119 protein-coding genes, 5 pseudogenes and 1 riboswitch (2 of these 125 running past the window's edge) are annotated in these 115343 nt (G+C 40.8%); of the genes and pseudogenes, 46 read left to right on the top strand and 78 right to left on the bottom strand.

Going from position 1 to position 115343, the window contains the following annotated elements:
* Both putP and ACIQ0C_RS13220 read left to right on the top strand, forming a co-directional pair.
* Positions 1–299 carry the 3' portion of a sodium/proline symporter PutP gene (gene putP, locus ACIQ0C_RS13225; RefSeq protein ID WP_403060512.1) on the top strand. The gene continues 1171 nt to the left of window position 1, outside the view, so only the last 299 of its 1470 coding nucleotides appear in the window; its start codon lies beyond the left edge, outside the window; its stop codon occupies positions 297–299.
* 129 nt (positions 300–428) lie between these two features.
* Positions 429–1649 (top strand): PucR family transcriptional regulator, encoded by a 1221-nt coding sequence (locus ACIQ0C_RS13220; RefSeq protein WP_402836306.1) that lies wholly within the window; start codon positions 429–431, stop codon positions 1647–1649.
* 159 nt (positions 1650–1808) lie between these two features.
* On the opposite strand, the gene ACIQ0C_RS13215 is transcribed toward ACIQ0C_RS13220, so the two are convergent.
* The 4 genes and pseudogenes from ACIQ0C_RS13215 to ACIQ0C_RS13200 all read right to left on the bottom strand — a co-directional run bounded on the left by ACIQ0C_RS13215 (position 1809) and on the right by ACIQ0C_RS13200 (position 3627).
* A complete protein-coding gene (locus ACIQ0C_RS13215; protein ID WP_403060509.1) occupies positions 1809–2135 on the bottom strand; it encodes an RrF2 family transcriptional regulator in 327 nt (108 codons plus the stop codon).
* A gap of 1 nt (position 2136) precedes the next feature.
* Positions 2137–2723, bottom strand: a pseudogene (locus tag ACIQ0C_RS13210) (IS3 family transposase); the annotation flags it as partial.
* A 168-nt stretch (positions 2724–2891) separates the two neighbouring features.
* Positions 2892–3011 carry an AgrD family cyclic lactone autoinducer peptide gene (locus ACIQ0C_RS13205; RefSeq protein ID WP_402836305.1) on the bottom strand — a complete coding sequence of 40 codons (120 nt, stop codon included), beginning with the start codon at positions 3009–3011 and terminating at the stop codon, positions 2892–2894.
* Positions 2992–3627, bottom strand: coding sequence for an accessory gene regulator ArgB-like protein (locus tag ACIQ0C_RS13200; protein WP_403060506.1), 636 nt, complete (start codon positions 3625–3627; stop codon positions 2992–2994). The genes ACIQ0C_RS13205 and ACIQ0C_RS13200 overlap by 20 nt, the downstream gene beginning before the upstream one ends.
* Before the next feature lie 300 nt (positions 3628–3927).
* On the opposite strand from ACIQ0C_RS13200, the gene ACIQ0C_RS13195 reads away from it, so the two are divergent.
* The 6 genes and pseudogenes from ACIQ0C_RS13195 to ACIQ0C_RS13170 all read left to right on the top strand — a co-directional run bounded on the left by ACIQ0C_RS13195 (position 3928) and on the right by ACIQ0C_RS13170 (position 9233).
* On the top strand, positions 3928–4260 hold the full coding sequence (locus tag ACIQ0C_RS13195; protein ID WP_403060540.1) for a PadR family transcriptional regulator: 333 nt from the start codon (positions 3928–3930) through the stop codon (positions 4258–4260).
* Positions 4250–4762, top strand: a complete 513-nt coding sequence (locus ACIQ0C_RS13190) for a DUF1129 family protein (protein ID WP_403060503.1) — start codon at positions 4250–4252, stop codon at positions 4760–4762. The genes ACIQ0C_RS13195 and ACIQ0C_RS13190 overlap by 11 nt, the downstream gene beginning before the upstream one ends.
* Positions 4763–4992: 230 nt before the next feature.
* Positions 4993–6126 carry an efflux RND transporter periplasmic adaptor subunit gene (locus ACIQ0C_RS13185; protein WP_403060500.1) on the top strand — a complete coding sequence of 378 codons (1134 nt, stop codon included), beginning with the start codon at positions 4993–4995 and terminating at the stop codon, positions 6124–6126.
* Positions 6123–6812 (top strand): ABC transporter ATP-binding protein, encoded by a 690-nt coding sequence (locus ACIQ0C_RS13180; protein WP_403060497.1) that lies wholly within the window; start codon positions 6123–6125, stop codon positions 6810–6812. The genes ACIQ0C_RS13185 and ACIQ0C_RS13180 overlap by 4 nt, the downstream gene beginning before the upstream one ends.
* On the top strand, positions 6809–8002 hold the full coding sequence (locus tag ACIQ0C_RS13175) for an ABC transporter permease (protein ID WP_403060494.1): 1194 nt from the start codon (positions 6809–6811) through the stop codon (positions 8000–8002). Before ACIQ0C_RS13180 ends, ACIQ0C_RS13175 begins: the two co-directional genes overlap by 4 nt.
* A gap of 376 nt (positions 8003–8378) precedes the next feature.
* Positions 8379–9233: pseudogene (locus ACIQ0C_RS13170) on the top strand (IS3 family transposase).
* A 137-nt stretch (positions 9234–9370) separates the two neighbouring features.
* Here ACIQ0C_RS13170 and ACIQ0C_RS13165 read toward each other — a convergent pair.
* The 10 genes from ACIQ0C_RS13165 to ACIQ0C_RS13120 form a co-directional block, all read right to left on the bottom strand.
* Positions 9371–9886 (bottom strand): stage II sporulation protein M, encoded by a 516-nt coding sequence (locus tag ACIQ0C_RS13165; protein WP_403060491.1) that lies wholly within the window; start codon positions 9884–9886, stop codon positions 9371–9373.
* Between the two features lie 106 nt (positions 9887–9992).
* Positions 9993–10193, bottom strand: a complete 201-nt coding sequence (locus ACIQ0C_RS13160) for a circular bacteriocin, circularin A/uberolysin family (protein WP_403060488.1) — start codon at positions 10191–10193, stop codon at positions 9993–9995.
* Between the two features lie 42 nt (positions 10194–10235).
* Positions 10236–10436: a hypothetical protein gene (locus tag ACIQ0C_RS13155; RefSeq protein WP_403060486.1), complete on the bottom strand. Its 201-nt coding sequence runs from the start codon at positions 10434–10436 to the stop codon at positions 10236–10238.
* Positions 10437–10478: 42 nt separating this feature from the next.
* A complete protein-coding gene (locus ACIQ0C_RS13150; protein ID WP_403060486.1) occupies positions 10479–10679 on the bottom strand; it encodes a hypothetical protein in 201 nt (66 codons plus the stop codon).
* Between the two features lie 42 nt (positions 10680–10721).
* The gene (locus ACIQ0C_RS13145) at positions 10722–10922 is read right to left on the bottom strand and encodes a hypothetical protein (RefSeq protein ID WP_403060483.1); all 201 of its coding nucleotides are present in this window, start codon (positions 10920–10922) and stop codon (positions 10722–10724) included.
* Positions 10923–10964: 42 nt separating this feature from the next.
* Positions 10965–11165 carry a hypothetical protein gene (locus tag ACIQ0C_RS13140; protein ID WP_403060480.1) on the bottom strand — a complete coding sequence of 67 codons (201 nt, stop codon included), beginning with the start codon at positions 11163–11165 and terminating at the stop codon, positions 10965–10967.
* A gap of 41 nt (positions 11166–11206) precedes the next feature.
* Complete coding sequence (locus ACIQ0C_RS13135; RefSeq protein WP_403060477.1) at positions 11207–11407, bottom strand: uberolysin/carnocyclin family circular bacteriocin; 201 nt, start codon at positions 11405–11407, stop codon at positions 11207–11209.
* Positions 11408–11454: 47 nt separating this feature from the next.
* Positions 11455–12150 (bottom strand): YIP1 family protein, encoded by a 696-nt coding sequence (locus tag ACIQ0C_RS13130; protein ID WP_403060474.1) that lies wholly within the window; start codon positions 12148–12150, stop codon positions 11455–11457.
* Positions 12151–12491: 341 nt separating this feature from the next.
* Positions 12492–13217 (bottom strand): ABC transporter ATP-binding protein, encoded by a 726-nt coding sequence (locus ACIQ0C_RS13125; RefSeq protein WP_403060471.1) that lies wholly within the window; start codon positions 13215–13217, stop codon positions 12492–12494.
* A gap of 14 nt (positions 13218–13231) precedes the next feature.
* Positions 13232–15019: a hypothetical protein gene (locus ACIQ0C_RS13120; RefSeq protein WP_403060468.1), complete on the bottom strand. Its 1788-nt coding sequence runs from the start codon at positions 15017–15019 to the stop codon at positions 13232–13234.
* Positions 15020–15290: 271 nt separating this feature from the next.
* Between ACIQ0C_RS13120 and ACIQ0C_RS13115 the strand changes: the two genes are divergently transcribed.
* Together ACIQ0C_RS13115 and ACIQ0C_RS13110 are read left to right on the top strand one after the other, a co-directional pair.
* Positions 15291–16628: a sensor histidine kinase gene (locus ACIQ0C_RS13115; RefSeq protein WP_403060465.1), complete on the top strand. Its 1338-nt coding sequence runs from the start codon at positions 15291–15293 to the stop codon at positions 16626–16628.
* 13 nt (positions 16629–16641) lie between these two features.
* Positions 16642–17388 carry a LytR/AlgR family response regulator transcription factor gene (locus tag ACIQ0C_RS13110; RefSeq protein ID WP_403060462.1) on the top strand — a complete coding sequence of 249 codons (747 nt, stop codon included), beginning with the start codon at positions 16642–16644 and terminating at the stop codon, positions 17386–17388.
* Positions 17389–17679: 291 nt separating this feature from the next.
* Here the strand turns inward: ACIQ0C_RS13110 and ACIQ0C_RS13105 are convergent, their stop codons facing one another.
* From ACIQ0C_RS13105 to ACIQ0C_RS13080, 6 genes are all read right to left on the bottom strand, one after another.
* Entirely contained in the window at positions 17680–19134 is a 1455-nt protein-coding gene (locus tag ACIQ0C_RS13105) for an alanine/glycine:cation symporter family protein (RefSeq protein ID WP_403060459.1), read from the bottom strand.
* 204 nt (positions 19135–19338) lie between these two features.
* A complete protein-coding gene (locus ACIQ0C_RS13100; protein ID WP_403060456.1) occupies positions 19339–20991 on the bottom strand; it encodes a glycerol-3-phosphate dehydrogenase/oxidase in 1653 nt (550 codons plus the stop codon).
* Between the two features lie 304 nt (positions 20992–21295).
* Entirely contained in the window at positions 21296–22786 is a 1491-nt protein-coding gene (gene glpK / locus ACIQ0C_RS13095) for a glycerol kinase GlpK (protein ID WP_403060453.1), read from the bottom strand.
* A gap of 21 nt (positions 22787–22807) precedes the next feature.
* Positions 22808–23632: an MIP/aquaporin family protein gene (locus ACIQ0C_RS13090; protein ID WP_403060450.1), complete on the bottom strand. Its 825-nt coding sequence runs from the start codon at positions 23630–23632 to the stop codon at positions 22808–22810.
* 228 nt (positions 23633–23860) lie between these two features.
* The gene (locus tag ACIQ0C_RS13085; protein ID WP_061465361.1) at positions 23861–24403 is read right to left on the bottom strand and encodes a glycerol-3-phosphate responsive antiterminator; all 543 of its coding nucleotides are present in this window, start codon (positions 24401–24403) and stop codon (positions 23861–23863) included.
* A gap of 172 nt (positions 24404–24575) precedes the next feature.
* Entirely contained in the window at positions 24576–24995 is a 420-nt protein-coding gene (locus tag ACIQ0C_RS13080; protein ID WP_403060447.1) for a hypothetical protein, read from the bottom strand.
* A 154-nt stretch (positions 24996–25149) separates the two neighbouring features.
* A riboswitch (SAM riboswitch) is annotated at positions 25150–25251 on the top strand.
* Between the two features lie 82 nt (positions 25252–25333).
* On the opposite strand from ACIQ0C_RS13080, the gene ACIQ0C_RS13075 reads away from it, so the two are divergent.
* A complete protein-coding gene (locus ACIQ0C_RS13075) occupies positions 25334–26437 on the top strand; it encodes a 5-methyltetrahydropteroyltriglutamate--homocysteine S-methyltransferase (RefSeq protein ID WP_403060444.1) in 1104 nt (367 codons plus the stop codon).
* Positions 26438–26567: 130 nt separating this feature from the next.
* On the opposite strand, the gene ACIQ0C_RS13070 is transcribed toward ACIQ0C_RS13075, so the two are convergent.
* The 3 genes from ACIQ0C_RS13070 to ACIQ0C_RS13060 form a co-directional block, all read right to left on the bottom strand.
* The gene (locus tag ACIQ0C_RS13070) at positions 26568–27092 is read right to left on the bottom strand and encodes a hypothetical protein (protein WP_403060442.1); all 525 of its coding nucleotides are present in this window, start codon (positions 27090–27092) and stop codon (positions 26568–26570) included.
* A 276-nt stretch (positions 27093–27368) separates the two neighbouring features.
* The gene (locus tag ACIQ0C_RS13065; RefSeq protein WP_403060439.1) at positions 27369–28469 is read right to left on the bottom strand and encodes a CaiB/BaiF CoA transferase family protein; all 1101 of its coding nucleotides are present in this window, start codon (positions 28467–28469) and stop codon (positions 27369–27371) included.
* Positions 28470–28712: 243 nt separating this feature from the next.
* The gene (locus tag ACIQ0C_RS13060) at positions 28713–30194 is read right to left on the bottom strand and encodes an amino acid permease (protein WP_402836264.1); all 1482 of its coding nucleotides are present in this window, start codon (positions 30192–30194) and stop codon (positions 28713–28715) included.
* Between the two features lie 424 nt (positions 30195–30618).
* Between ACIQ0C_RS13060 and ACIQ0C_RS13055 the strand changes: the two genes are divergently transcribed.
* Entirely contained in the window at positions 30619–32262 is a 1644-nt protein-coding gene (locus ACIQ0C_RS13055; protein WP_403060436.1) for a M4 family metallopeptidase, read from the top strand.
* Positions 32263–32551: 289 nt separating this feature from the next.
* A complete protein-coding gene (locus ACIQ0C_RS13050) occupies positions 32552–32953 on the top strand; it encodes an SET domain-containing protein (RefSeq protein WP_034310428.1) in 402 nt (133 codons plus the stop codon).
* Between the two features lie 331 nt (positions 32954–33284).
* Here the strand turns inward: ACIQ0C_RS13050 and ACIQ0C_RS13045 are convergent, their stop codons facing one another.
* Both ACIQ0C_RS13045 and nagZ read right to left on the bottom strand, forming a co-directional pair.
* Positions 33285–33473, bottom strand: coding sequence for a hypothetical protein (locus ACIQ0C_RS13045; RefSeq protein ID WP_034310424.1), 189 nt, complete (start codon positions 33471–33473; stop codon positions 33285–33287).
* Between the two features lie 91 nt (positions 33474–33564).
* Entirely contained in the window at positions 33565–34860 is a 1296-nt protein-coding gene (nagZ, locus tag ACIQ0C_RS13040) for a beta-N-acetylhexosaminidase (protein ID WP_403060433.1), read from the bottom strand.
* A 122-nt stretch (positions 34861–34982) separates the two neighbouring features.
* Between nagZ and ACIQ0C_RS13035 the strand changes: the two genes are divergently transcribed.
* The gene (locus ACIQ0C_RS13035; protein ID WP_402836258.1) at positions 34983–35336 is read left to right on the top strand and encodes a hypothetical protein; all 354 of its coding nucleotides are present in this window, start codon (positions 34983–34985) and stop codon (positions 35334–35336) included.
* Between the two features lie 63 nt (positions 35337–35399).
* Here ACIQ0C_RS13035 and ACIQ0C_RS13030 read toward each other — a convergent pair whose 3' ends face one another.
* Positions 35400–36182 (bottom strand): TrmB family transcriptional regulator, encoded by a 783-nt coding sequence (locus ACIQ0C_RS13030; protein ID WP_403060430.1) that lies wholly within the window; start codon positions 36180–36182, stop codon positions 35400–35402.
* Between the two features lie 215 nt (positions 36183–36397).
* On the opposite strand from ACIQ0C_RS13030, the gene ACIQ0C_RS13025 reads away from it, so the two are divergent.
* Both ACIQ0C_RS13025 and ACIQ0C_RS13020 read left to right on the top strand, forming a co-directional pair.
* On the top strand, positions 36398–37168 hold the full coding sequence (locus ACIQ0C_RS13025; RefSeq protein WP_402836254.1) for a sulfite exporter TauE/SafE family protein: 771 nt from the start codon (positions 36398–36400) through the stop codon (positions 37166–37168).
* A gap of 109 nt (positions 37169–37277) precedes the next feature.
* Positions 37278–38216 (top strand): oxidoreductase, encoded by a 939-nt coding sequence (locus tag ACIQ0C_RS13020; RefSeq protein WP_403060427.1) that lies wholly within the window; start codon positions 37278–37280, stop codon positions 38214–38216.
* Between the two features lie 74 nt (positions 38217–38290).
* Here ACIQ0C_RS13020 and ACIQ0C_RS13015 read toward each other — a convergent pair whose 3' ends face one another.
* Positions 38291–38731 (bottom strand): peptidylprolyl isomerase, encoded by a 441-nt coding sequence (locus ACIQ0C_RS13015; RefSeq protein ID WP_192206864.1) that lies wholly within the window; start codon positions 38729–38731, stop codon positions 38291–38293.
* 162 nt (positions 38732–38893) lie between these two features.
* Between ACIQ0C_RS13015 and ACIQ0C_RS13010 the strand changes: the two genes are divergently transcribed.
* Positions 38894–39886 carry an NADPH:quinone oxidoreductase family protein gene (locus tag ACIQ0C_RS13010; protein ID WP_403060424.1) on the top strand — a complete coding sequence of 331 codons (993 nt, stop codon included), beginning with the start codon at positions 38894–38896 and terminating at the stop codon, positions 39884–39886.
* Between the two features lie 37 nt (positions 39887–39923).
* Here the strand turns inward: ACIQ0C_RS13010 and ACIQ0C_RS13005 are convergent, their stop codons facing one another.
* From ACIQ0C_RS13005 to ACIQ0C_RS12995, 3 genes are all read right to left on the bottom strand, one after another.
* Entirely contained in the window at positions 39924–41393 is a 1470-nt protein-coding gene (locus ACIQ0C_RS13005; RefSeq protein WP_403060421.1) for a PAS domain-containing sensor histidine kinase, read from the bottom strand.
* 146 nt (positions 41394–41539) lie between these two features.
* On the bottom strand, positions 41540–41968 hold the full coding sequence (locus tag ACIQ0C_RS13000; protein ID WP_403060418.1) for a cell wall hydrolase: 429 nt from the start codon (positions 41966–41968) through the stop codon (positions 41540–41542).
* A gap of 222 nt (positions 41969–42190) precedes the next feature.
* Positions 42191–42460 carry a DUF1292 domain-containing protein gene (locus ACIQ0C_RS12995; RefSeq protein ID WP_034310405.1) on the bottom strand — a complete coding sequence of 90 codons (270 nt, stop codon included), beginning with the start codon at positions 42458–42460 and terminating at the stop codon, positions 42191–42193.
* A gap of 321 nt (positions 42461–42781) precedes the next feature.
* Here ACIQ0C_RS12995 and ACIQ0C_RS12990 point away from each other — a divergent pair, with 321 nt between their 5' ends.
* Both ACIQ0C_RS12990 and ACIQ0C_RS12985 read left to right on the top strand, forming a co-directional pair.
* On the top strand, positions 42782–43168 hold the full coding sequence (locus tag ACIQ0C_RS12990) for a VOC family protein (RefSeq protein WP_403060415.1): 387 nt from the start codon (positions 42782–42784) through the stop codon (positions 43166–43168).
* 194 nt (positions 43169–43362) lie between these two features.
* A complete protein-coding gene (locus ACIQ0C_RS12985) occupies positions 43363–45006 on the top strand; it encodes an alkaline phosphatase (RefSeq protein WP_403060537.1) in 1644 nt (547 codons plus the stop codon).
* A gap of 676 nt (positions 45007–45682) precedes the next feature.
* Here the strand turns inward: ACIQ0C_RS12985 and rpsN are convergent.
* From rpsN to katA, 13 genes and pseudogenes are all read right to left on the bottom strand, one after another.
* A complete protein-coding gene (gene rpsN, locus ACIQ0C_RS12980; RefSeq protein WP_144478004.1) occupies positions 45683–45952 on the bottom strand; it encodes a 30S ribosomal protein S14 in 270 nt (89 codons plus the stop codon).
* A 35-nt stretch (positions 45953–45987) separates the two neighbouring features.
* The gene (locus ACIQ0C_RS12975; protein ID WP_403060413.1) at positions 45988–47157 is read right to left on the bottom strand and encodes an NAD(P)-binding domain-containing protein; all 1170 of its coding nucleotides are present in this window, start codon (positions 47155–47157) and stop codon (positions 45988–45990) included.
* Positions 47158–47223: 66 nt separating this feature from the next.
* Entirely contained in the window at positions 47224–47373 is a 150-nt protein-coding gene (gene rpmG, locus ACIQ0C_RS12970; protein WP_034310390.1) for a 50S ribosomal protein L33, read from the bottom strand.
* Positions 47374–47394: 21 nt separating this feature from the next.
* Positions 47395–48588 (bottom strand): GTP-binding protein, encoded by a 1194-nt coding sequence (locus ACIQ0C_RS12965; protein WP_403060410.1) that lies wholly within the window; start codon positions 48586–48588, stop codon positions 47395–47397.
* A 388-nt stretch (positions 48589–48976) separates the two neighbouring features.
* The gene (locus ACIQ0C_RS12960) at positions 48977–49147 is read right to left on the bottom strand and encodes a hypothetical protein (RefSeq protein WP_153246133.1); all 171 of its coding nucleotides are present in this window, start codon (positions 49145–49147) and stop codon (positions 48977–48979) included.
* A 152-nt stretch (positions 49148–49299) separates the two neighbouring features.
* Positions 49300–49680 carry a nucleotide excision repair endonuclease gene (locus ACIQ0C_RS12955; RefSeq protein ID WP_403060534.1) on the bottom strand — a complete coding sequence of 127 codons (381 nt, stop codon included), beginning with the start codon at positions 49678–49680 and terminating at the stop codon, positions 49300–49302.
* A gap of 203 nt (positions 49681–49883) precedes the next feature.
* Positions 49884–50036 (bottom strand): YpzG family protein, encoded by a 153-nt coding sequence (locus ACIQ0C_RS12950; protein WP_072272311.1) that lies wholly within the window; start codon positions 50034–50036, stop codon positions 49884–49886.
* A gap of 103 nt (positions 50037–50139) precedes the next feature.
* Entirely contained in the window at positions 50140–50787 is a 648-nt protein-coding gene (locus ACIQ0C_RS12945) for a DUF4352 domain-containing protein (protein WP_403060407.1), read from the bottom strand.
* Positions 50788–50807: 20 nt separating this feature from the next.
* Positions 50808–50984: pseudogene (locus ACIQ0C_RS12940) on the bottom strand (alkaline phosphatase); the annotation flags it as partial.
* Between the two features lie 892 nt (positions 50985–51876).
* Positions 51877–53037, bottom strand: coding sequence for a phosphoribosylglycinamide formyltransferase 2 (gene purT / locus ACIQ0C_RS12935; protein ID WP_403060405.1), 1161 nt, complete (start codon positions 53035–53037; stop codon positions 51877–51879).
* Between the two features lie 631 nt (positions 53038–53668).
* Entirely contained in the window at positions 53669–54862 is a 1194-nt protein-coding gene (locus tag ACIQ0C_RS12930) for a M14 family metallopeptidase (protein ID WP_403060402.1), read from the bottom strand.
* A gap of 60 nt (positions 54863–54922) precedes the next feature.
* Complete coding sequence (locus ACIQ0C_RS12925) at positions 54923–55048, bottom strand: hypothetical protein (protein WP_403060399.1); 126 nt, start codon at positions 55046–55048, stop codon at positions 54923–54925.
* Positions 55049–55454: 406 nt separating this feature from the next.
* Positions 55455–56909 (bottom strand): catalase KatA, encoded by a 1455-nt coding sequence (gene katA, locus ACIQ0C_RS12920; RefSeq protein ID WP_402836229.1) that lies wholly within the window; start codon positions 56907–56909, stop codon positions 55455–55457.
* Between the two features lie 614 nt (positions 56910–57523).
* Between katA and ACIQ0C_RS12915 the strand changes: the two genes are divergently transcribed.
* The 4 genes from ACIQ0C_RS12915 to ACIQ0C_RS12900 all read left to right on the top strand — a co-directional run bounded on the left by ACIQ0C_RS12915 (position 57524) and on the right by ACIQ0C_RS12900 (position 62037).
* Positions 57524–58414: a TetR/AcrR family transcriptional regulator gene (locus ACIQ0C_RS12915; RefSeq protein ID WP_403060396.1), complete on the top strand. Its 891-nt coding sequence runs from the start codon at positions 57524–57526 to the stop codon at positions 58412–58414.
* Between the two features lie 227 nt (positions 58415–58641).
* Positions 58642–58989 carry a phage holin family protein gene (locus tag ACIQ0C_RS12910; protein ID WP_403060393.1) on the top strand — a complete coding sequence of 116 codons (348 nt, stop codon included), beginning with the start codon at positions 58642–58644 and terminating at the stop codon, positions 58987–58989.
* Between the two features lie 205 nt (positions 58990–59194).
* On the top strand, positions 59195–60352 hold the full coding sequence (locus tag ACIQ0C_RS12905; RefSeq protein WP_403060390.1) for an endonuclease: 1158 nt from the start codon (positions 59195–59197) through the stop codon (positions 60350–60352).
* 317 nt (positions 60353–60669) lie between these two features.
* Positions 60670–62037, top strand: coding sequence for an amino acid permease (locus tag ACIQ0C_RS12900; protein ID WP_402836218.1), 1368 nt, complete (start codon positions 60670–60672; stop codon positions 62035–62037).
* 46 nt (positions 62038–62083) lie between these two features.
* On the opposite strand, the gene ACIQ0C_RS12895 is transcribed toward ACIQ0C_RS12900, so the two are convergent.
* Entirely contained in the window at positions 62084–62947 is an 864-nt protein-coding gene (locus ACIQ0C_RS12895; protein WP_403060387.1) for a DUF4349 domain-containing protein, read from the bottom strand.
* 142 nt (positions 62948–63089) lie between these two features.
* On the opposite strand from ACIQ0C_RS12895, the gene ACIQ0C_RS12890 reads away from it, so the two are divergent.
* Positions 63090–63260 carry a hypothetical protein gene (locus tag ACIQ0C_RS12890; RefSeq protein WP_403060384.1) on the top strand — a complete coding sequence of 57 codons (171 nt, stop codon included), beginning with the start codon at positions 63090–63092 and terminating at the stop codon, positions 63258–63260.
* A 406-nt stretch (positions 63261–63666) separates the two neighbouring features.
* Here ACIQ0C_RS12890 and ACIQ0C_RS12885 read toward each other — a convergent pair whose 3' ends face one another.
* The 4 genes from ACIQ0C_RS12885 to ACIQ0C_RS12870 all read right to left on the bottom strand — a co-directional run bounded on the left by ACIQ0C_RS12885 (position 63667) and on the right by ACIQ0C_RS12870 (position 69689).
* Positions 63667–67485 (bottom strand): bifunctional 2',3'-cyclic-nucleotide 2'-phosphodiesterase/3'-nucleotidase, encoded by a 3819-nt coding sequence (locus ACIQ0C_RS12885; protein WP_403060381.1) that lies wholly within the window; start codon positions 67483–67485, stop codon positions 63667–63669.
* A 307-nt stretch (positions 67486–67792) separates the two neighbouring features.
* Positions 67793–68251, bottom strand: coding sequence for a DinB family protein (locus ACIQ0C_RS12880; RefSeq protein ID WP_403060531.1), 459 nt, complete (start codon positions 68249–68251; stop codon positions 67793–67795).
* Positions 68252–68290: 39 nt separating this feature from the next.
* The gene (locus ACIQ0C_RS12875) at positions 68291–69109 is read right to left on the bottom strand and encodes a GNAT family N-acetyltransferase (RefSeq protein WP_403060378.1); all 819 of its coding nucleotides are present in this window, start codon (positions 69107–69109) and stop codon (positions 68291–68293) included.
* A gap of 415 nt (positions 69110–69524) precedes the next feature.
* Positions 69525–69689, bottom strand: a complete 165-nt coding sequence (locus ACIQ0C_RS12870; protein ID WP_402836206.1) for a YvrJ family protein — start codon at positions 69687–69689, stop codon at positions 69525–69527.
* Between the two features lie 158 nt (positions 69690–69847).
* Between ACIQ0C_RS12870 and ACIQ0C_RS12865 the strand changes: the two genes are divergently transcribed.
* Both ACIQ0C_RS12865 and ACIQ0C_RS12860 read left to right on the top strand, forming a co-directional pair.
* A complete protein-coding gene (locus tag ACIQ0C_RS12865; RefSeq protein ID WP_402836204.1) occupies positions 69848–70471 on the top strand; it encodes a sigma-70 family RNA polymerase sigma factor in 624 nt (207 codons plus the stop codon).
* Positions 70464–70682, top strand: a complete 219-nt coding sequence (locus ACIQ0C_RS12860; protein WP_101223589.1) for a hypothetical protein — start codon at positions 70464–70466, stop codon at positions 70680–70682. Before ACIQ0C_RS12865 ends, ACIQ0C_RS12860 begins: the two co-directional genes overlap by 8 nt.
* A 52-nt stretch (positions 70683–70734) precedes the next feature.
* Here ACIQ0C_RS12860 and ACIQ0C_RS27270 read toward each other — a convergent pair.
* The 4 genes and pseudogenes from ACIQ0C_RS27270 to ACIQ0C_RS12845 all read right to left on the bottom strand — a co-directional run.
* Positions 70735–71340 (bottom strand): annotated as a pseudogene (locus tag ACIQ0C_RS27270) (penicillin acylase family protein); the annotation flags it as partial.
* A gap of 18 nt (positions 71341–71358) precedes the next feature.
* Positions 71359–72084: pseudogene (locus ACIQ0C_RS27265) on the bottom strand (penicillin acylase family protein); the annotation flags it as partial.
* 411 nt (positions 72085–72495) lie between these two features.
* The gene (locus ACIQ0C_RS12850; RefSeq protein WP_402836200.1) at positions 72496–72933 is read right to left on the bottom strand and encodes a hypothetical protein; all 438 of its coding nucleotides are present in this window, start codon (positions 72931–72933) and stop codon (positions 72496–72498) included.
* A gap of 175 nt (positions 72934–73108) precedes the next feature.
* Positions 73109–73972 (bottom strand): STAS domain-containing protein, encoded by an 864-nt coding sequence (locus tag ACIQ0C_RS12845; protein WP_403060375.1) that lies wholly within the window; start codon positions 73970–73972, stop codon positions 73109–73111.
* Positions 73973–74117: 145 nt separating this feature from the next.
* Between ACIQ0C_RS12845 and ACIQ0C_RS12840 the strand changes: the two genes are divergently transcribed.
* A complete protein-coding gene (locus tag ACIQ0C_RS12840; protein WP_402836196.1) occupies positions 74118–74261 on the top strand; it encodes a hypothetical protein in 144 nt (47 codons plus the stop codon).
* 108 nt (positions 74262–74369) lie between these two features.
* Here the strand turns inward: ACIQ0C_RS12840 and ACIQ0C_RS12835 are convergent, their stop codons facing one another.
* The 4 genes from ACIQ0C_RS12835 to ACIQ0C_RS12820 all read right to left on the bottom strand — a co-directional run bounded on the left by ACIQ0C_RS12835 (position 74370) and on the right by ACIQ0C_RS12820 (position 78971).
* Entirely contained in the window at positions 74370–74699 is a 330-nt protein-coding gene (locus ACIQ0C_RS12835; RefSeq protein ID WP_403060372.1) for a hypothetical protein, read from the bottom strand.
* 99 nt (positions 74700–74798) lie between these two features.
* The gene (locus tag ACIQ0C_RS12830) at positions 74799–75992 is read right to left on the bottom strand and encodes an MFS transporter (protein ID WP_403060369.1); all 1194 of its coding nucleotides are present in this window, start codon (positions 75990–75992) and stop codon (positions 74799–74801) included.
* 452 nt (positions 75993–76444) lie between these two features.
* A complete protein-coding gene (locus tag ACIQ0C_RS12825; RefSeq protein WP_403060366.1) occupies positions 76445–77767 on the bottom strand; it encodes an APC family permease in 1323 nt (440 codons plus the stop codon).
* Positions 77768–78143: 376 nt separating this feature from the next.
* Positions 78144–78971: an undecaprenyl-diphosphate phosphatase gene (locus ACIQ0C_RS12820; RefSeq protein ID WP_403060363.1), complete on the bottom strand. Its 828-nt coding sequence runs from the start codon at positions 78969–78971 to the stop codon at positions 78144–78146.
* Between the two features lie 153 nt (positions 78972–79124).
* Between ACIQ0C_RS12820 and ACIQ0C_RS12815 the strand changes: the two genes are divergently transcribed.
* Positions 79125–79868, top strand: coding sequence for a glycerophosphodiester phosphodiesterase (locus ACIQ0C_RS12815; protein WP_403060360.1), 744 nt, complete (start codon positions 79125–79127; stop codon positions 79866–79868).
* A 60-nt stretch (positions 79869–79928) separates the two neighbouring features.
* On the opposite strand, the gene ACIQ0C_RS12810 is transcribed toward ACIQ0C_RS12815, so the two are convergent.
* On the bottom strand, positions 79929–80138 hold the full coding sequence (locus tag ACIQ0C_RS12810) for an alpha/beta-type small acid-soluble spore protein (RefSeq protein ID WP_034310322.1): 210 nt from the start codon (positions 80136–80138) through the stop codon (positions 79929–79931).
* Between the two features lie 165 nt (positions 80139–80303).
* On the opposite strand from ACIQ0C_RS12810, the gene ACIQ0C_RS12805 reads away from it, so the two are divergent.
* The gene (locus ACIQ0C_RS12805) at positions 80304–81590 is read left to right on the top strand and encodes a glycoside hydrolase family 18 protein (protein WP_402836185.1); all 1287 of its coding nucleotides are present in this window, start codon (positions 80304–80306) and stop codon (positions 81588–81590) included.
* A 244-nt stretch (positions 81591–81834) separates the two neighbouring features.
* Positions 81835–82827 carry a potassium channel family protein gene (locus ACIQ0C_RS12800; protein WP_402836183.1) on the top strand — a complete coding sequence of 331 codons (993 nt, stop codon included), beginning with the start codon at positions 81835–81837 and terminating at the stop codon, positions 82825–82827.
* On the opposite strand, the gene ACIQ0C_RS12795 is transcribed toward ACIQ0C_RS12800, so the two are convergent.
* The 3 genes from ACIQ0C_RS12795 to ACIQ0C_RS12785 all read right to left on the bottom strand — a co-directional run bounded on the left by ACIQ0C_RS12795 (position 82824) and on the right by ACIQ0C_RS12785 (position 86103).
* The gene (locus ACIQ0C_RS12795; protein ID WP_402836182.1) at positions 82824–83228 is read right to left on the bottom strand and encodes a YugN-like family protein; all 405 of its coding nucleotides are present in this window, start codon (positions 83226–83228) and stop codon (positions 82824–82826) included. The two genes, ACIQ0C_RS12800 and ACIQ0C_RS12795, sit on opposite strands and share 4 nt — an antisense overlap.
* Before the next feature lie 217 nt (positions 83229–83445).
* A complete protein-coding gene (locus ACIQ0C_RS12790; protein WP_403060356.1) occupies positions 83446–84792 on the bottom strand; it encodes a glucose-6-phosphate isomerase in 1347 nt (448 codons plus the stop codon).
* Between the two features lie 147 nt (positions 84793–84939).
* On the bottom strand, positions 84940–86103 hold the full coding sequence (locus tag ACIQ0C_RS12785; RefSeq protein WP_403060353.1) for an iron-containing alcohol dehydrogenase: 1164 nt from the start codon (positions 86101–86103) through the stop codon (positions 84940–84942).
* A gap of 203 nt (positions 86104–86306) precedes the next feature.
* On the opposite strand from ACIQ0C_RS12785, the gene ACIQ0C_RS12780 reads away from it, so the two are divergent.
* Positions 86307–86540, top strand: a complete 234-nt coding sequence (locus ACIQ0C_RS12780) for a DUF378 domain-containing protein (protein ID WP_034310308.1) — start codon at positions 86307–86309, stop codon at positions 86538–86540.
* Between the two features lie 137 nt (positions 86541–86677).
* Here ACIQ0C_RS12780 and yugI read toward each other — a convergent pair whose 3' ends face one another.
* Positions 86678–87082, bottom strand: a complete 405-nt coding sequence (gene yugI, locus ACIQ0C_RS12775; RefSeq protein WP_034310304.1) for a S1 domain-containing post-transcriptional regulator GSP13 — start codon at positions 87080–87082, stop codon at positions 86678–86680.
* A 343-nt stretch (positions 87083–87425) separates the two neighbouring features.
* On the opposite strand from yugI, the gene ACIQ0C_RS12770 reads away from it, so the two are divergent.
* Both ACIQ0C_RS12770 and ACIQ0C_RS12765 read left to right on the top strand, forming a co-directional pair.
* A complete protein-coding gene (locus ACIQ0C_RS12770; protein ID WP_402836176.1) occupies positions 87426–88769 on the top strand; it encodes a sodium-dependent transporter in 1344 nt (447 codons plus the stop codon).
* A 139-nt stretch (positions 88770–88908) separates the two neighbouring features.
* A complete protein-coding gene (locus ACIQ0C_RS12765) occupies positions 88909–89262 on the top strand; it encodes a helix-turn-helix domain-containing protein (RefSeq protein ID WP_402836174.1) in 354 nt (117 codons plus the stop codon).
* A gap of 158 nt (positions 89263–89420) precedes the next feature.
* Here the strand turns inward: ACIQ0C_RS12765 and ACIQ0C_RS12760 are convergent, their stop codons facing one another.
* Together ACIQ0C_RS12760 and ACIQ0C_RS12755 are read right to left on the bottom strand one after the other, a co-directional pair.
* Positions 89421–90590 carry an aminotransferase gene (locus ACIQ0C_RS12760; RefSeq protein ID WP_403060350.1) on the bottom strand — a complete coding sequence of 390 codons (1170 nt, stop codon included), beginning with the start codon at positions 90588–90590 and terminating at the stop codon, positions 89421–89423.
* Positions 90587–91087 (bottom strand): Lrp/AsnC family transcriptional regulator, encoded by a 501-nt coding sequence (locus ACIQ0C_RS12755; protein ID WP_101223605.1) that lies wholly within the window; start codon positions 91085–91087, stop codon positions 90587–90589. Before ACIQ0C_RS12755 ends, ACIQ0C_RS12760 begins: the two co-directional genes overlap by 4 nt.
* 302 nt (positions 91088–91389) lie before the next feature.
* Between ACIQ0C_RS12755 and ACIQ0C_RS12750 the strand changes: the two genes are divergently transcribed.
* Positions 91390–92232: an alpha/beta fold hydrolase gene (locus ACIQ0C_RS12750; protein ID WP_403060347.1), complete on the top strand. Its 843-nt coding sequence runs from the start codon at positions 91390–91392 to the stop codon at positions 92230–92232.
* A 113-nt stretch (positions 92233–92345) separates the two neighbouring features.
* Here ACIQ0C_RS12750 and ACIQ0C_RS12745 read toward each other — a convergent pair whose 3' ends face one another.
* Entirely contained in the window at positions 92346–92606 is a 261-nt protein-coding gene (locus ACIQ0C_RS12745) for a DUF1871 family protein (RefSeq protein ID WP_402836167.1), read from the bottom strand.
* 103 nt (positions 92607–92709) lie between these two features.
* On the opposite strand from ACIQ0C_RS12745, the gene ACIQ0C_RS12740 reads away from it, so the two are divergent.
* Positions 92710–93885, top strand: coding sequence for a MalY/PatB family protein (locus ACIQ0C_RS12740; protein ID WP_403060345.1), 1176 nt, complete (start codon positions 92710–92712; stop codon positions 93883–93885).
* A 40-nt stretch (positions 93886–93925) separates the two neighbouring features.
* On the opposite strand, the gene ACIQ0C_RS12735 is transcribed toward ACIQ0C_RS12740, so the two are convergent.
* On the bottom strand, positions 93926–94681 hold the full coding sequence (locus ACIQ0C_RS12735) for a TraR/DksA C4-type zinc finger protein (protein ID WP_403060342.1): 756 nt from the start codon (positions 94679–94681) through the stop codon (positions 93926–93928).
* Between the two features lie 140 nt (positions 94682–94821).
* Here ACIQ0C_RS12735 and ACIQ0C_RS12730 point away from each other — a divergent pair, with 140 nt between their 5' ends.
* Positions 94822–95679: a manganese catalase family protein gene (locus ACIQ0C_RS12730; RefSeq protein ID WP_402836161.1), complete on the top strand. Its 858-nt coding sequence runs from the start codon at positions 94822–94824 to the stop codon at positions 95677–95679.
* 39 nt (positions 95680–95718) lie between these two features.
* Here ACIQ0C_RS12730 and ACIQ0C_RS12725 read toward each other — a convergent pair whose 3' ends face one another.
* From ACIQ0C_RS12725 to ACIQ0C_RS12710, 4 genes are all read right to left on the bottom strand, one after another.
* Positions 95719–96333 (bottom strand): PH domain-containing protein, encoded by a 615-nt coding sequence (locus ACIQ0C_RS12725; protein ID WP_048687662.1) that lies wholly within the window; start codon positions 96331–96333, stop codon positions 95719–95721.
* Positions 96334–96374: 41 nt separating this feature from the next.
* Complete coding sequence (locus tag ACIQ0C_RS12720) at positions 96375–96857, bottom strand: GNAT family N-acetyltransferase (RefSeq protein ID WP_403060339.1); 483 nt, start codon at positions 96855–96857, stop codon at positions 96375–96377.
* A gap of 161 nt (positions 96858–97018) precedes the next feature.
* Positions 97019–97243 carry a hypothetical protein gene (locus ACIQ0C_RS12715; RefSeq protein ID WP_402836155.1) on the bottom strand — a complete coding sequence of 75 codons (225 nt, stop codon included), beginning with the start codon at positions 97241–97243 and terminating at the stop codon, positions 97019–97021.
* A gap of 134 nt (positions 97244–97377) precedes the next feature.
* Entirely contained in the window at positions 97378–97968 is a 591-nt protein-coding gene (locus ACIQ0C_RS12710) for a peptidylprolyl isomerase (RefSeq protein WP_403060336.1), read from the bottom strand.
* Between the two features lie 178 nt (positions 97969–98146).
* Here ACIQ0C_RS12710 and kapB point away from each other — a divergent pair, with 178 nt between their 5' ends.
* Positions 98147–98533 (top strand): kinase-associated lipoprotein KapB, encoded by a 387-nt coding sequence (kapB, locus tag ACIQ0C_RS12705; protein WP_402836151.1) that lies wholly within the window; start codon positions 98147–98149, stop codon positions 98531–98533.
* 40 nt (positions 98534–98573) lie between these two features.
* Here the strand turns inward: kapB and kapD are convergent, their stop codons facing one another.
* The gene (kapD, locus tag ACIQ0C_RS12700; RefSeq protein ID WP_403060333.1) at positions 98574–99197 is read right to left on the bottom strand and encodes a 3'-5' exonuclease KapD; all 624 of its coding nucleotides are present in this window, start codon (positions 99195–99197) and stop codon (positions 98574–98576) included.
* Between the two features lie 267 nt (positions 99198–99464).
* Between kapD and ACIQ0C_RS12695 the strand changes: the two genes are divergently transcribed.
* A complete protein-coding gene (locus ACIQ0C_RS12695; RefSeq protein ID WP_403060330.1) occupies positions 99465–101324 on the top strand; it encodes a transglycosylase domain-containing protein in 1860 nt (619 codons plus the stop codon).
* Positions 101325–101714: 390 nt separating this feature from the next.
* Here ACIQ0C_RS12695 and ACIQ0C_RS12690 read toward each other — a convergent pair whose 3' ends face one another.
* Positions 101715–102272, bottom strand: coding sequence for a DUF5366 family protein (locus ACIQ0C_RS12690; RefSeq protein WP_403060327.1), 558 nt, complete (start codon positions 102270–102272; stop codon positions 101715–101717).
* Positions 102273–102606: 334 nt separating this feature from the next.
* Between ACIQ0C_RS12690 and ACIQ0C_RS12685 the strand changes: the two genes are divergently transcribed.
* The 7 genes from ACIQ0C_RS12685 to mnhG are packed head-to-tail and all read left to right on the top strand — an operon-like array spanning position 102607 to position 108335.
* The gene (locus ACIQ0C_RS12685; RefSeq protein ID WP_403060324.1) at positions 102607–105012 is read left to right on the top strand and encodes a Na+/H+ antiporter subunit A; all 2406 of its coding nucleotides are present in this window, start codon (positions 102607–102609) and stop codon (positions 105010–105012) included.
* Positions 105009–105431, top strand: a complete 423-nt coding sequence (locus tag ACIQ0C_RS12680; RefSeq protein WP_034310256.1) for a Na(+)/H(+) antiporter subunit B — start codon at positions 105009–105011, stop codon at positions 105429–105431. Before ACIQ0C_RS12685 ends, ACIQ0C_RS12680 begins: the two co-directional genes overlap by 4 nt.
* Entirely contained in the window at positions 105431–105772 is a 342-nt protein-coding gene (locus ACIQ0C_RS12675) for a Na(+)/H(+) antiporter subunit C (RefSeq protein ID WP_403060321.1), read from the top strand. The genes ACIQ0C_RS12680 and ACIQ0C_RS12675 overlap by 1 nt, the downstream gene beginning before the upstream one ends.
* Complete coding sequence (locus tag ACIQ0C_RS12670; protein WP_403060318.1) at positions 105765–107246, top strand: Na+/H+ antiporter subunit D; 1482 nt, start codon at positions 105765–105767, stop codon at positions 107244–107246. Before ACIQ0C_RS12675 ends, ACIQ0C_RS12670 begins: the two co-directional genes overlap by 8 nt.
* A gap of 6 nt (positions 107247–107252) precedes the next feature.
* A complete protein-coding gene (locus ACIQ0C_RS12665) occupies positions 107253–107729 on the top strand; it encodes a Na+/H+ antiporter subunit E (RefSeq protein WP_403060315.1) in 477 nt (158 codons plus the stop codon).
* Between the two features lie 11 nt (positions 107730–107740).
* The gene (locus tag ACIQ0C_RS12660) at positions 107741–108013 is read left to right on the top strand and encodes a Na(+)/H(+) antiporter subunit F1 (protein ID WP_402836358.1); all 273 of its coding nucleotides are present in this window, start codon (positions 107741–107743) and stop codon (positions 108011–108013) included.
* Complete coding sequence (gene mnhG / locus ACIQ0C_RS12655) at positions 107997–108335, top strand: monovalent cation/H(+) antiporter subunit G (protein WP_402836135.1); 339 nt, start codon at positions 107997–107999, stop codon at positions 108333–108335. Before ACIQ0C_RS12660 ends, mnhG begins: the two co-directional genes overlap by 17 nt.
* 53 nt (positions 108336–108388) lie before the next feature.
* Here the strand turns inward: mnhG and ACIQ0C_RS12650 are convergent, their stop codons facing one another.
* The 6 genes from ACIQ0C_RS12650 to ACIQ0C_RS12625 form a co-directional block, all read right to left on the bottom strand.
* Positions 108389–109108: an MOSC domain-containing protein gene (locus tag ACIQ0C_RS12650; RefSeq protein ID WP_403060312.1), complete on the bottom strand. Its 720-nt coding sequence runs from the start codon at positions 109106–109108 to the stop codon at positions 108389–108391.
* Positions 109109–109203: 95 nt separating this feature from the next.
* Positions 109204–109602, bottom strand: a complete 399-nt coding sequence (locus tag ACIQ0C_RS12645; RefSeq protein WP_402836131.1) for a hotdog fold thioesterase — start codon at positions 109600–109602, stop codon at positions 109204–109206.
* A 117-nt stretch (positions 109603–109719) separates the two neighbouring features.
* Entirely contained in the window at positions 109720–110283 is a 564-nt protein-coding gene (locus ACIQ0C_RS12640) for a 5' nucleotidase, NT5C type (protein ID WP_402836129.1), read from the bottom strand.
* Positions 110284–110298: 15 nt separating this feature from the next.
* A complete protein-coding gene (locus tag ACIQ0C_RS12635) occupies positions 110299–111396 on the bottom strand; it encodes an FAD-dependent monooxygenase (RefSeq protein ID WP_403060309.1) in 1098 nt (365 codons plus the stop codon).
* A gap of 23 nt (positions 111397–111419) precedes the next feature.
* Complete coding sequence (ribD, locus tag ACIQ0C_RS12630; RefSeq protein WP_403060306.1) at positions 111420–112514, bottom strand: bifunctional diaminohydroxyphosphoribosylaminopyrimidine deaminase/5-amino-6-(5-phosphoribosylamino)uracil reductase RibD; 1095 nt, start codon at positions 112512–112514, stop codon at positions 111420–111422.
* Positions 112515–112527: 13 nt separating this feature from the next.
* Complete coding sequence (locus ACIQ0C_RS12625) at positions 112528–113277, bottom strand: GTP cyclohydrolase II (protein WP_402836123.1); 750 nt, start codon at positions 113275–113277, stop codon at positions 112528–112530.
* A gap of 254 nt (positions 113278–113531) precedes the next feature.
* Here ACIQ0C_RS12625 and ACIQ0C_RS12620 point away from each other — a divergent pair, with 254 nt between their 5' ends.
* Positions 113532–113927, top strand: a complete 396-nt coding sequence (locus ACIQ0C_RS12620) for a YuzC family spore coat inner layer protein (RefSeq protein ID WP_402836121.1) — start codon at positions 113532–113534, stop codon at positions 113925–113927.
* Between the two features lie 63 nt (positions 113928–113990).
* Here ACIQ0C_RS12620 and ACIQ0C_RS12615 read toward each other — a convergent pair whose 3' ends face one another.
* Positions 113991–115343, bottom strand: the 3' portion of a protein-coding gene (locus ACIQ0C_RS12615; RefSeq protein WP_403060303.1) for a leucyl aminopeptidase. 153 nt of this gene lie beyond the right edge of the window; only the last 1353 of its 1506 coding nucleotides appear in the window; its start codon lies off the right edge, out of view; the stop codon is at positions 113991–113993.

Below are 115343 nucleotides of genomic sequence, written 5' to 3'. Positions count from 1 at the left end.
TCCTTGGACTTGTCGGGTATGCTTGGGCTGGATTCGGATCCTCATTCGGTCCATTGGTCATACTGAGCCTCTGCTGGAAACGAATGACAAGATGGGGCGCTTTAGCAGGGATGATCGTTGGTGCCGCTACTGTAATTTTCTGGTCGATGGCAGGATTATCCGATATGATGTATGAAATGATTCCTGGTTTTGGCGCAAGCTTGATTGCCATCATCCTGGTCAGTCTTCTAACAGCGAAACCATCAAAAGAAGTAGAAGTGAAATTCGAAGAATTCGAAAAAACTTTAAAACAAAAATAAACCCCTAAAAGGAACGGTATTTATTCATATACCGTTCCTTCTTTGTTCTTGCCCCTATACACATCATTAGTTTAAAAGTATTATTAAACTAAGTTGTCATACACTTCAAAAAACTACAGGGGGCCATATATGTCATTAGAAAAAATCCTGACACTCACAAACATCAACGATATAACGGATATGGTCAGCACTTATTTAAAAAAACCAGTCGTCATCGAAAATGACCAATTTTTATTGCTGGCATACAGTTCTTATTATATCGAACACTTCGACCAAGCCAATCGGCAAACCATCTTCACAAAGCATTGGCCGATTCCAATTCTGGAAAAATTCATGGATGAGGGCATTGTCGAACAGCTTAAAACCGTGGAGCATCCATTTAGGGTGAAACAAATCGAGGAAATAGGGTTAAATCAAAGGGTCGTTGTGAGCGCCGTTCACAAAGGACAGGTCTTCGGGTTCATTTGGGTCCAAGAAACGGAAATGATGACAGATTCCGATCTGGAATTTTTACACGAGGTTTCCCATCATATCGGCAAGCTCCTTTATCAGAAAAAACAGATAAACATGAAAAAAGATGAAGAAAAAAATGAGTTTTATCAAAAGGTCATTGACGAAGTCTATCAAACGGAAAACCAAATAAAATGGGAAGCCGCCAATATGAGTCTTCTCATTCCGGAAACTTTCCTTGTCAATGTCTTTACCATCGCTCAATCCGATGCGGAACATTTCGATGAATTAGCGGATACAGTCAGTCTGTTCGCCAATGCGTTGAATCATTTTACCCATGTATTCACAAACCAATTGAAGATCATCGTCCTGATTGGCAGCAACGGAAAAGGGAAAGACCTGCTTACCGATAGCGCCAATGATTTAACAAACACCGTACTTTCCCAATTCACTGACAAAAAGGTATTCCCGGGAATCGGAAATGAGTATTCTTCGATTCTTCAATTAAGAAAATCCTATCTCGAAGCCCTGGAAGTGATCAACGCAGCCAAGTTCATCGGTGAACCTGAACAGCTCCCCTTCCAATATAGCAAGCTTGGGATTTTCCGTTACCTCGAAATGATCTCCAACCATCATGCTAAAACGAATTATATCAATACGGATTTAGAGATTCTTCAAAAGAAGGACCTGGAAAGCCAAACCAAACTCCTTCAAACACTGGAAATATATCTCTTGAACAATTGCCGGATCAAACCGACATCTGAACAGCTATACATTCATACCAACACATTGAAATATAGATTGAATCAAATAACCGATCTCACCTCAATCGATTTTGATGACTTTCATTCGAGAATGCAGCTATACATCGATTTACAGCTTATAAAGCAGAGATCTTAAAGAACGTCCCGTTTTTTAGTTCGGGTGATTCAATAAGCGAAGGAGAGAAGAAACATGGCGAGGTCTGCCAGTTTCTTCTCTCCTTCTACATTTTTGTACTTCTTTAATGCTTTTACCATATCAAGTTAATGTTTTTATATAATTTTTTAAAATCGGTTACTATTTATACAAGTTTCCTTCCAAAAGATCTTTCAAAGTGGTATTATCCAGCAGTTCTGCCACTTGATCTCTAATCAGTGCCCAAAGAGGTTTCAATAAACAGTTATTATCTTCAAGGGGACAATATTCATATGCTGTAATGCTTACACAACTCATAGGGGCAAGCGGTCCTTCTAAGTCCCGAATTACGTTTCCAATGATAATTTTATTAGGCAACTCCTTTAAGGTATACCCTCCGCGGACTCCCCTTTTACTTTTTACATATCCGTGACTTTTCAAATGTAATAGAATTTGTTCGAGATATTGGGGAGACACTAATTTGCACATATTCTCTCATCAATCGTCTATCACGCTTATGATTGACAACGATTCCCTCTCTGAATAAGGCTCGAGTAATCCGTTTATATCCATAGTAGATGTCTCTTATGAATGGCTAATATATGTTCTTTTATCAAAAAATTTTTTTCAAGTCTCAGAGACCGTCTAGACTGGCCCTTCCGCCATTTGTAGTAACCAGATCTTGAAACTTCCCGATTTTTAAAGCCACGCAAGTGGGTTTTTTCCTCAATCCATCGATCATTTGAAACCTTTCGGCTTTCAGAACCATTCCTTCCCATGTAGATTTGGATTGCGTTTTTTAAATAGTCCACCTGCGCTTTCAGATAAGCATTTTCTTCTTCAACACTAGAGAAATTCTTACGGTTACATACACCACGTTGTCTTCTAAAGGCTCATTTTTTTGCACTTTCTTTACCAATTCGATATTTGTGTATCACTTTTGATACCAAATCGCTCACAAAGCTGACAATATGACCAGCTTTCCTCCAACTTCAGACGAACAACTTCTCGCTTTAATTCTTCTGTATACTTTGAAAGGTTTTCCCCTTTTTTTCCATAGAAAAATCTCTCCCAGATAGACTGTTAAGAACATTTTATCATGCTCTCTTTTTACTCTGTCTACCTGTAGAGGATAATACCAATTTTAAATAGATGTAGATCTCTTTTACTACGAATTACAAATACACCGTTCCTTTGCACAGGAACCAATAAAAAATAACACTTTGAATAACCTTACCTCAGTATTTACTCTTCCTCTTCAGGTAAATTTGGCTCATATAAACCTAAAAAACAACTCGTAGTAAATGTAGCCACAGTCATAAATAGACCTGCCAGAGCAACTAAATTATAAAGATACTTTTTCATTAATAACTTTCCCCCTTTTTAATAATTTTTTATCCAATAGATGTATTATAGATGTACCAAAAGGTGTAATTGTAAAGGTCTGATAGATAAGGACCTGTCCTATTACTAAGGAATATGTATTTGGAATAAATAAACTCAAAATCATAAGCAATAATGCAATAGAAATAGATTTGAATTTATTTCTTTTTTTCTGAGTCTTATTAAAAATGTTTTCTTTTTTAAATAAGATTGGTGCGTATCTTATTATAAGAATGATTAGTAATGGATAAGAAAATATATGCCAATAATCTATATCAGTTATTGACGGAAAGTATTTCGAACTAAAAGAAATTGCAAGGATAAGAAAGATACTTGCTATCAGACAATGATTGAATTTGGAAAAATGAGCTCCTCCTGAAAACATCCTAAATATGGATATAGACACTAAGCATAGCAAAGTATAAGAAAATATATGTAAAAGAAATCCTAGAGATAAAACAATTACGACTTGGTAAATTAAAATAATCAGCATTTCTAAACCATAACGAATTTCCCCTTTTTTTCGCTTCAAACTCCCATCATTCGTTAGTATCTTCTTTGTTAATGCTTCAGATAAATCTTTAGGTGCCCAATACACGCCATTCCCCCAAATGAAACCATGATATTATAATCATTATATTAACATAAAATGTTAATGTGAATAATTATTCACAGTTCATTTAAAACAAATAAATCACCCTAAAACTAAAGAATTTGGCAATTATAGAACTAATTTAAGCCTTTATACGTACTTGTAGTATTTTAGTTCAATATTTATAAGATAATTTTATAACATACTATACTTAAAATTGGAAACTTAGCTTTTATTATCTTTTTTGAATTACATAATTAAAATATTTTAGAAAGGACGGTGGAGATACTGTCTGTTTATAGTCAAATGATTAAAGGATTATTAGAAGGGAGCATTTTGTCCTTAATTAATAAAAATGAAGTTTATGGATATGAATTAATCGAGAAATTGAGACAAGGTGGATTTAATAAAGTTGGAGAAGGCACTATCTATCCTTTATTACTAAGGCTACAGAAAGAAAAACTTATATCTGCATATTTTATGGATTCTAAAAATGGACCCAGAAGAAAATATTACAAAATAACTCCAGAAGGTCTTGAATCTTTAAAAAACTTTAAAGATGAATGGGGTAATTTAGAAAAGTCAGTGAACCACTTTCTAGAAAGAGAAGGAGTGAGAAATTATCAGTATGATCTATAAAGAAATTGAAAATCTAAAACTTAAATTAACTAAATGCAATAAACAGCAATTTGAAGAGTTTTGTTTATATCTTTCTAGCAGCGATTTAGATGCTAATAAGCGAAATGAAATTAGAGATGAGATATTGGATCATCTTCTAGAAGGCGAAAAAGAGGGGAAAGACTTTCAAGATTTATTTGGACAAAATCCTAGAGACTATACAAAACAATTAGTCGATCAACTTCCTAAAAGCTCCATAAAAGAAAAATTAACTTTTAGCTTTAGTCTACTTACAATATCAATAATTATTATTGTAGGTAATTCTAGTAATAATTCATATCTATTTATGGATGTTATTCTATTTTCCATTTTGAATGGAATTGTGGTTTTTGTTTTTTTTAAATTGACAAAAAGATTTGCTTTCAAAAATTCTATATTAAGTATTCTCATTTTGACCCTTATTATTCAAACTGCAGGTATCAGTTATTATTTTTTAAAAAGCTTTTTTATTGAAATTTTTTAGGACCATTTATAGCCCTAATAATCTCAGATAATACCTTTCTATACAAGAACAGTGGTTAAGATCGTATTTTATCATTTAAGATAAAATAAGTTCTTATTTTCAAATGATGTTTTTCCATTAAAAAATCACTTTGATAAAAGCTGTATTAAAATAGTTACCAAGGTGGATAGTCCTACACTATTCTAAGTACTCAAAATTAAAATATCTAACATTTATGGGGGAACTGAAAAGTGAAAAAAAAATTGATTATCTCTATCGTTTCATTATTCGTGCTTATTATACTGGGGATAAATGTATATTTATCTAAAGGAAGCGCTAGTAATAAAGAGGTAAATGTAAATGTTACTCAATTAAAAGAAATAACGTTAAAAAGTACTGTAATGATTCCTGGAACTCTAAGCTTAGCTAATGAGCAATACATATATTATGACGCTGAAAAAGGTAATGTAGATAAGATACATGTAACAGAGGGATCAATAGTTCAGGTAGGTACACCTATCCTTACTTATGAAAGTGATGAAATAGAACTTGAAAAAGAGCAACATAAACTAGGAAGAAAATCAAGTCAGTTACAAATTAACTCTTTAATCAAACAAATTGCAAATCTTAATGTAAAACAAAAGAATTTAGAAATAGAACTAGGTAAAGAAGAGGCCAAAAATCAAATTGATTCAGAACGTACTCAATTAAATTTAGACCTCGAAACAGCAAAGTTAGAATTAGAAAAAAACGATTTAGAATCAAAATCAATATTAAAAAAAGAGAAGAATTTAGAAGTGAAAAGTGACATTAAGGGAACAGTCCTAGAAGTTGATAAAGAGGCGGTTAATAATACAAGTGAAACACAGAAGCCTGTTATACATATTGGAAGTACATCTCAACATATAGCACGCGGTGTATTGTCAGAATATGATGCACTAAATATCAAGTCCGGTCAATCAGTAGTAATAACTTCAGATGTTTTACCTAATAAAAAATGGGAAGGAACAGTTAAACAAATTGATTATTTACCTCAGCAACAAGCGTCTTCCGATAGTACAAGTGAAAATGCTAATCAATATCCAATAGAAATAAAAATTGATGATCAAGATATTAGTTCCATAAAACCTGGATTTAAACTCTTGTTAGAAATTGAAACAACTAGTAAAAAAGCTAAATCTCTTCCAGTAAAGAGTATTGTAAATGAAGGGAGAAATAAATATGTGTATGTTGTGGAAAATAGAGAAGTTTCACGTATAAAAGTAAAGGTTGGAGAAACAACCAGCAAATTTATTGAAATTTTAAGTGGTGTTTCTGAAAAAGAAAAAGTTGTATCGAACCCCTCAAAAAAATTAAATGATGGCTTGAAGGTGAACATTCAATGATTGAATTAGTGGATATACATAAAAATTTCCATCTTAATCGAGAAGAGATTCCTATTTTAAAGAATATTAATATTAAAATAAATGATGGTGAATTTGTAGCTATTATGGGTCCCTCTGGATCCGGTAAATCCACATTGATGAATATTATTGGATGTTTAGACCGCCCTTCTTCCGGTTCATACATGCTAAATGAACAAGAAATTTCAACGTTTAATGATGAACAGCTTGCTCAAATAAGAAATAAACATATTGGTTTTGTATTTCAACAATTCCAATTACTTCCGCGACTAAGTGCTGTTGACAATGTAGAGCTTCCCATGATATATGCTGGCTTTTCGAGAAAAGAACGAAGAAAAAGAGCAGAAATAGCTTTACAAAAAGTAGGTTTGAGTGAACGAATAAATCATTTGCCAAATGAATTGTCAGGTGGCCAAAAACAACGTGTAGCAATTGCTAGAGCAATTGTCAATGAACCTTCATTAATTCTTGCAGATGAACCTACAGGAGCTCTAGATACCAAGACTAGTGATACAATCATGAAACAGTTTGCACAACTTCATCAGGCTGGAACAACAATCATCCTTATTACACATGAACTAGAAGTTTCAGAATATGCATCGCGAACCATCACTGTACGAGATGGAGAAATTTTAAATCTCAATAATAAGGAGAATCTAACAATATGAATATTATAGAAAATATTCGTATGGCATTGTCCTCTGTTTTAGCTCATAAAATGAGATCCATTTTAACAATGTTAGGTATTATTATTGGAGTTGCAGCCGTTATTGTAGTTGTAGCAATTGGGCAGGGTGGAGAACAAATGATTAAATCGAAAATTACTGGCCCAAACAACACAATAGAGGTCTATTATCAACCTTCAGATGAAGAATTGCAGTCTAATCCCAATATTATGGAACAGCCCGCTTTCACAGAAAGTGATGTAAACGACCTAAAGGATATATCCGGCGTGAAAAGTGTAGTTGCATCTAGCTCTACAAGTATGGAAACACACTATAGAGATAAAACTACAGATTCAACAGTGAATGCTGTAAATGAAGCTTATTTAACAGTAAATAAGCTAGAAGTTGCTAAAGGAGAAATGTTAACCAGTTCAGACTTCTTATCTGGTAATCGAGTAGGCGTTATTACTAACGAACTTAGTAAAGAGTTGTTTGACAAAAAAGATCCTATAGGAAATGTTATCTGGATTCAAGGTCAGCCAATTAAGATTATTGGTGTTACTCAAAAGAAAACTGGGTTTTTATCATTTGGGATGAGTGAGATTTATATTCCTAATAATACTTATAAATCGAGTTTTGGGAAGATAGATTATAGTGAAATTAGTCTTCAAGTAATTAATGCAAATCAGTTAGCCGAAGTGGGCGATAATGCAACAGCGTTATTAAATGAAAAACATTATACAGAAGATTCATATCAAGTCAACAATTTAAAAGAGATCGCAGATAGTATTGGAAGCATAACGAAAATTATGACTTTAGTGATTGGATCTATTGCCGGAATTTCCTTGTTAGTAGGTGGAATTGGAGTAATGAATATTATGCTCGTATCTGTTACGGAGAGGACAAGAGAAATTGGTATACGTAAGGCTTTAGGAGCATCAAAATCTCAGATTTTAACTCAGTTTTTAATTGAATCCATTACACTAACTCTTATTGGAGGTATACTTGGTATTTTATTAGGTGCAGGAGGTGCTTCATTAGTATCCCTTTTAGCAGGTTGGCCATCTTTTGTTTCTTGGCAGGTTGTTCTAGGAGGCGTATTATTCTCGATGACGATAGGAATTATTTTTGGAATGTTACCAGCCAACAAAGCTGCAAAACTTGACCCTATTGAATCTCTACGGTATGAATAATTCTATATTCGGTTATTAAGTACTTAATACATATCTCGGTTAGAGAGCAAATTAAAGTTTAAAAAATATTTATTAAAGATATTAAAAGCAGTGTTCTTTTTTAACGAACCTGCTTTTTTACTTATTTTAAATAAATAATACCTATACTTTATTCTTGAAGTAGAAGGTATATAGTAAATAAATTTCAACCCGCAATTATGAATAATCCCTATATGATTTAATCAACTTAAAAATGCACAGAATATAACATTGTTGGAGTTAGTATAGTTTCATGGACACATTTTAGTTAAGTCCTTACAATGATTTTTGAGAGGATGTGTCCGTCTTGTAACGTAAGAATACTAGTAAAAAATATAATAATGAATTCAAGAAAACTATTGTAGATCTTTATCACTCGGGTAATTCGGTCAAAGAATTAAGCTGCGAATATGTATCAGAAGTTACCATTTATAAAATGGGTTAAGGAATTTACTCCTATCGGTTTAGGGGAAGATTCCATGACTCCAAAGGAATTAGCAGCCATTATCAGTCCCTTCAAATAGTCGTATCAAATCCCGAACAGGAAAACAAGGAACTAACGAAGGAAATTCATCTCATTTACTTGGAAAACAATGGATGGCATGGGGCTCCGAAGATGCATGAAAGCTTATTAACCAAAGTTTTTCTCTAAGTTAAGCGTGTTCAACGTTTAATGAGCAAGGTGAGAATTCGTTCTATTACTAAGAAAAAATACCGTCCCTACCCATCTAAAGAAATGGTTATTCAATTGAATAATTTGCTAAAACGAGACTTCACTACTCAAACCATTAATGAGAAATGGGTAGCAGATATTACGTATATCCACACGTGCTTCGGTATCAGACCTTCATTCTAAGAAAATAATAGGGTATTCATTTTCTCGTTCAATGGCAACAGAACTGGTCATAAAAGCTTTTAATAACGCACACTTATCACAAAAGCCCTCGGAGAAACCTAGTTCTTCATACGGATCTTGGCCCACAATATACAAGCTGTGAGTTTACTCAACATATCCAAAACCATCATATTAAGCAACCCTTTAGAAAGGTTGCCCGTACGATAATGCCTTTATTGAATCCTTTCATCCCTATTAAAAAAGGAAGAAGTCAACCACGTACAATATCTAGATTATTAAACAGCTAAATTAGCTATGTTCCAATTTATTGAAAGTTGGTATAACCGAAAAAGAATTCACAGCAGCTTGGGCTATTAAACCCCTTAAGCCATTGAAGATCGAATTAGGAATACAGCTTTAGATTTAACTTTTTAGTGTCCAAAATATTGACTCAAATCCATTGTTTTATCTCCATTTATATGGGGATTAAGGTTTGTGCTTATAAAGTATATACATTAGATATATTTAGGTGTTATAAATCCCTCGACAGCGCCTGCTAACATTAGTAGTAATATGATAATTCCTATAGTAACCATGCTTCTTTTCCAATTCTTCTTTTGGAAATAAAATTTAAGCCCAATAAATCCTATGTAACCTGATAATAATAAGGCAGGAATTTCAAAGATTCCATGCGGCAATATACTTAAACATAAATCTACTATACTAGTCCCACTTAAATATTGACTTGCTATAACACCACCAAGCCAAAAGCCATTGATAACCAATACTAAAAAGGTTGAAAACCCAAAACAAAAAATCCCTGAAATTAACATAAGTGCAACTTTGAAATTTTGAATGAAAAAGAACACTGATCCGGAAATGCCTTCCCTTTTGCTATAATAATTACTGCTATTATCGATTGCTGTATTTACATCTGCGGTTAATACTAAACCTAATCCTAATACTAAACTTAAGAAAAAACATGAAACTGATAATAGTAATAGATATCTATCTTTTAATAATTTTTCCATATTATCACCTTAATATTTTTTTTGGGGGAGAATTTTGCTATAATAAATTAAGGGAAACGACGCACATCGTTCCCCTCGCTATAATTAATTTGTAAAAGCAATTGAATTAGTAGGCAACTGCAGTTTTCTTAGCGCCTTTACTCAATAATGACTTAGCTGTAAGGATAAGTGCAGATGTTAATCCAAAGCTCGCGAACATTGAAATCAAAGCTAATACTGTACTGCCTGCTTCAATTGCCGAAACGATAACGTTTGCCCAGTATTCAGAAATACCAAGTGCTCCTGTAATGTATGCTAATACGTCCATGAAGATCCCCTCCTCTTAAAGTAATTTCGTTTATTTATATTATTAATAAGCAAGTGCAGTCTTTCTATAGCCTTTTTGCAATAGTGATTTAGCCGTCAGGATAAGTGCAGATGTTAATCCAAAGCTCGCGAACATTGAAATTAAGGCTAATACTGTACTGCCTGCCTCAATTGCTGTAATGATAACGTTTCCCCAGTATTCAGAAATACCAAGTGCTCCTGTAATGTATGCTAACACGTCCATGAAGATCCCCTCCTCTTAAAGTAATTTCGTTTATTTATATTATTAATAAGCAAGTGCAGTCTTTCTATAGCCTTTTTGCAATAGTGATTTAGCCGTCAGGATAAGTGCAGATGTTAATCCAAAGCTCGCGAACATTGAAATTAAGGCTAATACTGTACTGCCTGCCTCAATTGCTGTAATGATAACGTTTCCCCAGTATTCAGAAATACCAAGTGCTCCTGTAATGTATGCTAACACGTCCATGAAGATCCCCTCCTCTTAAAGTAATTTCGTTTATTTATATTATTAATAAGCAAGTGCAGTCTTTCTATAGCCTTTTTGCAATAGTGATTTAGCCGTCAGGATAAGTGCAGATGTTAATCCAAAGCTCGCGAACATTGAAATTAAGGCTAATACTGTACTGCCTGCCTCAATTGCTGTAATGATAACGTTTCCCCAATAATCAGAAATACCAAGTGCTCCTGTAATGTATGCTAATACGTCCATGAAGATCCCCTCCTCTTAAAGTAATTTCGTTTATTTATATTATTAATAAGCAAGTGCAGTCTTTCTATAGCCTTTTTGCAATAGTGATTTAGCCGTCAGGATAAGTGCAGATGTTAATCCAAAGCTCGCGAACATTGAAATCAAAGCTAATACTGTACTGCCTGCCTCAATTGCTGTAATGATAACGTTTCCCCAATAATCAGAAATACCAAGTGCTCCTGTAATGTATGCTACCACTTCCATGAAATTCCCCTCCTTTAATCTTATTACTCTCTTTTTATTTATTAGTAAGCAATCGTTTGTTGCTTACCAATTTTTTTAATTAAATCTCTGAGTATACTAATAAGTGTTGAAGTTAAACCGAAACTTCCAAATACAGCTAATAATTGAGTTACAGTATCTCCAGCCATAATAGCATTTACAATTAATGTAGCCCAATAGTTAGAAATACCAAGTGTTCCTACTAGATTAACGATCATCTCCATGTTCTCACCTCCCTTCAGTGCAAAAAAAATATACTTACTATCTTCTTCTAATTAAAGAAACCTATTAAGACAGAAGATAGAGTTAAGAATATTAACCAAGTAGAGAAAATAATCAACATACTTTTCTTTCTGGTTACTCCAATACATACGCTAGTTCCTAATGCAATAATGAAGTAACTCCATATACTAAATATTTCAATATTAGAAAAGAAATTCAGTAAAAATGGAGAGTCTGTAAAAGGCTTTATTGTAAATCCTAAACTAGTAATAGGCATTTCAACTGTATCTTTATTGATAAAGATTAAGTTAATCATTTTCCCAATAATTAGAGGTATCTGGGCAACCATTACTATATGAAATAGTCCTTTAAATGTAACTCGAATTTGTGTAAGAAATAATATTACTTTATATATTAAAGTGGAAATTAAAACTGTAAATACAAATTGAAATATACCTACTAATGTAGTTCCCATAACCATGATCAGCTGGCTTTTTTCATTTTGTAACTCTTTTGGAAGAGTAGAACTGATGTCGTTATTCATTAATAAATGTTGCGAAAGAAAGAAAGTTACAATTCCATATAGAACTAGAATGATAAATATATTAATTCCTAGTTTCCTTTCAGTTTTTAACTTATTAAAAAAAGTAACAGGATTGAGTAAGACTTTAATTAAACTAAGTGGGTGGGTAGTGGAGAGTAGAATAGCTTCTTTCTTTTCCATTACCTCAGAATCATTAAGCATTAAATATCCTCCTATTCATTTGTTGTTTCCTGAATAAATAGTACAATAAAAATTGAAAAAATAAACATTTTTTAGATATTATGGTCGTTTTTTGTATTTTCAGGGATAAATTCATTAATATTAGTGACCAAAATAAAAAGACTAAATCCTTTACTTTTTATAAGGATTTAGTCTTTTTTTAATTTTTTCTTCTAATAAATTCGTAAGTAGTTATGGAGAAGACTATAATAATTATCAAAGAAATTACCATAATATCTTTTAACTGGCTCTGATAGATAGCTATTATCAAAGGAGGTGACGCAAATAATAAAAAAATAAATGTAGCTAGCATGAAAAATTTTTTAGTCATTTTGAGTTTCTCCTGTCATATTTAAAATTGAAATAAAGTATTCTTCTAAATTTTCACTTTCCTTAAAAATGCTCGATATATCTCTTTCCTGTTTAATAATTTTTCCTTCGTTGATTAAGACAAGTGCATCACAAAATGTTTGGGCAACTTCTAATTGATGAGTAGATAGTAAAACTGAGTTTCCCTCTAAAGTATAGTCTTTTAAAATAGATTTAATTTTTTTCATATTTACTGGATCTATTCCAGATATAAATTCATCTAAGAGTAATACACTTGGTTTATTTAATAAGCTGCCAAGTAAAGCTAGTTTTTTCTTATTACCCAATGACAAATTCTTAATTATTTTATCAACCTCTTTATCCAATTCGTAATAAGTGATGCGCCCGTTTACTACTTCATCAGATATATCTAAATTAGTCAGCTCTATAATGAATTTAAGGTATTCACGTCCAGTTAATTCTTCATATAAATATGGGTAATCAGGTATAAAAGTAACCTCTTTTTTCATATTTTCTATACTTTTATTATTTATGAATACTTCACCTTCATCTGGAATGAGAAGGCCCATGGCAATCTTTAAAGTCGTCGTTTTTCCTGCTCCATTCTGACCAAGAAATGCTGTGATTTTCCCTTTTTCTATATTGAATGAAATATTATTTAATATTATTTTTGATTCAAAGAATTTACTAACATTTTGAAAGATTAAAGAATCACACATAACTTACCTTCTCTCTATAAATTTATTTGCTCTAAGGTGGACTTTTTAGATAGTTGATTAGAGATAATTAACAACAAGATGCCAAATGATATGAAAAGTATTATTACCACCGCACCCCACTGTATACCTAAGTAACTAAATAAACCTATAGTATCCACTAACAATAGAGCTGTGGGAACCATCAACATAGGAATAATAAAACCTACAGTAGAAAAACGAATTATATCAGCTATAATTTTTTTGTCAGCATAATCGTCTAATTGTTCAATATTGCTGTAATTAAAATGAGGTCTAATGACTCCTGGTAGAAACATTAACAAAGAAAAGAAGAAAAAACTGATCACATGCAACAAAAGAGTTAAAGTACTTAGCATAAGATTCATATGATTTATAAAGAAAAAAACAATGTCAGCGATAATTAACAATGGTAGGCTTGTAAGAGTAAAGAAATGAAATCTATATTTAAATACATCCCATAATGACTTTCCATTTAATAAATAGGTGATAACTTGTTTTCCTTCTCCATCTAAAGAAAACATTCCGTTTAACTCTGTAAAAATTGAATATACATAAAAGTAAGTTATAAAGAACAAATAAAATGAGATGATTAAAAAATATATATCTTCACCATAGTTGAGGGTCTGTAATAGCCCTGTGACGGTTCCCCAGATTATCCAAAATAAAAAGGAGCCTAGTACAGCTGGGAACCTGTAGCGTAGGTATTCAGTTCGATAATGGTGTTTAGCTAAAATTTCTGTATAAGATGTTCCAGGAATTAATTTTGATAAAAAACTGTTTATATATTCTATTTTTATAAAAGGGTAATATGTATTCGTCTTATTACCACTTACCTTTGATAATATAAAGATGAACACAACAAGTACTCCAAAAAACATAGCTAATTTTAATAAAGAGTTATAGTGGATTCCGTTAAATAAAATATTTGTAAACAGGTTATAAGGCATGTATGGATGTAAAAAAATCGTTGATATGGGTTTGAAAATATTAATAACGACATCTACTCCTTCATTTATCCATTGATTATAGTTTTCATAATCAACATGATTACTTGTCAGAGGAAATTTCTTGACCCAAGGAGAAATAATTTTTCCAATTAAAAATGCTAAGTAGACTGTAATTAGTCTAAGAACAATATTAGTTGCTGTTCTAAACAGAAAATTCCATTTATACTGCTGCAATTGAATATATTTGTTATGCAAAATAGAAATTAAGAGGGTTAAAAGTAAATAACTGAGTAAAGTGAGGATGATTAACCCTATAAGATATAACCAATTTACTTGAGTAACTATTCCCAGTGCTATTAAAATGGGAATGTAATTAAAAATAAAGTCTTTAGTGTCCCATACTATAGACTCTAAATATAGAAAGATTTTTGCTTTAGATTTTCTAATTTTAAGAGTAATAATCAGCCAATCTTGATCTTTAGATTGAAGTTGCCATTTAGAGGAATTCATTCCTGAAATTAATGCAAATATTATAATTAAAAAGAACACTATAGACCACAAAACTTCATAATGATCTTGTATAGTAGATAAAAACTTGAAGATAACACTAATAACTAAACCTTGTTTAACTTGATTATTAGTGAAGTGCTCATTAAATACTGTATATTTTAAAAGAAAGTAAGTTCCAAAAAAGATTAGAAAAGAATTAAATATATTTTGGACACAGACTAAAACCCATAAATTTTTACCAACGGATAAATTCCTAAAAACCTTAATATAATTCCACTGATTCTTCCATCGAATAATTAGTTTCCACTTCAACCACTTAGTAATCATGTCATCACTCCCTTACTATATTGCATTACCATGTAGTAGATTATAAAACTTCTTACAACAATTTAAAATAAACAGATATTCTTGTCTATACTTTCTTCCTAATTAGGGTTTTTTTAGGCTTATTAAGACCAAATTGTTGCGCATTTAGCTGAGCAAAAAAATCCAAATACTATTATTTTACGTATGGATTATTCGAATAATGATATTTTGATATAAAAAAATCCCATTATATGCTATGTTAAATATTGTATAGGGGGTAAAAGGAATTGAGATGGACATTTTAATCGAAACATTTGGCACCTTTTTGGAAATAATTTCTTTAACGTATTTCTTAATTGCTTTTCTAGGAATGAAATTTAGTAAAGTTAAAAAACAAATTATTGCACTTAGTTTAATAGGAACAACATTGATCTTGTTGTTGAAGTTAACTACAACCTTTGCTCCAGGGATTACATTTTTGTGTAGTTTCCTAATTTTGTTTATATTAGCTAATTTAATATTTAAGATTAGCTTTATTGCTTCTTTTATTTCAGTTGTTCTGGGACTCTGCATACTATTATTAGGAGAACTATTATCTTTACTCTTTTTAGAAAATATGCTCGATGTTATTAAATTATTGGAAGCTGATTCTTTTGAGAAAATTTTAATAGCATTACCACATATCATTTTAATAAACTTAATAGGCTTCTTGTTTATTAGATATAATTTATCTTTTATACCCTGGGATATGGTTTATAAAGATAAAAATGATTCATTTTATAGGAAATATGGACCAAAGTACATGATCTTAACGTGTATTACAATGATATTAATTATTATTGTTGCTTTCACTATATCTTACAATTTATTTTATTTAAAACAGACAAATTCGTCTCTTTTATTTGTAACGATCGTATCTACATTTTATTTACTTTTTTTCTCGCAACTTGTATTAAAAAATGAATCTCAGAAATTAGAAAAGCTATTAGAGAAACAACATGAAGCAGAGATTAAAACATATTTCCAAGTTATAAAGTCTCAACGTCATGATTTTGTTCACCATTTGAGTACATTATATGGATTAATTGCACAGAAAAAATTTCAGGATACTGAGGAATATATAGAAGAGCTTATCGATGATGTTAGAGGGATTAACGAAATAATCCCTCTCCATCACCATGCAATTTCCGCAATACTTTTAACACTACAGCAGCAAGCTCAAGGAAAGAATATTAATATGTCGATTATTGTAAAAAATTCACTTGTAAATATTCCATGTAAAGTAACTGATATTAATCGTGTACTTGGAAATTTAATATCAAACGCAATAGATGAATTATCTCGTGTAAAAGATCAAAAAAAGTGGATTGAAGTACTCATAGAATTTGAAAATTCATCTAATGAATACATATTTACTGTAACTAATAATGGAGAGATTGATGAGCAAGTAGCCTCCAAACTATTCGAAAAACAATTTACTACTAAATCAAATAACCACGAAGGTATTGGTTTAGTAACTACTAAAAGAATTATGGAAAAGTATGAAGGACTAATTTATCTAGAGACTACAAACAGTACTACTTCTTTTATTGCGAGAATTCCAGCGTTAGAAAAAAATAAAGCTATATAAAGGAGAAATAAGAGTGAGTAATTATAATGTATTAACCGTAGATGATAATGTTCAATGTATTAATATGTTAAGGAGTTTATTGACTCAATATCCATTTATCGAAAATATTTATAGTTATTCAGATCCTAGAGAAGTAATAGACTTTTTGCACACAACAAAAATTGACTTGATTTTTATGGATATAGACATGCCTTATATAAATGGCTTTAAATTGGCTGAAACCATTAAGAACCAATTCCCTCATATACTCTTGATTTTTGTAACAGGTCATTCAGATTATGCTGTACATGGGTATGAATTATATCCTGTAGACTTTTTGCTAAAGCCAGTAAGTCCTTTACGTCTTGAAAAATCTCTAATTCAATTTCATAGCCATCATAAAAAAGGAATATCGCCGATAGAAAATAGTGTCAAAGTACCAAAGAAAATTACTGTGAGAGATAAAAGTTCTATTCATTTTATTAATATACAAGAAATTAATTTTGTGGAAAAAAGAGGAAGGAAATGCATTATAAATATTAAAGAAAAAAAAGAAATAGAATGTAGTAATACGTTAAATGAGTTAGAAAAAATGCTTGTAAAACATAATTTCTTTCGCCCACATCAATCATTTTTAATTCCATTATCCAAAATTGTAGAGATTAAGCCGGACGAGTATATGAGATCCTACTTAATAGAACTTGAAAACGTAAAAGCTGAAATTAGAGTGAGCAAAAACAAATATAGTGAATTAAGAAATGCAGTTGCTGAAAACCTTTAGATTTAAAAGCTTGGTCTATTTCAAAATTCATTGTAGAATGCATAATAGTTGCAGCCATTTTACTTTTAAATATTTTTCTTAAAACAGAAGGAAAACCTTCGGTTAAAGCAAGAAGTTGAAATCTTAAAAAAGGCTATGGCCATCTGGTTATATTCACAATTTCTTGAGCTAGTTTAGCTAACATACCATCCCCCTAGTTTATGGAAAAACTATAAAAAACCAGCTCGTAAATAACTTGAGCTGGTTTTTCATGTATCTTCCTCTATTAAATGAATTCAAGGGCATTTTCCCTCAAGAAACGTTTTCCTTGTCGCCGGTGTATTCACGCTCCCAAAAATCGGCGTTTTTTATGCCTAAAGCTTTTGGATTGAAAACAGGATCGATCCCCGCTTTCTTTTGCTTTTCGTAATCCTTTAACGTAATGAGCGCCGGTTTAGCAAGAATTAAAATGGCAATGACATTGAGCCATACCATAATTCCTAGTCCAGCATCACCTAATGCCCAAGCCAGCTCTGCCGTACGCACGGATCCGTAAAAACTGGCCGCCAGGATGATGAGCTTCAAGGCGAACATGGCCGATTTACCATTCCGGTTGCGCATTAAATAGGCGATATTGGTTTCAGCAATATAATAGTAGGCCATGATCGTCGTAAAGGCGAAGAAGAAAAGGGCGATTGCAACAAAGCCAGCACCAAAACCTGGGATTACGTTATCGATTGCCGCTTGTGTATACCCTGGACCAGGAGTTACATCTCCCAAATTATTGACGATATATGAACCATTTTCCGCTTGTGTATTATACATGCCTGTAAATAAAATCATGAAGGCCGTAGCGGAACAAACGAACAATGTGTCGATATAAACCGAGAATGCTTGAACAAGACCCTGCTTTGCGGGATGTGATACTTCAGCCGCAGCCGCCGGATGAGCTCCTGTCCCTTGGCCGGCCTCATTCGAATAAACGCCGCGTTTCACTCCCCAAGCAATCGCCATGCCAATGATCCCCCCAAATGCAGAATCCAATCCGAAGGCACTTCTGAATATCAAAGAGATGACTCCCGGTAATTCAGTGATATTCAATAGGACGATGACAACAGATAGCAATATATAACCAAGGGCCATGAAAGGCACGATTAAGGTTGCAGCATTAGCTATCCGTTTTACACCGCCGAATATAATGAAGCCAAGTAAAAGGACGATTGCCAAACCAGTGAACACCGGTTTGATGCCAAATGCATTTTCCACCCCGGCAGCAATCGAATTGGATTGAACACCTGGCATAAGGATGGCCATGGCTATAAGGGCTGCAAATGCAAAAAGAACAGCAAACCACTTCCACCCTATCCCTTTTTCAATATAATAAGCAGGGCCTCCCCGATATTGTCCATCTTGTTTGACTTTGTAAATTTGAGCTAAAGTGGATTCCACAAATGCACTGGCCGCTCCTATGAATGCGATGGCCCACATCCAGAAAACGGCACCGGGACCGCCAAAGGCGATAGCCGTCGCCACTCCTGCAATGTTACCTGTACCGACCCTACCTGAAAGGGCTATGGATAAAGCCTGGAAAGAGGAAACCCCCGCTTCCGAACTTTTGCCTTGGAACATCAAGAGGACCATTTCCTTAATATGCCTCACTTGCAGAAAACGGGTTAAAATCGAGAATAATAAACCCACTCCCAATAAAATATAAATGACTGGTGAACTCCATAAAACTCCATTTAAAGCCGTAATAAATTCAGACAATCAAGCTCCCCCTTTATAGTTTGAAAATTCTAATTTATCTTTTAATGATTATATTTCATCTTGATGGATTAAACAATAGTTTTTGCGTAAGGAAACCTTACATAAACATTTTTATTTTTACACTTGCAAATACCCCGATAATCACATCCCGTATTCAAAAAAAACGCCAGCGATTCCGCCGGCGTCATGTTTTTTAAATATAGGTCAAGATACTCTAATCGCACCCAATATTTCCCGTTCCAATTGATTGGTTCTCTCCATTTTTGTTGATTCCGTCCATCCAAAATATCCAGCCATATAATCAATCACTGCATGTTTATGCGTTTGGACTAAATCGATATCGAATAATAGTGTCCCCGTCCTGCGGAAGAAGAAATCCACTGGAGTTGCGGCCATTTCATGATCCACTGCGTATTTCAGCTGTACGAACAATTTCTTTGGTAGGCCGCTGCTCGCTCCTCCGTCTCCTTCGTTTTTGGCGATATCGAATAACACAGGTGCGTTGGACCCGTACATGGCCAATATCTCTTTGGAGTCCTTTGCAGCGAGTCCTGAGTCAACTCCCATTTGAACATGTTGCTTGATATAATCGGAGAAGTTGCTTGATCCCCCGACATCCCCTCCGGAAATCGGCATTCCTTTAGTGCTGCTGGCTGGGTAAGTTTTATTGGATTGCTGGGCAAGCTTCCCTGCCAAAAGGTCGACCGTCGTTTTGGCCATTTTTCGATAACCGGTCAATTTCCCACCCGCAATCGTGATAAGGCCAGAATCGGACTCCCATATTTCATCTTTCCTTGAAATCTCAGAAGGATCTTTCCCTTCTTCAAGAATCAACGGCCTTACCCCAGCCCAGCTGGATTCGATATCATCATCCGTAATGTTCACTTCTGGAAACATATAATGTATGGAGTTTAATAGATAGGCACGGTCTTCGGAAGTAACGGTCGGCACTGCAGGGTCACCATCATAAAAAGTATCCGTAGTCCCTACATAAGCTTTACCGGCTCTCGGGATGGCAAAAATCATCCGGCCATCAGGCGTGTCAAAATAAAGTGCCTGCTTCAACGGGAATTTCGATTGGTCGATGACCACATGAACACCCTTGGATAGCTTCAGCGTCTTCCCTTGTTTCGATTGGTCCTTCTCACGAATGGAATCCACCCACGGACCTGCTGCATTGATAACTTTGTCTGCGTATATTTCATAAGCATCACCTGAAAGCAAATCGGCAACTTGGACTCCGTTCACCTTACCGTTTTCATATAACAATTTATCTACTTTTGTATAATTTATCGGTGTTGCACCTTTATCGACAGCCGCCTTCATGACTTCAATCGTAAGACGTGCATCATCTGTCCGATATTCAACATAGTAGCCTCCGCCCTTCAGTCCCTCTTTCTTGACGAGAGGCTCTTTTTTAAGTGTTTCATCCGCAGAAAGCATTTTCCTGCGTTCGGATTTTTTAACCCCCGCAAGGAAATCATATACCCGAAGTCCAATGGAGGTACTGAATTTCCCGAAGGTGCCTCCTTTATGCATCGGTAACAGCATCCATTCCGGCGTGGTCACATGCGGTCCATTCTCATAAACGATTTCTCGCTCTTTACCAACCTCGGCAACCATTTTTATTTCAAATTGCTTCAAATACCGCAAGCCGCCATGAACAAGTTTTGTCGAGCGGCTTGAAGTACCTGCAGCAAAATCCTGCATTTCAACCAAAGCCACTTTCATCCCACGGGTCGTTGCATCCAGGGCGATCCCTGCACCTGTAATTCCCCCACCAATGACAACCACATCATATTTCTCTTTTTTCAGAGTTTCGACCGTTTCTGCCCGATATATATTTGAAAACCTCATGCCTGACTCCTCCTTTAAGTATTGCATTCTATTGTTTTTTTGTATGAATTCTGCGTTTACTCGTGAATTCTGCACTTTTACTCGTGAATTCGGTCATTATATTCAATTGGTTCATTTGTTCGCATAGTTTATATAGATATTAATATCCCTAATCTGCCATTAAAAACAAAAAAAGAGACCATAAATGCACATTATCGAATTAACGATAACGCATTCATGGTCTCTCCTGTTCTCCGGCCGAGTTATTAACTTGATTTCATTATAGCATACTCCAGCTCATTTGAGAAAGAATACATGTTGTTTTTTATTTAAACGCCATAGCGGCATGTACGGCTTTCTTCCAGCCTTCATATAATTTTTCACTATCTTGCTCTTCCATGGATGGTTTAAAGGTTTTGTCTACCGCCCATTGCCGGGAGATTTCTTCTTGATCCTTCCAATACCCGACAGCAAGGCCGGCTAAGTATGCAGCACCTAATGCTGTAGTTTCGTTTATGGTCGGCCTCTCGACAGGCACCCGTAATAAGTCGCTTTGGAATTGCATCAGGAAGTCATTCTTGACTGCCCCGCCATCCACTCTTAATGTTTGCAGCTCGATTCCTGAATCCGCCTCCATTGCATCAAGGACATCCTTCGTTTGATACGCAAGTGATTCAAGTGTGGCACGAATGAAATGTTCTTTCGATGTGCCGCGCGTCAAACCAAAAACGGCTCCCCGCACTTCGCTGTCCCAATATGGAGTTCCAAGTCCTACAAAAGCCGGTACCACATATACTCCATCCGTACTTTCCACCCGTTTTGCATAGGTTTCGCTGTCCTTGGCATCATGAAGCATCCTTAGGCCATCGCGCAGCCATTGGATGGCGGAGCCAGCTACGAATATACTGCCTTCCAGTGCATATTCGACCTTCCCATTCAGTCCCCAGGCAAGGGTCGTCAATAGTCCGTGTTCGGAACTGACAGCCTTGGCTCCTGTATTCATGAGCATGAAACAGCCTGTTCCATACGTATTTTTAGCCATTCCTTCATTAAAGCAGGCTTGGCCGAATAATGCTGCCTGCTGATCACCGGCTGCCCCGGCGATCGGAATCGATTGGCCGAAGAAATGATATTCGATCGTACGTGCATATTCCTCAGAGGAAGGCCTTACTTCCGGCAGCATCGACTTTGGTACAGTCAATATCTCAAGCAGTTCTTCATCCCATTTCAGTTCATGGATATTATACATCAATGTCCGGGATGCATTGGAATAGTCCGTTACATGGGCCTTGCCTCCTGATAGCTTCCAGATCAGCCAAGTATCGATGGTACCGAATAACAGCTTGCCTTCATCCGCCTTTTGTCGTGCCCCTTCCACATTATCGAGGATCCATTTCACTTTCGTTCCGGAAAAATAGGCATCTATCAACAATCCCGTTTTATCCCGGAATAAATCATTTAGTCCCTTTTCCTTCAAATCATCACAGATTTCACTTGTTTGCCTGGACTGCCATACAATCGCATTATAGACAGGGGCACCTGTTTCTTTATCCCAAACGACTGCCGTTTCACGCTGATTGGTGATCCCGATACCGGCAATTTGCTCTGGCTTTATACCCGATTCAGATAGTACACCGGCAATCACCGCCAGGATCGATCCCCAAATCTCATTGGCGTTATGCTCGACCCAGCCTGGTTTAGGGAAATGCTGTGTGAATTCCTTTTGGGAGGAATGGACGATTTCCCCCTTTTCATTAAATAAAATCGCCCGCGAACTTGTTGTTCCTTGATCTAATGATAAAATGTATTTTTCCATTGTGTATGCCCCTCCTTTTAATTAACTAGCGATATTTCTGCTATCCAATTCATGTGACTGTTTTTTACCAAAAGCATAGGCTAATATCAATAGTACCAGGCTTGCACCCAAAACAGACCAAAATCCTGCCGTTATTTCCCCCATAAAGAATGCTTTATAACAAACGGCACCAAGTGAACCCCCAACAATCGGTCCAACGACCGGAATCCATGAATACCCCCAATTGGAATTGCCTTTACCAGGTATCGGCAGCAAAAAGTGAGCGATGCGCGGCCCCAGGTCACGGGCCGGATTAATGGCGTATCCTGTCGTTCCCCCAAGTGACATCCCGATCACGACAATCAATAACCCGACTGCGAATGGGTTTAGGCCCTCTGTAAAATCATTGGCACCTATAAATAATAAACCAAGAATAAGGATGAAAGTTCCAATCATCTCACTTAATAGATTTGAAAATGTGTGCGGGATCGCAGGCGAAGTCGCGAACACACCAAGCTTCGCTCCTGGATCATCCGTAGCTTTCCAGTGTGGCAAATAGTGCAGGAATACTAGAGTTGCGCCGAGGATCGCGCCAATCATTTGGGCAACGATATAACCGGGCACATCACTCCATGGAAATTCTCCAATAATGGCAAACCCTAATGTGACCGCCGGGTTTAAATGCGCCCCGCTTATGGACCCCACTGCAAAAACACCCATGGTAACAGCCAACCCCCACGCAATCGTGATAACGATCCAGCCAGCATCTTTTGCATAGGAGCCCTTTAAGGATGAACCAGCACCAATACCTGCCCCGAATAAAACCAATATCATCGTACCTAACACTTCTCCCCAAAATGAAGTCATGATAAAACGCCTCCCCTGATAAATTTTTAAACCTTGCCAACAAATAAAAGGAGATCCGCAGCAGAACTATCTTCATAAAAAAATTATGAATAGATCTGTTGTGAATCTCCTAGTCTCCTTCACATTTATTAACTTGTACTGTAAAATATACTAGGTTATGAAAACGCTGTCAATATTTTGTAAAAAAAATTAATCTATTTTTCTGTAATTTTTTTCAATTTCCCCCTATTAGACGATATCCCATAATTCAGTTTTTGAAGTGGTGATTGACGACGCCCCGGCATCAAGGGCATTCAGGACTTCATCCGAAGTACGTATGAGGCCACCTGCAAAAATCGGTGTCTGCAACCGTTCCTTCACTTCTTTTATCATCCATGGCATAGCGCCCGGCAGTACTTCGATATAATCCGGCTTGGTTTTCTGCACCAGCTTATAACTTTTCTCAAGCGCATGTGAGTCTATTAAAAAGATTCGCTGGATGGCAATGACCCCCTTTTGCTTCGCCTTCAATATAACGTTTGATTTGGTAGAAATCAGCCCATAGGGATTATATTCCTGACAAATGAATTCTGTCGCGTACTCATCGCTTCTTATGCCATGGATCAAATCGACATGATAGATCATTTTCTTATTATGCTGCTTTGCCATCATGCTTACATTTTTCAATTGTGATATATGCAAATCAAGAAACACACCTATTTCATAGGAACTTTCTAGAAATCTTTCAAAATCCTTCATGCTTGCCGAAGCAGGCAAAATCTTCTGATCCATTATTATCCTCCTCATTCCCAGAAAAACTCAAAACTTCAAGTCATTTAGTATATTTTAAAGAGCTTGATTTATCAAACACATTTTTTTCATGAACAATGTCATCTTAACACTAACATAACTGGCACACTCTTTATAGATTGCAGCTAAGGATGTATGTAAAATATCCCTTAAATCATAAAGAAAGTTTCATTTTCAAAGCACCTTCGACGAGTTCATACGATTTAATTGTGCCAATGGGAATTTTTCTCACGATGCTCCACGCATTAGCATTGATTTTGATCGCTCTTTTTTCATATTCAAAAAATGGCGGTCTGTTAAATATCCTTTGGTTGATGAAATTACTGTCAATTGGTTCCATTCCCACTAATTCAAACGTAATCGTTCTTCTTTCCACATGAACCGGTTTTAATATAATCCGGAAAGCTACGTCTTTCTTAAACATCATTTTCTTCACTTCCATCGTTCCGGAAAGCACAATATGCTTTGGTGTAATCTCGACTTTAATTTCCTGGCCAGATGATTTCATTTTTATGATTCTCTCTATCATGGCTTCAGTTACCGTTATCGGTATGCCACTTTTGAATGGACTCATCCTTGCATTCCCCCCACTCAAAGCATATGCCGGATTCCCTGATGCGGTTAATATTTCAGCCCGAATCAATAAACGGTATATTCTAAATATTCCAGCTCCAGCCCTTGACCTTTATAAAAACTACCTGTATAGTCATAGTTAATTTAATAGACAACTCTTATCCAGAGAGGTGGAGGGACTGGCCCTTTGATGCCTCAGCAACAGACTGATCTTGTACTGTGCTAATTCCAGAAGTGTAAAAGCTTGAAGATAAGAAGAGTATATAGCTTTGTTGCCAACACCTCTTCTTATTTTTAAGAAGAGGTTTTTTATTTTTAAAAGGAAAGAAGGAATGCAACATGTCCATCACATTAACGAAAGCACCATTCAGGGCGGACCACGTCGGAAGTTTATTAAGACCAGAACGTTTACATATTGCCAGGAAACAATTTAGGGATGGTACCCTTTCGGCAGAGCGGCTCCGTGAAGTTGAAACCGAAGAAATCGAACGGATTGTCGATAAACAAATTGAAGTTGGATTAGAGGCCGTTACGGACGGTGAGTTCAGGCGAACATGGTGGCACTTTGACTTCCTCGAACATTTAAATGGCATCGAGGGATATGTTACTGAAAAAGGCCTCACATTCGATGGTGTGGAAACAGAGAGATATAATGTCCGCAATACCGGGAAGGTTTCATTCAACCCTGAACATCCCTTCATTCGTGATTTCATTGAATTGGACCAAATCGTGAACGGACGTGCAGTTGCCAAGCAAACCATTCCCAGTCCGAATCAATTATTTGCTGCAGGCATTCATAATGCAGACATCTACCCTGATATTGAAGAATATGCAAATGATATCATCAAAGCCTATCAGCACGCTTTGAAAGCCTTTTATGAAGCAGGTGTGCGTTATCTTCAATTGGATGATGTATATATTGCCAGACTTTCATCTCCAGATTTCCAGTTCAAAGATGGAAAATATACGAGGGAACAGTTAATTGATCTTGCACTTCGTGTCATTAATGGAGCATTGGAAGGCAAACCAGAAGACCTTGTCGTCACTACCCACCTATGTCGCGGAAACTACCAGTCGACATGGGCGTTTGAAGGTAGCTATGCCCGTATCGCCCCAACTTTATTGGCAAAAGAAAAAGTGGATGGATTCTTCTTGGAATATGATGATCAACGCTCAGGGGATTTCAAACCATTGGAATACATTCCAAATGGCGGAGCACGTGTCGTCCTGGGAGTCGTCACTTCAAAAAATGGAGAAATCGAAGACAGGGAAGCTGTTAAGGCACGCATCAAAGAAGCCTCGGAATTCGTTCCGCTCGAACAATTATGCTTAAGCCCTCAATGCGGCTTCGCCTCCACCCATCACGGCAACAAGCTAACCGAAGATCAGCAATGGGAAAAGCTGAAATTCGTCGTTGAAGCAGCAAAAGAAGTATGGGAATGATTATTTTCCGTAGGCTTTGAAACTTATTTACAGGATTCATACAACCTAATCGGCTTTAAGCGTGCCGATTAGGTTTACACTTAAAATCCGAAAGCAAACAAAAAAAGAACGGCCACCTGCACGTCCCTTTTTACTTGCAGCTATCTTCATCATCCATTTTCTTCACAAATATATCATCCGTCACCCTATTTTCCAGCTTGTTTCTCAAGGCCAATTCCGCAGCCTTCCCATCACTAGGCGATCCGTCCGAGAAATACATAGGAAACAAGGAGAAAAACATAATATAGAATGAAAAATAGATAAATTGATACCAGATTACCGAGCTGTCCAGGATATTCTGATACACTAAGCTATATATGATCAGCATGCTGATCAAATTAAAGATAGCCCCCCCTAAATAGATCAGCGTATTCGTCAATCGATTATCATGTTTCAATCCCTTGAACTCGCAAGTCCCATTCCAGAAATAATATTTCCTCACTTCTATGTTCCGAAAGGCGAAAAGCTTATTACCACAACCGATCAAGATTTTCTTTTCTGATCCCCCAAAGATCGTAACAAAGAAAATATGCCCGCTCAAATGTATCAGTGTAACGATCGGCATGATCAAAAAAAAGGAAAATAGAAATTTAATGATATCAGAGAGACCAAACATATTTAACTACCCCTCCTCACCAGAGCCATTTCTTTACCAGGATGCTACTCTGATACCCTGCCCACACTAGTTATAACTAGTAAATTTTCACAGTGGTAATATGTTGCTTTCCACAAGTGATAAGAGGATAATCGTTCTCCTTCTGCTTAATTTGGACTGTTTCCAACATATCCCCGGACTCCATCTTAATTTGACCCTCCTCCTGCTTTTCCGGCATTCAAAAAAGGCTATCTCCTTCCAAAGAACCCGGAAAAGTGATAGCCTTTACATCTTTATTTAGCGATTGGGGGTTCGAAGAATTTCTGCGTTGTTTTGTCCTGGCCTCAAGCCTGCATGTTTATATTCAGGGGTGAAAACCGATGTTTTGATCGGGCAGGCGATTTGCTTTTGGACATTTCCTTTTCCGTCAGGTACCTCGACGATCATTCCCCTCGCCTTCAATTGGGGATGCTCGGCCGCTTCGGTGAAGGTCAGCACTGGTTCTGCACATGCCTCGAAATCAGCGAATATCTTCTGCCATTCATGAAAATCCCTTTCGAGGAAAGCCAGTCGGACGGCCGTTTTAAACCTGATTCCGCTTTCTTCATCGCTTTTCATGCTCAATTCATATAATTCGGGTGCACCGATGGCTTCACATAATGCTTTTCGAAAAGGGGGCTCAAGGCTTCCTACCGAAAAATAGCGTCCGTCTTTCGTTTCGTAAAAGTCATAAAAGGACCCTCCGTTCAACATCAGTTTTTCTGGTTCAAGCTCAAGGCCCCCTTGTAGATTCAAAGGTGCGGATATGGCATTCAATGCAAAACTGCAGTCGGTCATGCTGATGTCGATGGCTTGGCCGAATCCTGTTCTTTCCCTGTGAATGACTGCAGATAATATACCGATGACAGCATGCAGCGAGCCTCCGGCAAGATCTGCTATTTGGGTTCCGTTTTTTGCCGGGCCGGCCTTTTTCGTACCGGAATAGCCTGATAGGCCTGCAATCGAAATATAATTGATATCATGTCCCGGTCGGTCTTTATAGGGACCAGTCTGGCCGAAGCCCGTGATGGAACAGTAAATCAGCTTTGGATTGATCGATTTTAATGCCTCATACCCCAGTCCGAGGCGTTCCATGAAACCTGGACGGAATTGTTCAATGACGATATCGTATTCCGTCACTAGGTTTTTTACGGATTCGATTGACTCGGATTGTTTTAAATCCAGTGTGATCGACTGCTTCGATCTGTTAAGATATTGGTTCACACCCCATGAATCCTTTGCTCCCGGCCTCTCCACCTTCAAAACATCCGCTCCTAAATCCGCTAGCATCAAAGTGGCAAATGGGCCGGGCAGTAACGTTGAAAAGTCCAATACTTTTAAATGAGTCAATAAGGTCATCAGCCGTGCACCTTCCCTTTCCCTTGGAAATATTAAAAGCTTTCCCGCCGTTCTGTACATGCAATTTAGCAGAGTTTACGATTATCATATAACACCTCACTCAATATTTGTATAAATTTCCATTCGACAAAAAATCAAAGGCTAGGAATCAGATTCCTAGCCTTTGATAATGAGCTTATACAAAACAAATAAAAGCCGGACAATTTAAAACTGAATTGTCCGGCTGCTTTACTTTAAGCTTGTTCATTCATATTTTTTGTCAAAGTCAAATTCGACTTCATCAAGTTTAACGAATTTGGTCTTTCTTACCAGTTTATAACCAAACCATAGACCAAGGAAAAGCGGGATTCCCAGGTATGCAGCTATTACACTGCCCCAATCGATATGGTCTGAGAAAAAGGCCTGGATATTTTGGGACAGGATGACGATCATGCCAATTAAAATGGCAAAGATCGGTCCAATCGGGAACCATAATGCCTTATATGGCAGCTTCTCCAATGAATGGCCTTGAGCGATGAATGCTTTCCGGAAACGGTAATGGCTGATGGAAATGCCCAGCCAAAAGATGAATCCTGTAATTCCAATGGCATTCATTAACCAAATATACACTTTACCATCACCGAATATGGAAGCTAAAAAGGCCAGCATGCCGATGGAACATGTCAAAATCATGCCTGCAACCGGTACTCCGCGTTTATTAAGTTTTGCAAACAAACGAGGTGCTTGCCCATCCTTTGCCATTGAATATAACATACGCGTAGATGCATATAGACTAGAGTTACCTGCAGATAAGACCGCTGTTAAAATGACGGCATTCATAAGCGAAGCAGCAAAGGCCACTCCAGCTTTTTCAAAGATGAGCGTGAATGGGCTTACCATGACGTTATCACCTTGTAAACTTGGGTTCGTATAAGGGATAAGCAGTCCTATTACGAAGATTGCCAATACGTAAAAGAGCAAGATCCTCCAGAAGACACTTTTAATCGCCTTCGGTATATTCCGTGCAGGATCTTCACTTTCCCCGGCAGCCACACCGACAATTTCGGTACCTTGAAAAGAAAAGCCAGCCGCTATGAAAACGATGAAGACACCCATGAATCCACCCGGGAAAGGAGCGTCATCGACGGTGAAGTTTTTAAATCCAACTGCTTCGCCACCCATAATGCCGACGATCATTAGCAGTCCGACGATTATAAAAATAACGATCGCTGTTACTTTTATGAAGGAAAACCAGTATTCCCCTTCACCATATCCTTTAACGGATAAATAGTTCAATAGGAAAATGAGCACCAAGAATGATGAACTCCATAACAATGATGGACTATTCGGAAACCAGAATTTCATGATCATTGTCGAGGCTGCCAACTCTGCGGCTATCGTCATCGACCAATTGAACCAATATGTCCATCCCAAGGCAAAACCAAATGCCGGATCGACGAATTTAGATCCATAGGTACTGAAGGATCCGCTTGTCGGCATAAAGGCTGCCAGTTCCCCTAAACTCGTCATCACAAAGTACACCATTGCCCCAACTAAGGCATAAGCAAGTAGCGCGCCGCCTGGCCCAGCTGTATGAATGGCTGCCCCGCTGCTGAGGAACAGCCCGGTGCCAATAGCGCCGCCAATGGAAATCATCGTTAAATGGCGGGATTTTAAACCGCGCTTTAATTCTTGTTCTTCTTGCTGTGGAGGTTGCAAGATGTCATTTTCTTGTTTTGGTATCATAATTTTTCATCCCTTTCTATATAAGCGCTTTCATATATGGGGAAATCCATTTAATAAATTTTCCTATTTCATAAACTTTCAAATAGATCTAATTTACAATTCGAATTCCTTTTCTGAATATATGCAATTTTCATGCCAGATTTACAAAACGCAATATTCCACAAATTATTTTAAAAAATACCTTCAATAGACAAATTTTTTTGCACTTTACGCCACGTTTTTTTGCACATTATGCCATGTTTTTTTGCACTTTTATTCATTTGGATTAATTTAAATACATTCCAAATATTACTAAAAGAATATATTCAAAGAATATTTCTATTAAAATCCATTTTTATCCATTTTATTCCTTTAAATGTCATATTTTTTGCGAGTTTTCTCCATTTGATAATAATATGAAACGATGTAAAAATGAGGTATTCTCATGAAGGAGTTGAGTGTTTTGAAAGGTAAGGTATTTTTAGGAACTGCACTATCCGTCGGTCTATTATTTTCTGCTATTCCCCATCAAGAAGCTTTAGCGGCAAAAAATGTATTAAGTGTTGAGAAGTATAATAAGCATAAGGATTCGCTAGAATACAAGTCTGGGAAACTTACGGACCCATCAAAGCAAACGGCAGAAGAAATCATTCTTACCTTTTTTGATGAAAACAAAAAGTCTTACAAGCTAGAAAAGCAAAAGGCGAAGGACTCCTTCACGATCGAGAAAGAAAGCAAGGATGAACTAGGCAATACCGTCCTTAAATTACAGCAAACCTATAAAGGCGTACCTGTATGGAATTCCACACAAGCAGTATTGATTGACGCTAAAGGTGTATTGACTGTCGTGTCCGGTACGGTTGAAGCCAATCTAAACACGAAATTAGGGAAAAAGGCTAAAAAGGGCATCAGCGAATCCGAAGCTATCAAAATAGCTGAAGCCGATCTTGGGTTCACACCTGCCTACGAACAATCACCTGAATCTGACCTATATGTCTACGCAAATGAAGGCAAGGCAGATTATGTATATAAAGTCAATTTGAAATTCTTAAGTCCGGAACCAGGAAATCATAATTATTTCATCTCAGTCAAAACGGGTAAAATCCTGAATAAATATAATACACTAGATGAGGTGACGGGGACCAACTCCGTCGGAACGGGCACGGGCGTCTTAAACAATACCGTGTCGCTGAACACTACCTTATCCAACGGTCAATACTACTTACAAGACAATACACGCGGTAAAGGCATTTACACGTATAATGCCAATAACCGTTCAAGATTGCCTGGTACACTCTTTTCCAACACAACAAATGCTTTTACTGCTTCTGCCGATAAAGCTGCGGTGGATGCCCATTATTATGCGGGTAAAACCTATGATTATTACAAATCGACATTTGGCAGGAACTCCTATGATGGTAATGGAACCATCCTGAAATCAACCGTCCATTATGGCTCAAGATACAATAATGCTTTCTGGGATGGCACCCAAATGGTTTACGGTGATGGAGATGGCACGACGTTCATCCCATTGTCCGGCGGGCTCGATGTCGTCGCACATGAACTGACGCATGCCGTTACTTCCTCGGAATCGAATCTTACCTATCAATATGAATCCGGTGCTTTGAATGAAGCGATATCTGATATTTTTGGCACCGTTGTAGAATTTAAGAATCAAAGTGCCAAAGCCGATTATTTGGTCGGGGAAGATATTTACACACCTAACATTCCCGGTGATGCACTCCGCTCGATGGCTAATCCTACATTGAATGGTGACCCTGACCATTATTCGAACCGTTATACAGGAACGGGTGATAATGGCGGAGTCCACACGAACAGCGGAATCATTAATAAGGCAGCTTATTTAATCTCTGCAGGCGGAACCCACCATGGCGTGACTGTATCCGGAATCGGCATCGATAAACTAGGAACGATCTTTTACCGGGCAAACACAACATATTTAACTACCTCGTCGACTTTTTCACAAGCCAGAGCGGCGGTCATACAATCGGCCTCTGATTTATACGGTTCAAGCAGTGCAGAAGTCACTGCTGTCAAAAATGCCTTTACAGCTGTCGGTGTGAATTAAGAGATTTACCTATATATCAAACACCTCCCTAGCTCCACTTCTAGCGGAGGTGTTTTTTCTTATATATTGTAATGACTTCAACCTTCCGAGGATCATTTCGGCCGTTCGTTACCATTTTTCGTCCTTCATGTGAAGAATTCCGTCCTACGGCACAGATAGAGCCTCAATAAAAACAATCTGGGCCGTTTGCTAAAAATGATTAATTCCGTAAAATAGTTGCTTTTCTTCTTATTAACTGTCAAGCTTAGATGATCTGGACTATATTGAATAGAACAAGTAGGTGACGAACATGATTGAAGTTAAAACTTCCACACTCAGTGATGGTGAGTTCAATAGAGGCGTATTCGCAACACGAGATATTAAAAAAGGTGAGCTTTTGCATGAGGCACCTGTCATTGCATATCCGAACGAGGAGCATGTTTTCATAGAGAAAACATTGCTGGCTGATTATGCGTTTGAATATGGAATTAACCATACTGCCATGCTTTTAGGCTATGGCATGCTGTTTAATCATTCTTATACACCCAACGCTACGTATGACATAAACTTCAAGAATCATACGTTTGATTTCTTTGCTTACACCGACATAAAGGCAGGAGAAGAAATCCTGATCAATTATAATGGTGAAGTCGATAATGAGGATCCGCTTTGGTTCAATAAAGAAAATGACGGCGAAGATGAAGCTGAATGATCATTGATCCTTCATGAAAGCACTTGTACTTTTGAATACCTTTCCATGGTCTTCGAAATAAACGAGTGCTTTTCCTTTTACGGCATGAATTCACTGGGATTTTAATCGTTAATGGTTTACTAAGAGAATGTTAAGCAATAAAAAAAGCCCCATTAAGAATAACTTAATGGGGCTTTTTGAATCGAATGCTCACATCCCGAACCATGATTTATTACACTCTCTAGTTTGGAGAAATTCGCATCACTCCTGCCAACCGAGACTCCATTTGAGCCAAGAGGCTTGGCAAACAGTCGACGGAAATTAATGGTTCTTCTCTAAGTTTTATTTCACCTTAACGTACGGATGGGTTACTTGATTTAGTTTTGGTTATTGATTGGAATTGGCTCTTAACCTTATCAATGGTTTCTGGGGTGGCTAGGGATCTTATTTGACTCATGGTTTTTTCACGGGTTTTCTTATTGCGCATTAAAAATGCAGCTGCTCCTATCAGGACGGTTCCAAGCATTTTGTTTGATGGCATGTTAGTTTCCTCCTTCAAGTTAGTCATATATAGTATTCCCTCTATCAGCTGATTTAAACAAAAGCATCCTTTTGAAAGAGCGGTCCCGCTTTTATTCATCCTCGCTCAGGCTTTCGATAAACTTTATGCTTTCAGGATTTTTCACCACTTTTTCCGCTTGATCCGGATCAGCTTTCGTTTTCTTCATGTTGTTAAGTTTATATGTCAGCACTCTTTTCACTGACTCGTTAATTCTATCCATTGGAACTTCCCCTGCTTTTACTGCTTGCAGTAATCCGTCATATACCTCAAGCTCATGGGAATATTCATGACAGACAAGTAATAAGTCAGCTCCTGCAAGGATTGCCTGCTTCCCCATCTCTTCATAGGAGAAATACTTGTTCACAGCTCCCATTTCCAAATCGTCGGTAACGACAAGTCCTTCATATTTGAGTTTCCCCCGAAGCAGGTCTTCTATGATGATTTTAGAAAGGCTTGCAGGTTTTTCTTTATCATAGGCTGGATATTTAATGTGGGTCACCATTACGAAAAACTTTTGGTTATCCATTTCACTTATGATTTGCTTGAAAGGATAGATATCCGAATTTTCCAGATCTAGTTGGTTTGCCTCCACGGAAGATGTTTCGACATGCGGATCGATTTCGCTGCGTCCGTTTCCCGGAAAGTGCTTCAATGCACCAGTTATCGAAACATCATTCAAGCCTTGAATGGCTTTCCTTCCGTATTGATAGACCATTTCCGGATCTTGCCCCAATGAACGCTTATCCGTTTTCGATAGATCAAGTACAGGGGCAAAATTAATGTTAATCCCCATGGAGCCCAGTTCTGTCCCATTCAACTTGGCCACCTTGTACATGTCTTCAATGGAGGCATTTTTCCCAAGATCCTGTTGAGCAGGGAGGGGCGATACCCTTTCCTTCATCCTCATGATGTCCCCGCCTTCCTGATCGATGGCCACCATCAATGGTAGCGAATGTGTACTTTGATCGGCCGTTTGCTGAAGCGAATTGGATAACCTGGCCACTTGTTTAGGTGATTTCATATTACGGTCAAAATAAATGACGCCTCCTATATGTTTTTGTTCGATGAGCTCCGTAATTTCATCGCTCTTTTCAGTTCCCTTGAAACCGACCATCATAAGCTGTCCGATTTTTTCTTCAAGCGTCATTTTTTTCAGCAATTTCTCTATTTTCTCATGACTATCCGCATCGGCGTCCTCCTCTTTTTCCGCCCTGGAATTCACATCCATATTCAACTGAATGAACACTGCTGAAAAAGCGAGGATTGCGATGAAAAGCAGGCCCATATATATTTTTTTATTCTTCATGCTTTGACCTTCATTGACATTTTCTCTGTCCTTTCTTGATTGCCCTTTTATTGATTTCATTGCACACTTCTTAATCATGTTCATAAAGTGACAATTCTATATCATCATTGCGGATTTTTTTGCATAAAGCATTAGCCGAGTACCATACTACATACATAGCCTAATTCAAAGGAGATGCCCCCATGAACGGAATCTTGAAGAATATTGCCGTCACCTTCAGCCATGCAGTCGATTATGCAAAAGAAAAAATAACAGCCATAACGGGAACAACTTCAGTTACGATAGCGGAATTGAGTGAACACATCATCAATCAGCCCGAAACAAAACTAATCAGGAAAAACCTTTTAGGGATCCCTTTTTCTTTTTATCATTTACAAAAAGAAGACGTCACGTACTATTTGGAAATGAAAAGCTCACAGATTCTCCAGTTGGATGTTCAAGCGCATAATCATACGATTGTGTCTTACAGGTCTTATCGAGATAAATCCAGCTTGCCCACGGCCATTAGATTTCCTAAAACCCTTTTATCCGAATGACTCTGGTACAAAAACCAAAAAGCCGATACCCCCTGCATATGGGGTTATCAGCTTTTTTTCATCTTATAGGGAGAAAAAACGGTCTCTTTCACTTGAAATCCATTTCTCGGCACCTTCCTCATCCTTTTTAACCAAGCGGTTAACGAGGATATCATGCCAAATGTAGTTTTCGAGAAAATTGATATGAATGGGATCATCTGTGTAGAACGCCGTTTCTCTCGTTTCGGGGGAAGGGCCGTAAATCGTCTCCTTGCCATCAATGGATAAGATGAACCATTTGTTTTCTCCGATATTTTCCACATAGCTTGTTTTGCGATGTATATCTATACCTGATAATGGGTTTTCAACCTGAAATGCAATCCCCTTGAGTGTGCAATGCGCGGCGACCCCTTTTAGCTCTTGTTCAAGTTTTCCATACATCTCGTCCCATAAGGAAACCACCACCCTTTTCTCGGCTTTGTGAATCAAAGTACGGCAGAAGGATAGGATGTGCCCTTCACCTTTAAGTGTCATTACACGATTGTCGGACATCGGTTCGATTTTCTCGAATTGTTTTAGTGTATGGCTGATGGATTGATAGGTATTGTTCCATTTTGATTGAACCGATTCCAAAAAAACATCGACTGGAAGCGGCGAATATTTTATCGAGTCATTGATTTCCTCTTTTAAGACGATTCCTTCTTCTTGCAGTCCATTTAATATTTCATAGATTCGGGCCCTTGGAATTCCTGATTCCTTGCTTACTTGATAGGCACTGGTTGGGCCTTGGCGAACCAAAGAAACATAAGCCTTTGCTTCATATTGACTAAACCCGAGAGACTGTAGTTTTTGAATGATATCTTGCATAGTACCTCCTAGTGCTTTTAGTAAGTTATATGCCTATCATACCAAATCTCTTATCGAAATCTATTCGATTTCAAACGGTATGACTCGAATATTCTTATTTACAGGACAGTTCATATTAGTTACTATCTAAATAGTGACTAATATGAAAACTTGGGTTATGGCTTCAGCAAAACAAGCATTTCAGCCATAATGCCATTGATAAGGAGGCTTCTTGGATGGAAGATATACATATTTCAACACTTTTGCTGCTGATGATTTTCGGGTTTTTGGCAGCATTCATCGATTCCGTGGTCGGCGGCGGTGGCCTGATCTCGATACCCGCTTTATTATTTTCAGGACTTTCCCCGTCAGCAGCGATCGCGACGAATAAGTTAGCAAGTTCCATGGGGTCTTTAACAAGTACCATTGCCTTCATTCGCTCAGGTAAGGTTGATTTCAAATTGGTTTCCAAACTTTTCCCATTGATTTTCATAGGTTCCCTGCTAGGAGCTTGGGTTGTCAATTTCGTCTCTCCTGAATTATTAAAGCCAATGATCTTGGTCCTATTAATAGCTATTGCCATTTATACCTTTTTTAAAAAGGACTGGGGCCAGAAATCGAATTACCATAAACTCACATGGAAAAAGGCTGCACTATTTGCGTTCGCTATATTTGCCATTGGTTTTTATGATGGGTTTTTGGGCGCTGGAACGGGATCTTTCATTTTGTTTGCCTTTTTAATGATCGGCTTTGATTTTTTGCACTCTGCAGGAAATGCAAAATTTTTGAACTTCGGAAGTAATTTGGCAGCACTCATGATGTTCATATTCCTTGATACCGTTAACTTTTCCTATGGAATTCCAATGGGGATCTCCATGATAGCAGGAGCGTTGGCCGGTTCTAAATTTGCCATTAAGAAAGGAGTGGCATATGTAAGAGTATTATTTATCATCGTAACCGTCATTCTGATCATGAAAAATATAATGGATTACTTAATGGACGGCTAATCTTTTTAAAAAATAGACTACAGCACATTGTGTTCTCCACACAGAATGTGACATATGGGGATTATTTGGGTATATGATAGATATAGACTGTGTGGAAAGGTGTGATTGGATGATTGAAAAGTGGAATGGCGAAGAAATGGCAGATGTATCGGGGAAAACCATTGTGATTACTGGTGCCAATAGTGGGCTTGGCTTCGAAACGGCTTTTGCACTGGCCGGTAAGGGGGCAGAAATCATCCTTGCGGTCCGGAATGCTTCAAAGGGTGAAAAGGCGGTCGATAGAATTTTATCGGTCCATCCTAAGGCAAATGTACGTGTGATGCAGCTGGATTTAAGTGATTTAAGCAGCATTCGGCAATTTGCCGATTCTTTTCAGGAAAACTATGAATCTCTCTCCGTCCTCATCAATAACGCAGGTGTGATGATTCCGCCCTACAGTAAGACGAAGGATGGCTTCGAGCTGCAATTCGGCAGCAATCACCTCGGTCATTTTGCTTTGACAGGCCTCCTTCTTCCGCGTATCCTTTCTACGCCAAAATCGCGTGTGGTCACATTGAGCAGCTTGGCCGCCATCAATGGATATATAGACTTCGACAATCTAAATGGTGAAAACGGTTATAAACCAATGAAATACTATGGGCAAAGCAAGCTGGCCAATCTACTCTTCGCCCGCGAATTACAGAATAAATTCAACCAGCATGGCGCAACCCCGATCAGTGTTGCCTGTCATCCGGGCCTTTCCCATACTAATCTCATGTCACGCGGTTCTGGCAAACCCATAAATAGATTCGTGCACTTTCTTTCCAAAACCATCACCCAGCCGGCAAGTATGGGGGCATTGCCCACCCTTTATGCCGCAACGGAACCTGCATTGACAGGCGGGGAGTATATCGGACCCGATGGAAAGAAGAGCAGAAAAGGCTTTCCCAGAAAAGACGAGATCATCGATACCTTATATAATGAAGAAACTTCGAAAAGATTATGGGATCTTTCAGAAACCTTGACAGAGGTCAAATATCGTTTCACTGAAAGCATTACGCCAAAATGACTTTATATTTCCCCTGTCTTCGCATGAAGTGCAAAAAGAAAGAGGGAGCATAATGCCCCCTCTTTTCGCTTCCATCATTCAGCGTCAAAAACTTCGACTTTTTCCATTTTGTCGCCATTTTTCATGGCTTTGGCTGTTTCAAGTCCAGATGTCACTTTACCGAATACTGTGTGAACACCGTTAAGATGCGGTTGTGGTTCATGCACGATGAAGAATTGGCTTGAGCCTGTGTCTTTTCCAGCATGTGCCATAGATAGGCTTCCTGCCTCATGTTTATGAGGGTTTCCTTCTGTTTCACATTTGATTTGCTTGCCGCTTCCGCCTGCGCCTGTACCTGTTGGATCTCCGCCTTGGCTTACGAAACCAGGGATTACACGGTGAAAGACTACGCCATTATAAAATCCTGTGTTTGCCAAGTTTTCGAAGTTAGCCACTGTGTTCGGTGCTTCGTTCGGGAAAAGGTCGAATTCGATTTTTTCTCCATTTTCCATAAGTATGTATCCTTTTTTAGCCATGTTAAACATCTCCTTCAATATGAACTTAATCAAATCTAATAGTACCATTTTTATACGCAGAAAGAAAAGCAAGCGCTACTTATTTCGAATTGTATCATTATACATTCCAATATTTTTTCTTTTATAATGGGGTAGATTCATTATTATAAGGGGGAACGAACCATGATACAGCAATTCGATGCGTTAGTCGTGAACAAGCAAGATGATCAATTCACCGTTAACATTCAGAAACTATCACTTGATGATCTACCTCAAGGCGAAGTGCTCATCCGTGTTCATTATTCCGGTGTGAACTATAAAGATAGCCTTGCAGCAACTCCAAATGGAAACATTGTCAGCAGCTATCCGATCGTTCCGGGAATTGATATGGCTGGTGTTGTCGTTTCATCTGAGGATTCCCGCTTTAAAGAAGGGGACGAAGTCATTGCGACCTCCTACGGGATTGGCGTTTCCCAATCAGGGGGCTATAGTCAATTTGCCCGTGTTCCTGCAGATTGGATCGTCCCGCTTCCTGATGGCCTTACAATGAAAGAGGCGATGATCATCGGAACGGCCGGTTTCACTGCAGCACTATCGGTACTGCGACTGGAAGAAAATAACCTCACACCTGGGCAAGGGAGCGTTCTCGTCACTGGTGCAACTGGCGGGGTCGGCAGTTTTGCCGTCTCGATCCTTTCCAAACTTGGCTATTCCGTTGAGGCGAGTACAGGAAAAGAATCGGAACATGGATACTTGAAGGAAATCGGCGCGGCGACCATTGTATCGCGTGAAGATGTATATGATGGCAAGCTGCGGGCTCTGGGCAAACAGAAGTGGAGCGGGGCGGTAGATCCAGTCGGCGGTGAACCGTTAGCTTCGGTCCTTAGCCAAATCAAGTATGGCGGAGCTGTGGCGGTCAGTGGATTGACAGCTGGGACAAGCCTTCCTGCCACCGTCTTTCCATTCATCCTAAGAGGTGTTAATTTACTTGGGATCGATTCGGTCAATTGCCCGATGGATACAAGATTGAAAGTTTGGCACCGCCTTGCCACCGACTTTAAACTAGAGCACTTGGAACAGCTCGTTCAACAGGAAATTACAATTGAAGAATTGCCTGACGTCCTTCCTACCCTATTAAAAGGGGAAGCTAGAGGCAGGACGATCGTTAAGCTATAACCCAAAAAGTGACGAGAGCAAGGCTTCTCGTCACTTTTCATTGTGAACTTTCATTGATAGGAAGACTGATATCCACAATCGTCCCTTCTCCCACTTCGCTGCTGAAATGAATTTCCCCATTATGCTCATGGATGATTTTAGTGCTGACCATGAGCCCAAACCCTGTTCCTTTTTCAGATGTGCTATAAAAAGGCTGCCCTAGATGCTTCATGCGTTCATTTGAGATTCCGCAGCCTTGATCAATGAACCGAATCATCACAGAGTCACCTTCATGGTTTAGCTGTATATGAAGTTTGCCGCCATTCGGCATGGCTTCTATCGCATTATTGACGACATTCGTGAATACTTGTTTTAACTGATTCGGTTCGCCAAAGACAGATGCCGAATCCGTATTATATTCCTTGATGATTTCGACATCATTCAATATCGCTTGAAACTCGGCTAACGTAATCACACTATCCAATAAATCGTTAAGCTGAATGAATTCACAAACCTTCGCTTCAGGCTCTGCTAAACTTAAAAACTCATTGGCCAGGATTTCGATTTTTTCAATTTCACTGACAATCATTTCAAGATAGTCCTTTTGCTCAGGGTCTTCCCTTAATAATTGCAAAAAGCCTTTGACCGTAGTTAATGGATTTCTTATTTCATGTGCGATGCCTGCAGCCATCTGCCCTACCGCCGATAACATATTGGATTTACAGAGTAGCTCTTCGGTCTTTTTACGCTCCGTAATATCCCTACAGAATACCTGTATGGCTGGTTGACCTTTATAAATAATCGGAAGACCGAGTGTTTCTCCATAGAATGCTTGTCCGTCAAGCCGAATGAACTTTTGTTCCAGTAAACCAACCGCCTGGTGATCGTCCCTCATGATTTCGATTCTTTTTTGTACACTTTCCCGGGACTCCAGGTGAACGAACTGGAAAACCGATTTACCGATAATATCTTCTACACTATCCATCCCAAGCATTTTTGCCCCCATGGGATTCATATACTCGATGATCCCATTGCGATGTACAAAAATCGCTTCAGGTGACACCTCCACTAAACTGCGATACCTTTGCTCGCTTTCCTTCAAGGCGGCTTCAGCAAGTTTTTGTTTCGTAATATCACGATAAACGAAAACCAATGCGCACGGCTCATTTTCATTATCGCGGATATTAAACAGGGAGATGCTTACATCGATTAACTGGCCATCCTTCCTTAACCTGACCGTTTCAAAGCCTTTCTTTTGTACCCCTGCCTTAATTTGGTCATGCAATTCATTGACTGACTCCTTCAAGAAATCAGGAATAATTGGAAACGGCATGCCAATGAGCTCATCATTCGTCCATCCGAATAACTCTTCAAAAGCTGCATTCACCTGAAGGGTCTTTCCTTCCAGATCAACAATGGAAATGGCGTCCGGGTTGTTCTCCATGAAAGACTTGAATTTCTCGGTACTATCCTCCGGATGCTGTTCTCCCATTTGCCCTTGTCCATAATTAATAAGCCTCTTACTCATCAATTTTTTATTCCTTTCTTATCCGGAAATTTACAGTCTCAATATTACAGTATCAGTAAATCATTTGCCAGTTTTATCATATGTTTTTTCCAAGTTAAGGATTGATGCACAAAGAGGCCAAACCTCCATAAGGTTCAGCCTGTTCCTTAAAATGTATTATAAATATTCGGGCATTCTGTACCTGTTGGTTCATAAAAGCAATGGAGCTTGAAACGCCCAACCAGGGGCTGATTATACCAGGTTGCCGGACAATCTCCCGGTGGCCTGAAGTACCATAGGCTAAATTTCGAAGGCCATAGCCTTTCGCCGCTAACGCTACGGCGCGCAAGCCACTTTTCCCTGTCCCTTGCCCGCTGATAAAAATACCCCTTCTGTACAGCTTCAAAGGCATGCTCCTGATAAATCATGTCTGGAATCGTCCTCAACCCTTTGAAATCGGAACAATTCGACCTAATCCGATTGACCCCTACATTACCGATCATCAGCATGCCTTGATCACCTTCACCCTCACCTTCCGCCCTAAGCAATCTTGCCAATAAGGCAATATCGGCATCAGTGTGCTTTACAACGGCCATCCCATCACCTCCACTTTTTTATCCTATGTCTCGGACATGGAAAAATACTCCGTTTATTAACAAAATCTTCATATGGAGTACACGTCCTATCAATAATACAGCCCTATACTTAAGTAAGGCTGGATAGCACGCGTGGCTATCATGGTATTTGGCGAAGGCGGGGCCAATACTTTCCTTATACATATAAAAAAGGCGGCACACATTGTGCCGTCTTTTATCTTGTCATTCTTTCGCTTCAAATGCCGCTTCAAACGCCAATGATACCTTCTCGAATTCTTCATCCGATTCGATATCGAGCAGTTCACCTTCGCCTTCGACCCTGAAAAAGAAAATATCGATATCTTCATCTGTATCCTCTTCAATATCTTCAAGCAAACCTACTGCAACATATTCCGTTCCTTCTACATCCAATGATCCTAAAACCTCAACCTCATGGCCTTCATCACTGTCATCAGTAAGGGTGAAAACTTCACCTTCACGAATTTTTCCCATACTACCTCTCCTCTCATATCCATTAATAATGGAGTTGTTTCCATAGTATATCGACTATTCCATTTAGAAACAAATTTTTGCCCTGAAAAATGATGAATACCTTTCTTTCCAAGAAAAGAATCTATCAAGAAATATTATGGAAGAAAAGTATTATCCCATAAGCCATTTGTTATTTTTCATTATTCACCAATACTTCCCCTTTATTAACATCATTTAAAAAATTATCTAAAACGGCTATAAAAAAGTAATTTAATTCCGAATAATCTTATATATACTAATATTAGCGAATTGCACCTAGATATAATGGAGGAGGAAGATTTATTGGCTGTGAAAAGGGTCGACCACATTGGCGTTGTTGTAAAAGATCTTGAAAAATCCATCGCCTTTTATCAAGATGTACTGGATTTAAAATTAAAAGCACGCATGACTCATACTAACGGGGTGATCGAACTGGCATTCCTCGGTTACGAAGAGTCGGACGAAACAGAAATAGAATTGATTCAGGGATATAGCGACACACTGCCATCCGAAGCAACGATCCACCATTTTGCCATTACCGTGGATGATATCGAAGAAGAATATGCCCGGATCAAAAGCTTGAATAACACCGAGCTGATTGATGAAGAGATCGTCACCCTTCCAAATGGTTATCGCTATTTCTACGTATATGGACCGGAAAAAGAGTGGATTGAATTTTTCCAAAGGTAAAAAGCATACTAAAAAGGCAGAGTCTTAGAGACTTCTGCTTTTTTAACGTTCACTTTGCAAGCCGCTTATTCAAGCTTAACAAAATTTACAGATAAAAATCTTTTCTTTACTTAAATGAAGGAATTTCTTAATATACTACATTTATCCTAAGATGTAATAATTATATTTTTTTGGAGGTATGCATTTTGGGGAAAATGAGCAAAAAGGTAGCAGGAATTACGTTAGCGGGCGCAGTGGCCATATCATCACTGGGTATTTCAACAATGAAGGAAGATGTTCAGGCAAAAGACAAGAAAAAAGAACCAACAAACGTCATCATGATGGTGATGGATGGAACAAGCACAGGAGCCACAACCCTTTCAAGGTGGTATAAAGGCGATAATCTAGCCATGGACGAAATGCTGACTGGCGGCATGCGTACATACTCAGCTGAATCGGCCATTACGGACTCAGCTCCTGCAGCAACAGCCCTTGCGACAGGAAATAAATCAAATGATAAATTTGTCGGTGTCCTGCCATCCATCGTTAATTCTCCAGGGCTCGATCCGGTTAATCCGAAAAATGCACAAAAACCAGTCGCTAACGTTTTGGAGGGTGCGAAACAAGCCGGAAAGGCTACTGGCATCATTTCTACATCTGAAATCCAGCATGCTACACCCGCAGGCTTCTCCGCTCACGTGACACACCGTAGCAATTATGGTGATATTGCGGAACAGCAGGTTTATCAGGGGATTGACGTCGTTTTGGGAGGGGGCAAAGAATCCCTTTTACCAGGTAAAACAAAAAATGCAAGAATTGATGGTGAAAACCTTTTGAAAGTGCTCGAGGAAGACAAATATGATTTTGTTGAAACCCGTGACGAGCTGTTAAACTCAAAATCGAATAAAATTTGGGGAAGCTTTGCACCAAGTGCCCTGGCATATGATTTAGATCGTAAAACAACAAAGCCAAGTGAACCCACTTTAGCTGAAATGACCAATAAAGCCCTTAAAACCTTGAAAAAAGATAAAGATGGTTTCTTCTTATTTGTCGAAGGAAGCAAGATTGACTGGGCTGCTCACGGAAACGACACGATCGGAATGATTAGTGATACTTTATCTTTTGATGATGCCGTGAACGAAGCCCTTAAGTTTGCAAAAAATGACGGAAACACGATGGTCATTGCAGTAACGGACCATGGGAACAGCGGAATTACAATGGGTAACGTAAACACGAACTCCTCCTACCCAGAAACACCCGTTTCAGCCTATATCGATCCATTAAAGAAAGCGAAGATGACTGTCGAAGGAGCTTTAAGTAAGTTGAAACCAGATCATTCCAATCTAAAAGAAGTTGCAGCACTGTATGGACTTGATGATCTGACTTCTGAAGAATCAGCAAAACTTACCTCTTCCAAAAACATAGGTGCTGAAATGACAAAGATGCTTGCTAACCGTGCCAACATTGGCTTTACAACTGGCGGTCATACAGGGGAAGACGTTTTCCTATACTCTTATGGCCCTTCAAAACCGACTGGATTAGTGGAGAATACAGATCTCCCTAAAAAAATGGCCGAATTCATGGGCTTTGATTTACAAAAATTATCGAATAAACTATACATGAATGCTAAAGATTCCTTTGAGAAAAAAGGATATTCTACCCGTATTGATGTGACAGACCCGAATAACCCAGTTTTCGTAGCGAAAAAGGGGCAGCAAAAAGTAGAGTTGCCTGCAAATAAGAATATCGTTATCAGCAAGACTCCTAAATCCACTAAACAAAAGGAAATAAATGCCATAACCGTTTACAACGGAAAAGACTTCTATATATCTGAACAAGCATTAAAGGCAGTCAAGTAAGCATCACATCTTTATAATGATGAAGGAGCCCTTGTTTTTAACAAGGGCTCAGACCGTTTATCAACTCCTTATCCTCCCTACGGTCCGGTAACGTTGACAGACACCATAAGTTAGCTTTCTACATGAAGAAAGGATTTTTTATGAGAAGAATTTATGAATATCTATTGATGAGAAAAAAGAAGTAGTTGAAAAATTAAAAGAAGATCTCAAAAAATTAGAACAGGAAATAAACCAAAATAAAAATTCCTTTTCGAGTTTTGTACGTGAAATCTTGTATAGTACACGTGATAAATGGAATTTAGAAATTGAAGAATTAGAAGAAGAAATTAAAGATAATTAAGCATATAAAAAGGTTCTTATCTAAAATTAGATAAGAACCTTCAGACTGTAGACAAACTCGAAGAAAAGCGGGTTTGCCCCCAGTTTTTTTATGGTTTGTACAATGAACGTTGATTTCCTCTCCAGGCACTCGCTTTCCACGGGCGGTCCGGGAGTCTCCTCGGCGCCTTTGCGCCTGCGGGGTCTCCCTGGGACTCGCTATACTAAGCAGGAGCCTCGCACATCCGCTCCAATCAACTTTGTTTAAAAATTCCGATGGAATCCCTTTTGTCTACAAACTCAGGAGCCCTTGTTTAACAAGGGCTCCTTTTCTTATCAATGATTTAGAACTCCCGCTTCACCAGCTTGACTTTTTGACACCCGGCAGCTGCCCTTTATGAGCAAGTTCCCTAAAAACGATACGCGACATGTTGAATTTGCGCATATATCCACGTGGCCTCCCCGTTACTCCACAACGATTATGGACCCTTGTCGGCGAGGAATCACGAGGGAGTTTGGCCAATGCGGCATAATCCCCTTTCTCTTTCAATTCCTTTCTAAGTTCTGCATACTTTTCGACCATTGCCAACTGTTTTTCCGCTTTTATCACCTTGGATTTTTTCGCCATTTTAATTCTCCTTTTTAAAGATCTTGATTTTATATCTATAAACTATTCACAATTCGTTCCGCTGCCTGTCTTGCTCCCGATATATTCCTGGATATCGGTCCCATTTCAAGTTCAGCCAATGCTCCCGTGACATATAAACCAGGTCCCCACTGCAACGACTGCGATACGATTGGATAACCACATTCCGCGCAGCGTAAATCATGCGACCGGATGACTGGCATCAGCCAATCCTTCCCTGGCATTGATGACTTAAAGCCGGTCGCTAAAAGGATCGTCCCGGTTTGTTGAATGACCTTTTCGTTTTTATCCCTAAGGCTGATATGCCCATCCCTCCACACAGCGTTTATCACCTCATCATCCATGACACGCAAAAATCCCTGTTTAACCTGATTCATCAGCGCTTTATGTAAGTCAGGTGGGATGGATCCCTTATTACGGGCCTGGATAATGGTCTCGCGTCTTTTTTGAAAGCTGGATATAGCACGGAAAGGTCGCTGTTTTTTCGGCCCCAACCAACCAGGATCACTGTCGAAATCATGAATTCTAAAATGATGCCGCTTCAGAACCGTTACATCATGGGGATAGATTTTACTCAGCTTTAAAGCGAGATGGACAGAAGATATGCCGCCCCCAATGATCGTTATGGGTCCTTGTAATTGTGTCAGGTCCGGAATATTTTCATCAAATATGTGGTAAATCGGACCCCCATGCTCTTGTTTGAATTGCCGTGCCCATTCAGGCCAATAAGGCTGTTCGCCAATACCAATTGAAATCACAAGTTTTTGTCCCTCAAGCCGTCGCTTGTTTTGCAATTGGATTTCCCAGCCCTGTCCCGTTTTGCAGGCAGAGATGACTTCCCCTTGCACCCATGCCTGCTTAATGGATAAATCATCAGCCAAGTGAACACAATGTTCATTGAAGGATTTTAGGGATGGCCGCTTATATTGGCCGTAAAAGTTATTTTTCCAGTCTGCCTTCTCCACATACTTCTGCAGGCTGAAGGGATTCACATCCAGATGGTGTACGGATGGAGAACGTAAATATGGCATTGAAATGACTTCCGTACAATGCTTCCATCTTGCTAATGGTTCTTCATTTCTATCCACAATCGCCAGCTGGTCCACCGTCGTTTTTCCTGACTTAAGTAAAAATGCAGCCATCGTCATACCTTGAATGCCTCCGCCAATAATGATCCATTCCAACATGAACTTCCCTCCTTTTACATCCATTCTCCCTTATAAATCATAATCTTTACGATTTAAATCTTAAAATTACTTCGTTTCACGGTGAAGCGTGTGTTTCTTCAATCGCGGGCAGTACTTTTTCAATTCGATCCTGTCCGGATTATTCCGCTTGTTTTTCGTCGTGATATAATTTCTGTCCCCTGATTCTGTGCATGCTAACGTAATGTTTACTCTCATTTTATTTCCTCCTAAAGTTTTTTAATGAACGATTTCAGTAAATGCAGGCAATCGATCTTCATACAGAGACCAATCCTGCTGCAACTCAATTTCCGTCAATAAGCATTGATCTAATTCATTTTCGATTTCCTGTTGATTCATATGAATGCCGATCATCACCAGCTCCGTCATCCTGTCACCGTATACCTCATTCCACCGTTCCAATAATTCAGGTGCTTCCTTTAAAATTTGGCGCTGTTCTTCCTCAGGGTAAGCTGCGATCCATTTACCGGCTGCTTGTAAAGTTAATGACGGTCCCGCTTGCGATAGCAGGCCTGCCGTATCATTTCTCGACGCCAGCCAAAGGAAGCCCTTCGCCCTCACCACTTGTACGGGCCAGTTTTCTAACCACTCCATCAGCCGTTCGGGGTGAAACGGTATCTTCCTCCTGTAAACGAAAGAAGAAATCCCATACTCCAAGGTCTCCGGGATATGCTCTTCATTCAATTCCTTTATCCAGCCCGCTCCTTGGCTTGCCTCTTCAAAGTCAAATAAATGTGTATTCAATACTTCCTTTAGCGGCACCTTGGAATGGTTTGTTTCAATGATCCTCGCATCCGCATTCATTTTATGAAGAACCGCTTTCAATTCCTCAACGGCGTCAGCATCCATAAGATCGATTTTATTTAACAGGATGACATTGGCGAACTCTATCTGATCTATTAATAGATCGACCACTTCCCTGCCATCCCCAGCATCAGTTGCCTGCATCCTGTCAATGAGTGTTTCTCCGGAAGTGAAGTCTCGCCAAAAATTATACCCATCAACAACGGTAACCATCGTATCAAGCCTGCAATATTCCGATAAATCAATTCCCATGCTTTCATCAACATAGGAGAAGGTTTGGGCTACAGGTACCGGTTCGCTTATCCCAGTCGATTCAATCACGATGTAATCAATGTCCCGTTGTTTCGCCAATTTTTCCACTTCAATCATCAAATCCTCACGAAGCGTACAGCAAATGCAGCCATTCTGCATTTCCACCAGTTTTTCATCCGTCCGGGTAAACCCTCCCTGTTTGACCAGCGAAGCATCAATATTGATTTCACTCATATCATTAACGATGACGGCAACCTTCAGATCATCCCTATTTTCAAGAATATGATTCAAAAGCGTCGTCTTTCCCGCACCAAGGTATCCACTCAATACCGTAACCGGAATTTTCTTCATCTCCATCCATTACCACTCCTTTACCTGATTTCTTTGCTGCGCTTAAATCAAAATCATTACGATTTAAATGTCGAAGTCATCTCCCATGTAAAAACACTCTTTAATAATAAAACGTAATCATTACTATTTGCAAGTTTTTTTCAAATTTGCCTGCGAATACTTCTCCTGAACCAACGTAATCACGCTTGATCCGACACACGGATAAATGAAAGGTGCTGACATAAAACTTAAATCAACAAAAATTAAATGGAAGCCCAATCACACATCACATCATGTGTATGGAACCTCCATTGCAGGTTTATCATTTAATGTACTTCTATATTTACAAGCAGCTGATCATCATCCAATACATTTTTCTTTTTCTTTGTTGCAAATAGAGAAAAAAATTATTGGCTTATTCCGCCATTTCCCACCCTGAAGATGTTACTGTCTTTTGTTCAAAAGTTTCAATCTCTCTCTGTTTCGCCAGTTTAGAAGCTTGTGATACGGACCACGTTAAATTCCCAAAGGCAATCACTGTCCCGATCGAGATAACTAACACCTTTTTACAAAGTATTTTCTTCAATAGCTTCCTCCTGAGAATGTATTGGAATACTCTAAATATAAACCAACATTGTTAACCTAACATGTAGCTTCTGTAAATGTACAAAATTATTTTTATACATATGTAAACACAAAAAAGCTGAGTGCATATGCAGTCAGCTTTTAAGGTGTTTCTTATTTATAAAACACTTTGTCGACGTTGTATTTAGCATGAAGTTTATTGATCATGTACGTTTCATAGATTTCACGTTCCATAGCATCTTCAACTAAAAGAATGTCAATTTTCTTGACTTCATTACGATGCTCTTTAATCGGAGATACATTATCCTCGAAATGCTTCTTGACCCTTGGTCTTAATTTACGGGCTTTACCGACAAAAATCAGCTCATCGTTTTCATTGTAAAACAAGATGATGCCGCCTTTATCACGGGGAATCAAATGAAAATCGATAAACCCGTAAATTTCAGGAATGACAGGTTCGTCTCCTTCTATAACTTGCTTTCTTTGTTTGATGCTTATATCCGCTTCAGGGATTTCAATTTTGATCATTACAATTCACGTCCTCTATTTGTATAAGGTGAAACTTTCAATCGGAATCAAAATACCGGTTTCACGCCAAGCCAATCACTATAATCTTAAAGGTAAATGGTATCATAATTATGAGTGAAAAGCCATGTATGCCTTGATCGGTTTAAGATTGATTCTAAATATAAAGAAGAAGACTCGCTGGGAGCCTCCTTCTTTATCGGAAATATCCGTTACCACCTGTGAGCCTTTGCATTGCTTCTTAGTATAATGTTTGTTTGCGATTCTTGCGTATGCCCATTAACTTGAGATTTTGAACGCTTAGGTCTTGTCCAATTATGGTGAAACTTTTGAGAATGTGGATCTAATTGATCTTTATAGCTCATTCTGTGTCACCTCATCATTAGGATTTGGATATTCCGTTCAGTGATAGTAATCCCCATCACTTGTTCTAGTATTTTATTTTTCCAAGGCATTTATACATATCCTTTAAAAAGCGAATTCGGCTGGCTTGCCTTTTGCAAGCACTTCCCCTGATTCATCCACCGCATCACTTGTCATGACGGATATGCCTTTTATGTTTCCATCATTTAGAATGAAACCAATGTTTCCGCTTTTTGAACCGTTTCCTTCTATTTCACCAGTAAGTTCTTCCAAGTAGATCTCATCTTCCCATGTCAGATGTTCCCCTCTGTCCGTTTCAAGGAAAGCAACTGGCGAAAACTTAACATTTTTATCCGTATTGTTTTTAATTTCCACGTTCACTTTTACGATATCGAAATTTTCATCAGGCGTATAGCCGTGGAAGAAATCGATCATGCTGTAATCCGGAGTGGCATGCATCACTTTCATTTCTTTGACCTTAACCTCGATCGGACCAACATTCAACGTTTCATTCACCTTTTTATAGGCCTTCAAAGTTAATTCGCCTTTGGCATCGGAAACGTTCTGTCCAATCTGGTTCAAGTTTATATCATCAGGAAGCTTTGGATTCGGAACATAGACATCCTTTTTTTCCAGTGGTCGTGCAATTTCCTCTGTTTTTTCTTTAGCTGTCGGTTCTTCTTCGTAAGCTGGTTGGGTATTAAGTGCACCAAATGCCGTTAATAACAGGGCACCAATCATCAGTCTGTTCATTGAATCCCTCCCTGAAGTCATTATTTCTTTATTAGATCAAAAATGATTTTGGCTTGATCCGTGTTATCGACAGAAGGCGTTTCACTTGGGCGGTCAATCATTTTCGGCAGTCCTTCAGAAGCGAATAAACCAAGGACCTGTTCATTTTTGTCCTTAAGCATTTTATTTTTATCAGTCACATAACTGTAACCGTCTTTTTCGAAGGCTTCGCCAAATTGACATCAGGCCGGACAAAATCGGACTTCCCACCGCCCAATAGGACGTCAATTTTATGTTTGCCCTTGATTAAGTCGTTATAAATAATCGTCTGTGATTTGGGTTACCCTTTGCCGAAACACGATCCGCACCGGACCATGATAAACTTCCAAATGCTAAGCAGAAACGAGCGTGATGGGTAAAACCTTTTACCCCATGTGCGATTTAATTTAACTATAGGTGAAGAAAATGAACTCAATGTCAAGGCTATGTAAAAATGCGACAGGATAATTGATAAGACAAGGTAAAGGCAGCATGTGGAATTATTGGTTATTCAGGAAAATCATCAGCAAAGGGGGCATGTTACAGGCCACTCAGCGCCTTCAAATCGGGTGATTTGTTAGAGTTTGAAAGTGTTTTAAATAAAAAAAATAAAGCATCCAATCAGGATGCTTCAGGGCAGACTGCAGACAAATTCGATACCTACAGTTTTTTCTTTGAAAAACGTTATATTTTTTTTCGGAAATCCGCTTTTTTTCGCCGACTGACTGTCAAGCCTCCTGCCACAAGCATCTAGCGGAGTCTCTGCTAGCCAGTTATTTCTGCAGGAAAAATCATGAAGTATAAACTATTCTTAAACCGTTCGGGATGAGACCAGCCTACAGTTTTACTTTAAAAACCATTCCAGTTGATTGGAACGGAAGGTACGAAACTCCTGCGGGAAAAACGTGTCCAAGGGAGATCCCACAGGCGCAATGGTGCCGCGGGCGGACCGCCCGCGGAAAGCGAGTACCTGGAGTGGAGATCATGTTCCAGTTGATTTAAGAAACCCGCCCACTTTCCCCCCTTTTCGCCGACAAACTGAAGCGCTCCATTCAAAGAGCGCTTTTTTCACTATTCTTTCTCTACAACTAAACATTCCAAGGCACGGGCCGCATTCACTCTCGCCACCTCGATTGAATCGGCAGACGACAGGGCGACCGCAACCCTTCTACCTGCCTTTGTAACAGGTTTTCCGAAAAGGCGCACTTGTGTATTAGGTAAAGCCAAGGCCTGTTCAACACCGACTATTGAATATTCCGATAACTCATCTTGCGCTTTTAATGGACGGCTGGCACCCGGGCTGATCAGTTTGATTTCCGGGATGGGGAATCCTAGAATCGCCCTGATATGAAGGGCAAACTCGGACAAATTCTGTGTCACCAATGTCACTAACCCCGTATCATGCGGACGTGGGGAAACTTCACTGAAATAGACTTTATCCCCTGAGAGGAAAAGCTCTACCCCGAATAATCCATACCCGCCAAGTTCATCCGTAATGGCATGTGCAATTCTTTTCGCTTCCATTATTTGCGCTTCTGTCATTTTATGCGGCTGCCAGGATTCAATATAATCCCCGCCCTGCTGAATGTGACCGATGGGGGCACAAAACATGGTACCATTTACGGTCCGGACAGTAAGCAGCGTGATTTCCGAATCAAAACGGATAAATTCTTCAATGATCACCCGTCCATTTTGAACCCGGCCTCCTTCCATCGCGATTTTCCAGCAATCCTCCAGGTCACCTTCCGTGCGGCACACACTTTGCCCTTTACCGGAAGAACTCATCAGCGGTTTGACTACATTGGGAAAACCAACTTCCTTGGCAGCTTGGACAAATTCTTCATAAGTATTTGCGAATTTGTAGGCTGCTGTCGGAATCTCCAGAGTTTCAGAAGCCAACCTCCTGATTCCTTCACGATCCATAGTCAATTTAGCCGCTCTTGCCGTAGGAATGACATGAAAGCCTTCCTCTTCCAACTTGACTAATTCGGATGTGGCGATGGCTTCGATTTCCGGTACAATCAAATCGGGTCGTTCTTTCTCTACAACTCCCCTTAGTTGTTCCGCATCCAGCATATCGATCACATAACTGCGATGAGCGACTTGCATGGCAGGGGCATGTTCATAGCGGTCTACAGCAACGGTCTCCACACCAAGTCGCTGAGCTTCAAGTATGACCTCTTTCCCCAATTCACCCGAGCCCAATAATAAAATCTTTTTCGATTTATACATTCAGTCTCTCCTCCTTAATACTTCAAAATCATTATATACGAACTATAAACGAATAAACATAAATACTTATTCGTATTTGTACTTATAATTATATCGATAAATATAAATAAACCTATCCATTTAAGTTTTTTCACAAGCCATCTCGTAAAGAGACCAGTTCACTGGAGCCTCCCCATTCAGCATTTATGACGGAGGAAATACATCTTGCAAAGAATCGATAATCCCCATTACCTTCTGCTGAAAAGGAGAGCATGAAGCGAATGTCGAAATTTGCATTACGATTATTTTTGAAAATGTAAGCGCTTTCTATTATAATTGAATTAGGTTGGATGGCATGCGTGGCCGTCACAGTATCTGGCGTAGGTGGGGCCGATACTAGCGCTAAAGAAGTTAAACTTCTTTACCGTAAAACTATTAGAATTCCTTTTGGTAGGGGCTGCAATATCACTGGGACATGGAAAAATGTCCGTTAATTTCAGGCTAAAAAGCGAGTTTATCATGCAATCGATAAGTAAAGCATTACTTTACTTATTTTTTGCAGCAGCCCTCATCGTTTCAAGTCTAATAGTTTAAAAGCCTAAAAAGCTCTACCCCATGGAAACGGAGTTGAGCTTTTTCATTTGGTCAAATTTCACATATATAACCCTGCCAAGAAAATCCCAAGTGACTTCTCATATATCTCATCGAACTGTGATATCGGGAGGGGATTCGTCCCTTTGCCCAGCTCCACTGTAAACCCCGGCCTGCGCCAATCCTGAATGTACCAATCCTTATAACCTGCGTAACTACCGGCGGATTTGACAGGCTCATATCCACTGACCCTCGCAAACTCATTGACTATCGTTTCCGACTCGGGTGGTTCCAAACCTTCAAACCCCCAATAAATGACCTCCCCTTGGGTGTGGAACGCAAGGACTTTGCCAAAATCACCCCTTTTTGTCAACTCTGACATCGCAATAGCCTCTGGCTGTGTAAGCGGCCCTTCCCCTGGATAATTTGCCGGACCTGGCTCCGTTACATTATTGCGGGCTTGTTCCAATTCCCATTTGGCGGGAAATTGATCATTTAGATCCACCCCATTAATATTGGCTTTCCAGCCAGAGAAGTCTTCGCTGCCATTATTCCATTCGATGAGCCGTCCTCTCAATGACTCATCTGCAGGCGGGCCTTTCAGAACCAACTCCACTCCGTCCGGATTCACCATTGGGACGATCGACAGCATCGTCTGTTGATAAAAAGGATACATAACCAGACCGCGGATGTCAGCCTGATTCGTGATTGCGAGTAAATAATCATTTAAAAAGGTCATGATCACAGGCGTCGTTATCCACTCATTCGCATGAAAGGAACCATTATAGTGAACTCGTTTGTTGCCATTTCCAATCAGAACCTCGGGGATATCCCTTTCAAGCACCGAGTCCCCGATGGGGGAGGTTTTTATAAATGGATAGATTGTTTTCAAACGTCTAACATCGGTCATCATCGTCTCATAATCATATTCCCGGTTTCCTTGAATTAGCCTCCACGTAATCCTTAATGGCACAGAAATTGTCTGACCAACTTGCAGGGCATTCGGGTTGAGATTGGGATTAACTAAAAATAGTGCATCCAATGAAAGATTGCGTGACCTGGCAATTGCCCATAACGAATCACCTTGCTTAATACTATAGCCGGTCGTCGTAAAGCCAGGAATTTTGATTTGTTGGCCAATCATAAGTGCAAGTGGATCAATCCCACTATTGGAATCAATGATAAGTTGGTAATTCACCTTGAATAATTGGCTATAATACCACAAGGAATCATTTTGCCGCACAAAAACGTCCATACTGCACCTCCTCTTAACCAAATGTATGCTGACTCGATTTAATTATTGCCAACGCAAAGGTCACTCCTCAAAACGAACCAAATTGGGGGCATCATCCAGAATGCTTAGATATTGCTCAGTACTTCCATACGTACCATCAGGGTCCAATTCCCGATATCTTTTGAATTTCGCCACCCGATCTTCCATTTTGACCCAGCCCAGATGCTTCAAGCGTATGTTGGATAACTTGTGAGGCAATTCAAAGACATTTTCTGCAAATCTACCGCAATGCTGCGGAAGAGATAGGCAAGTTCCTTACCCTCCGCATCCAACCGTTTGAGTGAAAGCAGGAACTTTTGTAAAATATGTGGTTTTTGGTAAATTGGACTGCCCACTAACACCCGAACCTTTTTACTAATCATTAATACCAGCGTTAATCTTAACTGGTCCCCATTTAATCTGACTGCAAAACTTTCCCTGAAAACATTTATAACTATATATTCTTACCGAACTTGTCGGGTGTCATTTAAAAACGGCGCCCTGCATAAACAAAACAGGCATCCATTCATGAATGGATGCCTGTTTGCATTTACTAGATCGGGAGTACCATATTTTACACTTCTTGCGGTACAGATAAGCCTAAACCTTCGGCTATGCGCGTTCCGTATTCCGGATCGGCTTTGTAGAAATGACCGATTTGACGAAGCTTGATTTCCTCTAATTCCACAGGTTTCATTGCGCCCACGATCGTGTCAACAAGGCGAGTTTTCTCTTCGGCACTCAATAGACGGTATAAGTCACCTGCTTGAGTGTAGTGGTCATCACTATTATGACCAACTTGTGCAGCTTGCCCAGTCACCTCGAAAGGAGTGACTTTATTTTCCGTTGATTCGGCAGGGCCGCCAAAACTATTCGGCTCATAATAAACAGATCCCTTGCCATTGTCATCTGCACGCATGAATCCATCACGCTGATAGTTGTTCGCTTCCACTTTCGGACGGTTAACCGGAAGCTGGTTATGATTCGAGCCCACACGGTAACGGTGTGCATCTCCGTATGCGAATAGACGTCCTTGTAGCATCTTGTCCGGGGAAGCCTCAATTCCCGGTACGAATGTTCCAGGTGAGAATGTGGCTTGCTCTACTTCAGCAAAGTAGTTTTCAGGATTTCTGTTCAATACCATACGGCCAAGCTCAATCAGCGGATAATCTTTTTGAGACCATACCTTCGTCACATCGAATGGATCGAAACGGTATGTATCCGCATCTTCCAGAGGCATGATCTGAACATATAATTTCCATGCAGGGAAGTCCCCTTTTTCAATGGCATTGAAAAGATCTTCCGTATGGTAATCAGGATTTTCACCTGCTAGTTTTGCAGCTAGATCCACATCAAGGTTTTTGATGCCCTGTTCTGTTTTGAAGTGGTATTTCACCCAAACGCCTTTTCCTTCAGCATTCACCCATTTAAATGTGTGGCTTCCGAAACCATGTGTATGACGAAGTGTAGCAGGAATGCCCCGGTCGGACATCAGGATCGTCACTTGGTGCAGAGATTCCGGTGAATGTGACCAGAAATCCCAAACAGCCGTAGGGTTTTTCAAATGCGTTTTAGGATCTCTTTTTTGTGTATGGATGAAGTCGGGGAATTTAATCGCATCGCGAATAAAGAATACAGGCGTATTATTACCGACGATATCATAGTTTCCTTCTTCCGTGTAGAATTTAACAGCAAATCCACGCGGGTCACGGACTGTATCTGCAGAACCCAATTCACCTGCAACAGTGGAGAAACGGATAAACAGATCTGTCTTCTTGCCCACTCCATTGAAAAGTTTAGCTTTCGTGTACTGAGAAAGGTCGTTCGTTACTTCGAAAGTACCGTATGCACCGGCACCCTTCGCATGAACCACACGTTCAGGCACACGTTCACGGTTGAAGTGGGCTAGCTTTTCCAATAAGTGTACATCTTGAATGAGCACAGGGCCGCGTTCGCCGGCAGTGATCGAGTTTTGATTATCTCCAACTGGTGCTCCCCAGCTTGTTGTAAGGTTTTTCTTATTCGACATAATTGAACCACCTTTTCATTATTATTTATATATATAATGATAAAGCTTATCAGAAAAAAATCAATACTTATTTATAATAATTTTAATATAATAATCAATTCATTATTGATCCGTTTATGATAGAACTTCACAAACACCCATAAAATGGATAATGCAAAAGAAATAAAAGCTGACGGGACAACATATTCACATAATTGAATCCCTAATAATGGTATACGACCCTTATAGGCGATATTCCTTCATGACGAGTGATTTTATCATTTCTCCTACCAATGGGATAGCAATCGAGAATGATCACGAATATTCATAGATACTTTGCGCTACTTCAATTCTTTCCTTCTATTCATCTTATAACAATCCTAAGTGTTTTCCTGTGACTTTGTTCACTTCGTCAGCCTTTATTCACATGACGAATAGCAGGATGCATGGGAACTAATTTTTCATTGCTTTTGTGACCCCCATCTTTAACAGAACTCCAACCTGAATTGGCTGAAACAAAAGGCCTTCACCCTTATTTTGCTAGAGAAATTGTAAACATACTGGTTTGTGTTCGTTTAGAAAATAAGATACTATTACGTTAAAATGACCGTCCAATAAGGGTAAGGGTGATATATATGAATGAGCGCAAACAACTGGTAGTTAAATATGCGCACCAATTATTTATTGAAAAGGGTTATCAAGCAACTTCCATTCAGGATATTTTAGATTATAGCGGCATTTCAAAAGGAACATTTTATAACTATTTTTCTTCTAAGAGCGAATTGCTTAAGGCAGTCTTCCTAACTTCGCAAGAAAAATTCGAAAAAGAGCGGAATGAATTGCTGATTGGGCAAAACCTTGCAGATATTGAAATATTCATCAAACAATCAGAATTACAAATGCACTCAAACAAAAACAACAAAATCTTTTTCTTATATGAAGAAGTAATGATTTCAAATGATAACGAACTTAAGAACTTCATAACACACGCTAAATTCCGGCATATCCATTGGTTATCCAAACGGTTTCTGGACATTTTCGGTGCTGATAAAAAGCCTTATATTTTGGACTGTGCCATTATTTACTCGGGGATGATGCATCAAACGATTCATTTTAATGCCTTGGCTAAAGAGCCTGATTTCAACCCTACTGAAATTATCCGTTATTGTGTCGATAGGATTAAATCGATTTTCGAAGATGTCAGCAAGTCAAATGCACAGCTTTTGGAACCCGATGTCATCAAGCAATGGCTGCCTGAGTGCTTCCATACCCAGCAGGATTTTCATACAGCACTCCTGCACTCTGCAAATGACCTAAAAAAGATGATCTTGAGGCTTTGCCAAGATGATGAAGCGGAACGGGTCAAAAACTTAAAATTGATTCACTTTATCCAAGAGGAATTATTACAAAACGTTGAACCGCGAACCTTTCTCATTGAAAGTGCCCTGCTTTCCTTAAACACCAATCCCAAATTGAAAAACACATTGGAATTAAGTGAATTCGAAAAGATCATTGCCAACAACTAAAGAGAACCTAATGAATCCCATTTTGTAGACAAATGGGGTTCTTTCGGCTGGAATGGAGCGGATTTCTGAAATCACGGAGTTTTTATTAGTAAAAAGGGTCCTTTCCATTCTGGGGGAATACATATCGTATTCCTCTTTTTTGTGACAATTCTGCAAACATATCACTGAAATTCATGAAATTTTAGTATAATTGACTTGTAGTAAAGTGCCTTCAGGAGGAGTTATTCATGAACATAATAATGCGTTTTCTTATCAACGGGCTGGCATTGCTCGTCATTGACTGGCTTCTCGACTCCATCACGATTAAATCTTACGGAACAGCCTTGCTGGCGGTTTTTATATTATCGATCATGAACTTGCTCGTTAGGCCCATTCTCCAGCTCATCACATTGCCGATCACCATCCTGACGTTCGGGCTGTTTTCTTTCATTATCAATGCCTTCACATTCCAAATCACTTCCTATATCGTCAGTGGCTTTGTAATAGATTCTTTTTGGGGAGCTTTAATCGGTTCATTGTTATTGAGTTTCATTCAAAGTCTTCTTATAAAACAGAGTAAAAAAAACCGTCAGTAGCTACTGACGGTTTTTCGTATCATTTTCATTTCTTTGACAGCCTTCGATATTTCCCGGGCTATTTCCCTAAATTCCGCTAAGCATCACTAGCTGTTTTCTCTCATTTTTGACAATCCAGAAGGAGAAAGCTGCTAATATCCATAATTTTACATATACATGCCAATTTCTCTGGAAACGGGTATGAATCGATTAATGGAGGAATCACATGTTCACAAAACAGGAACCAAGATTTTCCCTGTCCATTTTACTCGTGCTCGCTTTCTTTATTCCCGCTCTTTTCATTACCCCATCACTAGCCGCTGCTGGCGATGGCAGTTCGTCATTTCCTTACTCCGTTTCCCAAGCCATTGCGAATCAAGACAGCACGATTAAAACGGTCAGTGGATATGTGGTAGGACAGCCCACGTCAGCCAATACCGTCGTCACGAGCAGCTATCCGAATGATTATGCCATAGCATTGGCAGACAGCTCATCGGAAATGAACATTGCCAATATGGTTTATGTTCAGATTCCATCCTCCTTCCGCTCTGAATTTGGATTAAAAACAAATCCTGCATTAAAAGGAAAAAAAGTCACCGTCACCGGTACACTTAGTGCCTATTTCACCCATCCTGGCTTAAAAGATGTATCTGCCATGATTTCAGGGACTGATCAACCGGAACCGGAGACACCGGGGGTTGGCTCATACTATGATTCAGCCATCAGAAAATCAGGGTCGTCGTTAAAGAACGCCCTCCATGAAATCATCGATGACCATACGGAAATATCGTATTCAAATGTCTGGGAAGCTTTACGGATAACCGACGAGGATCCGCATAACGCCAATAATGTCATTCTACTTTATACAGGGCGTTCTCAAGGAAAAACGATGAACGGATCAGGTGTTAATGATTGGAATCGTGAGCATGTATGGGCAAAATCACATGGTGATTTCGGCACCACTTTAGGACCCGGCACCGACCTGCATCATCTTCGGCCTACTGATGTCTCCGTCAACAGTACAAGAAACAACCTGGACTTTGATAATGGAGGTTCAGAACATACCGAAGCGATAGGAAACTACTATGATTCTGATTCGTGGGAACCCCGCGATAGCGTCAAAGGTGATGTCGCCCGGATGCTGTTTTATATGGCGGTTCGTTACGAGGGTGATGCAGGGGAAGTCGATTTGGAGCTAAATAATCAAGTGAACGATGGTACCGCCCCTTATCATGGTAAATTGGCTGTCTTACTGGAGTGGAATGAACAGGATCCTGTAGATACCTTCGAGCGTAATAGAAATGAGATCATTTATAATCAATATCAGCATAATCGCAACCCTTTCATTGATCATCCTGAATGGGCCTCCGCCATCTGGCAATGATAAAACGAACAAGCTGTTCCTTATTTTTGGGACAGCTTTTTCACTTGGGAATATCAAAATTTTTAGAAAAATCACATAATTATATTTTGGTTAAATAGCATTCCAATTAGTTTTTGAAGGTTTGTTATACGATGATAACAGAGAGAATCACTTTCAAAGTAAGCGTTTTCATATTTTTCTTTACATTCTAACTATTAAAATATATTATTTAATTGTAATATTATGTGAAAAATCAATAAATAATATGTATTCACCTCTACTAGTGATAAAATGCTAGATAGAGAAAATTAAACTCCAACATAGAAAAGGGGAAAATTATGCAAAACTCCAAAGAATCTCAACTGCATAGAGGTTTGGAAGAAAGGCATATCGCATTAATGTCTCTTGGCGCAGCCATTGGAGTCGGTCTATTTCTCGGCTCGGCATCTGCGATAAAATTAGCCGGTCCAGCCATCATCATTTCTTATGCAATTGGCGGGCTTATGATCTATCTAATCATGCGGGCACTTGGGGAAATGGCGATAAAAAATCCTGTCGCAGGCTCTTTCAGTCGCTATGCAAGCGAATTTGTCGGTCCTCTTGCCGGATATATAACCGGATGGAATTACTGGTTCGTTTGGATTGCCACCTGTATGGCTGAAATTACGGCAGTCGGAATCTATATGCAATTTTGGTTCCCAGATACTCCTCAATGGGCTTGGGCGTTAGCCGCACTTGCCATCATGACAACGATTAACTTTCTTGCTGTAAAAGCATACGGTGAATTGGAGTTTTGGTTCGCCTTAATTAAAATCATTACGATCATCCTTATGATCGTCCTTGGCTTCGGAATGATCATCTTTGGTCTGGGGAACGGCGGAATCGCGGTCGGTTTCGGTAACCTTGTTGAAAATGGAGGATTTTTCCCTAATGGGATTTCTGGTGTCATCCTCTCGTTCCAAATGGTCATGTTCGCCTATTTGGGAATTGAAATGCTCGGTGTAACCGCAGGTGAAGTTAAAAATCCTGAAAAATCTTTAAAAAGAGCCATCGATACCGTTTTTTACCGGATCTTACTTTTTTACGTTTTAGCTCTGACAGTCATTCTATCGATCACTCCATGGGATGAAATGAATGGAGAAAACAGCCCATTCGTTATGATGTTTGATAAAATCGGTATACCAGGCGCAGCAGGAATCATTCAATTTGTCGTACTGACAGCAGCCCTTTCATCTTGTAACAGCGGGATCTTCAGTACAGGAAGAATGTTATTCAACCTAGCGCAGCAAGGTGAATCACCAAAAAGTTTCGAACGTACAACAAAGTCAGGCGTTCCTGGCGTTGCCATTATCGTTTCGGCTGTCGTGCTTCTTTTCGGTGTTTACCTTAACTACATGGAAGCCGATAAAGTTTTCACTTACGTCACAAGTGTCGCTACATTCGGTGCCCTCTGGACATGGGGAACGATACTTGTCACACAGATTATGTCTAGACGGAAAATGAGTCAGGGAGAAAAACAAGGCTTATCTTACAAGATGCCTCTTTTCCCATTCACTTCTTATTTCACTTTAGCCTTTTTAGTATTCGTAATGGTGGTACTCGGTTTTTCAGCAGATACAAGAATCGCTCTAATCGTTGGTCCGATTTGGATCTTACTGTTGGTAGCCCTGTATTATATGACCGGATTGCATAAACGGAAAAGATAAATGCCAGAGGGTGCCCAATCTAATTGGCACCCTCTATTTCTTGCCTTCACCTTTTACCCCTTCTTTTGATCACCCAATGGACCACCACACCAGCTCCGCCTAAAATAATGAGGAGAGGCAAGTTTCCTATTATAAAAACAATGATTCCTGAACCCGCTTTAAGTAATAGATTCGCACTCGTTGCAAGTTGTTTCTTCGTCCTCTCCCATGTATTCAATTCCTTATTATCAATGCCCGGCACAACTATCCTGTCCTGTGATAACGTGATGGTAACCGTCGAATATGAGGTCTGGTTTTCAAGATACTTCATTTGCCCGGTCAGCTGCTCTATTTCTTCTTGCACCACGGCAAGATCGGATGATATTTTCAGTAAATCTTCCGTCTTCTCAGCATCCTTCATGAATGCAAGCAACCTTTCCTCCACTGCCCGCTTTGACTTCAACCTTGCTTTTAAATCCACATATTGCTCCGTTACATCCTGTCCTGTCACATTCCTTCCGACCACTTCTGAAGCTTCGCCCTCACTATCGCTTAGAAAATCCTGAAAATGGGCTTCAGGGACCCGAACGGTGATCGTTCCTTCCACCAGTTCTTCATCTTCCCTGTATACATTGGACTCGACAACATATCCGCCATATTCAGCCACCTTATTCTCAATCTTCATTTGTGCCTTTTCAAGATTCTTTACCTTCAACTCAAGCTGGGCTTGATGGATGACCTTTCTTTCATCCGTCATCCCTTCCTTTTCCGCTGCTTCTTCCTGCACCTTATTCCCGGAAATGGAAGCGCCCATTTTACTTTCCGCCTTTTCATCCTGTGCTTCCGATGATGAATCATCTTTTTCGTTACTGCTGCATCCAGCAAGTAAAAGGAACAAACTGAACATAAGCATCATTGTTTTACGGTTCATCGGTACTCCCCCTTTTCTTACTAGTACCGACGTAAAGTTTGGAAGAAAGTTACACTTCTAGATTAAAGGGGATGGTTTATTTTCAGGTGGGAGGTAAAGGTATAAGAAAATCCCAATAATGAAGAAAGAAGAGGAGTTCATTATGAACTACGGAAAATTGGCTAAAAGTGTATTGGTACCTGTGGTCGGAGGTTCACTTGTGGGGATATTCGCCACAAGGAATTCAAAAGAAATTTATGACAAGCTCAAAGTGTTCATCGTAAACATAGTCATGTTTGCGAAAGAATCCCCGGCACCAGTTGATCTAAAGTAATTATTTCAAGTTGATCTCGCTGATTAGAATTATGTTTCGAAAGCATCCTCATCACCTCAAGTTTTAATAGTTCTATTTTAAAACAAAAAAGACTGTAGGCAAAAAGGAGTTCTATCTGAAATTTTAAACATAGTTGATTGGAACGGAAGGTGCGAGACTCCTGCGGGAATAGCGAGTCCAAGGGAGACCCCACAGGCGCAAGTGCGCCGAGGAGGCTCCCGGACCGCCCGCGGAAAGCGAGTGCCTGAAGTGGAAATCAACGTCAAAATTTGTACAAGCCCAAAAAAACTGTAGACAAACTCGATTTTCATCAAGTTTGTCTACAGTCTGAGCGCCCCTTATATTAAGGAGCGCTCTCTTTTAGAGTTTCACGAGTAAACCCGCTAAACTCACGAGTAAACCTCAATTAATTATTGATATTCGTAATTCTGCCTTCAATTTCTGCCGTGATCTTTCCGCCTTTAAAGGTTTCTTTCACATAGTTGACGAATGCTTCCAGGTCAGCATGTCCAAACACACGCTCTTTTCCTTTCAGGACGGTATAGTTATCACCGCCGCTTGCCATGAAATCATTGACGGCCACCGTGTATGTCTCGGTATCCTTGATCGGTGTTCCGTCCGCTTTCTTCAATAAGGTGACACGCTCCGTGACAGGTTTACTGAAGTCGGCTGTATAGCTCAGTCCAGAAATTTGCAAAGTTTTCGGAGATCCTTCAACAATCCATTGCTGTTGAAGCAGCGTTTTCACTTCCGCTCCAGTCAGTTCCAGCTTAACCAATACGTTTCCGAACGGCTGGATTTTCGCTAAATCGGAAAAAGTGACTTCCCCCTTTGGAATATCTGCCCGAATTCCACCTGGATTCATGAAGGCAAAATCGGAGTTCAAATCGGCCTTCATTGAATCGGCAATTAAATTTCCAAGACCCGTTTCCTGCGTATAGGCATTGGTTCTTAAAATTTTCTCATCCGTTGTCCCAAGCGGGGCTTTCAACTCGGGGAACATGTCCAGGTAGTCATTAATGAATTTCGTCGTCCCGGCATCCGGTGTGATGCCATCTTGTGTAACCGTAACAATCTCAGCTGACTTTTTGACAATATCCTTTGTGTTTGGATCGATTTCCAAATCCACATCTTCAAAAGCCGTTCCATAAGAGTAAGCTTGTACGATCAATTTATTATCGACATAGTTATTGATCTTTGCATGGTTATCTCCGGCTAAAATCACATCCACTTCATCATCCACGGCATTAGCAAGATCAGCCACTTCGCCTGTGATGACCCCTTCCTTTTCAGTGCCTGGGTCATGTGAGATGATCACGATCGATTTGACACCTTTACCTTTCAATTCATTTACCGCCTTATTTACGGCAGGTGCCTGTTCTATGAATTCCACATTCTTAATGCCATCCGGACTTACTTTTTGAGGTGTGGCATTCGTGACTACACCTATGAACCCAATATCAACCCCGCCGACCTTTTTTATGACGTAAGGGTCCAAAATCGGTTTTTTCGTGTCTTTATATACGACATTGGCCACTACATATGGAAAGTTCAATTTATCGAATACCACATCGGATGTTGGCGACTTTCCGCCATTGATCTGAGCCATCAAGGTTTCTACCCCTTTGTCGAACTCATGGTTTCCGACAGTTCCGACATCGAATTTCATATTATTCAAAAACTGAAGCGTCGGTTTATCCTGAATCAAAGAGGAAACGGGTGCACTTGCCCCAACAGCATCCCCTGCCGATAGTAAAAGTGTATTTTCAGGGTTTTCAGCTTTACGCTGCTTCAAGTGCGCGGCTAAATAATCGGCACGCCCTTGTTTGATGCCGCCAAAATCGGAGGTGGTATCTAGCTGGCCATGAAGGTCATTGATCCCGAGCAGTTGCACCTTAACGTTTTCTTTCCCCAAATTGTATTTGTAAATGCCAAAGCCTTTATCATCCTTTTTGCCTGTATAGGAAATCGGGCTGTCTTCATTTAAATATTCCGCACCTTTTGGTGATGAGGTGAAAGTTACGTTCACCTTGCCTGAAATCGGGGCAATCGACCAGTTATTATCAGCGGTTGGATTGATCTCACCCTCTTGTGTGATGTAATCCATCAAGATCTGGCGATTTTCATCCGCAGAGTCAACTACATATTCGCTGCCCTTGACTCCCGGGAAGTTCCCCCCGCCCGAAGCACGGTAATTATTCGTCACGACGATGAAATCTTGATTCGGGTCCACTGGTTCACCATTATATTTCAAATCTACAATCCTGCTTGAATCCGACACTTTTATCCCTTTTTCATCATAGCGCGGAGCCTTGGTGACATCGATTTCGTACGTGACACCGTCAATCACATCAAAATTATAGACGGCAAACTTTCCATTAAGCAGCTCCTGTTCCTCAGACTTGGCAGGATCGATTGTATTATATTTCCCTGCAGACATCTCAAGCCACTCTTTAACCACGGACCCTTTGATCTTGATTGCCTTCAAGGTATTATCGTATAAATATAAATCACCGGCGCTGCGAATGGTCAGTCCGCCTTCCTTGATTTCCGTGAATTCCTCGACTCCATTGCGACCCGCTTTGAAAGGGGCTCCTACAGAGAGGATGGGCAAGTCTTTGTATTCAGGGCGGTTGCTGTGGATGTATTTTTCTACATACCATTTCTGTGCGCTCGTCACGACCTGTACGGAAGGATCATCTTGAACAAGGGCAAAATAACTATGAATTGGAGCTGTAGTCGTTCCGATTGGCGTGTTAACATACTTGATCGTTCCTTCGTGATCCTTCTTTACGGCGTTGACGATAGATGCATCTTCATCCGCTTTTTTTCCTGTTATTTTGTCGTTGATTGCCCGTGTTGATGAATCGGAATTGACGACTTTCCATTTCCCCTTGATATTTTGGATATCAAGATCGATGATCCCGAGATTACTGCCGCCATAACCTGCTTGAACGGCTGGGACACCATTGATGGTCCCCTTTTCATTATCCACTCCTTTTAGGACTTTTCCTTGGCTATCTTTGAATAGGCTGTCCAAATAAGCCTCATCTTGTGCCGGGAAGACTTTATGCGTGTGGGAAAACGTGATGGCATCGATGCCGGATACCTTGCTTAATGAATAGATGACATCCTCGGTATTCTTGGTATCGCCATTAAACCCGGAATGTGTGAGCGCCACGATGACATCCGCACCCTTTTTCTTCATTTCAGGTACATATTTTTTTGCAGTCGTGACGATTTCCTTTGCAATGACCTTACTGTTTAGATTCGCTTTATCCCAATCCATGATTTGCGGAGGGGCAAATCCAATGTATCCTATTTTTACTGATTTTTCTTTTCCATTGATGTCCTTTACTTTCTTCGTGACGATTTTATAAGGAGTATATTTATTTTTATCATTCTTTGGATTATTGTCTTTATCCTTTTTATAAACATTGGCATTGACATAAGGGAAGTTCGCATCGTTGATGGCCTCGTCCAAATATGATAAACCATAATTGAATTCATGATTGCCGAATGTCGCCACATCATAGTCAAGCAAGTTCATCGCTTTATAGACTGGATGGACTTCACCCTTTTTCAGTGGCGCTATTTTCGCTTTGTACGTACCTAGGGTGGTCCCTTGAATAAGGTCGCCGTTATCCACTAAAACGCTATTTTTCACTTCTTTTCGTGCCTGTTTGATTAAAGATGCCGTGCGGGAAAGACCGACTGAGTCCGATACGGCATCCTTATAATAATCATAGCTTACCAGATTGGTGTGTATATCAGTCGTTTCCATGATCCTTAGTTCAAATGGTGCATCCGAAACGGAGGCTGCCAGGCTTTTGCCGAAGTTACTCGTATTGCCGTTATACTTGGAGACAACCGATACTTTAACCCAATAACCCGATTTGTACGAGTTGAAGTACGCCGAGAACTTTTGGGCCGATTTAATATCCGCCTCAACGGCTGATTGTGAAATGACCTTCGTCCCATTCATTAATTGGAAGACAACGGTTTCATTTCCTTTGTTCCCTTTTTTCGGCGTGACCGTTACAGTCGCTTTGGTTCCTTTTGTGTAATGAACAGTAGGAGCTGCAATGATAAATGGTTCAGTCGTGGCCGGTTTCTTATTAGGCTCTTTGGCGGATGTCTCCCCCGGTACGGTAAATGGGGCTGTAATCAAACTCACAGCAAGAATCGGGGCGAGCCACTTATTAACATGCATCTTGTACGACATACTTCACAACCCTTCTAGTTTTGTAAAATGCTAGAATAATATATCATGATTTTGTCGAATTATCGCCAAAATTTATCGTAATATTACGAATTTTGAATAAATGGTACTTTTTATCCATTCCCATCCAGAGCGCCTAGCTCGATATACCTTCAATCATGTATATAAATCATCATAGAATCCCTAGGGAGAAAGTTACTTTATAGAAAAAGCTGGCCCATTAAAATGAACCAGCCTGCTAACATCTTATGGATCTCAAAGATCGTTCCTTACGCTCTTTATATCAGGGAAACCTTTTGAAACTGAAAATCTATAAATCGCGATCTATTAAACTGGCGGATACCGGTTCGATGCCCATCTCCCTCGACCAGATGGACAGCTGGCCTATATGGTGAATTTCGTACGCTATAAGATGGCGCAGTATCCTGCCTTTTTCGTATGTCCCCTCCATCCAAGATGGCTGAATCATTCCATTCTCTTCTTCAATTGCATGCGAGTTCAAATAGTCCATGACCTCTGAGTGATAATGGTTAGATAAATCCTCCACTTTTTCGATCGTATCATAAGCGTCCAAATCGACCGCGACATCAGGCTTCCCTTGTATGGCCCTGATCCAGCTGCATTCGACATCGATAATATGGGCAAGTGTCCTCAATATATTGCCCATCCCTCCCTTTCGCTGCCGTTTCAGCTCCTCAATCGATAAAGATCGGCACCACTTGAACCACTCACTTCTCACCTGCCAGTTATAATTGAATAATGCCAACATCATCCCGGCCCCCTAACACTTTTTGTCGTCAAATGCCCTTCAGCGTTTGTATTGATAATAATCCTGTCTTTGAATCGTTTTGAAGCCACAAGATTCATAGAGTCTTAAAGCATGCTCATTAGTCGCCTCGACCTCGAGAAAAATATCATATCCCAGCTGGCATTGTTCGGCTACAACCTTTTTCAATGCCTTTCTTCCAAGTCCTTTTCCCTGGTATTTTGGCAAAATGGAAAATCCATAAATCCACGCTTCCCGTCCTGAGTGATCAACACGGATCTTACCGACTGCAAGGCCACCCTTTTCAATCATCATGGTTTTCAAAGTATCCTCATAAAGGATGCGCTGATAATAATCCTTCGCTTCCCGTTTCGTAAATTGAAAACATTGAATATCCAGCTGAATTTCCGTTTCCTCATCATCTCTCCGTGAAGGGCGAACGACTGCATCATCATAATCATCAAGCTCCGTTTCGGACCATTTCATTTGAAACTCAGAAAAAGCAAACTCACATGGGAGCTGTTTCAAAAATTCTGTCCCTGAGTGCGATTGAGCAGGTGAGTTCAAGAGTATCGACTTATAGTTGCGCTCCACGGCACTTCTTATCGCCTCTTCCAGCAACTTTGTAAAAATGCCTTGCCTCCGGTAATCAGGATGCACCATCCCGCACATCTCCGCTTTGTTTCCAAAATCGTAAAGACCAAGAAAACCAACAAGTTTCAATCCATCATAGTGAAGAAAATCATTCTTATGCACACCATTTCGACTGCGAAGCGTTTCCCAATTCAACTTTAAAGTAAAACCTTCCCGTTCACATTCTTGCTGCAGGATCCGAATATCTTCCAGTTGTTCACCCTTCAAATTCTCCACCCCTTTTCCATATTATCAGTTTATTACCAAAAAATAAGAAAAGCAGCACCCTTTTACTCAGGATGCCGCATACTATTCATAAGTTTATTGATTAATGTTGTTTTTTTAAAAGTATTTCCACTTTATTCCATAAAGCTAAAATCGTACGAGGGGAGGATTTCCTATCTAATTCCATTGACGGATGAATTATAGCAGTAAAATGATTCCAAATGACGATTATTTTTTACCTATTTTGTGCTATATTCCAAATAATGGTTTATGATTATTTTATTTTTTAGCTTAAGGGAGGGATTTACAAAGTCTTGATTTTAAGATAGTACCCATTTCTTTATACCCGAATTCCGGACCCTTTTTAGAATAGAACCCGAAATTCGGTGTTTACCATCCGGCACTTTACGTCCTGAGGTTATCGTCTTTTCGTTTTATGAGCGGACTTTTTTAAGTTCTCTACGTCCGTTGTCAGTTCTTTTAATTGTTTATCGAAGCGGAAGAGCAAAAACATAGAAACGACGAATGGATAGCCAAATTCGCTAACTAATGAAACCCACATAGTAGCATCCTCAATCATCATCCTCTTCACCCCTTTTCTTGTATCTGATATCTAAAGTGAAACTTGTTTAAAAAAATCAATCTAGCACTATTGATTTATGGTAAAAGGAACGAATGTTCTTATATAATTGATTTATTCCCCTTGTTTATCACTTTATTAAAATTAAAGGAGGGATAACAATGAACCAATTAACTTCTCATTTTTTTTCTCATTCATTGGAGTTTCTGCAGCAACAGTACTCATCTTTCTTTGAACAACCGATCATTCAAGTATTTTTACAGAACCCAGAGCATTTAAAGATTTTCACTGAAACCCTTGATTCCCCTTCTTCCCACAACATTTGTCATCTCAACGAGACTTTCAAAATTTTCTATTACCGGGCTAAAGTATACAAATACATGTGCTCCTTAATTTACTTTTTCTCTGTTGACTTTGATAAAAGGGCACGGAAGCAGCGGGAACGCTATCGGATGGTACTTGATGCGACACCAAGGGATACTGGCGGATTGATCGATCGAATCGGCACTTTGGACGTTCAACTTGAAAAGATGGGGGAAACGAATGACCTCGCTTCACACATAAGTGATGAAGAGATGATAAAAGCCTTGAAGAAGTTAACAGCCAAACAAAACCTGGTGCTGACCATGATCTTTTCCTACGGCCTATCCAACAAGGAAATTGCTGCCTATTTCCATGAGTCGCCACAGAATATCTCAAGCATCCGTAAACAAGCTCTAAAAAAACTTCGAAAGCACTATATGGATGAGGTATATGTTAGAAAGGAGAAAAGCCATTGTGGATAAAAAACTGTCAAAAGAAGAATTGATGGATCTAATCGACTCTTTGAATCCTAAAATAAAAAAATCGTTAAAAAACACGAACTATCAAGACCGGAATGATCTGGAGCAAGAAATTAAACTCAAGATCATTGAATCATATGAAAAAATCGCAGCAATCGAGGCCCCTAATTTCGAGGAGTTCCTTGCAGAATTCTTGACTAAGCAAAAACAATGAAAACGTACCAAGTCCAGGGAAAGATGCTGGACTTGGTACGTTTTTCTGAATCTCAGTAAGATGGTTTCAATGTCAGCTTATCACCTTTTGGATCGTCCATTGTGGTTTTGTGATAAGTACCTTCTGCCCAATCATCAAGCTGATCGCGGTACCACTCACTTTTAACATTACCTGATTGCCCCGGGCCAACGAGGTGATATCCTTGATTCATGTCGGCTAGGTCGATGACGAATCACCAGGAGCCACCGTGATTAACGGTTCCATCATCTAAAAATGCCGCCGCCTGTACGGTGACACTGCTGCCGCCTACCGGAATGCCGCCGCTGTTAAATAAATAATTTAACGGGGTGACACTCGATAGCGGGTGGTTAAACCTGACCTGATGATAGTCTCCCCATTCCCAATCGGCTATATCGTCACCTTGTGATTCTTCCAGTTCCGTTAACGTCTCCTGTAACGACTTGGCAAGCACCTGCTCAAGTCCGCCAGCATCTTCAATCCAAGGGCCCGGCTTACCGTCCAATGCCCGCCTCAGTAGTTCATCAACGGCCGAACGCCTTCCATTAAAGAGGTTGAGGGTTTCCTCCGGTATTTCTTCTTTAAGCAGTTCATCCCCTATATTTCGCATCCAGACATTAAAAATCATCGGTGCCGCTTCATCAGCGGAATCGATATGATTCCATTTCTTCAGAATCGTCAGTGCCTGGTCTTCCTGTTTCCCTGATGGACCTTTCAATACCGTTTCAAGCTCGGCAGATGGATCAAGTGCCGTCCACCTTAAGGCAAGCACGGTATCTTTTCCGCTTTTCCCGGCAAATTCGGAGACAACAGGTCCATGCCGGGTAACCGTCACTTGATAGTCAAGTGTTTTACCATCCTTCACCTTGATCGGTTCATCCAAGATTTCAGCTTTTTCCCATTTACCCTTGTAGGAGAATTCTGTCTCGTTTTCCGGGTTCCTCCTCTCAATATACAGATCCTGAACATCCGGACCGGTATTGGTCACACCCCAAGCGACCTTTTCGTTATGACCTAGTATGATTCCTGGAATCCCGGCAAAAATAACACCGCTCACATTGACTGACGGGGCCTCCAAATGCATTTGATACCAAACCGACGGTGTAGCCAATCCCAGATGGGGATCATCCGCCAATAACGGCTGACCGGATTGCGTTTTCTTGCCTGAAACGACCCAGTTATTGCTGCCGTTGAATTCATAGGGAATAACGGCCCCGGCAAAACTTTTTTCAATATCCAGTTCTTCCTTGCTGATGATATATGGAGCGTTCTTTGGATAATCAGGAAATAAATCATATGCTTTTTCCTTTGGGAACGTTTGCAGCAAATACTGCCTAAACGCCTGATCTTCCCAGTTCCCCCCTAAATCAAAGGCACCCCACTTGAATCCCTCACCACCGTAACCGGTTTCAAAAGACCTGGAAGCGATATTTCCCCCTTTGTTTCCGGCAAGGATCTTGAAAGAAATACATTTGCAGCAATCAAGACAGACAGCAAAAGTATGATCAGGATTCCAAAACTCCATAGCGCCCGCTTTCTCCACTTCCGTTTTGGCTTTTGCTGAGGTACGGCAACTTCCATCGATTCATCTTCCTCTCCCCTTAAAACTCTCTTTCTTTCTATTTAAGATATTCCGCATTTAACTCCATCTTTCCTACCGCCCTCCTCACATTCTCTCTTTTTATTTTGAGAGCGAAAAAAGGTGCAAAGTCGAAATTTCACGCGAAATTGCTCCGATTAAACATTAAAACAAATGCAAAAACACCGATACAAAGTATCGATGTGGCAGTGAATGCTAGCTATTTGCAATAATGTATTCAATCACTTTATCTGCATCGTCTGTATAAAAGAGAGCTTTATCAAAGTCATGAGCCGCCTTCGTCTCGGCTTCCATGTATTCAATCAGGGAGAGGAGACCAAAGATCCTCTTCCATTTATGAGTTTTCTCCAGAAGTTTTCTTTCCTTTTTTATATCCTCTGGTATGAATTCATTAATGATAAAACATGGGTCGGAAAATGAAGGGTCCCCAAAACGTTCATTCAAGGCTCGCAATTTATCCCGATCCCATTCCACCCTTACCAAGTCCGATATGACCGAGACATTTTGGACCGAGTCGAGGATGCGTTTGGACAAAACATCATATTCTTCATCCTCCAGCCCATTATCCGTCATGATTCCTACACAATACCATTTTTCGTTATGTTGAGATTCTTCATTTTTCTTGAAAAACACTCTTCAACCACCTCCCTTACACGGTTGACATGTCCTATTCAATTTAAATCAAAATCAACATGTCCGCCCACGTCACTTCACTATAACATGGAGAAATACCAATGGGCGATAATATATGGGAACTGCAGGAATGTTAGCCTGGCATAGAAAAAAAGATACCCTGAAAAAGGATATCTCATACTGGCTGAAGAGCCAGCCCCCTTTGATTAAACAGATATTCCAGGGCCTGCCTGAACGATAGAAAGGCTTTTACCTGATTTGCGAAATCAAGTTTGACGATCTCTTTCACGACATCAGGGGTGAAACCGACAAACATCGTTTCCGTTCCCATCAATGCCAGTGCCCCCACTAATTGATCCAACAGGGAGAGCATATTGCTTTCCTTCGTAAAGGTAATTCCCGAGAAATCCATGATCAACACTTCCGCATGCAGATCTGCACATTTTTGCAGCACCGTTGATTGCATCGACTCCATTCTCCAATCATCAATGCGTCCGATCAACGGTAAGAGCAGCACATCCTTTAATACGGTCTGAACAATCGGGGTGGACAATTCTTCCATGACTTCTTGGTTTTCTTTTATCTTCTGCAAAGAATCATTTGCCATTTTCGCCATTTCTTTATAATGGTTCACGTAACTGATACTCACACAGTGTATGAACTGGTCTAGGATTGCATCAATTATCGAGCTTGCCTTTAACAGAATTTCAATGGAGTAATAGCGATTGCTCACCTCTTCTTCAATGAAACTCCAGAAGAGGTTACGCACAAGCTGTGCTTCCTCAATATTCTTATCTAAAGGAATGCCCATATCCACGATGCGCTTACCTATTTCCATACCCGTTATTTTCATGCTTTCCATCGCTTGTGCCTTTCCATGAATCAAGGCATCTGCATGAATTTGAATAAGTTTTGACCGTACCTCTTTACTGGTTTCTAAATCATAGAGCGGTTCCTCTTCTTCAAACAACTCGATATGCTCCACTAAGATATATTTATATTTTTCAATTTTTTCGCCGATCATTCTTAATTCTTCCATATGGACCTCCCATACAGGGCTTTTATCACATTTTAGCAAATAATCAATGGTTAAGGATATAAAATCCTTCTATTACCAATATGATAATAGACGTTTACCCTTTTCTGCATAAGGGTATTATGATATATGACTTGGAGGGATAACCATGAAAAAAGATCAACAAGACTTCGAATCTGAAAACATGAGCGATTTAGTCGAACTCATAAACAGTAAAAATAACAGCCGCAGAATCTTGGATGTACTTCGGCGTAATAAAAAGGATAAAAGTAAAAACAAAGATAAAAAATGAAAAAGCCCAGTCCAAAATGGCCTGGGTTTTTTGAATGGATAAAATAAAAGAGCTGGGTTTGTTTATTAAGCAAACCCCGCTCTTTCATCATTAAAAATCGATAAGCCACTACCTTTTTCTCCGGATTTCCTTCACATGGTTCCCTTCAATAGTAATATAGACTGTTTCATCAATTTTGTATGTTAAATAACGGTCACAATCAATTTCCAACGTTTTCCCATTGTCGAACTTCATTGCGCAATTGGATCCCTCTTCGGTTTCCGTCACATCAATGACTTCGTTCGTCTTAAAACCGACTGCCTTGCCATCGGAGAAATGCGGATAGTATTTTTCAACAATCTGCACCTTTTGCAATCTGCCCGGACTTGTTAAGTATACAACGAATAATATAATTAAAACGGCTATTAACCCAATGAGAATTACTGCTTTTCGTTTCACTCTATCTATTACCCTCTTCTCTTATCAATCTATTATTCAATATCCATTTTCACTAGATTATATTCAGGATTCCGGAAAAACATGATAGAAAAGATCATTTTATTTAACGATTTTCACTTTTTCAACCATCATCGCACAAGCGGCAGCAAGGAGGATCAGAATGGATACAGCCGAGATGACCCCTCCCCAGCCGAACTTCATCAGGAATAAACCGCCGGATGCCCCCACTACACTTGATCCCGCATAGTAAAACAGGAGATATAATGCAGATGCTTGTGCCTTTTCACTTCTATCGGCCAAACTGCCGACCCAGCTGCTTGCAATTGAATGAGCTCCAAAAAAGCCAAATGTAAACAAGGCAAGCCCCATTATTTTCAGCAAGAGCGGATCCAGTAAGGTTAAAAGGGCGCCCATCAGCATGATTGCGATTCCGATAAGAAGCACGAGCCTCCGACTATATTGATCGGCAAGCTTCCCCATCCATGTTGAACTAAATGTCCCCACAAGATAGATTATGAATATGAAGCCAATCAATGTCTGTGATAAATGATATGGCGGTCCCATTAAAGGTATACCCACAAAGTTATAAACGGTAACGAACGAGCCCATTAATAGGAAGGCCATGCCGAATAAGAGTACTAGTCTGTTATTCCTTAAGTTATTGATAAGGGATGTTTTGATTCTCGACAATGAGACCCGTACACGGACAGCATGCTGCGAAGGAGGAAGCATCCACCAAAAAGCCAGACTGATGATCAAACTTAAAGCCCCAAGACTTCCGATCGCTATGTTCCATGAGAAATGGTCTGTCAGAACCCCGACAATCAGCCTGCCAGCCAATCCGCCGATACTCGAACCGCTTACATAGATCCCCATCACATAGCCAAGGCTTTTCGGATGAAACTCTTCATTGATATAGGCCATCGCAATTGCCGGGAAACCCGCAAGCACCGCTCCTTGAATCGCCCGTATTGCAATTAGTATGTATAGATCATCCTGGATGAAGCTGACACATATGGATAACAATGCAGACAGAGTAAGCGCCGTCCCCATTATTTTTTTCCTATCGATATTTTCTGAGAAAAATGAAACAAGCAATAAACAGAGTGCAAGCGTTCCAGTTGCGAAAGATAATGTAAGGCTTGCCATTGCAGGAGAGACTCCGAATTGCTTTACGAAAACCGGAATGACCGGTTGGGTACTATACAGATCCGCAAACGTTACAAAGCTACCAAGAAATAAAGCCAAGATTGTTTTCCTGAATGATTTACCAGCAGGCTCGATATAATTCACTTTTGTTCAGACCCTTCGCTATTTAACTTTCCCCCTATGTTAATACGAACTTCCCGAGTTGTCTATTTCGTCACTTTTGTCCAAAGGGAAAGTTTTGTTCCAGCCATTCACAAAAAAACCTTCACTGCTTGTAGTGAAAGGATTTCAGACTGTTGACAAATTGAAGAAAAGCAAAGCCTGCAGTTTTTCTAAAAAAAACATTCCAGTTGATTTCAGAAATCCGCTCCCATTCCGCCGACTGTCTGTCAAGCCGAATCAAAGCAAGCGCCTGTGGGGTTTCGGCAAGCCAGTTATTCGGCAGGAGTGTCGCAAATTTCTTCAATCCAATAAGGGTTACAGGAAAAAACCATTAAGGATAACCTAATCGTAAACATGGTTTGAGATGAGACCTTTCCGTCCCCCCTTTTCTGGACAAAATCAAACCCTTCACTGTACTCAGTGAAGGGTTTGATTTAATATGAACGTTTACCATCCTGCTCACTTTTTTTAAGGAGCCAGTACACTGGCATACCGATAATGAGGATGATCACCGAGTACAGGGCATTTAAAGGTGTTTGGATTAATGTGCTTAAAACAATGTATATTGCACCAGCAATCGCCACGATGGGGATGATTGGGTAAAACGGCACTTTATAAGTTTTCGCATCCGGATCTTTTCTGCGCAATATGAAGACCGCATAGAAGGCTAATCCATAAAAACAGAAGACAGAGAATACAGCCATATTGGTAAGTTTGTCAGGGTCTGTTGCAACCATCATGATGATTGCAATGATCACTTGCAATACCGTCGCATTTATAGGCGTTTTGAACTTGGGCGATATCTTTCCGATTTGTTTATGGCCTGGCATCATTTTATCAGTCGCCATCGCCAAGGTAATGCGCGGAAAGGTCAAAAGCTTTCCGTTCAAGCAACCGAAGATTGAAATCGCAATTCCGATTGATATCAATTTCCCGCCCAATTCACCGAATAGCATCGTTGCTGCAACATTCGCTGCATTCGTACCATGGGCTATGATTCCCTCCGCCCCCAATACATGAAGCATGGCAAGATTCACAGCCAAGTAAGCGACCATGACCACGACCAATCCCGTTATGATTGCCCGCGGCAGCGTTTTCTGCGGGTTTTTCATTTCCCCTGCCATGAAGCCGACATTCATCCAGCCATCGTACGCCCAGAGCGTGGCCAAAATCGCACCGGCCATACTGATTTTCATTGAACTTTCACTATTGATATTGAATACAGGCATATCACCTTGTGCGATACCGAACACCGCTATGAAAATGATGGGGATCAATTTGGCAACGGTCGATAAGGTTTGGATGATACCGCCGTATTTTGTCCCCAACAGATTCATGCCTGCTATGAATACAATCGTAAGAATCCCAATCGCCAAAGAGTAGCCTGAAGCGATCTTAAATATTCCTGCAACTAATAACCCGAAGTATAAACTGAGTGCGCCCATGACTGCAGGTCCATATACCAATGTCTGAACCCAGCCGCATAGGAATCCCCATGCTTTACCGTACACTTCTTCCATATAGACATATAAGCCGCCCGTTTTAGGAATCCGTGTACTCACTTCGGCAATCGTCAACCCGCTTGCAAGGGTAATCAGACCCCCTATCAGCCAAGCTAACAAGGCCATGGTTGAATTACCGCTCAATTCAAGCACGTCACCAGGTCTCATGAAAATACCAGAACCGATAACTGTACCAACTACAATAGATGTTCCAACCCAAAAGCCAATCGTTTTCTTCAATTGGTCATTTCCCATGTTGTCCTCCCCAGGTGTACACATGTACTTTATTTATACTAAAATTATATCATATAAATTATACAGAAATAGTTTATGTAATCATTTGAATATTAAAAAAAATACCCAAACACGTTGGTATCATTACGCTCAGGCAGCTTTATTACATTTATATTTTTTTTACTAATTATGTCTGGAATTGTACTAAAAACCGAATATTTTTTTATTATAAATAGATTTATTGGCATTTTAATCAATAATAACGAATTAAAAACTTTAAAAACCGAATATCATTCGTCATGAATTTTATGGGAATCCTGCTTGTTTTCGGACACACAAAAAAAACCACCCCGAATCAACGGGGTGGTTCCATTCCTCTTTCAAGCTTCATTTCGTATTACCAAATAATGAATAGAAGCACAACCGCCAAGACGATCCGGTAAATGGCAAAAGGAGTCAATTTAACTTTATTGATTAAAATCAAGAAAAAGCGGATACAGAATAACGCAAAGATAAATGCACTGATGAAACCTGCAATAAAGAACGGCAGAACTTCAGGTGTGAAGCTTTCCCAGTATTTCACGATTTTCAACAAACTGGCACCAGCCATGATCGGCACGGCCATGATGAACGTGAAATCGGAAGCCGCCCGGTAGCTCATACCCAAAAGTACTCCACCGGAAATGGTCGAGCCTGAACGCGAGAATCCCGGCCATAGTGACAAACATTGGATTAACCCTACACCGAAGGCTTGTTTATAAGTGATTTGGTCAACCGTCTCTGCAGTCAGCTTTGGACGGAATTTATCTGCAGCAATCATCAAAAATGCGCCCAAGAACAACCCGACGATAACCGTCTTCATCGTAAATAAATGATCATCAATATAATCTTCGAATAATAGACCTAAAACGCCCGCCGGCAACAATCCGACAATGATCTGCAATAGGTTAAGCTTTTGGCCGTTCACAGCGGATGTGTCTTTCATTTTCCTTAAACCAAGCAAGTCCATGAATCGCCCCCAGAAAAGCACGACAACGGCGAGTATCGAACCAAGCTGAATGACCACCTTGAAGGCATTGGCCACTTCACTCCCGAAAAGTTCTTTCGAATTCAGCCATAAATCATCAACGATAATCATATGCCCTGTAGACGATACAGGAGCAAATTCAGTTAATCCTTCTACAAGACCAAGGATAACTGCAACAAAAATTTCCCACATATTCATTTTATTCACCTCATATTTCGAACACCTATTTATGGAAATATCATATGTATTTTACTCGTTGTTTAAAATATTGTCTATTAAACATTGCTGAAACAATTCAAGCGTACATGTATGATAGGGTTCAAGATAAAGTTTAAAGGGGAAGTGATGATTTTGCAAAACATACTGATTTTCGCTCATAGGGGGTCCAAGGGGACGCATCCTGAAAATACCATGGCAGCATTTCAAAAGGCGGCAGAAATCGGGGCCGAGGGGATCGAGTTCGATGTCCATCTCAGTTCTGACGGGGAATTGGTCATCATCCATGACGAAACACTTGATCGAACGACCACCCTCACTGGTTATGTAAAAGATCATTCGGCACAAAATCTGAAAACGGCTGATGCTGGGAGCAAATTTTCCAATGAATTCCTTGGGGAGCGGATTCCTTTTTTAATGGACGTTTTCGACTGGGCTAAGGGAAATGCTTTATTGATGAATATCGAAATCAAAACGGATAAACTCGCTTATGAAGGAATTGAACAGAAGATCATTGATTCAATTCGTCATTATGGAATGGAAAACCGGGTGATCCTCTCTTCCTTCAACCATCAATCCATTGAAAAAGTGAAGATGCTTGCCCCAGACCTTGAAAGGGCATTATTGTTCGAGGGGCTTCCTGAAAACTTCGAAGAAATCTTACGTGATAAAAAAGAATCGGGTTTCCATCCAGATAAAAACAGCCTGACTCCAGCAGTTAAAGAAAAAGCGAAAAAACTTGGATATAAAATCCGGCCTTGGGTCGCCAATGATGAAGCCGACATCGTCAGGCTGGCAGGGTTGGGAGTCGACGTCATCATGACCGATTTCCCTGAAAAGGCACTCAAGATTTTAAAAGCTTGGCAGTCACATGGCTGAACAATGCGAAAGAGAAGAAGCGATGCTCCTTCTCTTTCAAATCCATATTTATTCAATTAATTAACGAGAAAAGTTTGAACCGCCTAGTTGTTGTTCAGCCATTTGAACCAAACGTTTTGTGATTTCCCCACCAACAGATCCGTTAGCGCGAGAAGTAGTGTCAGCACCTAGGTTTACACCAAATTCACTAGCGATTTCATTCTTCATTTGTTGTAGAGCTTGTTCTGCACCAGATACTAAAAGTTGATTGCTGTTATTGTTGTTTGCCATGTGTTTTCACCTCCTACTAATATTAATTAGCATTTTAAGCTTAAATTATTATTGCCAATTTATTGAATTTTTTTGATTGCGTTTCCCTCAATCCTAAGCTCTTTATCATGAATTTCTTTTTATGCTCATAAACTGTTAGGAAACTTTCAGTAGGAGGGAAAAGAATTGCAAATACATGTGGTTAGGCCAGGCCAGACGTTATATGGCATCGCCCAGACGTACAGCGTAACCGTTGACAGGCTCGTTGAATCAAATAAGATCCCTAACCCAAATAATCTTGTTTCGGGGCAGGCCCTTGTCATTCCAATCGTCGGCAGTTATTATTTCGTACAACCGGGTGATAGTCTTTATTCCATTTCCCAAAGGGTTGATGTCCCAGTTCAAGAATTGGCAAATATAAATGGCATTTCTGAAAATCAAATCCTATCAGTTGGATACCGGCTCTATATTCCGGCTCGGAGGAAAAGGACAGCCGAATTCAACGGCTATGTCGAGCCGAGGGGTACGACGGTTGCACCGGCCCTTGAAACGGCTGCCAGGGAAGCTGCGCCCTATTTAACCTACTTAGCCCCTTTCAGCTTCCAGGCGCTTCGAGACGGCTCCTTAAAAGAGCCATTACTCAATGAATTCCCTGCCATCGCCAGGGAAAATAAAAATGTCCTGATGATGGTGATCACGAATCAGGAAAATGACCAATTCAGCGATGAACTCGGACGAATCATCTTAACGAATACTTCCGTTCAGAATAAGTTCCTGAACAATATCGTTACAACGGCAAAGAAATATGGTTTCCGGGATATCCACTTTGACTTTGAGTATTTACGGCCGGCCGACAGAGAAGCCTATAATCAATTTCTTCGAAAAGCCAGGGATCGCTTCAAGAAGGAAGGATGGTTCATTTCCACGGCACTGGCCCCTAAAACAAGTGCTGAGCAAAAAGGCCGTTGGTATGAGGCCCATGACTATAAAGCACATGGTGAAATCGTCGACTTCGTCATCATCATGACATATGAGTGGGGATATAGCGGCGGACCCCCAATGGCAGTGTCACCTATCGGACCTGTTCGGGATGTCCTCGAATATGCCGTCACCGATATTCCTTCCAACAAGATCCTGATGGGGCAAAACCTATATGGCTATGATTGGACCCTGCCTTTTGTACAGGGATCCACTGCCAGGGCCGTGAGTCCGCAGCAGGCCATCCAGATTGCGGCGGACAATGATGTTGCCATCGAGTATGATGAAACCGCACAGGCCCCGCACTTCAATTATACCGATATTGAGGATAGGCAGCATGAGGTGTGGTTTGAAGATGCCAGATCGATTCAGGCAAAATTCGATTTACTCAAAGAATTGAACTTAAGGGGAATGAGTTATTGGAAGCTCGGCTTAGCCTTCCCTCAAAACTGGCTGCTCATCAGTGATAACTTCAACGTGCGGAGAAGGGTTTAGAAAAGATCAAGGAATACCGAAGCTGAAACGGGCATATAATCAATCATCGAGCATGAAGTCCATTCAGGATACGTGACTCAGCACTAGAAGCCTTCCGACATCTTCCGGAGGGCTTTTATCATTTACCGTAATTCGATCAGGCAATATGCCGATATATATCATTCAAAGTTTGTCTTTCCGCACCCTTATGAGCCAAGCCTTTTTTGACCATACTATAAGGAACAGCTCAAAGGGTGTGAAAAACATGATTCGAATCGGTCCATACATCAGTACCGTTCCCAGATTTCCACGTTTCATCAGATTGCTTTCCATCATCGCCTTATTTTTACTTTCATTCGGGGTCTTGATCCACATTGTGGAGCCGGAAAGATTCCCCACCTTACTTGATGGCATCTGGTGGGCAATCGTGACCATGTCAACGGTCGGTTATGGAGATTTCACTCCAGTGACCAATCTTGGCAAAATCATTGGGATGGTCCTCATTTTGTCAGGCGCCGGCCTGATTACCTCTTATTTTGCGTACATCGCTAAAATTTCCATATCCAATGAACAGCAATTTCTAACAGGTAAGAAAGTATTCGGCGGCGGCGGCCATATTATCATTGTCGGCTGGAATGGCCGTTCTAAAAGAATCATCCAAAACATCCATGATCGTAAACACCATCAATCCATTGTCCTTATCGATGATACACTGCAAAAGCACCCGCTTCCCAGAACGAATATCCACTTTATCCAAGGAAAAGCTACATTGGATTCCGTTTTGCAGAAAGCCAATATTAAACAAGCCATACGCGTCCTTATTACGGCTGACCTTAAGCAAGACGAGCTGCAAACGGATATGTTCTCGATATTGACGTTACTGGCCGTCAAAGGGCTGAATCCGCATGTGTATTGCCTTGTGGAAATATTGACGCATGAACAAAAGGAAAATGCTTTACGGGCTGGGGCGGACGGTATAGTCGAAACGAATAAATTCGCGAGTGAATATATGCAGGATTGCTTATCGAAGGGGATCATAACGGAAGCCAGAGAACAAAATGAGCGGAATGGATTGAGCCTCAAACAGCTGCCCATCCAGGATGACTGGGTGGAATTGACGTTCAAACAGCTGAACGTTAAGCTATTCGATCAAGACATTTTATTGGTCGGCATCATTTCAGGAGGCAAGACATTGATCAAGCCCCCCGGAGATGTAATCATCCATCGTGATGACACCCTGCTCATCATTGAGGATTAATGTAATAAAAGCTTTTCCAAATCACGGACAAGCGTTTTTCCTAATGAGATATAGTTTTCCGGAAATTCGGCATCCGGATTTTCAGGCTCGGCAAACTGATTGAAGGAAGCGGAGAGGTTTCCGATATTTCCTTCATCATCAATCCCGTCCTCATACTTATGAGATAACAGAAACGGCTGTAAAAGTTCGACCATTACCCCATCCATATCGAGTGAACCATCAACAGCCTTGAAAGGGACCCGTAAGAATTGGTAGCCATCACTGCCGTCAATCTTATAATCAAAAGACCCGTGGTCATAATCCCATCCTCCGCCTATCACATATCCTTCCGGTTTTAACTTCGTCTCCAGATCGAACAAACCGAATGTTTTCCCTTCCAACTGAGAAGAAATTTTAATCATTGTATAAAACCTCTTTCGCTAATTTTCTATTAGCTTAACCAAAGCGCCAAAAAAAAACCTGGAATGACTCCATTGTTCCCCCGAAAGGCATAAGGAACTTTGCTTCCAAGCCATCCTTACACTTTTGTGAAGTTTTCGCCGTTTCCCTGATGGCACTCTTTGGCTTTCAACAAAAAAAGGCATCAAGCCGGATGTTATCCCAGCTTGATGCCCTTTATTATAAGCGCTTTTCGAGCTCCGCTTTTTTCTTTTCATAACCCGGCTTGCCTAAAAGAGCAAACATGTTCACCTTATAGGCTTCCACTCCAGGCTGATCAAATGGATTTACACCCAGTAAGTAACCGCTCATTGCACAAGCTTTCTCGAAGAAATATACAAGGTAGCCAAAAGTATAAGCATCCAACTGAGGAACCGTTACGATCAGGTTGGGAACGCCACCGTCCGTATGGGCTAACAGCGTACCCTCAAACGCTTTATTATTCACGAATTGCACCGTTTCACCTGATAGGTAATTCAGGCCGTCCAAGTCATTGGCCGCTTCTTCAATCAAGATCTCATGACGGGCCTTTTCCACTTTGATGACTGTTTCAAAAAGATCACGCCGTCCTTCCTGAACATACTGCCCTAATGAATGCAGGTCAGTCGAGAAGTTAGCCGATGAAGGGAATATCCCTTTTTGATCTTTTCCTTCACTTTCTCCAAATAATTGCTTCCACCACTCAGAGAAGTATTGAAGTCCAGGCTCATAGTTAATCAGCATTTCAATCGTTTTCCCTTTATTGTAAAGGATATTCCGAACCGCCGCATATTGGTATGCCTGATTTTCACCTAGCTCGGAAGAACTGAAGTCGACCCTGGCACGCTCGGCCCCCTCCATGATTTGATCGATATCCGCCCCGCTGACAGCAATAGGAAGCAGCCCTACAGCCGTTAAGACCGAGTAACGTCCGCCAACATCATCAGGAATGACGAAAGTTTGGAAACCTTCCTCCGTTGCTACCGTTTTTAAAGCGCCCTTCTCTTTATCAGTCGTAGCATAAATGCGGCTCTTAGCTTCTTCAACGCCGTATTTTTGTTCAAGCAGTTTCCTGAAAATCCTGAAGGCCAGTGCAGGCTCCGTGGTCGTACCGGATTTAGAGATGACGTTGATCGAGAAATCCCTATTTTCCAATAGGTCCATCACGTCCTGCATATATGTAGAGCTTATATTATTACCGACAAATAAAATTTGCGGTGCTTTCCTTTTATCCGAAGGTAGAATGTTATAAAAACTATGTTGAAGCATCTCAACCGCTGCCCGTGCTCCCAGATATGATCCACCGATTCCGATAACCAGCAGCACTTCTGAGTCTTCTTTTATTTTCGCGGCCGCTTTTTTGATTCTTGAGAACTCTTCTTTATCATAATTGGCGGGTAAATCAAGCCAGCCAAGATATTCATTGCCTGCCCCTGTCTGCTCATGCAGGGAATGGTGTGCCACTTTTACAGCATCCTGTAAATAGGTAATCTCATGCTCCCCGAAAAACGGCAGGGCTTTTGAATAATCGAAACGAATATGGGCCATTCAAATTCCTCCTTGAATTCTTTAGTTTCCCTTTCACTTTATCTGATGTAATTCTCATAATCAAGAAATCGATCAAGTAAATAACGAATTATACATATAAAGCAATCTCCCACCAGGGAAGGCGGGAGAGCGGATCATATCACTTGTTTATAATGAAGCCCGTAAAATGGCAAGGACATCTTCACGGTTAAGGACTTTGAATCGTCCAAATTCCCCTCTGCTCATCGCTTTATCAGCCATGACTTCCAATTGTGAGTCATCGATGCCATAATCCGAAAGATTGGTCGGCGCCCCTAAGCTGCTCCAAAATGACCTAAGTCTTTCAATGCCTTCAAGGGCCGCTTCCTCATCCGTTTTACCTTCCGGATCTACATGGAATACACGGACTGCAACTTGTTTAAAGCGTGCTACATTTTCATGGAGCACATGCTTCATCCAATTTGGGAATAAGATGGCCAATCCTCCTGCATGCGGGATGTCATAAACAGCTGAAACGGCATGTTCAATGTTATGCGTAGCCCAATCACCGCTGTAACCAACCCCAAGCGACCCATTCAAGGCCAGGTTTCCGGCATACAGGATAGTGGCCCGATGCTCATAATCCTCCAGGTCTTCCAATAGTTTAGGTGCCGTTTCAATTACCGTCGATAACAGCGATTCACAAAAACGGTCTTGCAGAGGTGCATGCGTTTCCGGGTGGAAGTACGTTTCGAACACATGTGACATCATATCGACCATTCCGTATACCGTTTGGTCTTTTGGTACTGAAAAAGTATTTTCAGGATCCAAAATGGAGAATTGCGGGAATACCAATGGACTTCCCCATCCGTATTTCTCTTTCGTTTCCCAGTTTGTTATGACAGATCCGGAATTCGCTTCAGAGCCTGTTGCAGCTAAGGTCAGTACCGTTCCGAATGGAAGGGCCTCTTCGACTGGGGCCTTCTTAATGACAAGATCCCATGGGTCCCCCTCATATTTAGCACCAGCAACGATGGCCTTTGTAGCATCTATAACGCTTCCTCCTCCAACCGCAAGGACAAAGTCGATACCATGTTCTTTACAAAGGTCAACACCTTTCCGGACTGTTGAGATGCGTGGATTCGGTTCAACTCCGGAAAGCTCGTGCACCTCTGCATCGATCTCTTTCAAGGCATTGACCACTTTTCCATATAAGCCATTTTTCTTTATGCTTCCTCCACCGTATACAAGTAAAACTTTATCGCCATAGGCGGGAATTTCAGTTTTTAAGCTTTCAAGCTGACCTTTCCCGAAAATTACTTTAGTAGGATTTTTATATGTGAAATTCTCCAATGGTATCTCTCCTTTAATGCCACATTGACTCCGTTTTTGAATTATCGACAGAGCCAAGTGCTAGTTTTTCTTTTATTCATTATGACCAATGTTCCATTTAAATACAAAATATCCGCCCGGAACTTTTGAGTGGATGTATATTTACATGATGAAAAAGCATGATAAGTAAAGAACTGATTTTTTCAAAAAAAGGAGGCTGTACAATGAGTGGAATACAAAGAATTGCACTTGTTCTTACAATAATCGGGGCAATCAACTGGGGATTAATAGGTTTTTTCCAATTTGACTTGGTAGCTTCGATTTTCGGAGGGCAAGATGCTGGAATGGCCCGTATCGTTTATGGATTGGTTGGAATTGCCGGTCTCATTAATCTTGGTCTCCTCTTTAAACCAAGTCCTGAAATTTCCAGGGAGCCTGAAACCAAACCGACTCGTTGAGATCTTGACCATGGATAATGTTATGTTCTATAAAAGAAAGCCGGACCATGGATAAACACATGACCCGGCTTTATTTCATTCATATGCCCCTGGACAAAAAAAACCGGCTGATCGTAGGATCTGCCGGTTCTAAAATATTATTTTTTGATTAAGTCTTCGCGTTGAGATTGTTCAATCCACTCTTGAAGTTTGTCTTTCAATGTGTTGAAACCTTCAGTAGATTCGATGTGAGATGTCGCTTTAACAGATGCTTGGCGTTTTTTCGGAGCTTTTTTCGGAGCTTCAGTACGCTCAGGAGCTTCTTCTGTAGCGCGGATCGATAAGCCGATTTTTCCAGCAGCTGAATCGATGGAAAGAACTTTAACTTTCACTTCATCGCCCACTTTTAAATGTTCGTTGATATCTTTAACGAAGCCGTGAGTGATTTCAGAAATATGAACTAAACCTTGAGTTGATTCATCTAGAGCAACAAATGCACCGTATGGTTGAATACCAGTAACTTTACCAGCAACTACCGCACCAATTTCGAATTTTTCAGACATGGTAACACTCCTATTTTATATATATTTTTTCGTCTTTTCACGCAATAAAAAATTATATCACATAATTGGAAAATAATCAAAGTTAAGTATACCATACTTTTTAGGATTTTACTCATTAAAAATGTTTGTTTTTTGGAAATAATAAATATTATAAGATCTTTGTATATAACTTAACCTAAAAATTTGCAAATAACCTCTATTTCCCTTAAGATATTTACTCATTTTTCTAAAGATTATAATATTAAACCTATCCAATTCCCCATAATCATAGTAAGATGAGAAAATGTTTTAAAAAAATAATATACAGCTAGATAATCTTTACATCTAAAGGAGTTTTTCCATCATGTCAAAACAAGATCAATGGACTTCAAAACTTGGGTTCATCCTGGCAGCCGCGGGATCCGCTATTGGATTGGGCGCCATCTGGAAGCTCCCATATATGACTGGGGAAAATGGTGGAGGGGTCTTCTTCCTGCTCTTCATTATATTCACCCTGCTTATCGGGGCACCGATATTAATAGCGGAATTCACGATTGGCCGCAATGCACAGAAAGATGCCATTAGCGCATATAAAAATATCGCCCCTGGAAAGCCTTGGGCATTGATTGGATATGGCGGTGTCGTCGCTTCAATCATTCTTCTTTCCTTCTTCAGTGTTGTTGGAGGCTGGATCATCTCCTATTTAGCAAGAAGCTTTACAGGTTCCCTCTCAAACTTGACGCAAGAAGAATATGGGAACTTCTTCAATACGATAATCAGTAATCCTTATGAAACGGTCATCGCTCAGTTATTATTCATGGTCTTTACCATTTGGGTCGTGCAAGGAGGCGTTTCCAAGGGAATTGAAAAGGCGAATAAATATATGATGCCTTCATTGTTCATACTTTTCATCATTCTTCTTATCCGATCATTGACTCTGGATGGAGCGATGGAAGGTGTTAAATTCTTCTTGAAACCGGACTTTTCCGCATTAACAGGGGAAACGATCCTATTGGCATTGGGCCAATCCTTCTTTGCACTGAGTGTAGGTGTTTCCGTGATGGTAACCTACGCATCCTATCTAAGTAAAAAAGAAGATATTACAAAATCGGCACTTTCGGTAGTTGGACTGAATATCTTCATTTCCTTGCTGGCAGGTTTGGTCATCTTCCCGGCTGTTTTCGCACTGGGTTTCAGCCCTTCAAGCGGTCCTGGACTGGTATTTGTCGTGTTGCCTGCCGTCTTCAATGAAATGGCGCTTGGCGGGATCTTCATGTTCATTTTCTTCATATTATTATTATTTGCCACCCTTACGACGGCATTCTCCATTCTCGAAATCGTCGTTGCAGCCATGATCAAGGGTGATGCCGCAAAACGGAAGAAGGCTTCTTGGATAGCTGGTATCACCGTTTTCCTGATTGGGATTCCAAGCGCATTATCCTTTGGGGTGCTTTCGGATGTGAAGATTTTCAATTTATCCATATTCGATTTCGCTGATTATCTGACAAGCAATATCGCGCTGCCAGTCGGCGCCTTGTTCATATCCCTTTTCATCGGCTATCAAATGAAAAGGCTCGAGGTACAAAAGGAATTCGAAACTGGCGCTGATCCCGGCCGATCACTTTTTAAACTTTGGTACTTCCTGATTCGCTACATCGTGCCGATCATGATCATACTCGTTTTCCTTAAGTCAACTAATCTCATTTAACATTCAACGTGCCGTTTCGAGATTTCTCGATGCGGCATTTTTTCACAAAACCTACATATTCCGTTACTTCCCTTAAGTAATAATATGGTAAAATAATTACATAATAAAAATATATTTCCTGAAAAAGGAGTGTCTGACCATGTCAAATATCGCGAAGAATATCCGGCAATACCGAGAAGATAATAACCTCACTCAACAGGAACTGGCTTTGAAATTACGAATCGGCACGAAGAAAATCGAAAAGTATGAATCGGGTGAATCGGTTCCTGATACACAAACCATTTTACGGCTTTCCACCGTTCTTGACATACCGGCTTCAGAATTCCTGAAGGATGCCCAGGCCGGTAACGCCGCTGGTATCGACGAGGAAATAAAAAAATTGATTGAAGAAATCGGAACCAAAAAAGCGGAGCTCATTCTAAGAACAGCTAAGGACTTTAGCGAAGAACAAATTCTGAAAGTTATGCATACTTTATATAATACACAAGCTTAATTTAAAAAATGGGTCGTAGTATGTGTATTTTTTTTCTAGGTACTGGATATACTATGATTAACACTTTCTATGTTAATCCATTAGATTAACTCTTTTTTCTAATTCCCCCTATGGAAAGGGATCCGGCTGCTAAAGGCCGGATCCCTATTTTTTTGCTTTTATTGGCAATGATTCTTCATGAAACGTTCCATTCTTCTAAGCGCCTCTTGAAGCTGTTCCATGGAGGATGCATAAGAACAGCGGATATGACCTTCACCGCTTTCCCCGAACACATCTCCCGGTACAACGGCAACAAGTTCTTCCGTCAGAAGTTTTTCAGCAAATTCCATCGAAGTCATCCCCGTTTTCTCGATTGATGGAAAAGCATAAAAAGCCCCGCCGGGATTATGGCAATCCAGACCCATATCGTTAAATGATTTCACGATATAATTTCGTCTTCTCCGGTAACTCCGACGCATTTCTTCCACATCCTGCATTCCGCTCTTTAACGCTTCCAATGCAGCATGCTGCGCAACGGTCGGCGCGCACATCATCGCATATTGGTGAAGCTTAAGCATCGCTTCGGAAATTTCCTTAGGTGCACAAACGAACCCAAGACGCCAACCAGTCATCGCAAATCCTTTCGAAAACCCATTGATGACAATTGTCCGCTCAAGCATGCCGTCAACGGCAGCAAAAGAAGTGAATTCCTCATCATAAGCAAGTTCGGCATAGATTTCATCGGAAATCACCAGCAAGTCATGCTTTTTAACGATGTCAGCAAGCATCACTAATTCTTCCTGCCCAAGCTGGGTTCCCGTCGGATTATTCGGTGAACAGATTAAAACGGCCTTCGTTTTAGGCGTGATCGCCGCTTCGAGTTGTTGGGGAGTCAACTTAAAGTCTTCTTCCTTGGATGTTTGGACCGTGACCGGTATTCCCCCTGCCATGGTCACAAGCGGTGCATAGGCGACGAAACAAGGTTCGACGACAATGACTTCTTCACCTGGATTCAAGATGGTCCTCAGGGCAATATCGAGGGCCTGGCTTGCTCCGACCGTGACAATGATTTGATCGTCCGGTCTATACGAAACATGGAACTGCTTCTCCATATACCGGCTGATTTCCGACCTTAATTCAAATAATCCGGCATTGGCCGTATATGAGGTATATCCTTCCTCCAGGGAGTTGATCGCCGCTTCCCTTACTGCCCATGATGTAACGAAATCCGGTTCACCCACACCAAGCGAGACGACCCCTTCCAAATTGGCTGCCAAGTCGAAAAAGCGGCGGATGCCTGATGGTTTAAGCTCTGCAATCGTTTTTGAAACATAACTCGTTTTAATCATGGTGACACCACTATCCGCTTATCTTCTTCAGTTTGATCAAAAATGGTGCCATCATGCTTGTATTTTTTCATTATGAAGTGAGTCGTCGTAGAAATGACGGAATCCAGTGTCGAAAGTTTTTCCGAAACAAAGCTTGCCACTTCGTTCATCGAACGTCCTTCGACAATGACTGAAAGATCATAAGCCCCAGACATTAAATAAACGGACTCGACTTCTTTGAATTTGTAAATCCTTTTTGCAACATCATCGAAACCGACGCCGCGTTTAGGAGTGACCTTTACATCGATCATCGCTGTGACACCATGGTATTCATCCACTTTAGCCCAGTTAATGACCGTTAAGTAACGTACAATGACCCGCATATCTTCTAATTTCTTCAACGTTATTTCAATGTCCGATTCTGATTGATCGGTCATTTTAGCCAAATCCTTCAGATCAATCCGGCTGTTATTTTCAATGATTCTCAAGACTTCCAATTCCTCTTCATTCAAGTGCATTGGAAAACCCCCCTTTTGGAATTCACTAATTTAGCTGTGATGGTTTGGCTGGCAGATAGTCTCACGAATTACCTTATTAGACTTTTTTTTAAAACCTATACAATATAATTTAATAAGTCCTATGCTGTCAGGATAAACTTACACTATTATATCAAAATTGGTTGGTGACCTGTTATAGTAATTGTGTTTTTTCATCGTTATTATTACAATTACTGTTATGCAACAGTATTAAAGGACCTTTTTTGGAATATTCAGGGTAACATGGTTTTTTATGATTGACCAATAACGGAGGAGGAGCTTTTATGGAAAGTCATACAATCAAAGGTGTCGAACGGGTAGGTAATATCGAAATCTATTTTGAATATGACCGAATCAATGATTCTCTCCCCACCCTTGTCCTGCTTCACGGATTTTTGTCATCGAGCTTCAGTTTCCGTAAATTAGTCCCCTATTTAATCAAGGAATACAATGTGATCTCAATAGACCTCCCGCCATTCGGGCAAAGCGGAAAAGATTATCGATATACATATTCATTCCGAAACATCGCTAAATCCGTCGTTCTATTCTTGGAGGGAAAGGCCATCAATAAATTCAGTATCATCGGCCACTCCATGGGCGGGCAGATTTCCCTGCAGCTCATCAAATCATATCCTGATCTTGTCGACCATGCCATTCTGCTTGCCGGTTCAGGCTATCAGCCCGGCTATTCGGAAAAAATGAAGATGGTCAGTTACCTGCCTTTCTTTTCATACGGGATAAAACGGTATCTGCAAAAATCAGGTATCGAAAAGAACTTGAAAAATGTCGTCCATGACCCGGCCATGATTGACGATGAAATGCGGCAGGGATATCTAGGACCATTCATAAAGAAGCATGATATTTTCCGGGCATTGGGGAGGATGCTTCGTGATAAGGAAATCGATTTGTTGAAGGAGGACCTTAGTGATATTCATACACCATGCCTGCTTATTTGGGGAAGACATGATCGAGTTGTGCCATTGAGTATCGGCGAAAGGCTCCATGAAGACCTGCCTAATTCCGAGCTTGTTGTCATTGAGGATTCCGGGCACCTTCTTCCAGAGGAGAAACCGGAAGAATTGTATCAATTAATTAAGAGGTTTATTGGAGTAGCCGCCCCAACGTAAACTCACGAGTTAATCGCACAATCTCACGATTCAACTGCTCATACTATGAGTATAGAGCAAAAAAACAACGTAAAAAAGGTGCCCCTGATTTTCGGGTACACCTTTTTTCACCTTTATATCGAACAGCTGGCATCATTTTTTATGATGAGCAGCTTTCGTGCAACGTCCAGGCACTTTTCCATCTGAATGGATTCATCGAACGCGAACTCGTAAATGGATTTTATTTTTTCCGCCAGTTCCTCCGGGTCATCTATATCCCGGATTGCTACGACCGTATCTGCAATTTCCGGCTCATATAGATCCCAACCTATCTCGAAAGGGTCCCATTCTTGCAAAACGGCAACCAACGCTAAATTCATTTGCTGTGTATCCATCTAATTTATCACCTGCTCAATATTTTCAAAGAACATGATATCATAGTATCATAACAACAGGCTTTTCGCGAAGACGACAAATTTTTATTCGGTGGTGGATATTTTGAACAAGTCAATTTTTGAAGAACAAATCAACAGGGAAAATTCAGGGTCTGCAAAATGGGATAAAAACTTCCTCACATCCTTATATGGGCGCGAGGATGTTCTGCCAATGTGGGTTGCCGATATGGACTTCCCATCTCCTGAGGGCATTCAAAAGGCATTGATGGAACGCTTGAATCATCCAATTTTCGGCTATACCGTCCCTTCTGAAACGGTTTTCACTGAAATTCAAAGCTGGCTTAAAGACCGGCACTCCTGGCAAATCGATAAGAAGTGGATTTCATTCAGCTCCGGCGTCGTTTCCGCAATCGGTACAACGATCCAAGCATTCACGAACCCGGGGGATAAAATACTGTTACAATCTCCCGTCTATACCCCATTTTTTGATATGATCAAAAATAATGACCGGGAAGTGGTCAATAGCCCCCTTATCATAGAAAAGGACCGCTTTGAGATTGATTTCACCGATTTTGAGGACAAGCTGAAAAGCGGAGTGAAACTATTCCTTTTTTGCAGTCCGCATAACCCTGGTGGACGCGTTTGGACAAAGGACGAACTCTTACGGATCGGGGATCTATGTGAAAAATATGATGTAGTCATCGTCAGTGATGAGATACATGCTGACTTATTCCATACAACATCCAGGCATTATCCGATCGGCTCGCTTTCAGAAAAATTAGCGGATATGACCGTTACATTGATGGCGCCAAGCAAAACATTCAATATTGCCGGCCTTCAGGCTTCATTCCTGATCGCCAGTAATGAAAGATTGCAGAAGCAATTGCAAAAGGCGCAAACGAAACTGGCCTTCCATGGTCTTAACATCTTTGCCTTAACAGCAATGGAAGCCGCGTATCGGGAGGGCTTGGAATGGCTTGAAGACATGATTGGCTACATTGAGGAGAATATAAAAGTGGCTGAGAAATTCATTGCAGCCGAAATTCCTTCACTGCATGTCATGCATCCGGAAGCCTCTTACCTTTTATGGATTGACTGCCGTGACCTTGGATTGAACGACAAGGAAATTAAGGATCGACTGATCCATAAAGGGAAGCTTGCGCTGGAGCCTGGTTCTAAATACGGACCTGGCGGAGAAGGTTTCGTCCGAATGAACCTCGGTTGTTCGCGCAGCGTCCTGATGGAAGGGCTAAACCGTTTGAAATTGGCTTTTTCTTAAACAAAAGAAGAACCAGGCTTAGAATCCTGGTTCTTCTTTTTCAATCTTTTTCTTCATCGACATAAGGGTCATGCTCATATCGAGGCAAATCCCCAAACGAGGTTTGAATATCTTCTTCAAAAAGTTCTTCCTTCAATTCTTCATATTGGGAGTTCGGATAAACCGTTATCTCTTTACCGTATATATCCACACCAACGAAATTTTCATAATTTTCGACATACCCGACATTTTCTTCGGACTCGACATACATATCTTCGTAATCGTTTGGCGGATTTATAAAATCGGAAGGCGATTCAGATGTTCCATAACTGGCAACATCCTGCCAAGAATCTTCCGCATCGTATGCAACCGATTCATGCCGGTCGTCAAAATCAAACCTGCCAAACGGCGGTCCCAACACTTCCTCTTCGACCGGCCGATTGCCCGAAGTTTCCTGTGATGGGGTATGCTCGACACAATAAGTCGTTGTAGGGATTGCTTTTAAACGTTCAAGAGGTATTTCCTTTGAACAAACCTGGCACTTTCCATACTCACCTGCCTCGATGGCAGAAAGAGCCCGTTCAATATCCCTTATTTCATCCCGATCATGCTCGGAAAGGGCCAAATCCTTTTCCCGTTCATATAACTCGGTTCCTTCATCACCGGGATGATTATCGTAACTCGATAACTCACCAGTCGAATCCTCCAGGCTTCTTCTTAAATCGTGGTTGCCTGAATCACTTAATCGCTCTTCCAACTCTTGTTTCGTTTGCTGCAATTGCTGTTGAAATTCTTTTAGCTGCTGATTGGATAGCATGTGCAACATCCTTTCAAAATCGTTCTTCCCTCTAGTATTTCTCTCTTCCCGACATTCCATAAAGGTACTTTTTACCTTAGGAATAATTTAATTCAGATAACAGAAGCTAACTTAGAAATTAATTTAAGGAGGACTTTCATTTGTATTTCTATAAAGAAGACCTAATCAATATGATCGTTCCCGATAAACCTGATCCAAATGCAGCAAAAGTGCTTCAGGAAACGCTTGGAGGGCAATTCGGTGAAATGCGGACGATGATGCAGTATTCTTTCCAAAGCGCCAACTTCCGCGGCAAGGCTAAACAATATCGCGATTTAATCCGCGGAGTTTTCTTGGAGGAACTGAGCCACGTTGAACTTGTCCAATCAACCATCAATCAGCTGCTGAATGGTGCTGGCGGGGATATGCCTGGAGATGTCGCTATCGATGGCGCCCCATTGGATGAAGTCATCAAAGGCGGTGCAAACCCCCACCATTTCATCATCGGTGCGAAAGCATCCCTGCCCGTTGATGCTGGCGGCAATCCATGGAACGGATCATGGGTTTATGATCACGGCAATCTTGTGGCGAACCTTTTGAACAATGTCATTCTTGAATCCACGGGAGTCCTGCAAAAGTCCAGGATTTATGAAATGAGTTCCAATAAATCAATGCGCGAAACACTGGCATTTTTAATGGTTCGCGACAATGCCCATCAAAATGCATTTGCCAAGGCATTGGAAACGCTTGGGGTCGACTGGGGAAAAATCTTCCCTGTACCTAATTATGATTTGAACAAATATCCTGAATGCCGCAAATATGTGGATTTAGGCTACCATAATGCCCAATTCAATTTCAGGATGGATCAAACTCGAATCGGCGAGATTTTCCAAGGGGAGACACCGAGCCGAAATGGCGGAAACCTTGCTGTTACCGAGCCTCCAAAAGGATTCCCGGTCCCTGAAATGCCGGATATGCCAAATGAACATAGCCCTGGATTAAGTGATTTGAACAATTAAAAAAGAAGGCGGACACATCATGTGTGTTCGCCTCCTTTTTTAATTATTGATATATTTTTCAAAAACAAAGCCAAAATCTTTCACATGGTACTTTTTCCGGCTGTCCATCAACCATTCGAAAGCGGCGGAATTAATTTCCTTGAAACTTGCAGCCATTTGGCTTCCATCAGTGCGTACCTGGTTCAAAGTGGAAGAAGCAAGGTTTACGCTTTGCTGGGCATATTGAAGGGCAAACTCATTCTCATGGCAAATTTCCGATATTTTCACGAGTGATTTGAACAAGTCTTTTAATTCTTCAATGAATTTCTTATGGACATCAATGGAGAAAGTCTTTGCACCGATCGAAAATTTAATTTCCGCATCCAAATCCACTGTCCCTGCGGTTTCAAGCGTGGCATTGGAAATAGTATACTGGCTGTAGCTATATCTTGTAAGTGTACGCTTTTTGCTAATGGCACTTGTGCCGTCCAAATGTATGAACGCTTGATTCGTGAAACAGTACTCATCGGTTTTCGATTTAATCAGGAAATAAATTTTTTCCCCATCTTCATGCATGATATAGTCATCTGCATCCACCTTGTCATAATCTGCAGGACTAATAACACTTCCAATATCACTAAGACCAAGGGCATCAGCCGCCATTTTCTTAAACATAACCATTCCCCCTATTCAATATCCAGGTGAATTTCACCTTATTATATGCATTTCTCCAGTATTATCTCGTCTCGGATCGGAATTCCATCAAAACTGTAAAATGGTATTTCCGGCTTGATTTTCCGTGATTCTTCCACGGCATTTTTTATGATTTCCGAAATGACATAACCACGCTTTTGAAAAAACTTCAACGCCTGTAGATTATCATTCGTTGTAATCGCTTTAATAGTATGGCAATTTTTTTCCTTAGCGATATTTTCCATCACATAAAGCAATGACGAGCCCACACCTTGATTCTCATGCTCACTGTTCAAAGAGATGATCTGACATACATGGTCGGATAATTTGTATGTTCCCAACCCCGTGATTTTTTCATTCTCGTCCATCACCCCAAAACCCTCAAGTTCCGCATAATGAAACAAGCCTCTTGAAAAAACGACTTGAGTCGTCTCCCAGTGCTGAATGAAAAAATCCTTGACCGTATCTGCCGCAATCATTCTTTTAGCTACGATTTGCATAACCATTTACGCCCCCAAAATTTCTATCTCTATGCTTATAGTATAAAATGCTTATGCTGAGAAGGGAACATTTAATTCTTTACTACCTTCTAACAAAACATAATACCATTCATATTCAGATAATCAATATCAAAAAACGGGGCTCGAGATGCAGGCATCTTCCGGGATCAAGAAAGAGTATCATCCTTTATACGCTGGTTCCTTCTGGTGACCTCATCTTCGAATTGCTTCGTTTTCAATTCTTCCTTCTTTGAATATCTAATAATAGCCCTCATCGTAAAAACGGCTGCCACTAGAAAAATGAAGCAAGTTATACCAGCCGAAATATATTCAGTCTTGTCTTCCGGAAAGTAAAGAAACAAACCTAGTAAAGCATGATTGAGAAAGTCCATCCGCTACATCCTTCCTGATAGGGAATTAAACTGCATTCTCTCATTATATCAATTACCAGAACAATCCACTAGTGGGCCTAATCCACTAAAACCTAAAAAAAAGAGAGGCACTGAGCCCCTCGCTTCGCTTTTATTTATAAAATGGCGATCCCTTTAATGACTACATCCACTGCTGGCTTATCGCCCGCAACTGTCTCTACGTTAGCAATCGAATCAACAACGTCCATGCCTTCGACCACTTGTCCAAAAACAGAGTGTTTATGATCCAGCCACGGTGTGCCTCCTTGTTCCATATAAGCACTGATGATTTCTTCCGGATAACCGGCTTGCTTCATTTGCTCACCCATCCTGCTGTCCACATGCGGGGCTTGTACGACGAAGAATTGGCTGCCGTTTGTTCCCGGGCCTGCATTAGCCATGGAAAGGGCTCCGCGCAAATTGAATAATTGCATGGAGAACTCGTCCTCAAATGTAGCTCCCCAAATACTTTCACCACCCATTCCAGTCCCTGTCGGATCTCCGCCTTGAAGCATGAAGTCCTTGATGACACGGTGGAAGATGATTCCTTCGTAATAGCCGTTTTCAGCATGTGTCAGGAAATTTTCCACTGTCTTCGGAGCCAGTTCAGGGAATAATTTAATTTTAATATCGCCCATCGTCGTTTGCATGATGACCGCTTTTTCATTTTCCAAAACTTCACTTGTTAATTGTGGAAAGTTTGTCATTGTACATAACCTCTTTCTTTTTAAAATAAAATGGCATGAAACACCATTTTTCATCTTCATTTGTACACTTTACACGATTTTCATAAAAAAAGCATCTTTACGAAATTGAAGAAATTCGCTGTGAAAAATCGTTGTTCTTATGTATCATGAAGGAAGTTAAAAGAAAGGTGGTAGGGAAATGTCAGAACAGGATTTTAAAATCGGCGATAAGGTTACCGCCATATATAAAACTGGAAAATACATCGGGGAAGTCACCGATATCAGACCTGCTGCATATCTTGTTAAAGTGTTGGCTGTCTTGAAGCATCCCATGCAGGGAGATCTTCATAACCCGAAGCAAACGGAAGTGTCCATGTTCCATCAGCGGCGTGCTCTTGCATTCCGGGAGCAAACCAATGTACCAAAGAATATGGTAAGGACTTTCGATGGGGAGATTCCTGAGTATAAGGAATCCTTAAGAGAAGCTGTTGAGAAAATGAAAGGCACTTTAAGCGAAGCCCAAACAGAGTGGAATGATAAAAGCTTACAGTTGCTTGAAGATCTAGCGGCGGATTATTTCAAATAAAGCATGATAAAAGCCAAATCAGTAGTATATGATTTGGCTTTTATAACGCTAAATGATTCAATACCTTTGATAAATCAATGCGGTCGCCAATTGTCGTCGGTTCATGATTTTTCATATAACTTTTATCCTTCTCCACTAACTTAAAGATATTATATGTCGTAATCGCATCATCCAGCGCCCTGTGATGCTTGCCTGTCCCTTCTTTGCCATAGGCCTGTACAGCTTTCCAAAGTCCGGTTTGATTTTGATCCCCGAAAAAGCGTTTATACTCCAGGCAAAGATCATTTTCTTTCCCTGAAAAAGGGAAATCCAATCCTGCTTTCTGACAATTCTGTCGAAGCACCTTCATGTCCATATTTCCCCACGTAACAATCGTCGTCGGGTGCTGCTCATCTATTTTCTTCAATAACACAACCAGTTCTTCAAATGAAATCCCCCGGTCCACCTGATCCTGGGTAATGTTCAAGAACTTCTTGCATCTTCCCGTTAAAACTGGAAATTTCAATGGGTTAACAAAAGATGAGAATTGTTCCTCAATGGTCCCATTAATGACAGTGACTAAACCAACCTCAATGATTTCCGGATAAAACCCCTTTGGATTGGCTTTTCCTTCCGGCATCGTAAATTCAAAATCAATGAATACATATTGCTGTTGTTCCTCCATTTTTATGACCCCCTTCATATTCCTGACATTAAACAAACATGTTTTTTTCTCACGAGATTATTATAACAGAAGATTTAGAAAGTTATTTCTTTGGATCGCAACACACCATTCGGATACCGCTCCTGCCGTCATACCTAATTTACCCAAAACTCTTTATTGTCTACCTTTTTTGGATTATGATGGATGAATGAACCAAAAGTACCATTTTTTCATCCCTTCATTCCAAGGACATACATACTAAAAATATATTAGTTAGGAAGTTGAACTATGCGCACGTATCTTGGTTATATCACGATTTCCCTCTTAGTTCCCGTCTTGATCCTTTTCATTTTCCTTTCCTATCAGGAGTGGTCCTTAGCGCAACCTCCCTATCATGTACTCGACGAGCGAATTCCGGTTGAATCGATAGAACTGGCTCAGAATAGTTACATAAAGGCGGCAAATGGAAAGGTCATCAGTGAAATTTCCACAGGTGAGAAACGGACTTACTTAAAACTTGAAGACATCCCCCTTTTCCTGGAAAACCTGTTCATCGTTACAGAGGACCAGAAATTTCATGATCATGCAGGAGTCGACCTTTCCGGCATAAGCAGGGCGCTTCTTATCAATTCACAAAATAAAACAATCGAACAAGGCGGCAGTACCATTACCCAGCAACTGGCCAGGAATGTTTATCTATCACATGATAGGACATATAACCGAAAACTCAGTGAACTCATTTATGCCTATCAGATAGAGCGAAAAAAATCAAAACCGGAAATCATGGAGCTGTATTTGAATGCCAAATATTTCAGTAATGGAGCTTATGGAATCGAAGCTGCTTCCCAATATTATTTCAGTAAACCGACTGGAGAGTTAACCAAGGCGGAACTTGCTTTCCTTGCCGCAATCCCTAATAATCCGGAAAAATATAATCCCCTTGAACATTTCGATGCGACGAAAAAGCGTCAGGAGAGATTACTGGAACAAATGGTTGCCAATGGTGCTTTAGATCAGGCCGAGTACGAAAAGCTTATCAAAAGTACGATTAAATTAGACTTGTCCACCCCGGTCGACTTATATCGCGATTACGTGACATATGTTCATCAGGAATTGAAAAACCTGGTGGCATCCTCCGAGGGTCTCGGCAAATCTCTGCAAAGCACTGATGTCGCTATACGCAATAAAGCGGAAGCTAAGCTGGATAAAAAGGTCAAAAAGCTTTTGAATTCCGGTGTAACCATCCATACCGCACTCGATACTAAACTGCAAACACAGTCAAAGACTGCTGTACAATCAAAAATCGGTGTCAATGATATCGAGGGAGCTTTAGTGGTTATACAGCATCATACGCACGAGCTTGTCTCTTTGATTGGGGGAAAGGATTATAAAAAAAATTCTTTCAATCGGGCATACCAAAGCTATAGGCAGCCAGGGTCAGCCATTAAGCCGCTTCTCGATTATGCTCCCTATTTAGAAGAAACGGATGCTGACATCAATCAGCTCGTTAGCGGAGCAAGCTATTGCAGCAATAGCTATTGTCCAAAGAATTATAGCGGCCGCAGCTACGGGATGGTCACACTAAGAACCGCCTTCGCTCAGTCCTATAACACACCCGCCATAAGACTTTTTGAAAAGACGGGGGTGGAAACGAGTTTCAAGTACCTGGATGCTTTCGACTTTAAAAAGGTCAGTAAAAAAGACCACCATACGAGTTTGGCCATAGGCGGATTCGAATATGGCATGAGTCCCCTTGAACTCACAAATGCCTATACTTCCTTCCATGACGGAAACTATCAGCCAGCGCGTGCCATTACTAAAGTCACCGATCAAGAAGGTAAAGTCCTTTATAAATGGAAAGACCGCTCCAAGGAGATATGGAACAAGGGCACCGTAGCCAAGATGCGGCAGCTGCTCCATGAAACGACCCTTTCCGGGACAGCCCGCAAAGCCTACTTTCCTACAGATTATGTCGGGGGTAAAACCGGTACGACCAATAATGTGAAAGACATGTGGTTTGTCGGGCTGACAGCAAACTATACAACAGGAGTTTGGATTGGAAGGGACAAGCCATCCAATCTACAATCCATTTATTCACATGCACCCCATGTATTGATTTGGAAAGATATCAGCCAGACTGCCGAGTGAAAAAAGAAGGTGCCGCAATGGCACCTTCTTAGTTTGTCAATAAAATGAGGTTCGGAATGGTCCCAATCCCTAACACGATTTGATCATGGAATTATTACTATGATTTTTTACTATTCCATATGGGATGAAAATAACAAGGGATGTTTTTCAGGGTTTGTAAAATTACGTTGAATTTCACTCCAGGCACTCGCTTTCCGCGGGCGGTCCGGGAGCCCCCTCGGCGCTCTTTGCACCTGCGGGGTCTCCCCTGGACCCGCTTTTCCCGCAGGAGTCTCGTACCTTCCGTTCCAATCAACTTTGTATTTGTTTTAGAACAAACTGTAGGCACACTCAATGATTATCAAGTTTATCCACAGTCTGTAAGGTGCCGATGATGGAACCTTCTTTTTGCTATATGGGAAGACTTGCAATGACGCTGTTATAAAGCTTCAATCCCGCATAAGCGACTATTGAAATCAGTGCCATCCAAACGAAGATTGGAAAGAAAACCAATCCCACTAGCCTCGACAAATTCAGGCTCGGGCTTAACTTGTTGACAAAATAAATTAAAGCCGCGACATTCGTTGCGATAAAGATCGCCCCAAGCCCGATGATGAATTGAACACTGAATAATGAACAGGCACCGCCAATCACATATATGACAGACCCCTTTCTTGCACTATTCAGGGCTTTACCCTCCGAATCCTTGGAAAAGAATAATAACGACAGCTCCAATATCGTATCGGAGATCAGCTTCAATGCAGCAAAAACCATGAAGAATAATAGGAGCAATACGATCAGCAGCGCCAGCTTGATGCCGGTTTCAGAAAAAAACTCCAGCATCCCTTGGTAGATTCCCAAATTCCCAAATAACTTGAGCATTTGCATTTCCCCATAAATGGCAAAGGAGAGGCCGAATAATAGGATTGAAATGATTGGTAAATAGCTAAGTAAATATGTGTTTTTCATGATTTCTCCACCCATGCGTCTTTTATCCTATATTATGCAAGATAATCCATGATTTCACAATGGATACACTGCTGATTCACCCTTGAAAAACTTTTTTTTATAAATTTTTCAGTACCGTTCCCCCTCCTTTTCTACCTATATATAAAACATCATTCAAGTTGGCCTTGACCGTTTTTAAAGCCATGCAAACCCACATAAATTGCGTTATACTTTTAAGCGAGGCAAGCATTCAATAAAAAAATACATATTCAACGAAGATTTCCTAACGTCTAGGATTACGCGAAAAAAGCATAATAAGACGACTGACTTCGTTTTTAAAAAAAGGGGGGAGTTTATGTCTTTACTTCATTGGGCGGTATTGTCACCGTTTCTATTAGCAATTATTGTACCAATATTGTACAAACTATTTCGACAAATACATACAGGATGGTTTGTATTGATTTTACCGATTCTCCTTTTCACCTATTTTTCAAGGTTCATTTCCTTGACCAAACAAGGAGATATCATTATTGAAAGCGCAACATGGATCCCTTCTCTCGGAATTGATGTTGATTTCTATGTGGATGGACTAGGGCTTTTGTTTGCCTTGCTCATTACAGGTATCGGTTCACTCGTCGTTCTGTATTCAATTTTCTATTTATCGAAGGAGAAGGAAAAGCTGAACCAATTTTACGTCTTCCTTTTGCTTTTCATGGGAGCGATGCTTGGTGTCGTCCTATCCGATAATCTAATTGTCCTTTATTCGTTTTGGGAATTCACGAGTTTATCATCTTTTCTATTGATAGGATATTGGAATGAGAGGGAGCGTTCACGTTATGGGGCGCAGAAATCCCTGCTGATTACTGTGCTTGGAGGCTTAAGCATGCTTGGGGGCATCATTCTCCTTTCCATTATGGGGAACACATTCAGCATACGGGAATTGATTGCCCAAGGTGGGGAACTTATGAACCACTCACTCTTCGTTCCTGCACTTTTGCTTGTGCTGCTTGGCGCGTTCACTAAATCCGCACAGTTCCCGTTCCATATCTGGCTTCCTGATGCGATGGAAGCTCCTACACCGGTCAGTGCTTACCTTCATTCAGCCACAATGGTCAAGGCTGGTATTTATTTGGTTGCCCGATTAAGCCCTGTTTTTGCAGAATCAGGATTATGGTTCTGGCTCGTTTCGATCGCCGGATTGATCACCCTGTTATGGGGCTCATTCTCTGCAATAAAGCAGACTGATTTGAAGGGGATTCTCGCTTTTTCCACCATCAGTCAGCTCGGATTGATCATGTCGCTTTTGGGACTTGGTGCGGCGGCACTCCACTATGAAACGTTGGGGAAAAATATATACTTGGCAGCCACGGTTGCCGCAGTATTCCACTTGATTAATCATGCGACTTTTAAAGGGAGCCTCTTCATGGTTGCAGGCATCATTGATCATGAAACCGGTACGCGTGATATCAGAAAGCTTGGCGGATTGATGCAGTTGATGCCGATCACTTTCACCGTCGCTGTGATTGGTGCTTTTTCAATGGCTGGACTTCCGCCCTTCAATGGTTTTTTGAGCAAGGAAATGTTCCTGGCCAGCATGTTGAATGTATTGGAATTGAATATCTTCAACATGGAGACATGGGGGGTCTTGTTTCCTGTGGTGGCATGGGTAGCCAGTGTATTCACTTTTATTTATAGCATGATCGTCGTGCTCAAACCCTTTACAGGAAAACTACAGTTACAGCTATTGGAAAAGAAGCCCCACGAGGCACCGGTCGGGATGCTGATATCCCCGATCATCCTTGCTTCGTTGGTCATCGTTTTCGGTATTTTTCCAAACTTGCTATCTTCATCAATCATTAAACCTGCGGTAGCCGGCATACAGCCAAGCTTGGCTGGACCGGATTTCCATGTCCATATCGCCTTCTGGCATGGATTCGAACCTGAAGTATGGATGACCATCGGCATCATAGCATTTGGAATTCTTTTATACAAAACGCTTCCGAAGTGGCAGAAAATCACTCAGTTCATTCCTGAACGTATCTCCCTGAATGCTTTGTATGATAACGGGGTAAAAGGGTTCGAACGCTCAGCTTCCTTCGTCATGAAAGTATTAATGACAGGTTCGATTCGGACGTATCTGCTTTCAATCTTCCTTTTCTTCATTCTTTCCTTGGGCTTTACGCTCTATTGGAAGGATGCATTTAAATTGGATGCAGGGAATTTTGCCCCGATCGGCATATATGAATTGGTATTGGCTGCGATCATCGTGATTGGCTCGATCGCCATTCTGTTTGCAAGATCTCGTTTAACTTCCATTATCATCTTAGGAGCCGTCGGTTATACGATTTCCCTATTTTTCGTTTTGCTGCGGGCACCGGATTTAGCCTTGACTCAGCTAGTCATCGAAACGATTTCGGTATCGCTGTTTTTGCTCTGTTTCTTCCACCTTCCGTTAATGGGAAGCAGAAAGGAAGAACGGATGACATTCAAGTTGAATAATGCCCTGATATCCATTGGTGTAGGAGTCATCGTGACATTGATTGCCTTATCGGCACATAGCAATAAACTATTTGATTCCATATCCAGTTACTATCTTGAAAATGCTTATAAGGAAGCAGGCGGGAAAAACGTCGTAAATGTCATTCTCGTTGACTTCCGCGGACTTGATACGATGTTTGAAATCAGTGTCCTTTCCATCGCTGCGCTCGGAATATTCGCGATGATCAAATTGCGTTTGACAGGGGGAAAAGATAAATCATGAAGCAAAATGACCTGATTCTCCAAACGGTTACGAAAGTCGCCGCCTTTGTTATCTTGCTGTTTGCGGTAGCCATCTTTTTAGGCGGGCATTATTCGCCAGGTGGCGGGTTTGTCGGCGGTTTAATGACTTCAGCCGCCATAGTCCTGCTGTTGCTCGCTTTCGACATTAAAACCGTCACCGGCATTTTGCCGATTGACTATAAGTTAATGATCGGTTCAGGCTTGTTCATATCAAGCCTGACCGTAGCCGGCGGGCTGGTGTTCGGGGTGCCCCTCATGACACATGTTTATCAATATGTTGATTTACCGCTTCTTGGGCACATCTCGCTTCATACCGCGGTACTTTTTGATCTGGGTGTTTATCTTGTGGTTGTTGGTGTAACGATGACCATTATTCAAACAATAGGGGAGAGTGAATAATGGAACTTTTAATGGCCATTGTCATTGGAATACTATTTATGTGTGCGACCTATTTAATGCTTTCCAAAAGCATATTAAGAATCATAATCGGTACCGGGCTGCTCAGTCACGGCGCCCACCTATTGATTTTGACGATGGGCGGTTTGAAAGGCGATTCCGTTCCATTGCTAAGTGATAAAGCTGCATTCTATGTCGATCCGCTACCACAGGCGCTTATCTTGACGGCGATCGTCATCAGTTTCGGAGTCACATCATTTCTGCTTGTACTTGCTTATCGGACCTACCAGGAACTCGGTACGGATGACATGGAAGAAATGAGAGGTACGGAAGCGAATGAATAATCTTACTTTCATGCCTGTTTTATGGCCGCTTTTCACAGGCATCCTTCTCATATTCTTTGCAAAAAAAATCAAGCTGCAAAGAGGGATATCGCTTTTTTCCTCTTTTATCGGAATTGTAATTTCCCTTTATCTAGTGTTTAAGGTCCATAGTCAAGGGATTTTGACTTTAGGCGTCGGCAGCTGGGATGCGCCATTCGGGATCGTGATCGTCGCAGATATGCTTTCTTCGCTGCTCGTACTGACCACGAATATCATTGGGTTTGCCATACTGCTTTATTCGTTTTACTCCATAGGGGAAGAACGTGAAAAACATTATTACTATCCTGTATTTCAATTTTTGCTGATTGGGGTAAACGGTGCCTTCCTTACGGGAGATCTTTTCAATCTATTCGTATTCTTCGAAGTCATGCTGATGGCCTCCTACGTCCTGCTTGTACTGGGAGGGACGAAAATCCAACTGAGGGAATCATTGAAGTATATCATCGTCAATGTACTATCCTCTTCCTTTTTCGTCATCATGGTGGCGTATCTTTATTCAGTCCTGGGAACATTGAACATGGCGGACATCAGCCAAAGGATAACGGAAGTCGACCAGCCTGGAATCATCTCGGTGATAGCGATTGGCTTTCTGATCGTCTTCGGTTTGAAGGGAGCCATTTTCCCGCTCTTCCAATGGCTGCCGGGTTCCTATTATGCTCCGCCCATTCCAGTGATGGCTCTATTCGGGGCATTGTTGACTAAGGTCGGAATCTATTCCATTTTCCGGACCTATACACTCATGTTTTATCATGACCAGGATTTCACCCATACTTTCCTTGGGATACTTGCAATCTTGACCATCATCATCGGTGTCATTGGTGCGATAGCTTATTCCGATGTAAAAAAAATCATCATTTACAATATCATCATCGCCGTCGGGGTTATCTTATTCGGCATCTCCGTCATGAATGAACAGGCCTTATCAGGTTCCATTCTTTATATCATTCATGACATGCTGATCAAGGCTGCACTCTTCCTGCTGGTCGGCATCATGGTCAAAATCAGCGGATCAGATGATTTGCGGGACATGGGCGGCTTGATCAAGCAATATCCGGCCGTTGCATGGACCTTTTTCATAGCGGCCATATCATTGGCGGGAATCCCGCCGTTCAGCGGTTTTGCCGGCAAGCTCCTTATTCTTCAGGGAGCTGCAGAAAAAGGGGCCTACTTGGGAATGGCAGTCGTCTTAATTTCAAGCTTGATGGTCCTATATTCCGTCATGAAAATATTCATGAATGGCTTTTGGGGAACTCCAAAAGCTGATTATGCCTTAACTAATGAAAAGGTTAATAAAATGCTGGTTCCTGCCGTTCTCCTTGTCATCATTTCCGTTTTATTCGGATTGGGAACAGAATCGGTGTACCCTTTCATTACACAAGCTGTAGATGCATTAATGAATCCCGAAATCTATAACAAAGCGGTTTTAAAGGAGTAGTGCCTGATGTCATTCCAAATTTTACTGAATGTGTTCCTTGCGTTTATCTGGATGTTTTTACAAAATGAATTTAACGGGAGCACTTTTATCATCGGATATATATTGGGGCTCGGCATCATGTTCGTCTTCCGTCATTTTTTCAATGATCGGTTTTACTTGAAAAGGGTGAATGCCGTCGTTCTATTGCTGCTCATATTCGCAAGGGAGCTCATACTTTCCAACATTAGCGTCCTTAAGGCCGTGCTTAAACCGAGCCTGGATATGAGACCTGGCATATTCGCATATGAAACCGTGCTGACTAAGGATTGGGAAATTACGATACTATCGAATTTAATTACACTGACACCGGGAACTCTTGTCGTTGAAGTATCAGAGGATAATCGGATTCTATATATCCATGCGATGGATATTGCCGACAAGGATGAGGCCGTTTACAGCATTAAAAATACATTTGAAAAAGCAATTATGGAGGTGAGCAAATAATGTTCGATCTAATGCTTAAAATCGCCTTGCTCGGTGTTTCGCTTTCCATGATTGGATTCTTATACCGTTTAATCAAAGGGCCTTCCGTACCGGATCGGGTCATCGCACTCGATGCAATGGGAATCAATCTGATCGCAATCGTTGCACTTGCCTGCATTGTCATGGATACAAGCGCATATCTGGAAGCCATTCTTCTGCTCGGAATCCTATCTTTCATCGGAACGGTCGCTTTCTCCAAATTCCTTGAGAAAGGGGAGATAATCGAAGATGACCGCAATCGTTGAAATCCTATCGGCCTTATTCATATTAATGGGGGTCTTTCTCTTTTTAGTCTCGGCTTTCGGCATCATCCGGCTGCCGGATGTCTATACAAGGAATCACGCTGCCTCGAAAAGTTCGACACTTGGGATCATGTTCATCCTGATCGGCACCTTGTTATATTTTTATTATAAACATAGCCATTTCGATTTCCGGGTCGTGCTCGCGATCATCTTTATCTTCATGACCAGCCCTGTTGCGGGACATTTAATCATGCGCTCGGCTTATCATACTGGCGTAAAGATGTGGGATCGAAGTGTCCAGGATGATTTAAAGAAAACCCGGTGACCCCTGCCATTGCAAAAGAGCTGCCCTGATTACAGGAGCAGCTCCTTTCTGTTTCAATCTTTTAAAAATACCTGGTCGCCCACTCTTATTTCACCTGTTTGCATGACCGAGGCATATACGCCAAAATGATTTTCCCTTTCCTTGACGACAGTTTTCAGTAGTGATGGATCTCTATGTGAATCGCTTGGATCGACAGTTATGATCATACAGCGCTCACAATGCCTTTTGATCTCCAATTCCACTTCATTCCCGATTACAATCCTTTTTCCGAACCATTGCTCTTCTAAAAAGGGCGTTTTGTTCACTAAGGATATCACCAAATTTTGCCTGAATCTCCTACCATCCAGTTCTTTTCCCCAAAGCTTTGTCAATTCGCCAATCGAGGCATCACTGACAAGCAGGATGTTTTCTTCTTCAATCGCACCTACCGGAATATGTGCAGGGTGATAAACAACAGGTGCTGCCTCCTGTTTCAACAAACGTTCCATTTCCTCCAGAAAGGCTTCCTCTCCCCATGTCAAAACGTTTCCTGAAGGGGTCTTCACTTTGATTTCCGGATATTGGTCAAGGGTTTCCTCACCAGAAAAAGCAGCTTGATAACGGACCATCTCCGGGACTTGGGTTATTGTCAGGAACTTCCCATTTTTACCTTTAAAGGCATGGCTGCGATCTCCATATAGTCCATAGTCCATCACCTTCGTTTTTTGAACCTGTTCACCAGTGAATGATTTTACAGGATGACGGGTGATTTCTTGTATATGACCCACCAGCATAAAAAAACCTCCTTTCATACAATAGTCTACTGCCAGATTATACTTAGACCGGATACTATAGAATCATTGCACCAATTTACGATTGTTCTTTTGATTCACTTTGACTTCGGTAAGTCGATAACGGCTAATGTACAGCGTGAAATGCAGATAAGATGATCGTCTTCATCACGTATCTTCACGTCCCACACCATCGTCGTCTTCCCGCGATGGACGATGTTCCCTTCTGCGGTAACAAAACCTGAACGGACGCCCCTAACATGATTGGCATTGATTTCAAGGCCGACGACAGCTTGTTTTGTACTATCTACCAGCTGCATTCCGCCAAAGCTTGCAACGGATTCCGCAAGGGCAACGGACGCTCCCCCATGCAATAAACCATACGGCTGCCTAGTCCGTTCATCCACAGGCATCGTCGCAATGACTTTCCCATCGCCGACTTCTTTCATTTCAATCCCAAGCGTGCCTATCAATGACTTTTCAATATTTCTCTCCATCCCATTACCCCCGACTCTCTTGTTTTTTTTACCAAAAAATGAATCACTATTCATAATAGTATACATAAAAAGGATGACCCAAGTCTATCAAGTCATCCGTCAATCATGTGATTTGTATTATTTGGAGAGGATTTCTTTTAATTCAAACCAGCTTGTCAGTCTTGGAATATCCAATTCCCTGTTATAGGAGTTATCCATTGCATACACTTTCGTCGGAATATCCAATAAAGTTTCCAGCACTGCCGGTTTATCATCAAAATAATAATCCAATTCCAATTTGCGGATCGTATCAATTTTTTCATGATCCTTCATCCCGCAATAAAAATGTTCATCCTTAACCGGAAAGCCGTTTTCGATCAGCCATTTTTTCGTCCGTTCACCATGCTCCGCTTTTCTGGCGGTGATGTAATAGATTTCATGGCCATCACGTTCAAGCTCCTGCAGCGTTTCCACTGCGCCCTCGAAGGCTGGACAGGATGAATAATATACTTCATCGGCAAGGCTGTTCCACATCTTACCCCCAGCCTCTTTATCAAGCCCGAATGCTTCATGGATCTCCAACGTCTTTAAAGCTCTGAATTTCGTTAACTCTATATTCGCATTAAGCTTTTCATTATAAAGATGGAACGCGAACTCCCTCAAGTTAATAAGGGTATCGTCAATATCAAAACCGAATTTCATATCCTTCACTCCTATTCAAACATAAGCGGCGGCAAACTGTGATGCGAAGGAAATTTCCTTGTCCACCTGAATGGCCTGTAATCTTTCAATCTCGGCTTTTCTATTTGGCTCAGCCATTTTAAGTCCAAGGAAGCCAGTATCCCCCTTCAGGATGCATCCAGAGATAAGCTCGGCCAATATATCGGCATCCTTCATGGCACAATTGAGTCCGAACGCACCTGTAGGCGTCATCGTATGGGCTGCATCACCTAATAAAGCAACGCCTTCCTTTGTCCACGTTTCACAATAGCTGCTGTAAACATCCAATAAAATGAAGTCCTGCCATGAGCGGATATTTTCACACACAACCTTTTTTAATTCAGGAAAGGCAAGAAGCAAATTTTCTATGAACGGTTCAAAATGCTGTTTTCGCAAATGGGGGAATGAACCATGCTCTATATTCCAGCCAATTTGGATGAAACCTCCAGCCTGGGAGAAGAGGGCAACCTGGGAGCCATTGACCAATGCCATCTTGATCGAAGGCTTCCACCCCTGTGGAGCAGGAATTTTTGCCCACAGTAAATCATAGCCATGCTCCTTAATAACGACTGGTATTCCCGCTTTTTTTCGAACGATGGAAAACCTGCCGTCCGCTCCGATTATCAATGGACTTTGCACTTCCAGGTCATTTCCGCCATTACGGGCCTTGACACCCGTAAAACGGTCCATTTCATTCTGTATCAAGCCGGTAACCCTCGTATTCATCATCAATTGAAAAGAGTCCAGCTTTTCGGCTTCATTCAATATGGCTGTAAGCAGATGATTTTGCGGGACATGTATCCCAACATGATCGACAGGCCATTCAGGGAAAATGCTTTTGAATATGTGGCCGTCATGCCAATATTCAATTTGTTCCATCCTAAGCAAGCCTAGTCTTTCCATACTCTCGAATAAACCGTGCTTTTTAAGAATGCCCTCTCCTTCATCGTTCAAGAACTCGCCCCTGAACTCCCTTGAAACCTCGGAATGCCTTTCAAGCAATACGACTGAAATGTCCTGCTTGGCCAATAGGTAAGCCAGCAGGGCTCCTCCAGGGCCTGATCCGACTATGCATACATCTGATTTAACCAACATGCCTCTTCACCTGTTGTCTATTTTTATTTAGGATAAGCCGTGATACGTATGTCCTCACCAAACGTTTCCACGCCAGAGAAGGAAACATCCATCGCTTCATCCATCGTATCCACATTCATTCCAGTATACGGTGTTAGTGAGTTTCTTCCGCCCAATAGTTTAGGAGCTATATAAATCAAGTATTTATCGATGAGCCTTTCCCTAAGGAATGAGGCATTCACTTCACTTCCGCCTTCCAGCAAGACGTCCGTAATCCCCTTTTTATACAGCTCTTCCATTAAAGCCTTTAGATCCAGTCCCGTCTCGTTTTTGGCGACGAAAATGAATTCGATCCCTTTTTCACGTAAAATTTCCATTTTATCCGCAGGTGCATTTTCCTGCGTTACGATCAAGGTTCTCGCATCTGATACTTGTACAACATTGGCATCCAATGGAACCCGTAATTCACTGTCTAAAATGATCCGGATCGGATTTTTCCCTCCGCCCTCCGGAAGTCTGGTCGTCAGTGATGGATCATCTGCCAACACAGTCCCGATACCAACTAGAATGGCATCCACCTCATCACGAAGCAAATGAACGGAATGACGTGATTCTTCTCCTGTTATCCACTTTGAATGGCCTGTGTGGGTTGCAAGCTTTCCATCGAGCGTCATCGCATACTTCGATATGACAAATGGACGATTCGTCAGCATATTGTGAATAAAACGTTCATTCAGCCTTTGGGCTTCCTTTTCCAGGACGCCGACTTCCACTTCAATTCCAGCATCCTTTAGGATCGATATCCCTCTGCCGGCCACTTCCGGATTCGGATCTTGAGTCGCAACCACCACTCTTCGCACACCTGATTCTTTCACCAAATTTGCACAAGGAGGTGTCTTTCCATAATGGGAACAAGGCTCAAGAGTCACATACAGCGTTGCACCTTCTGCATACTCACCCGCCATTTTGAAAGCATGTACTTCCGCATGCGGTTCACCCGCTTTACGGTGAATCCCTGTCCCAGCTATCACACCGTCTTTCACTATGACTGCCCCGACCACCGGATTCGGATTCGTCTTTCCTTTGGCACTGGCTGCCAAATCCAGTGCCAGCTTCATGTAATATTGATCATCATTCATTCTATAGCTCTCCTTATACAATCAAAGTTGGCTTCTTTTTGGGAATATGTCCAGACTTCTTAACCTTTGTATCGAGATAGAAACTATTATCTTCCGTCAAACCGCCCCAAAGCGGAATATGGTCCTTTGCCGCAAGTCCATGCTTCATGAGGGCATCCAGCTTTTTGGGGTTGTTCGTGATTAAAGTCACCGGATCCTTACGCAGTTCCCTCAACACGCGAATGGCTCCCTCGTAAGATCGCGTATCATCTTCGAATCCTAAAGCCTCATTCGCCTCGACCGTGTCATAACCTTCCTGCTGAAGCAAATAGGCAAGAGATTTGGAAAACAGGCCAATCCCTCTTCCTTCATGGTCCGCAAGGTAAAAAATGGCCCCGCATCCATGCTCGGCTATCATCTTCATCGATTGGTGGAGCTGGTAGCCGCAATCACAGCGTTTACTGCCGAAGATATCACCTGTGTGACAGATGCTATGCATCCGGACAAGTGCATCCTCAGACTTTTTAAAATCACCATAAACCAATACGGAGGATTGCTGTCCAAAAGCGAGGTTCGCTTCCGAAAGCGAATCAAGCACCGAATCCTTGTCATTATCCGCGCCGTCAAGCTGAAGCCATGTATACCATTGGAAAACCGTTGAGAAATCTCCTTGTTCAACCGGCAGGTTCACAGGCCCCACAAGGCATATATCAGCTTTACCCGGGGTTTTGATGATATTCATTTTATCTATTAAAAGGTCTTTTGTTTCCTGGGTTATTTTCATGTTAACATCACCTATTTTATAATTTATAGTGTGCCTTCTCCTTACTTTAGGTAAGTAAGTATATTACTATACACTATACCTGTCAATGAAGCAGTTTACAAATAATAGTGTGTCTTTAATCATAATTTTCAAGAAGTTTTTTGCAGAAGAAAGGTCATTCACAAACCGCTATCATATCAGCTGGCCTTTATACATATTTTAACGTATAACGAAAACGTGTCTATAGACAGACTTAAGGAAAGGAAGGAAACCTTTTGGAGGATTTCCCTTATTTTTTATATGATCCCATCCTATTTCCGCCTCACGCCAGGGCACTGAATAAGAATCGGGAATGGGAAGGTACATTGCGTCCCTACTCGGCAACCAATCCAGATCTGCTAGTCAAATCGGCAAAGACCTCGCAATCTTTGATGCTTGATGTAAAAAAAGTCATGGATACTTTAGCCACATCCAAGCCTTTCTCCAACCGATTGATGACTGCTGCCCAAGCATCGCAAAAGAGTGTCGTGATCGATATGATCCGAAAGATAGGAATTAAGAACGAACCTGATATCACGTATAACCCCGATGGAATCCGTTTTGATTTCTATCCTAAAGCAGGGGAAGAAAATTGCCATATCATCGTCAGCTTGAAATGGAGGGATATATAGCGTCCGTCCAACCCCTTTTTGGTAAAAAAACCGAAGCCTATTTTCGGCTTCGGATATTGGGGTTCATCTTGTTTTCGTTTCAAAGGTTTCAACCAATAGTGCAAGCGTGCGTGCCATGACACCGGTAGCCCCCGCCGTGCACAATTCGGAGTTGTTCGAGGTTGTGGAGGTTCCGGCAATATCCAGATGGACCCACGGAGTGTCTTCGGCAAATTCACCGATGAAGGCCCCGCCCATGATCGCATGTCCCGCTCCTCCAGGTGAATTATTCAAATCCGCTATTTTACTATTGCGTACCCGCTCTTTATCCTTTTCCGTAATCGGCAATCTCCAAATGGGCTCCCCGGCCTCCTCTGAGGCTTTGACCACTTGTTCATAGAATTCCGTGTCATTTGTCATTGCACCCGTCATATCCATGCCCAGTGCCGTTATGACACCACCCGTTAAAGTGGCAACGTCAATAAGATAGTCAGCACCATGATGTTTAGCGTAAGTCATGGCATCCGCCAAAACGAGCCGGCCTTCCGCATCCGTATTCAATACCTCTATCGTCTTGCCGCTCATGGCAGTGATCACGTCATCTGGCTTGAATGCATCACCGCTGATCATGTTATCAGTGGAAGGAATGACAGCCACGACATTTTGGTCCGGTCCCAATTCGCCGATAATTTCCATTGCACCTAAAACAGCTGCCGCACCGCCCATATCCGTCTTCATTCCAACGATACCAGCCTTCGTTTTCAATGAGTATCCACCCGTATCGAATGTGATTCCTTTACCGACCAACCCGATGACATCCTTCCATTCATCCTTACCTTGATACTTCAGGACGATCATTTTCGGAGGCTCGACCGAACCTTTATTGACAGCAAGGAGTGCGCCCATTCCCAACTTGAGCATGTCTTCCTTCTCGAGGATCTCCACTTCAAAACCATAACGTTCGCCCAAGGCAGATGAATAATCCGCCAAATCCGTGGAAGTCAACAAATTGCCTGGTGTATTGACCAATGTTCTGGCTGAGTTCGTCGCCCTTCCGAAGATTCTTCCTACATGAAGGGCGGCACCGACCTCTTCTTGATCAAATTCACTGTAAACCGTAATCGATTCAAGGCTTTTTTCGACCTGGTTCGATTTTTGCTTGTATCCGTCAAATTTATAGGAAGCAAGTTCGAAAGCCTCGGAACAAGCATGCGCAGCGTCCAATGCATCCAGATTTTCCGTCGTGAATGTATCCAAAGCGATCGAAAGTGTCGCAATCTTGGATTCTTTAATCATCTTACGGGCTTTACCCAACGCTTCGCGGAGCGTTTCAAAGGATAGCTCCTTTTCCTTGCCCAACCCTACAAAAATCAGTCTCTTTACGTTTAATTTACCTAATGTATGTATTTTGACCACTGATTTTTTCTTGGAAGGGAT

Origin of the sequence: Peribacillus sp. NPDC096448, from assembly GCF_044762675.1 — a bacterium.
Lineage (GTDB): Bacteria > Bacillota > Bacilli > Bacillales > DSM-1321 > Peribacillus > Peribacillus frigoritolerans_B.
This window is presented reverse-complemented; position numbering and strand designations above follow the sequence as displayed.

Excerpts from the sequence above, each read along its gene's own strand:
- ACIQ0C_RS13125 (WP_403060471.1), bottom strand. The coding sequence starts at position 13,217 with ATGTGTGATTCTTTAATCTTTCAAAATGTTAGTAAATTCTTTGAATCA.
- ACIQ0C_RS12680 (WP_034310256.1), top strand. The coding sequence starts at position 105,009 with ATGAAGCAAAATGACCTGATTCTCCAAACGGTTACGAAAGTCGCCGCC.
- ACIQ0C_RS12905 (WP_403060390.1), top strand. The coding sequence starts at position 59,195 with ATGTTCACAAAACAGGAACCAAGATTTTCCCTGTCCATTTTACTCGTG.
- glpK (WP_403060453.1), bottom strand. The coding sequence starts at position 22,786 with ATGGAAAAATACATTTTATCATTAGATCAAGGAACAACAAGTTCGCGG.
- ACIQ0C_RS12895 (WP_403060387.1), bottom strand. The coding sequence starts at position 62,947 with ATGAACCGTAAAACAATGATGCTTATGTTCAGTTTGTTCCTTTTACTT.
- ACIQ0C_RS13180 (WP_403060497.1), top strand. The coding sequence starts at position 6,123 with ATGATTGAATTAGTGGATATACATAAAAATTTCCATCTTAATCGAGAA.
- ACIQ0C_RS12645 (WP_402836131.1), bottom strand. The coding sequence starts at position 109,602 with ATGGAGAGAAATATTGAAAAGTCATTGATAGGCACGCTTGGGATTGAA.
- ACIQ0C_RS12760 (WP_403060350.1), bottom strand. The coding sequence starts at position 90,590 with ATGATTAAAACGAGTTATGTTTCAAAAACGATTGCAGAGCTTAAACCA.
- ACIQ0C_RS12720 (WP_403060339.1), bottom strand. The coding sequence starts at position 96,857 with ATGGTTATGCAAATCGTAGCTAAAAGAATGATTGCGGCAGATACGGTC.
- ribD (WP_403060306.1), bottom strand. The coding sequence starts at position 112,514 with ATGAATGATGATCAATATTACATGAAGCTGGCACTGGATTTGGCAGCC.
- rpmG (WP_034310390.1), bottom strand. The coding sequence starts at position 47,373 with ATGAGAGTAAACATTACGTTAGCATGCACAGAATCAGGGGACAGAAAT.
- ACIQ0C_RS12715 (WP_402836155.1), bottom strand. The coding sequence starts at position 97,243 with ATGGACTTTCTCAATCATGCTTTACTAGGTTTGTTTCTTTACTTTCCG.
- ACIQ0C_RS12765 (WP_402836174.1), top strand. The coding sequence starts at position 88,909 with ATGTCAAATATCGCGAAGAATATCCGGCAATACCGAGAAGATAATAAC.
- ACIQ0C_RS12820 (WP_403060363.1), bottom strand. The coding sequence starts at position 78,971 with ATGAATATGTGGGAAATTTTTGTTGCAGTTATCCTTGGTCTTGTAGAA.
- kapB (WP_402836151.1), top strand. The coding sequence starts at position 98,147 with ATGTCAGAACAGGATTTTAAAATCGGCGATAAGGTTACCGCCATATAT.
- ACIQ0C_RS12690 (WP_403060327.1), bottom strand. The coding sequence starts at position 102,272 with ATGAAAAACACATATTTACTTAGCTATTTACCAATCATTTCAATCCTA.
- ACIQ0C_RS12825 (WP_403060366.1), bottom strand. The coding sequence starts at position 77,767 with ATGGGAAATGACCAATTGAAGAAAACGATTGGCTTTTGGGTTGGAACA.
- ACIQ0C_RS12810 (WP_034310322.1), bottom strand. The coding sequence starts at position 80,138 with ATGGCAAACAACAATAACAGCAATCAACTTTTAGTATCTGGTGCAGAA.
- ACIQ0C_RS13215 (WP_403060509.1), bottom strand. The coding sequence starts at position 2,135 with ATGTGCAAATTAGTGTCTCCCCAATATCTCGAACAAATTCTATTACAT.
- ACIQ0C_RS12625 (WP_402836123.1), bottom strand. The coding sequence starts at position 113,277 with ATGAAAATAACCCAGGAAACAAAAGACCTTTTAATAGATAAAATGAAT.
- ACIQ0C_RS12725 (WP_048687662.1), bottom strand. The coding sequence starts at position 96,333 with ATGTTTAAGAAAATGGCGGCTGATGCCCTTGGTCTTAGTGATATTGGA.
- ACIQ0C_RS12795 (WP_402836182.1), bottom strand. The coding sequence starts at position 83,228 with ATGATTAAAATTTCTTCTCAGTTGGAAGGGAAAACATTCGGTTTGTTC.
- ACIQ0C_RS12865 (WP_402836204.1), top strand. The coding sequence starts at position 69,848 with ATGAACCAATTAACTTCTCATTTTTTTTCTCATTCATTGGAGTTTCTG.
- ACIQ0C_RS12675 (WP_403060321.1), top strand. The coding sequence starts at position 105,431 with ATGGAACTTTTAATGGCCATTGTCATTGGAATACTATTTATGTGTGCG.
- ACIQ0C_RS12885 (WP_403060381.1), bottom strand. The coding sequence starts at position 67,485 with ATGTCGTACAAGATGCATGTTAATAAGTGGCTCGCCCCGATTCTTGCT.
- ACIQ0C_RS13025 (WP_402836254.1), top strand. The coding sequence starts at position 36,398 with ATGGAAGATATACATATTTCAACACTTTTGCTGCTGATGATTTTCGGG.
- ACIQ0C_RS12900 (WP_402836218.1), top strand. The coding sequence starts at position 60,670 with ATGCAAAACTCCAAAGAATCTCAACTGCATAGAGGTTTGGAAGAAAGG.
- ACIQ0C_RS13220 (WP_402836306.1), top strand. The coding sequence starts at position 429 with ATGTCATTAGAAAAAATCCTGACACTCACAAACATCAACGATATAACG.
- ACIQ0C_RS13020 (WP_403060427.1), top strand. The coding sequence starts at position 37,278 with ATGATTGAAAAGTGGAATGGCGAAGAAATGGCAGATGTATCGGGGAAA.
- ACIQ0C_RS13195 (WP_403060540.1), top strand. The coding sequence starts at position 3,928 with ATGATTAAAGGATTATTAGAAGGGAGCATTTTGTCCTTAATTAATAAA.
- ACIQ0C_RS12870 (WP_402836206.1), bottom strand. The coding sequence starts at position 69,689 with ATGATGATTGAGGATGCTACTATGTGGGTTTCATTAGTTAGCGAATTT.
- ACIQ0C_RS12890 (WP_403060384.1), top strand. The coding sequence starts at position 63,090 with ATGAACTACGGAAAATTGGCTAAAAGTGTATTGGTACCTGTGGTCGGA.
- katA (WP_402836229.1), bottom strand. The coding sequence starts at position 56,909 with ATGTCGAATAAGAAAAACCTTACAACAAGCTGGGGAGCACCAGTTGGA.
- ACIQ0C_RS13175 (WP_403060494.1), top strand. The coding sequence starts at position 6,809 with ATGAATATTATAGAAAATATTCGTATGGCATTGTCCTCTGTTTTAGCT.
- ACIQ0C_RS13205 (WP_402836305.1), bottom strand. The coding sequence starts at position 3,011 with ATGAAAAAGTATCTTTATAATTTAGTTGCTCTGGCAGGTCTATTTATG.
- ACIQ0C_RS12965 (WP_403060410.1), bottom strand. The coding sequence starts at position 48,588 with ATGGAGATGAAGAAAATTCCGGTTACGGTATTGAGTGGATACCTTGGT.
- ACIQ0C_RS12735 (WP_403060342.1), bottom strand. The coding sequence starts at position 94,681 with ATGCTATCCAATCAGCAGCTAAAAGAATTTCAACAGCAATTGCAGCAA.
- ACIQ0C_RS13130 (WP_403060474.1), bottom strand. The coding sequence starts at position 12,150 with ATGCTTAATGATTCTGAGGTAATGGAAAAGAAAGAAGCTATTCTACTC.
- ACIQ0C_RS13085 (WP_061465361.1), bottom strand. The coding sequence starts at position 24,403 with ATGGATCAGAAGATTTTGCCTGCTTCGGCAAGCATGAAGGATTTTGAA.
- ACIQ0C_RS13090 (WP_403060450.1), bottom strand. The coding sequence starts at position 23,632 with ATGACTTCATTTTGGGGAGAAGTGTTAGGTACGATGATATTGGTTTTA.
- ACIQ0C_RS13155 (WP_403060486.1), bottom strand. The coding sequence starts at position 10,436 with ATGGACGTGTTAGCATACATTACAGGAGCACTTGGTATTTCTGAATAC.
- ACIQ0C_RS13075 (WP_403060444.1), top strand. The coding sequence starts at position 25,334 with ATGTCCATCACATTAACGAAAGCACCATTCAGGGCGGACCACGTCGGA.
- ACIQ0C_RS12790 (WP_403060356.1), bottom strand. The coding sequence starts at position 84,792 with ATGGCCCATATTCGTTTCGATTATTCAAAAGCCCTGCCGTTTTTCGGG.
- ACIQ0C_RS13145 (WP_403060483.1), bottom strand. The coding sequence starts at position 10,922 with ATGGACGTATTAGCATACATTACAGGAGCACTTGGTATTTCTGATTAT.
- ACIQ0C_RS13070 (WP_403060442.1), bottom strand. The coding sequence starts at position 27,092 with ATGTTTGGTCTCTCTGATATCATTAAATTTCTATTTTCCTTTTTTTTG.
- ACIQ0C_RS13080 (WP_403060447.1), bottom strand. The coding sequence starts at position 24,995 with ATGAGTCCATTCAAAAGTGGCATACCGATAACGGTAACTGAAGCCATG.
- ACIQ0C_RS12925 (WP_403060399.1), bottom strand. The coding sequence starts at position 55,048 with ATGGAAGATCGGGTGGCGAAATTCAAAAGATATCGGGAATTGGACCCT.
- kapD (WP_403060333.1), bottom strand. The coding sequence starts at position 99,197 with ATGGAGGAACAACAGCAATATGTATTCATTGATTTTGAATTTACGATG.
- ACIQ0C_RS12660 (WP_402836358.1), top strand. The coding sequence starts at position 107,741 with ATGCTTAAAATCGCCTTGCTCGGTGTTTCGCTTTCCATGATTGGATTC.
- ACIQ0C_RS13120 (WP_403060468.1), bottom strand. The coding sequence starts at position 15,019 with ATGATTACTAAGTGGTTGAAGTGGAAACTAATTATTCGATGGAAGAAT.
- ACIQ0C_RS12880 (WP_403060531.1), bottom strand. The coding sequence starts at position 68,251 with ATGTTGGCATTATTCAATTATAACTGGCAGGTGAGAAGTGAGTGGTTC.
- ACIQ0C_RS13030 (WP_403060430.1), bottom strand. The coding sequence starts at position 36,182 with ATGCAAGATATCATTCAAAAACTACAGTCTCTCGGGTTTAGTCAATAT.
- ACIQ0C_RS13010 (WP_403060424.1), top strand. The coding sequence starts at position 38,894 with ATGATACAGCAATTCGATGCGTTAGTCGTGAACAAGCAAGATGATCAA.
- mnhG (WP_402836135.1), top strand. The coding sequence starts at position 107,997 with ATGACCGCAATCGTTGAAATCCTATCGGCCTTATTCATATTAATGGGG.
- ACIQ0C_RS13015 (WP_192206864.1), bottom strand. The coding sequence starts at position 38,731 with ATGGCTAAAAAAGGATACATACTTATGGAAAATGGAGAAAAAATCGAA.
- ACIQ0C_RS13045 (WP_034310424.1), bottom strand. The coding sequence starts at position 33,473 with ATGCCATCAAACAAAATGCTTGGAACCGTCCTGATAGGAGCAGCTGCA.
- ACIQ0C_RS12665 (WP_403060315.1), top strand. The coding sequence starts at position 107,253 with ATGTCATTCCAAATTTTACTGAATGTGTTCCTTGCGTTTATCTGGATG.
- ACIQ0C_RS13150 (WP_403060486.1), bottom strand. The coding sequence starts at position 10,679 with ATGGACGTGTTAGCATACATTACAGGAGCACTTGGTATTTCTGAATAC.
- ACIQ0C_RS12755 (WP_101223605.1), bottom strand. The coding sequence starts at position 91,087 with ATGCACTTGAATGAAGAGGAATTGGAAGTCTTGAGAATCATTGAAAAT.
- ACIQ0C_RS12985 (WP_403060537.1), top strand. The coding sequence starts at position 43,363 with ATGAGCAAAAAGGTAGCAGGAATTACGTTAGCGGGCGCAGTGGCCATA.
- ACIQ0C_RS13165 (WP_403060491.1), bottom strand. The coding sequence starts at position 9,886 with ATGGAAAAATTATTAAAAGATAGATATCTATTACTATTATCAGTTTCA.
- ACIQ0C_RS13000 (WP_403060418.1), bottom strand. The coding sequence starts at position 41,968 with ATGGCCGTTGTAAAGCACACTGATGCCGATATTGCCTTATTGGCAAGA.
- ACIQ0C_RS13135 (WP_403060477.1), bottom strand. The coding sequence starts at position 11,407 with ATGGAGATGATCGTTAATCTAGTAGGAACACTTGGTATTTCTAACTAT.
- ACIQ0C_RS13100 (WP_403060456.1), bottom strand. The coding sequence starts at position 20,991 with ATGAGGTTTTCAAATATATATCGGGCAGAAACGGTCGAAACTCTGAAA.
- ACIQ0C_RS12750 (WP_403060347.1), top strand. The coding sequence starts at position 91,390 with ATGGAAAGTCATACAATCAAAGGTGTCGAACGGGTAGGTAATATCGAA.
- ACIQ0C_RS13065 (WP_403060439.1), bottom strand. The coding sequence starts at position 28,469 with ATGACCTTATTGACTCATTTAAAAGTATTGGACTTTTCAACGTTACTG.
- nagZ (WP_403060433.1), bottom strand. The coding sequence starts at position 34,860 with ATGAAATCAATAAAAGGGCAATCAAGAAAGGACAGAGAAAATGTCAAT.
- ACIQ0C_RS13060 (WP_402836264.1), bottom strand. The coding sequence starts at position 30,194 with ATGATACCAAAACAAGAAAATGACATCTTGCAACCTCCACAGCAAGAA.
- ACIQ0C_RS13055 (WP_403060436.1), top strand. The coding sequence starts at position 30,619 with ATGAAGGAGTTGAGTGTTTTGAAAGGTAAGGTATTTTTAGGAACTGCA.
- ACIQ0C_RS13005 (WP_403060421.1), bottom strand. The coding sequence starts at position 41,393 with ATGAGTAAGAGGCTTATTAATTATGGACAAGGGCAAATGGGAGAACAG.
- ACIQ0C_RS12845 (WP_403060375.1), bottom strand. The coding sequence starts at position 73,972 with ATGGAAGAATTAAGAATGATCGGCGAAAAAATTGAAAAATATAAATAT.
- ACIQ0C_RS13160 (WP_403060488.1), bottom strand. The coding sequence starts at position 10,193 with ATGGACGTATTAGCATACATTACAGGAGCACTTGGTATTTCTGAATAC.
- ACIQ0C_RS12800 (WP_402836183.1), top strand. The coding sequence starts at position 81,835 with ATGATTCGAATCGGTCCATACATCAGTACCGTTCCCAGATTTCCACGT.
- ACIQ0C_RS12995 (WP_034310405.1), bottom strand. The coding sequence starts at position 42,460 with ATGGGAAAAATTCGTGAAGGTGAAGTTTTCACCCTTACTGATGACAGT.
- ACIQ0C_RS13115 (WP_403060465.1), top strand. The coding sequence starts at position 15,291 with ATGGACATTTTAATCGAAACATTTGGCACCTTTTTGGAAATAATTTCT.
- ACIQ0C_RS12685 (WP_403060324.1), top strand. The coding sequence starts at position 102,607 with ATGTCTTTACTTCATTGGGCGGTATTGTCACCGTTTCTATTAGCAATT.
- yugI (WP_034310304.1), bottom strand. The coding sequence starts at position 87,082 with ATGTCTGAAAAATTCGAAATTGGTGCGGTAGTTGCTGGTAAAGTTACT.
- ACIQ0C_RS12930 (WP_403060402.1), bottom strand. The coding sequence starts at position 54,862 with ATGGACGTTTTTGTGCGGCAAAATGATTCCTTGTGGTATTATAGCCAA.
- rpsN (WP_144478004.1), bottom strand. The coding sequence starts at position 45,952 with ATGGCGAAAAAATCCAAGGTGATAAAAGCGGAAAAACAGTTGGCAATG.
- ACIQ0C_RS12910 (WP_403060393.1), top strand. The coding sequence starts at position 58,642 with ATGAACATAATAATGCGTTTTCTTATCAACGGGCTGGCATTGCTCGTC.
- ACIQ0C_RS13035 (WP_402836258.1), top strand. The coding sequence starts at position 34,983 with ATGAACGGAATCTTGAAGAATATTGCCGTCACCTTCAGCCATGCAGTC.
- ACIQ0C_RS12840 (WP_402836196.1), top strand. The coding sequence starts at position 74,118 with ATGAAAAAAGATCAACAAGACTTCGAATCTGAAAACATGAGCGATTTA.
- ACIQ0C_RS12670 (WP_403060318.1), top strand. The coding sequence starts at position 105,765 with ATGAATAATCTTACTTTCATGCCTGTTTTATGGCCGCTTTTCACAGGC.
- ACIQ0C_RS12950 (WP_072272311.1), bottom strand. The coding sequence starts at position 50,036 with ATGAGCTATAAAGATCAATTAGATCCACATTCTCAAAAGTTTCACCAT.
- ACIQ0C_RS12640 (WP_402836129.1), bottom strand. The coding sequence starts at position 110,283 with ATGAAATTCGGTTTTGATATTGACGATACCCTTATTAACTTGAGGGAG.
- ACIQ0C_RS12770 (WP_402836176.1), top strand. The coding sequence starts at position 87,426 with ATGTCAAAACAAGATCAATGGACTTCAAAACTTGGGTTCATCCTGGCA.
- ACIQ0C_RS12695 (WP_403060330.1), top strand. The coding sequence starts at position 99,465 with ATGCGCACGTATCTTGGTTATATCACGATTTCCCTCTTAGTTCCCGTC.
- ACIQ0C_RS12945 (WP_403060407.1), bottom strand. The coding sequence starts at position 50,787 with ATGAACAGACTGATGATTGGTGCCCTGTTATTAACGGCATTTGGTGCA.
- purT (WP_403060405.1), bottom strand. The coding sequence starts at position 53,037 with ATGTATAAATCGAAAAAGATTTTATTATTGGGCTCGGGTGAATTGGGG.
- ACIQ0C_RS12915 (WP_403060396.1), top strand. The coding sequence starts at position 57,524 with ATGAATGAGCGCAAACAACTGGTAGTTAAATATGCGCACCAATTATTT.
- ACIQ0C_RS12650 (WP_403060312.1), bottom strand. The coding sequence starts at position 109,108 with ATGCTGGTGGGTCATATACAAGAAATCACCCGTCATCCTGTAAAATCA.
- ACIQ0C_RS12710 (WP_403060336.1), bottom strand. The coding sequence starts at position 97,968 with ATGACAAACTTTCCACAATTAACAAGTGAAGTTTTGGAAAATGAAAAA.
- ACIQ0C_RS12745 (WP_402836167.1), bottom strand. The coding sequence starts at position 92,606 with ATGGATACACAGCAAATGAATTTAGCGTTGGTTGCCGTTTTGCAAGAA.
- ACIQ0C_RS13190 (WP_403060503.1), top strand. The coding sequence starts at position 4,250 with ATGATCTATAAAGAAATTGAAAATCTAAAACTTAAATTAACTAAATGC.
- ACIQ0C_RS12975 (WP_403060413.1), bottom strand. The coding sequence starts at position 47,157 with ATGTTGGAATGGATCATTATTGGCGGAGGCATTCAAGGTATGACGATG.
- ACIQ0C_RS12780 (WP_034310308.1), top strand. The coding sequence starts at position 86,307 with ATGAGTGGAATACAAAGAATTGCACTTGTTCTTACAATAATCGGGGCA.
- ACIQ0C_RS13140 (WP_403060480.1), bottom strand. The coding sequence starts at position 11,165 with ATGGAAGTGGTAGCATACATTACAGGAGCACTTGGTATTTCTGATTAT.
- ACIQ0C_RS13050 (WP_034310428.1), top strand. The coding sequence starts at position 32,552 with ATGATTGAAGTTAAAACTTCCACACTCAGTGATGGTGAGTTCAATAGA.
- ACIQ0C_RS12635 (WP_403060309.1), bottom strand. The coding sequence starts at position 111,396 with ATGTTGGTTAAATCAGATGTATGCATAGTCGGATCAGGCCCTGGAGGA.